This is a genomic window from Symmachiella macrocystis (genome assembly GCF_007860075.1).
Taxonomy (GTDB): domain Bacteria; phylum Planctomycetota; class Planctomycetia; order Planctomycetales; family Planctomycetaceae; genus Symmachiella; species Symmachiella macrocystis.
On record NZ_SJPP01000003.1, the window covers coordinates 57,672 to 173,014 of the forward strand.

Genomic DNA, 115,343 nt, shown 5'->3' on the forward strand with positions numbered 1-115,343 from the left:
CTTCCGCTTCAAGCCTGCGAATCGACATCCGTCCGTACAACAGATTATCGGGATCAGCCATTTCTATTTCGCTGCGGCGTTTTGAAGATTGGCGATAAGCGGTCGAGAGCATGATCATTTTGTGCATCCGCTTTAATTTCCACCCTCCCTGCATGAAATCGCTGGCTAACCAATCCAATAGATCGGGATGCGTGGGGCGATCGCCCAGGACTCCAAAATCGCCGAGGCTGCCGACGATGCCACGACCGAAATGATGTGCCCACACGCGATTGATCAACACGCGGGCCGTGAGGGGATGATTTCCATCGGTCAATTGCTCGGCAAACGCCAGCCGCCGTCCGGTGGTTGGACGAGTTGCATCATTGACGGGAATCTTTGTGGGGGTCATCCAACTAATGACCGTCAGCCCCGCCGGCGCCAATGCTTGTTTCGGTTGCGCGTATTCGCCGCGATAAAATAAATGCGTCGACGGAACCTGCCCCGGTCGTTCGGAGAGGATTCTTACAAATTCTTCTTTGGGCTTCGTCGCTCGGATCTTGGCCGCCTCAGCTGACATTTTCTTCAACTCATCAGCAGCCTTGCGATCGTAGAGATATAGCGAGCCGGCCGAGACGTTGACGCTGGGATGCTCTTTGAGCAACTTTTTTTGTTCGGGAGTCCGTTTGGCTGCCGGGGTTTCGCGAGCTGCACGAACCGTTTCTCGCAACTCCTCGGGCAGCTTGGCCAACTCCGACTCTAATGTGGCTTGAATAAATTCATTTTGTTTCTTGGTTCGCTGCGCGTCGATGACTTTGGCTTTTGCTTCAATATCAGCAGCCTGCTTGCGGTCGTCATCGGTGTATAAGCTCAACAGGCGACCTCGGGGGGACCGCCATTTTTTCCAGTCATAAGCCGGTTCAAAGATCGAGCGCATGCGATAGTAGTCAGTTTGTGGAATGGGATCGTAACGGTGATCGTGACATTCCGCACAACCGACCGACATGCCCATCAACGATGTCGAGACGATCTTAATTGTATCGGCAATCACTTGATTGCGGGCAACCGGCTGATCGACGCCACCTGAACCCGTGCCATCGGGTGCCATTCGCAGATAACCCGTGGCGGTCAAGATGTCGATCTGCTCCGGCGTCAAGTTTCTGTGCGGCATGGGGACCAATTCATCTCCGGCGAGTTGTTCCACAATCAACCGGTCGAACGGTTTGTCGGCGTTAAACGCGCGAATGATATAGTCGCGGTATTTGTAGGCATGATCACGAACCTGGTCGACCTCTGCGAAACCTTCGGAGTCGGCGTAACCGGCCACGTCCAGCCAATGTCGTCCCCAACGTTCACCGTAGTGCGTGGAAGCCAACAGCTCGTCTAAAACTTTTTCGTACGCATCAGGGGCAGCATCATTGACGAAGTTTTGCACCTGCTGCGGAGTCGGGGGCAGACCAATCAGATCGAAATAAGCCCGTCGAACGAGCGTCTGTTTGTCCGCGGCGGGCGCAAACGCGAGGTTTTTCTCCTCCAAACGCCGCAACAAAAAAGCGTCGATCGGGGTTTGGACGTCGTCGGCATGTTGAACGACGGGAACTTGCGGATCACGAATCGGTTGGAAGGCCCAGAAATTGCGTTCTTCTTCTGTGATCATGGAGGCCGGGTCGAGGCTCTCAGGCTCTGGACGTGCCGTTTTTGCTCCTGCGGAAATCCAACGGCGGAGGATGTCGATCTCTTTGTCCGACAACTTGGTGTCGCCCGGCGGCATTTCCTGCTCGATGACTTTATCCAACAGCACACTGTCTTCTAGATCACCCGGCGTAATCGCCGGACCGCTGTCACCACCTGTGACCATGAGCCTGCGGAGTCGAAGATCCAGCCCGCCTTCCATTTCCCCCGCTTCGCCATGGCAGGCAAAGCAATGCGTCTTGAGAATCGGACGCACGTCCTTTTCGAAGGTCGGTGGTTCGGCAGCCATTGCGAACGTCGTGAGATTGGCTCCACAAATGGCCAGCAGAATAATTGGCAGATATCGTGGCATAGTGGGTGTTTGAAATTGTAGGTGGGTGGCGGGGTCGGCAGGGTGGGCTAGACGCATCAACGAATGTTTATTTTCGCTGACAACGGGCCTTCTCGCAAGGGGGAACCGTAAATCCAGGCTCAATTCCTCAGTTGAAAAAGGAATTTGATTCTCGCTATCCAACCTCAATAGCGCATAAAAGAAGGCGGCCCCGATGGTTTGATCCATCGAGGCCGCCCTTATCACAACTCTTCAGAACTTTACTACAGACCTCTTTCGACTAGCGAATCAGACCAAACAAGTTGCTCAAACCGCGTTGCGATTTTTGCGTTTGCTTGTTGCGAATCCGCGAGGGGAAGTACGCTTCCGGTTCGGCCGGAGGAGCCGGAGCCGGAGCAGCTTCGTCGCCACCTTCGGCCGGAGCCGGGGCGGGGGCGGCACCAGCGGCACCACAGGCAGCCGGGGCACAGGTGTTGCAGCAAGTTTGGCCACAGCTGCTGCAGTTGCAGCAATCGTCAACTTCGTAGCCACATTCTTCCAAGGCTTTCTCCGCAGCGCGGCGAACACCCCGGTCGCAGTCGCCCAGGGCACTGGCCAAGGCACAAACCACGTTTTTGCAGCAGCAGCAAGGGAACTTCTTCACTTGGTGACGGATTCCATCGGCAGAAGCCTTCCGGACCCGCTCGTCGCAGTCATTCAATCCCACAACCAAGGCACACATGATTTCCGGGTTGCAGACGCACTTGAACTTCTTCAGCTTCCTAATCGCACGGGCACGCTTTCTGGCGTAGCATTCCGTTTGCGACAGGTAGATGTAGTGTGCGATTTCGCACGGATCATCGTCGCAGCAGATTTGCTCGCAGTCGCAGCATCCACCACCGCAACCAGTGTCGCAGCAGGAGGACGGAGCACAGCAGCTATTGCAAGCCGGTGCACAGCAAGCATCACCAGCCGGGGCACAGCAGGCGTCGCCAGCGGGGGCACAACCAGCGTTGTCACAGCATTTGTTGTCACACAGTTGCTCGCAGCATTTGCAAGGATTCCAGCACGGCTTGGGGCAGCACTTGGGAACGCAAACGACGCGAGGTTGACAGCACGGAGCCGGGGCACAGCAGGTCGCCGGGCCACAGCAGCTGTTCGCAGCCGGAGCACAGCAGCTATTGCAGGCCGGTGCACAGCAAGCGTCACCAGCGGGAGCGCAGCACGCTTGAGGAGCGCAGCACGCGTCGCCAGCGGGGGCACAGCACGGGTCGGCAGGAGCACAGCACGCCTTGGGGGCGCAACAATCAGTCGGAGCACAAGTGTCGCAGCAGGTCGGCTTGCAGCACGACCGTTGGTAGTTAAAGACCTTGTGACAGGTCGGACGACAGATGACGGGTTTACAACAGATGCGCGGACAGGCCAACGCACAATCACAGCTTTTCGCGGCTCCACAACAGTCACTACTTCCGTGGTGTCCGCCGAACAAACCGGCTTGAGCCGTGTTCGCCAAACCCATCAGTGCAACCATCGCGGTGCATACCTTGATCCATTTCATGGAACAACATCTCCTTCCCTTGGGATTGAAGTTCTTTATCACTCGTGTGGGGATTGCGCCGTCCAGAGTTTCGTATCAGCAGCTTGATTCCGGGTGGTCATTGGAATCTCGCGGCCTGCGACGCGCGTCGCACTCTTGTGGCTGATTAAAATCGCAATCTCGAACAGAGTGACAACATTTCGCACTCAGTTTTTCTCAATGAGATTTGTGACTTCCCCGGCCGGAGTTGGGTGATTCTGTAAATCGGTGCCAACAATCGGCCATCGGTTCTGACGTCCAAACCAATTGGCCGTCACAACAAGACTGGTCCAAAATATCGGTCCATCGCTCACACATGCTTGAGACTCTCGAAGTTATAAACTGGTAAAAACTTAGGGCAATTTCATGCGTGAGTTGCGCAACGGTGACGCTTAGTCAAACTGGACCCGACTTTGCGGGCAGGCCTTTCGGTACAATGCCTATATCTTGCCGAATCTGTGGCTGTCAGGTGAGATAGGCAAGCCATGGGCGACTTGTTCCCCTGCAACGGTTCTGCCTAGTAGCAGTCCACTGCGTCCCCGCTGAGCTGGGTTGAGGGCATGAGATTGCCGGTTAGCGGAAACGTAAGACCGTTTCCCAATTCCCACTTTTCGACGATCGACGCGGTTTACCAGCGAGCGCCACCGGATTACCATGGGCTCAAGCAACCGAAAAATCGTTTTCAAGCCGATTCCATCGCAAACACTGCTAAGGCGACGGTTATCAGCCCCGATTATTGACCTCGACTCACCAGGAGCACTTTCCGTGAAGCACTATCTAATGATCGCCGCGTTGGCCTTGTTGCCGACTTACGCCTCGGCAGCCGAGGGCGTGGTGAAACTAGACAAAAAAGCAGACACCGTCGACGTTTCGATCAACGGAGCCCCCTTCGCCGTCTACAATTTCAGCCACGACCTGCCGAAACCATTTTTCTCTCCCATCCGCGCCGCTGATGGTGCAATCATTACCCGCGGACTGAAAGATCCCGAGGATCATCCCCACCATAAAGGGGTCTGGGTCTCAGTTGATGAAGTGAACGGCCTGAGGTATTGGGCGGAACGCGCGAAAATCCAAAATGCTTCCGTGAAAATCCTCAAAGCGGAAGGCGCGCCCGCGGTGATGGAAACTGTGAACCATTGGCTCAACGCGGATTCGCAGCCCTTGCTGGAAGAGAAAACCACGATTTCCATCTTTCCCAACGGCCTGATGGTCTATGACATCAATTTCACCGCTCTGTCGGAAAACGTGACGTTTGAAGATACCAAAGAAGGGCTGTTCGGCATCCGCCTGGCGAATACGATTCGCGAAAAAGAAGGGGGACACGTGGAAAACGCTGAAGGCCTCAAAGGAAGCGGCGCATGTTGGGGAAAGGTTTCCGATTGGGTCGACTACTACGGCCCGGTCGACGGCAAGACGTACGGTGCCGCCCTCTTCGACCACCCGCTGAATTTTCGCCCCTCAAGATATCACGTCCGTAACTACGGCCTATTCTCCATCAGCCCGTTCGGCCCCCACGCCTATACCAATAAGAAACGACCGGAAGACCCGGTGACGATTCTAAAAGGTAAAACGCTACGGCTGCGTTATGGACTCTATGTCCACCCGGGTACGACCTCATCAGCGAATGTCGCCGCGACCTACCAACAGTTCCTCAAGGCAGCCGGCGATTCGAAGTAAAAAACGTTTGGATTGCGTAAGATTACCGATGGGGCATCCTCCTGGGGAAGCCCCCATTGCAACTGCTGTCTGTCAGATTGATATCACGGCCACAAACGGAATGACGCTCAACGTGAGCCACTTAACGACTAAAGGATAAAATGATGCCAAAGTTAACTGTGGAAGGTGTGGGAGAGTTTGAAGTTCCCAAAGGCAAGCGGCTTGTGTTGGCGCTGACCGACGAGGCGGGTGTGGATCAACTCCACGCCTGCGGCGGGAATTCCCGCTGCACCACCTGCCGGGTCGAATTTATTTCCGGCGAACCGGACCGCATGACGGCCGCCGAAAAACAGACGTTGCAAGCCCGAGATTTGACTGACGCACGTCTCAGTTGCCAAATTATGTGTGATCACGACATGAGCGTACGGGCCACCAGCCGCCTGGAAGGCAGCGGCCGCGCCGATGCCGGGCATGTCCCAACCGAAGAAATGCAGCCACAACCGGTGGAGTGGGTGGAGAAATAGTCCGTCGGGTGCCAATGCAGGACCAGTTAGCAGCGGCACCCGGCATTCTGTTAGCTTTTCACCGTGAACAGAGTTGCGTATCCTCTACCGGTGGACAATTATGACGATCGACACAACGAATTTGACGTGTCCGAGTTGGGCACGTCGAATTGTGGTGGGCATCTTGATCGCAAGCTGCGGTGGCTGTGCGAGACAAATGGGTGTAACCATGATTCCGCCGGATGCATTGACCGAGAGCGCGCTCACCGTCCTAGAGCAGAGGATCCGAAGTTATCACAGCAACCATGGAACTCTGCCGCCGGACCTCCACAGCTTGCCACTTCAACCCGAAAAATCGAACGACCTGAGCGATGGGTGGGATCGTCCTATCGAATTCACACGCGAGAGCGATTCTTTATGCTACATCCGCTCTCTAGGGGCCGACGGTGAAATTGGCGGAACTGGAGACAATTCCGACGTCGTAAGAACCGTCAACGTGGGACTTTCCCACGAATAATGCGTCCCAGTCGCCCGTGCAACTGCCACTCGAACCGGTGAACTGAGACGAAGCATCGAAGTGGTCACAGAACACACGGACTGGTGCGATTCTCGAAACCGTGTTAGCAGCAATCCGGCATCTAGCGTCTTTCCGCTAACGACTGCGTGCCGGATTCTCAGAGCATCTTGGTGATATGATAGTGTTGGTCTTCTGAAATCTCGACTTCTGCCAAGTTGCCTGCTTTTTCAATCATGCGTTTGCAATCCGCATTCAGATTCCGCAGCAGCAGACATTTGTTTTCCTGGCGATACCGTTCAGCCAGCTTGTGGATGGCTTCCATCGCAGACTGATCGTAAACGCGTGAAAAGTAGAAATCGATGGCGACCACATCGGGGTCGTTCGCCGGATCGACGATTTCGCGGAGGCTGGTGACCGAGGCGAAGAAGAGCGGGCCGTGCAGCTGATAGACTTTTTTGTCATCTTCAAAGTGAATATCAGCCATCAAGTGCGTCGCATGATGCCAGGCAAAAATGAGTGCCTGCACGACAATCCCCAGTAACACGGCAATCGCCAAGTTGTGAAACAAGACGGTGTAGCCAGCCACGAGCACCATCACCAGCACATCGCTTTTGGGAATACGATTCCAGGTGTGCAGCGTACTCCATTCAAACGTGCCGATCACGACCATGAACATCACGCCGACCAAGGCTGCCATGGGAACCAGGGAGATCACCGGTTTTAACAGCACGACCATCGTCATTAAGCCGATCGCAGCCACAACACCGGACAGCCGCCCACGTCCCCCGGAATTAACGTTGATCAAAGATTGACCAATCATCGCACAGCCCCCCATGCCGCCAAACAGTCCACAGACGATATTAGCAGCGCCTTGCCCGATGCATTCGCGATTTCCATAGCCGCGCGTGTCGGTGATTTCATCGATCAAGGTGAGCGTCATCAACGATTCGATCAATCCCACCCCGGCCAGAATTAGAGAAAACGGCAGGATAATCCCCAATGTTTCCCATGTCATGGGAGCGAGCACGTAGCGAGAATCGAGAAAAAACAACATCGGCAACGGCTCTGCTGTGGGCTTGACTGATGCAATCGTCGCCTCGACCTGTTCGGGGCTTAACACCGACAGCGGAGCGACCGCCTGCGCGTCCAATTCAGCAACAGTCGCATTTTGACTGTGAACTACCACCGCAGCCTCATGAACGGCTTTGGCCTTCAAATTGTTCATCATCAGGTCGTCAACAGTCTGGACTGCATGGGCCTGTCCGGTAGGCAACCAGTTTTGAGGCGCGTATTGATTGATTCCAACAGAAATCATGGAGACGGCCAGAATGGCAGCCAGAGAACTGGGCACAGCCTTGGTCAGTTTGGGGAGCAACACAATGATTGCCATCGTCAAGACGACGAGGCCGATCATGATCATCAAGGGCGCGCCTTGCAGGTACGTCATTGCCCCGTCAGCGCCCAACGTCTTGAAACTCCCCAGCTGAGCGAGACCAATCACAATGGCCAAACCATTGACGAAGCCCAGCATGACCGAATGCGGTACGAGCCGAATCAGTTTTCCTAAGCGGAGCACGCCGACGGTGATCTGTAACAATCCGCAGAGAATGACAGCGGGAAACAGGTATTGGATACCATGCAGGGCGACAAGGGACACGACCACGACCGCCATCGCTCCCGTCGCTCCGGAAATCATTCCCGGCCGCCCGCCTGCCAATGAAGTGACCAAGCCGATGAAGAATGCGGAATACAATCCCACGGTTGGGGGAATTCCAGCAACAAAGGCGAACGCGACAGCTTCGGGGACCAATGCTAAGGCCACCGTCAAACCCGATAAAATGTCATCCTTGACCGAAGCGGTGTGCTTCGAAAAAAACTGTAACATCAATACTCCAAAAAAATTCTCGGAATCAATCTGTCTGTCGCACGCGAGCGTTATTCAGACTTTCCTCGCCAATACTGAAAAATGGGCGCATTTGGAGCCATTCATTCTGGCGCCAAAGCGGTTTGGTATTTCGGGTTCGCACTGAAGCCAACCTGCCCATACCGGGTCACACAACACTATTTTTTAGCCGTTCCATGCGAACGGAACCTTGCAACGTAAACGCTGCATTGGATGCCGACAAACGTCGAAAGGAAGTGCTGTTGGAGGACCAAACGGGAGCATTGATGGTGCATTCGCGCCCCAAATTTTTGTCTCAACGACTCCACCGCCGCATCCTACTGCATCACGGAACTCTTCAGAAGAGAAATTGCGCAGGAACTTTGAAAATAGCTCCCTCTTCGAGTTCGCATCTCCCCTGATTATGCACTTATGCAGTGATAAGAACGCTTCTTCTTTTTTCTGGGAAAGTTCTTTCTTATTGCTGAAGTCCGGCTCAACGGGGGAGTTGTTGCAGCAAGTCGATCCCGAAATATTAGCGATAGACGGTGATCAGAGTGAGCGGCCGATGATATATCCGTGCGGATCCACCTGGTCCCGCAAGGCGTCGAGTTGATCGCTCGTGGGCAGAGCAGTCGTTGCCAGTTGTTCGGCAACATCGATATCAAACGACGTTCTGCTGCGGACCGCTTCTAACGTCACGCCCGGGTGCAGCGACTCGACTTGCATCCGCTTCGTGTCCGGGTGAAAACCGAGGATGGCCAAGTCGGTGATGACTTTGTGCGGCCCGGTCCCGGGTGGCAGCCCGGCCGCTTCGCGGGCTCCTGGGCCATCGAGGTACCCGGCGGTCGTCACATAATCGACTCGCTCCACGAATCGTCGAGGATCGTGCGGCGTGATGACCAACGTTTTTCGGCACAGCGACCCGAGATCATTAGCGCCACCGCTGCCCGGCAACCGCACCGCCGGCGTGTCGTAATCGCCGATGACTGTGGAATTGAGATTGCCATAACGATCGATCTGCGCCCCTCCCAAAAAGGTGTAGTCGACCATTCCCCGTTGGCAGGTTTCCATAATGTCCGCCATGCTGGTCGCCATCAGACCTTGGTAAAACGTGCGAGAATCCCCCACGCTGATCGGCATCCGCGGCAATCGCGGCCCAACGCCCCCCGCTTCGAACATCAACGTCAATTTGGGAGCCGTCGTCAATTGCGCCAGCATCGCCGCCGCACAGGGCGCTCCGGTCCCCACAACCACCAAAGCGCCATCTTCGAGCAATCCAGCCGCCGTGCAGATCATTTGTTCGATGGGTGTGTAGGTCTTTGTGGTCATGGTTGCTGCTTTGGGGAAAAGGGGGCCTCGCGCAAAGACGCAAAGGCGCAAAGAAAAAGAAAGAAAAAGAGAAACAGTAAATCATTGCATTGATAGGCAGGAGGTTACTCTATCAGCTTATTGACGAGTCGAACCAGTCCGTCTTTCATCAACGGAGCCCCGAAGTTCAATAGTAAGCCCAATCGCTTCTTTGCTAGTTTGAGGTATGTTAACAGTTGTTTCTTATGGACCGGCAAGAGTGTTTCAATCGATTTTAGTTCCAAAATCACTTTGTCGTTGACGATCAAGTCCGCCACAAAAGCTCCTTCGAACTGGATGGAATCGTAGGTCACTGGAATTAGAACCTGCCGCTGCACAGATAGTCCCCGTTTTTTCAACTCGTGCTCAATACACGTCTCGTAGACAACCTCGAACAACCCTGGTCCAAGAGTGGAATGGACCTTTATCGCAGCATCTACCACTTGAGTAGCAATTTCGTTTTCAGTCAATTCAGGCATTGTCATTTCCCTATATTCGCTCGTAAATACTTGGAACGAAACTTGGTTCTTTGCGTCTTGGCGTCTTTGCGCGAGTCCTTTAAGCAGAAGGCACCAAGGCCACGGCGCGGCACCAGCCGGCGCTGGCGGCTTTGATTTTTACGGGGAGGCATGAGACGTAGAATCCGTGTGGTTGGGGGAGTTGATCGAGATTGGCCAGTTTTTCGATTTGACAATATTCCGCTGTGATGCCGGCGAAATGCGCCGGCCAGATGTGTCGGCCGTCGCCCGTTTTTTTGTAGTCCGCGACCATGTTGGCAAATGGACGGTCGAGCGTATAGGCGTCGATGCCGATCACCCGTACCCCCTGCTCCACCAACCAGAGCACCCCCTCGCGTCCCAAACCGGGTTGCTGGAAATAGGCGGCTGAATCGATCCGCTTATCCGCGTCAGTGCGAAGCATCACGATGTCCAGCGGCTGAAGCGTGTATTCAATCCGCTCCAGTTCTGCTTGAAGATGCGCGACGGTAATTTCTTCGCCATCAGGCACATTACGTACGTCGAGAACGACTCCGGATGCGAAACACCACTCAAGCGGCACATCGTCGATCGTTCGCGCCGGTTCGCCAGCTGATGTTGCACCGTAGTGGTAAGGGGCATCGACGTGCGTTCCGCTATGGGTGATCGCCTGCACCTGCTCCACCGCCCAGCCCTGCCCCTCGGAATAGACAAGGTCCTCCGGTGGGATGCCGAAGAACTGCTGCATCTGCGCCAAGCCCTCACCTGCGTGGTCGAAATAGTGAATTTGCGCGGGCAGCGGTTCGCTGGGAGCATTGTGTTCCAAGGGGACGCTGAGGTCGATCATTTTGCAATTGTCAAACATGGTGACTCACATCGTTTTCAGACTGGAAAAGAGACGGATTGCCCAAGGTGTTGTGATCCGAGCACGTTGAAACATGATGGCCATGCCGTTCCGCGAAAACAACGACGATCCGGGATTTCAGGTGTGTCCTCGCTAGCCAGATCGCGCATCGCCACAACAGTCGTGCTTGCTGTCCTGGAGAGGATGTGGGTTTCGGCGGTGGATTTCTCTGAGATCGGCGATGAGAAAACGTTTCTAAGTGCCTCAGAAGCAACAAATTCCGGGTAAACAGCGAACTTGTTGACCGTTGTGCGTGTCCGACAAGTCGGCGTAAGTTACTTGGTTGGAAAACTTTGCGCACATTTCACCACCGGGCCGTATTGTGTGAATTGCTCGTATTTGGGGGGAGGACCTGGTTCCACACTTTCCCCCTGGGTATTCGCAAAGTAAAATGCTCATAGGTTCGCGCACCGTCGCGATGGATTAGAAAGCCTCTTGGTAGGGAAGCATGACCGAAACGACCATATCGTTTCTCGATCCGAGCCAAATACTGGTTTTGTTCGGAGCGCGCGATCAACACCTCCGCCGTGTGCGGGAATCGACCGGCGTCGAGGTGACCGTTCAAGGGGATGAAATCCATCTCAAGGGAACCGAAGAGCAGATCCGTCGAGGTCTCGCTACTTTTGGGGAACTGCGGGAAATCATCGCAACGAAGGGGCACTTGGACGAGTCTGACGTCTCCGAAGTACTCGGTGAATCCAACGGGGACTCAGAAAAACACGAAGAGATCGACCTGCTCGAGAAGGCACGGAGCGTCGTCCCCCGAACCAAAGGCCAAGCGGAATACATTACTGCGATTCGTGACCACGACGTCGTGTTTTGTACCGGACCGGCCGGTTGCGGCAAAACTTATCTCTCAGTGGCCATGGCTGTGAATGCACTTCGCCAGGAGTTGGTGCGCAAAATCGTCTTGGTCCGGCCAGCGGTCGAAGCGGGTGAGCGGCTCGGTTTTCTGCCGGGTGATATGTTGGCCAAGGTCAATCCTTACCTGCGTCCGTTGCTGGATGCACTTAACGATATTTTGAGTTTTGATCAGGTCACGCGGTATCTGGAACGAGATGTGATTGAGATTGTGCCCTTGGCATTTATGCGGGGCCGGACGCTCAACGATACGTTTATCATCTTGGACGAAGGACAGAATACGACCGCGACGCAGATGAAAATGTTTTTGACGCGGATGGGAATGGAATCCAAAATCGTGGTCACTGGGGACACGACTCAAACGGATCTCCCCGATCACGTGCAAAGTGGTATGGCGGATGCCATCAAACGGTTGTCGGCGATCGAGGGTGTTAAGACGGTGCGTCTGACGGGACGCGATATTGTCCGGCATCCATTGGTACGAGAAATAGTGAAGGCCTACGATGCAGAAGCAAAAAACAACCGATCTCGCCGTGGGCGATGAAACCGACGAACCTCCAAGTCCTAAGCGGCCGGTGTTCGTCCCTAAACGATCGTTAAGGTTGCGAAATTGACGATGTTTTTATTCGGCAATAAGCGCGCGCGGACGCAAAAGTCGGCGGAATTGCGATCGGTGTCATGGCTGCATAGCTTTTCCAACCGCTATGTCGTGGCTAAGCTCGTCGCCTGTTTCGTGGCGCTGTTGGTATTGATGGTCGCCGTCAAAGCGTGGGAAACGCCGTTTCCCTACCGCTTGGGACAGCGGCCTGCTGTCGGTGTGATTGCGCAGACGGACTTTAGAAAGGTCAATCCCTCGGCAACGCGTCGCGCCAAAGAAGAGGCTGCCGATGCGGTTCCCTACGTGTTCGTCAGCGATTCTGCTCCGCTGCGCGAACTGCCCAGTCAGCTGCGGGCTCAACTGCGGCAACTCGCCGAAGCCCCCTCGGTCGATGCGACCTCGCCGGAATTGCGTTCGGCGTTTCAATTGGTCATCCCGGATGGGACAGCTGAAGCCGATGTTCCCGCTCAGCAAGAGCAACTGGTCGAGCGTTTCGGGCGTTTAAAAAATGCCGTCGCCACGGCCGAAAGTCTCAACATTCTGATCAGTGAATTCGCCGAATTCCTGTTGCCGCTGGAAGATTCCGGATTACTTGTTGGCAGTTTGCCCGACGATGTTCCCGCGCCCAGTGACCGGATTACGATTATCTTTCCCAACGACACCCGCAGCGACGTCGAAGTGGCGGCGATTGAGTTGCGCGCCGTATTGGCGACCGACGGCAGTCTCGGTAGCCGCTGGTCGCATTTTCCTGCGCTCGTTCCATTACGAGAAATGCTGTCCAATTGGATCCGCAGTCGTCCTCCTGCGGCACTGCAATTCATAAGATACGACCCGGAGCTAACGCGTGACGCGAAACGAAAACAACAAGAGGAAACGCTGGACGTTTTCGATCCCTATATCAAAGGCCGCGAGCTAATCTTGCCCGGCGACGTGATCGATGAAGAAAAACTGAGCCTGCTGCAAACGGAAAACGCCGCACTTGAAGCACAGGCAACGGTGAGCGACCGTGGAATTCGCATTGCGACCGTAATCGCCTTGCTGTTGGTTGTGGGGGGCCTGAACGGCTACTACTTGGCGAAAAACGAACCCGTTTTGGTTGGGAGCCTAGGCCGGTTGAGCGTCTATTTGGCACTGATCGTCGGGACGATTGCCGCTTCGCGTTTGTTGTCGTTTGATCCGTGGCGCATGCAAGTCGTACCGTTGCTGGCTGCCGTGATGATCTTGGCGATCGCCTACAACCAAGTGCTCGCGATTATTACTGCATTTTCGCTGGGGCTGATCCTCACCTTGTCCACCGGTGCGGGTGTGGATCAATTTGTGATTTTCACCAGCGTCTGTGCGGTGTCGGTCATCTTGTTGCCCAGTGTCAACTCACGCTCCACGTTGATAATTGTTGGCTTGTGGGCCGGAATCACCTATTTATTGGTGTCGACCGGTTTGGGGATTTTGGGCAACCATCTCGTGACCAATCCTTGGATGGAATCGGAATTCTGGTGGGATGGCCTGCGAGGATTCGCTTGGTGTTTGGTCGCAGGATTTTTGGTGGCGGGAAGTCTACCGTTTATTGAATCGATGTTTGGTATTGTCACCAACATTAGTTTGCTGGAATTGAGCGACGTTTCGCATCCACTGCTGCAAGAATTAGTCCGCCGCGCACCGGGGACTTACAACCATTCGATTTCCGTAGCGACGATCGGCGAAACGGCCGCCGAAAGTATTGGAGCTAATGGGCGTTTGGTGCGGGTAGGCGCCTATTTCCACGATGTGGGGAAAATGCTCAAACCGCAATACTTTATTGAAAACATGATGCTGGGTGCGGAATCACGGCACGATCATCTGGCCCCGGCAATGAGCACGTTGATCATCATCGGCCATGTGAAGGATGGTGTCGATTTGGCTCGGCAACACAATTTGCCCAAATCGCTGATTGATTTCATCGAACAACACCACGGCACGACGCTGGTGGAATATTTTTATCGCGCAGCAACCAAACAAGCGGGTGAACACCCTGAACAAAAAACAGATGTGGAAGAATCCTCGTTTCGATATCCCGGCCCCAAGCCTCAGTCGCGCGAATTGGGCGTGATGATGCTCTCCGATGCTGTGGAGAGCGCCAGTCGGACACTCAGCGAACCGACACCGGCCCGCATCGAAAGACTAGTCCATGAAATCACGATGAAACGTCTCTTGGACGGCCAATTCGAGGAATGTGGGCTGACGTTGAGCGAAATCAATCGTATTGAAGAATCATTGGTAAAATCACTCACGGCCATCTATCATGGCCGCATCAAATACCCCGAACAGAAGACCGCATAATTGTCTGCTTACGAAAATCCCGCATACGAAATTGATGTCGCCAATTCCCAAAACTGTTGGACGGTCGACGAGGAGTTCCTTCGAGAAACCGTGCAAAGAACGTTGGCATTGGAAGAAGTCCGCGCCGCTGAGATCAGCGTTGCTGTCATCGACAATGGCGAAATCCAAGAACTCAATCGGCAATTCTTAGAACATGACTATGCCACCGATGTGTTGAGTTTTCTGCTGGAGTGCGATGTTGAGCTGGCCGACGATGGGACAGCTGCGCCTCCGCTGGGACGCGGCAAGACTCTCAGCGGTGAGGTGATTATCAGTGCCCAGATGGCTGCGGATCGTGCTGCGGAATTTGGCTGGGAAGCGGACAAGGAGTTGTTGCTGTATCTTGTCCATGGATTGCTACACCTTTGTGGATATGATGACCACACCGACAAGCAGCGGGCGCTCATGCGGTCACGGGAGCGTGCGGTGCTTAGCCAATGGAACATCGTGCCACGCGACGAGGTCGATTTATCGAGGAGCGATTCTTGATCCAGTTGTGTTTGCGAAATCACATTCCGGAAACATGCGAGGCGCATAAAGTATGATTCCGCTGCTGTTCACGGGAATTTCGACTGCGCTCTTATTTTTCAGCGCATTGGCAGCTTATAGCTTTTCCGATTTTTCCCGCCGCCGATTAGAAGAGATCTGCCGTCACCGCGGTCTGAACGATCGATTCGGCATGATCCTCCGCCATTACGAGCAAGCCGTATTGGGCTGGCAGTTGGTCTCGCTGATCAGTTTTGTCGCTGCGCTAATCAGCGGCGCTCGAAGTTGCGGGTTTTCGCTTTCCGACACGGGCGAGTGGACTCTCGCCGATGTCGGTAGCGCCGTGCTGCTGGGCGGAATGTTGTTCTTCTCAGCTGTAATCTTCCCCTGGGCCATCTCGCGCGTGGCGGGTGAGTCATTCATCTGTTTCACGTGGTCTATGACGCGTGGACTGCTGTTGCTCTTCAAACCCGTTATTTGGTTCACCGGTTGGGTCGATACGATCGTGCACCGGTTGGCGGGGCGACAGGAACCGGAAAACGGTGATGCGACGAATATCACAGAAGAGATCCTAACAGTTGTCGACGAAGGACAGCGCGAAGGAGTCCTGGAGTTAGAAGCAGGGACGATGATCCACCGCGTGATGGAGTTGCAGGAAGCGGATGTCGCCGACATCATGGTTCCGCGCACCGACATGACCTGCATTCACGTGGAATCCCCGCTGCAAGCTGCGCGGGAAAAACTGCTCGAAGCGGGGCATTCCCGCGTGCCGATTATCGGCGAAAGTCCAGACGATATTATTGGCGTTTTGTATGCCAAGGATCTGCTCAATTTTCTAAATTCTGACGGCAATTCATCGGCGGAATTACGAGATATCGTGCGGCAGCCGTTTTATGTTCCCGAAAGCACCGGCATCGATACGCTGTTGCAAATGATGAAAACCCAGCGGGTGCATTTGGCGATCGTGCTGGATGAATATGGCGGCGTCGCCGGGTTGGCCACCATGGAGGATATTCTTGAAGAGATCGTCGGCGAAATCGTCGACGAGTTCGACAGCGCGGAAACCGAGCCATTTCGCCAGATTTCCGATGCGGTCACCGAAGTCGATGCTCGCGTGCATGTCGATGATGTCAATGAGCGGTTGAAGCTCGCCCTGCCCGATGATCGCGATTACGACACGATCGGCGGCTTTGCGTTCTCCGTCTTGGGGCACATCCCCACCGCAGGCGAATCCTTCGAGTGGGAACAGGCACAGTTTACGATACTGGAAGCGGACAAACGTAAAATTGTCCGCCTGCAGATCGAAATCGAACCCTCCGTCGCCGCTGAGGCGGACGCTGGCTGATCGCTCTAGCTCCTCTGCTCGCTGTCGATCCGCTACCAATTCGCAATCGGGCCGCTGGGGACGGGAATGTGGTACTCGGGCAGTTCACCGGTTTTTGTCCCAACCGCCGGCCCCGCTTCAGCAATGCGATCCAAGGCCGCTTGCAGAGACTCGCCGGTACGGGCTTGTTGAAAATCATTTCGCAGCGCGGCTCGTACGTTCATAGATTTCAAATACCAATGCCCCATTTTCCGAAACGATGAAATCGCTCGTTCCAGACCACGCTGCTCGACAAGATAGCCAAACTGCCGTTTGAGCAATTGCATACGCTCTTCGAAGTTCCCGGAAGGCGCGTATTGTCCGGTCTGTTCCCACTGGACAAGTTGCCGAAAGATCCAAGGATTGGCCAGCGCGCCGCGCCCGACCGAAATGGCATCGCAACCGGTCTCATCGAACATTGTCGCCGCATCGGCGATGTTGCGAATGTCGCCATTGCCGACCACTGGAATGGATTGCACGGCTTCGACCACTCGCCGAATGCCCTCGCGACTAACTTTGCCGCTGAAACCTTGTTCCCGGGTGCGGCCATGGATCGCAATTGCGACCACGCCGACTTGTTCGAAAGCTCGGGCAAACTCCGGAGCGGTGATGCTTTGGTCATCCCAGCCCAGCCGCATCTTGACCGACACGGGAAGCGCCACGGATTTAACGACAGCTTCGACCAGTTGCACAGTTTCATCGGCCTGCCGCATCATGGCCGAACCGGCGCCCCCTTTGGTGATCCGATGCACGGGGCACCCCATATTGATGTCAATCGAATCGACACCACGGGCTTCGAGAAACTGCGCCGCTTCTGTCATGGCGGGAATCTCGCTGCCGAAGATTTGCACGGCAAACGGCGAATCCTCTTCGCAGGTGGCGATCAGGTCGCGCGTTTTGGCATTGCCGGCCAACAAGCCCCGCGCATTGACCAAATCAGTCGTCCCCAAGCCGAGGCCGCCGATTTCTCGCACAATGCGACGAAACGGCAGATTGGTATACCCGGCCAAGGGAGACAATAAAAACCGTGACGGCAATTCCAAATCGCCGTATTTCAGCGGGGGACGAGTCGACGGCTGGGGGTGAGTGAATGTCTGTGGCATGATCCAGGAAAACACCTCGAAACCGCGCAGTTCGATGCGAACGGGCGCAACGAAAACGTCATCTCTAACGGATGACGAATGCGTTACGACAATAACATCGTTAGATCTTCCATCGTCAAAGTCTTGATGATGTTATTATCCGCTTGCAAAATGGCGTCGGCCAAATCTCTTTTCTTGCTCTGCAATTCGGCAATCTTCTCCTCGACCGTATCACGGCATATCAACCGGTAGGCAAACACCTGTTTGGTTTGGCCGATACGATGCGTCCGGTCAATGGCCTGCGACTCCACGGCAGGATTCCACCAGGGGTCCAACAGAAAGACATAGTCGGCCGCCGTGAGGTTCAAACCAAAACCACCCGCTTTGAGACTGATCAAAAACAGCGGGCAATCGGGGTCGTTCTGGAACCGATCGACGCATTTTTGCCGATTGCGTGTTTGCCCATCGAGATACTCGTAAACGACACCGCGGCGATCCAGATGGTCGCGCACAATTGAGAGCATGCTCGTGAATTGTGAAAACACGAGTGCTTTGTGCCCTTCATCCAGCAATTCGTCCAGGTGCAAAAACAGCGCGTCCAACTTGGCACTGGAATCCTCGACGCGTCCGCGATCAAGCAGTGCCGGATGACAGGCGGCCTGACGAAGTCGCAACAATGCCTCCAACACGTGCATTTTCGATTTGCCCAGTCCATCACGCGAGATTGCTCCGAGCAATGAGGCACGATAATGCTCGCGCAATTCGTCGTATAGTTTACGTTGCTCGGTGCCCATGTCGCAGTGGATGGTCTGCTCGAATTTGTCCGGCAACTCCTTGGCGACTTCTTTTTTCGTACGCCGCAGAATAAACGGTTTGAGCGCCTGAGACAGTGTCTTTCGTGAGTGGGCGTCTTGGGAATCCGCAGCGTGTAATTTAAACACCGAGGCCCGCCCTAACATGCCGGGATTGAGGAATTCAAAAATTGACCACAAATCACCAACATGGTTTTCAATCGGGGTACCACTGAGCGCCAACCGTTGATGTGCCCGCAACAGTCGCGATGCTTTGGCAATTTGCGACCCGGCATTTTTAATAGCCTGGGCTTCATCCAGTACAACATAGTCGAACTGAACGTCTTTCAATTCCAAAATATCTCGACGCAGTGTGCCATAAGTCGTCAGGATCAAGTCAGTTTCAGCGAACTTAGCGCGCTGCTCGGCCCGTTCCAGTCCAACATATTCGATAATGGATAAATCGGGAGTAAATCGCTTGGCTTCTTCTTTCCAGTTGAAAATCAGCGATTTGGGGACGACCACCAACGAAGGAAGCGGTCCGTGCGGACTCAGACGTTTGCGGTCCTGCAGCAACGCGAGAAACTGAATTGTTTTTCCCAAACCCATGTCGTCGGCAAGACAGCCGCCGAATGAAAACTCTTGCAGAAAGCGGAGCCAACCCAATCCTTCGCGTTGATAGGACCGCAATTCGCCTTTAAAGCCATCCGGTTCATTAATGTCATCAATGCCGGAAAAATCTCGCAACTGCGTGCGCATGTCGTCGAATTTTTGGTCGAACTTGAAATCGTCCTGAGCTGACAACAACGCATCGAGCAAGCCGACTTGGTTTTGGGAAAAGCGAACGTGATCCTCTTCCGCTGTTCCCAAACCGGCCAGCAAACCGTATTGAGCGATCCATTCCTCCGGCAAGATCCCCAGCGAACCGTCATCCAAACGCACGGTGCTGTCGCCGCGGGATAGGGCCGACAACAGGTCTGGGAAATCAATGCTGCGTCCGTCAAAGTCGACATCCGCGTGCAATTCAAACCAGTCGATGCCCGACTTAATCTGAAATCCCATATGCAGCGGTTGGTGGATGCGACTGCCGTCCGCTTCGACAATCCAACCTTCACCGACCAACGTGCGGACGCCGGGGCCAAGATTGCGGGCGTTGATTTCCACATCGGCGTTGCGCCGCCGATGGTCCAGTAGCCGCTGAAAACCGTTTTCGCCCAACAGCTTCCAGTCGCGTTCTTCAACAGCCCGATCGCGGGGAATACACCGCCGCTCGCTGCGTTGCACGACAGCCCCTTGCGGACTGGTCGCGCGGATATTGGTTCCGTCGTAATTGAAAAACACTTCCCCTTGCAACTTGCGCGATTGCCACTTCAAGCCCCGCGGTGAACGGAGAATCAAACGCGGTTTGGGGGTACAGCGGACCTCTTCCAACTGCAATGCTTCAGGAAGAATCATCTTGGGTAGCAACGGCATATCGAAAAGTCGATCGACCAGTTCGTTCTCTTCACCGTTGGGCACAGAAATCGGATCGCCACCTCGCAGCTGTCGAGCCCATTCAAAAACGCCGTAGTCCTGGAATTCACTGATGTGAGTCTCCGTGAAGATATATCCCCCCGGCACGATCAATTGCGGTTCGCGGACTTGCATTTCGTCCCCTTCCCGCTGAAACGACCCGTCGACCCGCCATTGGTCGAATTCGTCGTAAAACTGCACGTTGAGGCATAACTCCCAAGCCGATTCCTCATCCCACGCCAGCGGAACAGGATGTTTTTCAGAACCGTGCAAATACCGCCCATGCCCCGATGCGCAGATCATCGGCAGCACCAACCCGCACAATTCAAAAGGGACCAAATAGCGAAACGATGTTGATTGTGTTTCCGCTTGCCGCGCATGCCAATTGCCACGGTCCGCCGTGCTGCCTGCCAGATAGGCTAGAATCTTGCGATCCTCTTCATCTTCGACGTCGTCGAGTTGGCCGGGACGCAATTTCAATGGTTTGAGTTTGCCCCATTGGCCGTTGGCGCGCCGCTCGCGCTGGGATGTTTGGATGACCAATTGGTTGGCTTCATCGCTCGCAGCGATGTCGATTTCGAAAAAGATTTCCCGGTCCTTGGCGGAAGTCCCCTGCACCGTGCCGCCCACTTGCATGGCGTCACTAACGGCTTGCAGTTTCTGCGCCCAGGCCGGCAATTCTTTTTCGACTTTGACCGCAATTTTCGTGCTACGGCTCGAACCGGTCCCATAGACTTCACTATCGTCCCAGTCCTCATCCCAATCCGCATCGAAACTCAACGAGGGAGAAGGATCGGCAGCAAACGGAGGAATATGCCCCGGCTTGACCGTTCCGCCAATCAGCCCCTCAGACTCGACCGCTAAAATAGTCGCCCACAAATGCTTGCAGTGCATCAACGGCTTTTCGCCGCTGAAACAGGTGCAATACATCTGCAGTTCTTCGCCGTTACTGCGATCGATATGCGTTTCAAATCCGACCCCGTCACTCACAACCGCCGAGATGCGGTCAACCGTGACGTGCGTAATTGTGACTCGTTCCGCCTTGATATAAGCAGCGCCGCGATAACGAATATCGCCACGAAACTTCGGTTCCATCAACGTCGTAATACCCATTCCGGCGTGTCAGCCTCCCTGATATAGCGCAAACAAATTCGCGAGATTACGGAAAAATCGCGCATCGGACAATTTTAGGGAACTTGACGCGTTCTGTGAACCGCAGTGCATGAAGTTTGTGAAAAGATGGGCGAACTTCCGTGGTTTTAAGTCGCCAATAAGTCCACGAATCTTTGCCGTTCCCCTGGTAAAAACGGGATTGGCGATGCTTCTGCTGTGCTGCGTGCCCGTCTGGCAGAGTGCCGGACAATTCCAAAATGATGCGTTACGCCGTCCCGATTGCTGGTTGAATGACCATTATCACTAATGCACCCGTTGCCCTGGTTTTGCTCCTTCGTCGGGGCTGAGAACAAAGATGTCCTTGCCTCCTGGGCCGGCGGCCAGGACCATGCCTTCGCTGACGCCGAAACGCATTTTGCGGGGGGCCAGATTCGCGCAACAGATCACCAGGCGCCCGACCAGTTTCTCCGGCTCGTAGACTCCTTTGATTCCCGCAAACACATTGCGGGTCACGTCGCCGCCCAAACTGAGTGTGAGTTGTAGAAGTTTGTCCGCCTTCTCGACCTCTTGAGCGGCAACCACGCGGGCGACGCGCATGTCGACTTTGACGAACTCGTCGTAGGTGCATTCTTCGGCCAACGGCTCATTGGCCAAGGCTTCGGGACTATCGTTGTATTGGTTCTCTGCTTCTTCGGGAGCGGCTTCTTCGGGAGCGGCTTCTTCTTGACTTTCTTCGATCATCGCGTGTACCTGACTTTCTTCGACTCTGGTTAGCATATGCTGAAATTTATTAACCGCCGTGCCGACGAGCGGTCGTTGTGATTCATTCCATTGCTGGATCGGCGTGCTTAAGAGTTCGCCGGTATGTTGTGCCAATCGCGGCAACACTGGTGCCAAATAGATGGCCAATTGCCGAAACAGGTTCAAGGCGATTGTGCAGACGTCCTGCAGTTGTTGCTGCTTGTCCGGTTCTTTGCGGAGTTTCCACGGTTCCGCATCCTCGACAAATTTGTTGGCCTTGTCGGCCAGCGCCATAATGTGCCGCATCGCAGCGTTGTAGTCGCAGTTCTCATAATTCGCCGCGATCTGTTTCCCAGCTGCGGCGGCCTCAGCGAAGAGTCCCCCATCGTCGGGATATTCTGTTGAGAGTCCCAACTCTTTGACAAACTTAGCAGACCGACTGGCCAGGTTGACGACCTTGCCGACCAAATCGGAGTTCACCTTGGCGACGAATTCTTCGAGATTCAAATCCAAATCATCCAAGCGTGGCCCCAGCTTTGTGGCAAAGTAATATCGCAGGTACGCCGGGTCCAGGTGATTCAGATAGGTCGACGCTCGTACGAATGTCCCTTTGCTCTTGGACATTTTCTGCCCGCCCACGGTCAAAAAACCGTGAATGTGCACTTTGGTGGGGAGGTTATACTCAGCCGTTTTGAGCATCGCCGGCCAAAACAGCGTATGGAAATAGGTGATGTCCTTGCCGATGAAATGGTGAATTTCGGTCTTTTCGTTCCGCCACCAATCGTTGAAATCCTCGCCGTTCCGGTCGCACCATTGCTGCGTCGATGCCATGTAGCCGATCGGAGCGTCGAACCAGACATACCAATAATTACCGGGGCTGTCCGGGATTTCGAAACCGAAATAGGGAGCGGGCCGTGAGATGTCCCAATCACGGAGCGGCTCGTGCAGAAAATGCCCCTTCAGATAATTGGCCACTTCATCCTGCAGATGCTCACCCGACTGCGTCCACTCTTCCAGAAACTCGTGTAGTTCCTCGATATTCACAAACAGATGCAGCGAACTGCGGACTTCCGGCGTCGCCCCGCTCACCGTACTAATCGGATCGATCAAATCCGCAGGGCTATAGGTCGCGCCGCAACTATCGCAATTGTCGCCGTATTGCCCTTCCGATTTGCAGCGGGGACAGGTACCGCGGACGAATCGGTCGGCTAGAAACGTGCCCGCCTCCGGATCGTACAACTGCGTGACATCTCGCTCGGCGACAAGGCCGGCTTGGCGAAATGCCGCCCAGAACTCATTGCAAAACTTTTGGTTTTCAGGGCTGTTGGTGCTGCCGTAGTTATCAAACTCGATGCCAAACCCCGCGAAATCCGCTTCGTGGGCCTGTTTCATTTCAGCGATCAACGCTTCTTCGCTCCGCCCTTCTTGCCGCGCCCGCAGCATGATTGCCGTTCCGTGCGTGTCGTCGGAGCACATATACAAGCAGCGATTGCCGTACAGTTTCTGAAACCGCACCCAAATATCGGTCTGCAGATATTCCACCAAATGCCCAATATGAATATGCCCATTGGCATACGGCAAAGCAGCGGTGACAAGAATTTGTCGTGTGGTCATCGAGGAAATTCGTTCGTTGGTTTGCGGTCTATGAGGCCACGAATTGAAGACAGATCAAACACTGATCGAAAAGGTGGCCTCGCTGGGTACCACTGCTGGCTACTCCAGCAGTGGTATCGCCGGACGCATGTTTGCACTGGCGGGCAAGCCGTCGGTTTGGGACGTTTCGGTTTCACGCCCGCGAATCTGTGTTTTATCCGTGTTTCATTTGTGGCTGAGAGGTTTCATCACGCCTGTGGTTCGGTCATGCTCATGGGGTCGAGCGCTTTGTTCAATTCCTCTTCGGGAAGGACATTTTGTTCCGTGCAAAGTTCGCGGATTGTTTTGCCGGTTTTGAATGCTTCTTTGGCAAGCGCGGAAGCTTTTTCGTAGCCAATATAGGGATTCAGGCTGGTGACCATCGAGAGGCTCTTCTCCACGGCGGCTTCGCAATGATCCGGATGCGCGTGCATGTCATCGGAACAAAACTCGACAAATGCATCGGTCACGTTGGCCAACAGCGTGATGCTTTCCAATGTCGTTTGGCCCATCACGGGCATCATAATGTTCAATTGGAATTGACCACCTGTTGCTCCGCTGATGGCGATGGCTTGGTCGTTCCCCATCACGCGGGCAGCGACTTGCATCATGCTTTCGCACATCACCGGATTGACTTTGCCCGGCATGATCGAGCTACCCGGTTGCCGGTCAGGCAGTACGACTTCGCCAAAACCACACCGCGGCCCGGAACTGAGCCAGCGGAGATTGTTGGAGACATTGAACAATGTCGAGGCAATCGCCCGCAACTGCCCGTGGCATTCCACCAGACCGTCGCGTTGGGCGTTGGCTTCGAAATGATTGACCGCTTCGATAAAGGCGATGCCCGTTTCATCGGCCAAAACCTTAGCGACGCGGCTGCCGAATTCTGGATGCGTGTTGATTCCCGAACCGACGGCCGTCCCACCGACTGGCAATTCCAACACGGCATCCCGTGCCCGTTCGGCCCGGCCAATCGACAATTCAATCTGCCGCGCCAGTCCGCCGATTTCCTGTCCCAGTCGAAGCGGAGTCGCGTCGGCGAGGTGTGTGCGGCCGATTTTGATGATCTTGTCCCACTCCGCCGCTTTTTTGGCGAGCGATCCGGCGAATTTTTCCAGAGCGGGGATCAGATTTTCCTGGATACTGACCGCAACGGCGACGTGAATCGATGTCGGAAACGTGTCGTTGGTGCTTTGCCCCATGTTCACATGGTCGTTGGGATGCACCGATTTCTCGGGGCTGAAGCGATCGTCGCCCAATATCTCGACTGCTCGGTTGCTGATCACCTCGTTGACGTTCATGTTACTGGACGTGCCCGAACCGGTTTGGAAGACATCGACCGGGAATTCGTTATCGAATTTCCCCTCAGCGACTTCGCGGCACGCGGAGAGTAGTGCGTCGACTTGTTTGTCATTCAGCGGCTTTTTGCCTGTACCGGTCAGTTTGCCCACATCGCGATTGGCGATGGCAGCCGCGTATTTGACCAGCCCCATCGCATGAATCAGATCCGTGGGTAAGGCCCAACCCGAAATGGGAAAATTATCAACGGCCCGTTGGGTTTGTGCCCCGTAGTAGGCTTTTGCGGGGACCTGGACATCTCCCATGGAATCGTGTTCGGTACGAAATTCGCTCATCGCTCGTATTTCCTGCCTCGTGGGTGCCTAATTTAAAGACCGACAGCCAAAAACGCTGTGCTGCTTCGAACATCGTAGCGAGTTGCCCGGCGGATCAAAAGTGAGACCTTATTCCCCTGGAAATCCACCGGAATGGGGCAATCATGGCCCGATTGGTGGGCCGCATGAAATCGAGGTGTTATGATAGGCTCACCGCCGCAAGCCAAGACGCAGCCGACGGCCTCATGAGATTCATTCCATCGAAACGGCATAGGATTAGAGACGAGATATGAGTGAAGAATGGATTGCCGACCGCATGCATCGCATCGACGCTTCGGGCATTCGTAAGGTCTTTGATCTGGCGGCCAAACTGACCGATCCGGTGAACCTGAGCATCGGGCAACCCCATTTCGATACCCCTCAGCCGATCAAGGACGCATTAGCGAAAGCAACGGCCGACGGGCACAACGGCTATAGTCAGACACAGGGCATCGCCCCCCTGCTAAAAACCATTCAGGACCATGTCGACAAGACGCTGGGGCAGACCGATCGTCAGGTGTTCATCACCAGCGGGACGAGCGGCGGGTTGATGTTGGCGCTGTGCGGACTGGTCAATCCGGGCGACGAGGTCATCGTCTTTGATCCTTGGTTTGTGATGTACAAACACCTGGTCACCTTGGCCGGGGGGACGGTGGTGGAGATCGATACGTATCCCGATTTCCAAATCGACGTCAACAAGGTCCGCGATGCGATCACCGACCGCACCAAGGTAATTCTCTGCAACAGCCCGGCCAATCCGACCGGTTGTGTCGCCAGCAGCGAGCAACTGAAAGATTTGGCCGAGTTGGCGGCGGAAAAAGACATCGCTTTTCTGAGCGACGAAATCTACAAGTCGTATTGCTACGACCAAGAATTCCAATCTCCGGCGCAATGGAACGACCAAACGATCGTCATCGATGGTTTCAGCAAATCGCACTCGATGACCGGTTGGCGGTTGGGGTATATGCACGGACCGTCGGCACTGATGCAGCAAATGTTGAAGCTGCAACAGTTCACCTTCGTCTGCGCTCCGCACCCGGTGCAATGGGCCGGGTTGGCCGCCTGGGACTACGATGTTTCCGAATACGTCGAGCAATACAGTCGTAAACGGGATTTCATGGTTTCGGAATTGCGGAACGACTTTGAAATCCACGGCGCCGATGGAGCCTTTTACTTGTTTCCCAAAGCGCCTTGGGGCACGGGTACGGAATTCGTGACCGAAGCGATCAAGAACAATTTGTTAATCATCCCCGGCAACGTCTTTAGCCCCAGTGACACACACTTTCGGATTTCCTACGCAGCGGAAGATGCCGTTTTAGAGCGCGGTGTTGAGTTACTCAAAATACTGGCTCGGCAAGGCAAACCCAGCGTGTGAGTGGTGAAAAAGGCAATAACCTGATGCCCAGTTGGTCTCAAGCGCTCAAATTGAATGAAAACCGCGAGGTGGTTGCCGGCAGCGCCAACGCATTGTGCGACGCCATTCGTCGCGGTGCGGACTTACGCATTGGGACTGCTTTTCGTCACAACGAACACATCGACGTCACGTCAACCAATAACGAATTGATCCGCGAAGTCATGGACTTTCGCGTGACCTATCTGCTGCAGGATCGTTGGGCGGCGGGGATCCAAAACTTGCGGATGCCGATTGAATTGCCTGACGGATTTGGGCCGCGAGCCTCGATGTCGTTCTTTCTCTACAACCAAGAAGGACATCAAGGGGTAGGCAGACCGTTTCTCGACGGCGAACCGGCGAAGGGTACCATCGGCCCAGCGCCGCTCAACGACCACACCGACATGCCCAAGTATCATGAGCTTGCGAATTGGGACGCGGATACGAATGCTCCCAGCAGCAATTTCATCTACGATTTTGAATACTTCGAATACCACGTCCGCGATTGTTGGCGAGAGGTCTTCGCACACGATGCCGACGGGCAAGTGATCTTCGGCGATTTGGATATGCTAGCCGAAGCGGTTCGCCAAGGCAGCGAGGTCAAAATCGCTGTGCGTGGGTTGTGCGACGACCTAACGCCTGCCGGCGACACAGCGATGGAGCACGAAGTCTTCCTGCACTTGGGAGCCTGTTACTATTACACCGAAACGCGGCAAATGATGGCCTCGGCCAACCCGGTCGTCCGCACCCGCGCCGCCATTCCACTCGGCTATGCCAGTGGCGAATGGGACTACGGCTGGCTCATGCCCCGCACAGACGGACACGTGGCACGTTGGTTGTGCGACCCGCAAACGCTCCAATTCCAAAAATCAACCACCCACCACGCAATCCGCTGGTTCATCAACAGCTGATCATAATGTAGGGTGCGTCGCGACGCACCTTTCTCGCGTAGGACCATGAATTCTCCCCATGAACCAATGCGCTACGTACGTTTGGGCGGAAGGATTTTAGCCACAGAGTTCACCGAGGACACAGAGAAGGAAACGGTGTTTTCACCGTGCGCGGATTTCCCCAGAAGCTTCCGTGGTCTTTGCGGATTCACTGGTGCTGGTAAATCGCCCTCCAGCTCAAAATCCTAATGTTTCACATCATAAATTATGCCGGCGCGTCGTCGGTCACTGTTCCCACAATGCGACCGCATACGGTCGGTTTGGGATTTTGAGAGTCACGCCCGGAAATCCGTGTTTCATCCGTGTTTCATCCGTGGCTAAGAAAATTACGGCCATGTTTGATTATGGATCCGTCGCGCTCAGGCTACTTCTTGCGCTGCAGTTTTTGAATCGTCTGGTCTAATGTCTGCAAGAATTGGGAGCGGTCTTGTTTGCTAAACGGAGGTGGGCCGCCGGTGATTGTGCCGAGGTCGCGGAGTTGCGTCATCAACTCTCGGCTAGCGAGTGCGCTACCGATCGATTCGGCAGAAAATTTTCCACCACGGGAATCGAGCACGTGGGCCTGTTTTTCTAAACATCGCGAGGCGAGCGGAATGTCAGCAGTGATCACAATATCGTCGCCGGCGACCTGCTCGGCAATCCAATCATCGGCAGCTTCGTAGTGTCCTTTGACGACGACCAACGTCAACCAATCCGCCGTCGGCACCCGCATTGGCGCATTGGCAACTACCGTTACCGACAGTTTGTATCGCTTTGCGACGCGATAGACCTCCTCCTTGACCGGACAGGCATCGCCGTCAACAAAAATCATCGTCACGCCTGGACCTTTCGGCTCTGGAGCAGTTGAGGGTTGAATCTCCCAACATGGTAACTAGGACACGAAATTTGACAACCAGCTGCAGCTTGAGACAATGTCGCATGTTGGACAACATCGCCAGGCCCAATTCTTGGAGGGAAATCAAATGGCGAATCGGTTGGAGCACGCGAATCTCACAGTGCCAGACATCGACGCAACGGTTCGGTTTCTGAGAACCGCATTTCCGGAATTCATTGTACGGGGCGAGGGGATCCAAAATGGGGACCGTTGGCTGCATGTCGGCAGCGACGACTCGTATATAGCGCTCAACGAATCGTCGGAGGGATATTCCGAAAACGGACCGCTGAATCATCTCGGTTTTGCGGTCGACGACGTCAGTGCCGTCGTTAGCCGATTGCTGGAAGCAGGTTATCGAGAAGGATTTATCGCACCGGAGCATCCGCATCGTCGCCGAAAATACTTTTTCGATGCCGACGGAATTGAGTGGGAGTTCGTCGAGTATGCCTCAGGCGATCCGGCTCAGCGAAACGACTATTCGCTGTGATGCTTCGTGGATGACTGTCGTAATTCGCGCATGAAAAGGGCCCCTCGATTCATCAGAGTCGGGGGGCCGTCAATAATCGCTATGGCCAAGCTGCCCCTCTGCACGGACAACACGGCTCTTAAAATTGATTCTCTTCAGTAACGACACCGGCGGCTTGATACAGTTTTTGGATGCGGGTGACCGGATACATTTGAATCAGCCGTTTTTTGTAGGTCAGCCGTCCTTCGGCATCACGACCGAGTTGTTCGTCCACTTCGTCAATGGCCAATCCGGCATACAACGCGGCGAACGTGCCGGGGTCGACACCGACACCCGCCTCCAAATCGGCTTGGGCGTTTACCCCACCGGCTAAAATATCAATGGGATTCAATCCCTTGGTCGCCGGCTTATAAAGCCCCTCTGAAACCAACGCATCGTGCGCGTCTTGCAATGCGTTTCGCGCTGCGGCGATTTTGTCTAACGTGTCTTGCGAAACGGCATTCGTTGCATTGCCATCACCCTGAGCCCACAACGATGTTGGGGAGAGTGTATTCGTCGAACCGAGAAGATACCCCACCGCAAGCAGCGAGAATGCAAACAATAGAGAGGCACTTTTCCGCATTTTGAACTCCTGAATTTCCGGTTGCACGTATTTCACATTACGCCGGTAAGCCATCATCCGGCAGGGAGACATCACAATCAGCTAGTGGGCAATATGGTAACGGTGTGCGATGAGAATTCGCAAGGGGAGCGTTACCGGCTTAAAAACTCAGCTGACCGGCATGGCGCGCCCACACATCCATCCTGAACAGAAATCCAGGAGGTTTCAAGGCTAAAACCGGGGAATTGAAAGCAATCTGAGTGCGCTGGACGGGCGCAGTCGCGCCAATGCGGCATTCCGCAGCTAGAAAGCATCCAGCTGGGCCAACACCGGCAATCCATCAACATTCGCCGACAATTACGTCTGAATCCGGCCCATATATTCCAGCACCGAATCGAGCGATTGGCCGACACGATCGATGTCGTTTTCCTTGCAGGCCTGTTCTAACTCGGCGGCAACAGAACTGAGGCCGTCAAAACCGTACCCGCCGCCTGCCCCTTTGAGTTGGTGGGCGGTGACGCGCATATCATCGACATTGCCTGCGCGAAACTGTTGTTGCAACAATACCCGCCGTTCCCCGACAGTCTCGGCGAACATCTCCAACAGGTCCTCAAAATCGGGATCGTCGGCAAAATCGGAAAAGATCGGTCCACTGGTTTGTGTGCTGTTCATGAGAGTCCTCATTCTACCCCAGGCAATCATCACGGGAATATCAGGTTGTTCTCATCTATAGCATGCGAACTGGGCAGAAATTGCCCACTCCTCCTGAACAGGGAGTTTTCCGTAAGCGTCGAGGCCCGCGCACCGCAGGGTTTTCCGTTCGCACGGATTTTAGCAACGAATCCCGCTACGACGAATGCCCTGTCTCGCGCAGCCACGATACGGGAAGGCTCATGCGGCCTTTTCACGAATGGGGGCTTCGTTTTCAGAAATCGTTTGCAGCTTCAAGCGTTGCGAGCGCTCGTCGCTACCGAGCCGTTTTCCACGCGTCATGTTTCCGACGTGCGCGCTCAGGTGCATCATCGAACCGGTTACCACCACGGCGGCAAAGCAAATTGAAAGCACGATCTGATCATAGGTTGCGTTCTGCAGCAAATCAGTCACGGTCAGCATCTCCATTTAGCCAAGCAAAAACTGAATCGTCCGAGAAAACAGGGGCCGCCACGAAATTTGTCGCGTCTCAAAACCATCCTGTTCGCTCCAATGAAACCAAACCTAAGAACGGTTTCTAGGCCGGTTACATCTTAATTTCGGAACAATCAGCAGCCCGGCTTCAGCGGGACGTACCGGATGCCAGATACGAGATAGTCACCGGCGTTACAATCGGCGCGGCCGGTATAACGACACTCGGTGATTCGGAATCCAAATGCCGCTCAACGCATTCATTCATTTTCCATGCATAGCATCACTTCGCTTATTGCGGACCTTCCGGAGCCACGCGGCGGTGCCGCCAGAGGTCGTAACGATCGAACCACGCGATATTCGCAGGGTGGCTCTCGCCCCACACGCCATCGCGAAGTTCTTCATACTTGATCAGTTCGCCCTGCTTAAGCGTCATGCGTGAGATCGCGTTGCCATCTTCCGTACTCGTCGTCCACACGCCTTCCATATACCCATTCTTCCATTCGCCCTGTACCAAGACCGCGTCGCCGCCTGGCACATAGGTTTTTTGCTCGCCGTGGTAGCGTCCCTCATCGGAAACACCGACTTCAATGACTCGATTGCCGAGCAAAGATATTGTTGCCTGCTTTTGCTCAGTTCCATCCGGTAACTGAACCGTGGAGATTTGCTCCTCAGGATAAAACATCAGGCCGACAGTGGCGCATACGAGCAACACAAATGCCGCAGCATAAGCAGCCAGCGACGCCAAAATTGTCCCCACCCCCGCCGGTTTGGCCATCAGGCGTTCCCAAATCGAACGCACGGCCCAGGCATCCATGCCGAACCGCAATGTGAAAGGCACATGCTGCCGCAGTTCTTTGACAATACTTGCGGCGGACTCCAGAGAAACGTGACCTGATTCTCCAAGTTCTAAATCCGGAAACTGGCCGTGCAACCGCTGCGCAATGCTATCGAAGCGAAAGTTCAGGGTTGTCCAGAACAAGGATCCTAAGCCCAAGATCACTGTGTATTTCATTCCCAGCATCCAACCAATCAGCACGAGGAACGACGCCAAAGTGAGTTGGACCATTGCCATCAAATACCGACGACGCACAAGCACAACCCGCTGCAGCAACCGACCGCCATCGAATGGCAAGCAGGGTAAAAGTGAAATTGAGTTGAAGGCCAGAAAGCAAATCGCCGCGAATCGTATCGAATCAGAGAACTCCAGCACGGCGAGAAACGACAAAATCAAACCAATTAACATCCCTGGTAACGGGCCCAGCAGAATGACAATTGCCTCGCGCAGCGGAGAAGCGTGTGTGCGCACCCCTTGAGCGGAATCGGACAGATAAGGCAAGAACAATAGGCCGACACCCCGATAACCGCAGAGTCGCATCCCGACAAAATGCCCGAATTCGTGAACTAAAATAACGGTGGCAAAGTAGACCGTCTTGGGACCGGTTAATTTGAGAACGCCCAAGTAGTTCAACAGCAGCAAAATGGCGCCAATCACCAGAGCAGCACGAAACTTTTCTCGCTGCCTTTTCTCAACGTTATTGACATTGGCAAACGTCTCAAAAAAGCGGGCGTCGAGAACCGGACCGATGCTGGTTTCCGCATCCGGGTAGGTTTTGACAGGAGCATCGGGCATGGACTGGACCTTTTCGCATTCACCCTAGCGAAGCTGTTCGACAGACAACCATGCGCCCTGATCGATCGTCCAGAACCAAACGCCAGACAAAGCAAGAGCGCTGCTACGCACGCCAATTTACCCCGCAACGGTAGCGGTCGCCACTCAAAACAGCAAAAGCCTTCAGGGTACGGTCTAGCTGGCCGGACTATTGCCCCATCCACGCATCGGCAACCTTCGTATAGGCCGCGTCGTCGTTGTCGTTGATCGTGGCGAGACGGGCTTGGTTGCGGCGGTCGGCGATTTTTAGATACAGCAATCCGGTTTGCAAATCGCGTTCGGTACTTGAATCGTTCTGTGAGACCAATTGCACCAATCGCGAATAGACGCAGCTCGCCATAAACAACTCCGTGCCGATATCGCCAATCCGGCCGTGATGGTATTGTCGATCGAGAATCGCTTCACGATGCGTCATCAATAAGCCTTGGCAGGCGCGGCCGAATTGCACGATCTGTCGTCCGAGTGCCTTCGCCGCCGGCTGTAAACGTGCATGGGGAACCGGTAGTTGCGCCGTGGACCAGACACGGCTGGTCGTCGACGCAGCGAAGCCCCACAATTTTCCTGCTCCCGTGAAGGGGTTTTTTGCGGCTTGTTGCACCTCTTGCAGATTCATTCCTACGCCGCGTAGACCGACCATGGCGATGAATGACCGCAGCACATCGTTGGCCCCTTCGCCAATTTGATTGATCCGCGCGTCCCGCATCATCCGCTCCAGCGGTTCCGTGCAGAAATACCCCGCCCCGCCGTATAGTTGAAGCGTGTCATTGACGATCGTCCACAGTCGCTCACTGGCAAATACTTTGAGCATGGCCGTTTCCAACATGTAATCCTCAGCGTCGCTATCGATCAGCGCTGCCGTGTGATAGACGGCGCTCTCCATAGCAAAAGTATCCGCAGCGGCGACGGCGATTTTTTCCTTCACCAACTCGAATTCACCGATGTTCTTCCCGAATTGTCGCCGTTGGTTGGCATAGTCGGTCGCTTTTTTCAGGCAGGCCTTGGCTCCGCCCGTACAACAAGCGCCGAACGTCACGCGGCCGAAATCCAAAACGGTCAGCGCCAATCGCAACCCTTTGCCTTCTTTTCCAAGCATGTTTTCAGCAGGGACGAACATGTCCTTAAAGGCCAACCGGGCTGTCGCCGTGCCGCGAATCCCGCACTTATCCATCCGCGCTTCGACCACCTCAAATCCTGGCATGTCGGGGGTGACGAGAAAAGCGGTGACCTTACCGTCCGGTTCGTCGGGATCGGGAGTACGAGCCATGACCGTTAAAACACCGGCGATCGCACCGTTGGTGATGTAGCGTTTCTCGCCGTTGATGACATATCCGCCGCGCTCGGGATCGGGCGTCGCCCGTGTTTGCACGTTCGAAGCATCCGAACCGGCCTCGGGTTCAGTGAGCGCAAAGGCGGCCAGGACCTCTCCGCTCGCCATCGGTTTCATCCACCGCGCCTTCTGTTCTTCGGTGCCAAACAAATCCAAACCGCGTACGCCGATCGAGTGGTGCGCATTGACAAACACTCCCGTAGCGGCGCAATGCCCGCCGATGACTTCCATCACGCGACAATAGTTCTGCTGCGACAACCCGCGGCCGCCCAACTCCGGCGCGATGGTCATTCCCAAAACGCCGACATCAGCCAGTCCGCGAATTACCTCCGGAGGGATGTCGGAGTTGCGATCAACTTCAGCCGCGTCGAGATGTTGTTCGAGGTACTCCCGCACTTCGGCGACAGCCTTGTCTCCGATTGCGTTTTGTTCGGCGGAGAGTTTGGGGTAGGGCATGATGGCGTCGGTGAAGAAACGCCCGAAAAACAATTCTTTGCAAAAGCCGACCTTCTGCGGTCCCGAGAACAACAATTCCTCTGCTTGCCGAATTTGCTTTTGCTGCAGTTCATCCATAGCCTGTGCCATCGCGCCATCCTTACATTTTCTTCGAAAGTAAATGCTAGTGAATTGATCTCGTGGAGTGCCACGGGAATTTTACGCCGCACGTTGTGCGTCCTGCTAGTGAACTTTAGGATAACCTATCAAGTTTTTAATGGTCCGTGAGCATCGAATTGTCAAAAAGGAGCATAGGAATGCGGCTTCCGCTTGCCGTCAGTTGCGTGTTGATGATCGTGGTGTCTCTCATCGCCGCACGCCGAGCTGAACAGACATGCGCACTCGACATTTCGCTGAGCGACGCGCAAACCGGTGCTCCGCTTGCGGGTCAGATCAAGGTCAAGACCGCGACCGGCGAGGTGATTACCGTCAACGAGTTGCTCTCCCGGGGACTCGGATTAAAAGCGGGGGAGCCGATCCAACACTGGGCCGTGCTCACAAAATCGAAAACGATAGCGCTTCCCGCACAACGATTGACGATCGAGGCGTTTTCTGGACTCGAAACCGAGACCACACGGATCGAGATCGACCTGCGTGACAAGACAAAACACACACTTTCGATTCCGTTGCATCGGTTTTACAATGCCGCCGACCGCGGGTTCCGCTCGGCCAATACGCATTTGCATCTCATGAAACTCAGCCGCGCTGAGGTGGACCGCTATCTCACCGAGATCCCCCGCGCGGACGGGTTGGATATCGTGTTTCTCTCCTATCTGGAACGCGCCGGCGCCGACCACGAGTATACCTCGAACAGCTACACTGCTGACGATTTGGCGCGTTTGTCGAAGGCGTCCGGAACGGGATTCGGCAACGGCGAAGAACATCGTCACAATTACGGCGGCGGTGGCGAGGGATATGGCCACGTGATGTTCTTGAACATCAAAGAGTTGATCCAACCGGTCAGCATCGGTCCGGGAATCATGAAACTCGGCACCGATGGCCTGCCCATCCAGCGCGGCATCGACACCGCCCGCGGCGATGGGGCGACAGTTGTTTGGTGCCACAACGATTGGGGGCTGGAAGACCTCGCCAATTGGGCCACCGGACGCATTGATGCGCAAAACATCTTCGATGGCGGCATCCACTCCAGTTACAAGCAGAGTTTCTACCGCTACTTGAATGCCGGAATCGACGTGCCATTCTCAACCGGTACCGATTGGTTTATGTACGACTTCTCCCGCGTCTACGTCGCCGCTGGAAAATATGTGACCCCCGCGCAATGGTTGGCAGCATTCTCTTCCGGTAAAACGTATATCACCAACGGTCCGCTGTTGGAATTGACTGTCAACGGCCACGGCCCGGGAAGTACGATCGACATCGACAACGGAAAGCCGCTCAAGATCGAAGCCCGTGGTTGGGGCCGGCATGACTTCAAACGTCTGGAATTGATCAAAAACGGCAACGTGGTTGATTCCGCGCCCGCCAAGCGGCAGAATAACCATTTCGTAGCCCGACTCAATGCGTCTCTCGATGAAACCCAACCCTGCTGGTTGGCCCTCAGAACACCGGCTCCGCCTCTGGCAGGGGATGCCGAATTAACGGAACCGGTGAACAAAAACGAGTTTGGCAAAGACCTCTTCGCCCATTCCAGCGCGATCCACATTGTTCGGAACGGTCGGCGGTATGTGGATCGGCAGGTCGCTGAAGGGATGATCCAGGAGATGACCGAAATCCGCGCACAAATCGACAAGCAATCCAACTTTGCCGACCCTCAAGAACGGTCGCGCGTTTTGGACGTCTATAGTGACGGCATTGATGCCATGCGTAAGCGACTGCAGGATTGAGAAACCTCGTTTTTACGACGGGGCAGCCGACTAGGATTCAGAAAACAATTTTCACTATTTCCACTTCAATGAGGACGACAGCTATGAAACGGTTCCCGCGACTGTTTTTGATGATGTTGATGGCAGCACTGTTTGCGCCCTGCATTCCGGCAATGGCCGATGAGCTACCGGCTCCAGTGACGAAGCTCGATCTACAGGATGGGGACACACTGGTATTTCTCGGTGACAGCATCACGCATCAATGTTTGTACACACAGTACGTCGAGGATTATTTCTACACCCGTTACCCCAAGCTGCGAATCAATTTTCACAATGCCGGCGTGGGAGGAGCAAAAGCCCTCGATGCGTTGGCCCGTTTTGACCGGGATGTCGCCGCTTACAAACCCAAATACGTGACCGTATTGCTCGGTATGAACGACGGAAGATACGTCCCCTACAACGAAGAGATTTTCCAGACCTACCGCAAAGACATGCAAGAGGTCGTCCAGCGAATTCGCGATGCCGGTGCGACGCCGATCCTCATGACCCCCACCATGTTTGATTCCCGCGCCGTCCGACTCAATCCCAAACGTCTCGAAGCCACGCCGGCGGAACGGTTGGAATTGTACAACTCGGTGCTCGCTTATTACGGCACATGGTTGCGCGAAATTGCTGTCAAAAATGGCGACGGATTTGTGGATATGTGGAGCCCGCTGAATCACCTCACGTTGCAGCAGCGCGACACGGATCCCAACTTCACCATGATCCCCGACGCCGTTCATCCCGGCCCAGCGGGACAATTGGTGATGGCCTATGCGATTCTGAGTGACATGAACGCGAAAAAGGGCGTTTCCAACATCAACATCACTATCAATCCCAAAGGCAAAGCCAAGGCCAGAGCGGCCGGGGGCGAAGTCGCCAATCTCGAGTTCGCCGACGATACGCTCTCCTTTGAGTGGACGGCCAAAAGTCTACCCTGGGTGCTGCCTACCGACGCAGAAGTCGCCGTCAAACTGCTCAAATTGGGACACCGCATGAGCCGCGAAGCCTTGTCTGTCCATGGACTCCCGCCGGGGAAATATGAATTGTCGATCGATGGGGAAGTCGTCGGCAGCTATCGCAGTCAAGGACTGGCGCGGCACATTGAATTGCAAGCCAATGACAAGACACCGCAATATCAACAGGCACTGAAAGTCGCCATGTTGAACAAAAAACGCAACGAAGGCCCCGTCCGCTCATTGCGCGGAGAATGGAGCAAGTTTCAACAACTGGATCGTCAACAACGCGCGTTGAAGGCCGATCCGGATAATGAAAAACTGGCCAAACTGGTTGCCGGGATCGAAGCCAAGGTCGCCGGAATGGAAGAACGAGTGGTGGCCCACGAAAAGGCCGCTCAGGAGATTGAGGAGCAAATTTTCGCCGCCAATGTTCCTCCAACCCGCAAGTATGTGCTGAAACGGGTTAAATAGCGCTGCACCCCCTGCTTACTTCATGGCGAGAGCGGGGGCGAGGATATCGCGGGCGATTCTTCCGGCACCTCGAAATTGGTAGCCGGAAGGATTTCCCCGCGCCTTGATTCCGTATAGTTCAAATCGTCCAACAGCGATGCAAACCCGTTGTGCCCGGGATGCAATGCCAATTGTCTTTCAATATCACGGCGCGCACCGGTGAAATCGCTTGCTCGAAATCTCGCCATCGCGACGAGATACCAATCATCGGAAGACATGTCGCGCGTCCGCGCTCCCGCATCCAGCGCAGGTATCGCCTGCTTCCAACGGGCCGTCCGTACGTAGGCCACACCCAACAACCATTGTGCGCGCGACTTTTGTTCCTCGGACGACATGGGGCAATGGATGACCTGTCGCAGTACCGGCGCCGAACGGGCTGCGCGGCCGTGGTCGATCTGAATCGCTGCCAAACGCAACGCCGCCTCCGAATTCTGCACGTCGCACGACACCGCACGATGATAGGCACTGATGGCTTCCGCATCCTGCCCCGAGTGTTCTTCGAGTTGCCCTTTGAGCGCCCAGGCCGGCCCACTGTTCGGGTTTAATTCCAAAGCACGGGCAACGTGTCGCTCTGCCTCGGCGTATTGCTCTTGCTGCATAGCCTTTTCTGCCGAACGGACGTAGGCGTCGGGATTGTCCGCATGCATCGACGCACGATTCGCCGTTCCGTCGCCGTGTGTCGAACGCGACATATCAGCCGCAGCAGTTTGTGATTCGCGCGCCTGATTGCCCGGCACCAGATTGTGCATCCAACGACAACCGCCCAACCCAATGATCATCCACGCCACCAGCGCGCAGCGCCAACCACCCAGCTGTTGTGTAAACAGCTTGCGAGACATTCCATCGGTCTGCAATCGGACCGCCACGGGCGCGACAACTCCTGTAGAAGGAGATACGAGACGACTATGAATTACAAAACCCAGTTGTGCTGATTTCAGAAACATACAGTTCTGTCTCAGCTGAACGCATCAAAGGGTTCTGAAACGACTTGTAAGAGATAATCATTTGAAGGGGATAGATATTAGCAAACTACGTAAAAATCGAATAGACGAAGCCACTCGCCGCCGCATCTCAAAACGCGGGCCCTAATAAGCAGTACGCACAGCCGAGAAATCAAACCATGGTTGCCGGCTCGAGTTTTTTGAGGTGCCTAAAAAAGCCGATTCTTGTTAAAGAGTGGTCTCGCCAACCAACCCCGACGATCGACGCGGGTGATATCTGGGCCATATGTACTTTTGGGATGGATCATGGACAGCGGAACCCCACCATTCTCGCAGGCAACGCAGCCGAAGCGCGATGAACAACATACAGCTACCGAAAACAGTTATCTTGAAACGTCGGCCACTGCTCCTCGCAATGCCGATGTGCGATTTCAGTTGGCGCAAACCTGCGAAACCCAGGGCCGGACTGTCGAAGCCTTGGCGCATTATGGCGAAGTGATTCGAATTGATGCCCAACATCTCAACGGACATCTCGGGCGGGCCAAGCTATTGCATATCAATGGCCGCGTGCATGATGCCGCCGCCGATTACCGCCGCATCCTAAAATTTGCGCCGGTGCATCCGACCGCCCTTGTTGGTTTGGCTCACATTGCCATTCAGGACGGACGACTCGACGACGCGGCACAGTCGCTGCAGACTGCCTTAGAGCATCATCCCGGTTTCGCCTTCGCGCACCACAGTTTGGGGCGCGTCCGCAAAGCGATGGGAGATTTCTCGAATTCCGCCGTATCGTTTCAACGAGCCACGGAGTTGGCGCCTCAGTCCGTCGAAAGTTATACCGAATTGGCCGCTGTCTATGAGAAACTGGGACAAGCCGCGGACGCCGAAACGACCTACCGGGCAGCGCTAGACAATGCGACTCCGAACGGTGCCATCTGGAACGGCCTGGGCTTGCTATTACTGGCCGATGAACGAAACAGCGAGGCAGCGGATTGCTTTCGCGCCGGCTTGGAAATCAATCCCGAGTTTCCTCAAGCGGCTAACAATCTCGGCTTGGCGCTCAATAAACTTGGCGATCCTGAGGCGGCCATCGAAGCGTTTCGCAACGCGCGTCGCGGTCTCCCCAGATCAGCCGATGTACTGAGCAATTTGGCGCATGCCTATCTCACAGTGGGACAACTCGACGATGCCGAACAATCCTGCCGCGCTGCTTTGATCATCGATCCCTGCCATGTCCCCACGCTCTCCAACGGAGGGCAGATCGCGCTGCGTCGTGGCGCGGCCGAACGAGCCCGCGCGTTTTTTCAACAAGCCGTCAATCTGTCGCCCAATTTTGCAGAGGGACACAATAATCTGGGGACCGCCCTGTACGCACTGAATCACGACGATGAAGCTGCCGCCAGTTTTGGCACATGTATCTCGCTGAACCCGCAACACGTCGAGGCACATTACAACCGCGCGCTGGCGAATTTTCGCTGCGGCCAATCCGACGCTGCCTGGCCTGACTACCAGTGGCGCTGGCAGCGCAGCGGCGCGAGAAGACCCCAATTGTCCATCCCCGAATGGAAAGGGGAAGCGTTAGGTGGAAAGACATTGCTGGTCTATGGCGAACAAGGCGTTGGTGACGAACTGATGTTGGCCTCGTGCTATGCCGAGATCATTGGCCAGGCAAAGGCCTGCGTGCTGGTTTGTGAATCCCGGTTAGTAGAATTGTTCGCGCGCTCGTTCCCCGGTACGACGGTCATTGCCACACGCGATGCTGAGTCATTTCTCGCCAGCGGTCGTATCGGCCCGGTTGATTTCCAGACGGCGGCCGGTGAATTGCCGCGCTATTCAGCCACGAGCCTGGGAAACGGCCCTGCATCGGCCGCCTTCCTGCAACCCGATGCTGCTCAGGTCCGCAACTGGAGTGATCGGTTTGCGCAATTGAATGCCAAATTCTGTGTGGGCATCTCATGGCGGGGTGGGGCAGCGGCAGATGATCGGCAGCGGCGCTCCACGACGTTGTCGCAATGGCAACCGTTATTGGTGCAACGCGACATTGCCTTCATCAATTTGCAATACGGCGATTGCCGTGACGAACTGGAAAGATTACGGCAACAATACGGCTTCGTCGTGCACGACTGGGACGACGCGAACCCCCTTGTGGATCTCGACAATTTCGCCGCACAAATCGCCGCACTCGATTTGGTAATCTCCGTCGATAATTCCACCGTACACATGGCGGGCGGACTGGGAGTCCCCACTTGGGTGGCTCTCCCCCATTCCGCCGATTGGCGCTGGGGGACAACCGGGACGTGCAGTTATTGGTACGAATCCTTGCGACTGTTTCGTCGCGAAACAGATGCAGCCTGGAGTGAGACGTTCCGGAAGATGGCTCAGGAGTTGGCCGAACTCGACAAGCGGGCTTGTCGCCGAGCGGGGAACAAAGTTTAATCTCAAGCTGATGCTTCTCAACGACTCATCCCACTCATTCCCGAAGGTTTAGTTGTGCCCGCCCCCACGTCTTCGGATCCACCGACGATTCCGCAGTCTACTAGCGTGTCCGTCAACGCGGTCCATTTTCGACAGCTCTGCCCTTGGCTGCGCATGTCTGAGATCTTTCGGATGGCCGTGGATTTGCAAAAGCTACTGTTAGCCGTCGCTGCCCTGCTACTGCTATGGGGCGGAAATTGGTGCATCCTCAAATTGCCCTTCGCCACCCCCGAAGCCATTCATCCCCAGTCGAAAATTTTCACGTTCGGATCAGCCGATCCCACCGAGCTGACCCCAGCGCAACAAGCTGCTGCATTCGGTAAGCCGTTCGGCGCTGATTGGAGATCTTGGACCCGCGTATTGAGTCCGCTGGACACGGTCGTGCGGCCAGTGCAAATTCTCTTTCGCTTCGATGCGTCATGGTCGCAACTGGCATTGTCGTGGACTCAATTGTTATGGACGTTAGCTGTCTGGGCAGTCTTTGCCGGTGCGATCACTCGCATTGCTGCAGTGCAAATCGGCACGGATCGCAATACGAGTCTCATGGACGCTCTCAAGTTTTCGGTCCGCCGGTTTTTATCGTATTTCTCTTCCCCCTTAATTCCCTTGAGCGGCATCGGCGTGTTGTGGGGACTCTGCTTGCTCGCCGGACTTGTGGGGCGAATTCCCACCGCCGGTCCATGGATCGTGGGCGCTTGTTGGGGCATCGTATTGCTACTTGGGTTTTTGATGGCTTTGACGTTGGTCGGGCTGGCGATCGGCTGGCCGTTAATGTTTGCCACTATTAGCGTCGAGGGGAGCGATGCTCCCGATGGATTAACGCGTGCTTACGGCTATGTCTTCGCCAAACCGGTGTATTACGTTCTGCTGGTTGCGATCGCTGTCCTAGGCGGGGCTGTGGCGACATTTCTTGTCTTCCATCTCGCTGGTTTCGCAGCGTATATGGCCGACTGGGGAGTTGCTTGGGGCATGGGTTCCAGCAACATCCTGCAAAACAAACTTGCGGCGAGCTGGGTGAGCGTGTTAGAAACCTTCGTCGTCTCATTTGCGCACAGTTATTTCTGGAGCGCTGCAACCATGATTTATTTCCTGCTGCGCCGTAGCGTCGACGCCAATCCGTTTCACGAAGTCTATCTCGAAGAAGATCCAAGTGACGAATTGTTGCCCTGGGTGGACGAAGATCAAGCGTCCCCAAATGAAACCCCTACTTTGACGCCGCTAACACCTCCCGACAACGACGCCACTGGTGACGCAAATCCCCCCTCTTAAACCACGCATCGCGTGCGTTGACCGCCCGTGTCATCTCACAACTCCGACAACTCCTCAAGTCGGCATCCTGGCGACGACGATGACTTCCATACCGGAATGATTGACAACCGGTTTTGGGATAACGGTGCGTCCCGGCAGCAGTTAGCAAAGTGACGGAGCTGTAGACCAAGATTTTCTGACACTGCATGACAACCAAGGATAACCATTCATGACGGCAGCCGAACGGCAGGACAAACTGCGGCTGGGTTTTTTGACAGCCATCCAAGTGCCGCAACAAGGCTTCATGGGAGGCCTGCTGGTGACGAACCATCTGGGCCGCCCCTTGGAATTCCAATGCACCAACCCCGTCAAACCCAATCGCACACAGGAAGTGCTCTACGGGCCGACGTTGCAGCCGTTTGTTTTGGCAGAACTTATCGGAAAAACGTTGCTGGAAAAAGCAGGCGTGAAACCCCATATCGTGTTTGTCACCGAAGCGGCACTGCTTGAACTTCGCGAACACATCACCGCGTGTCTAGCCATGGTCGTTGTGCACGACCACGAGTCCGCAAAAACCGGTTTTGCCTTCGGGCGACAAACCTTGATCACGCACGCCGATTATGGCAGCGACCGCAATCAATTGGAAAACAAACTGACCGCATTGCCTGATGATGTCGATCTGCTGGAACCATTCGAGCGCGTCGAAGAAGCGCTCCGTCAAGCGACCGGAGGCACAGCTGCAGCGTGAATCCCTCAACGCCCCAACCCCCAATGCCTGAAACGGATGTCAAGACATGGGAAGCGTTGCCGAATACATCGCCGCCCCCTGAATCGCCCACTCCATCCACGTCGATCATTCGTCCTGCGCCGGCGGGTGCTGACGGGATCCTGCGCATCGACGCGAAACACGATGCGCACTCGGCTATCGCTGCGCCGCAGATCACCACCATGCCGCTGGACCTCGCCGCCAATGTCTTCGCCTCAGGGCTCAACGGCGCGCTGCGGCGGACCCCGAAGATGGAATGTGAAAACGTTCCGCTCCTGGGGCGTGTCACCTTCAGCCCCCGTTGGCGGCCCACTTCAAGCGGCGTGCGAACGACGAAGCTGACGTTTCCCGACGGCATGGAGTTTCTCCCCCCGCCGAAATCCCCCGAGGAATCCGAGAACCTCAAACGTATCAAGCCCCCCAAGGCGCAGGGCGGTTCGGAACGCGAAAAACCAAAATCGACACGCATCAAACCTCCCAGCGACGCACTCTCGCTCGAAGACCGATTGTTCTACGTCCTGCAACCGCCACTGGAAACCTGGTTGGCCGGGCAGGAATTGATCATGCCGTTTGAGCCGTTCCCCTACCAATACGAGGGAATCGGATGGATGTTCTCGCAGAAGGCGGCACTGTTGGCCGACGAGATGGGGCTGGGCAAAACCATGCAAACCATCACTGCGATTCGACTGTTGCTCCGCAGTGGACAAGTGCGCCGCGTGCTGTTGGTCTGCCCCAAGCCGCTGATTCCCAACTGGCAGCGTGAATTTAAATTGTGGGCCGAGGAACTGCCCATCACCACGTTGGAAGGGGACTCCGCCCGCCGCAACATGCTCTGGAACATGCCCGGCGTTCCGATTCTGTTGGCCAATTACGAAGTCGTTGTCCGCGACTTCGAAGCGTTCGGTGATGACCCGCCCAAGTATGACCTCGTCATTTTGGATGAAGCGCAGCGGATTAAAAACCGCGACTCACGCACGGCAGCGATGATCCGCAGCATCCCTCGCCGCCGCAGTTGGACGCTGACCGGCACCCCGATTGAAAACCGGCCTGAGGAATTGGCATCGCTGTTTGAATTCATGGAGGTCATCCCGCCCCGCAGTAACCCTGACATGAAGGGGCTGACCCAACTGGCGGATCATTATATCCTCCGGCGGACCAAAGACCTCGTGATGTCCGATCTGCCTCCCCGCCTGGATCGCGATGCCCATCTGGATCTCAACCCCGCACAACAACACGCCTACGACACGGCCGAACGTGACGGCGTGATCCAACTCAACGAAATGGGAGAATCGATTTCCGTCCAACACGTTTTCGAATTGGTGTTGCGACTGAAACAAATCACCAATTTCGATCCGCTCACCGGCGATAGCGCAAAACTAGATCGCTTAGAAGCCGACATGGAAGAAATCTCTAATTCCGGCGGCAAAGCCATTTTGTTCAGTCAATGGACGAAGTGCATCGACTGGCTCGACGAAAAGCTAAAGCGCTTCAATCCGTTGGTCTATCACGGCAAAGTCCCCACAAAAAAACGGGAGCCCATCCTCAGCCAATTCAAAGAGGATCCCAATTGCCCGTTGTTGCTCATGAGCTACGGGACCGGTGCAGTGGGCTTGAACCTGCAATTCGCAGGATACGTGTTTCTCTACGACCGCTGGTGGAATCCTGCGGTCGAGGACCAGGCGATCAACCGGGCGCACCGTGTCGGTCAAAAAAGTCAGGTGATTGTCACCAAATTCATTTGCAACAACACGATCGAAGAGCGAATCGACCGCGTGCTCAATGAAAAACGGCAGATTTTTGCCCGTGTGCTGGGCGATGGGGATAGCACCATCGCCTCGCTGAGCCTGAATGCGTCGGAAATATTTGGACTTTTCGACCTCAAAGCCCGCCAAGGCGAGGTGACCCGCAAGATTGCTCCCAAGGCGGAACTCGAAACGAAATAACGGCCTCTAAAGAATGTGCGCTCCCTGTGACGGCTTCACTGGAATTTGCGGCGGCGACTATTTATCATCGGGAAGCATGAAGCTGTGGAGAATGGTTTCTGCACCATTTCGACACGTAAGTTCCAACCGACACCGCCGTCAGCGGAAGAAATCTCCCGATGCCCACGATCAAATTCATCAAAGAAAAACGGACTCTCGAAGTCCCCGCCGGTTCTAACTTGCGCAAAGAAGCCTTGAAGGCCGGCGTCGAACTCTATCCCGGAGTTCACAAACACGCGCTGCTCAATTGCCACGGACTCTCCGTTTGTGGTTCCTGCCGCGTGTTGATCAAAAAGGGGATGGAGAACACGAGCAAAGAGGGCATCCTGGAGCGAATGACACCGCTGCACAACCCGTTGATGGCCATGGCCAAAATCGGCCACGAAGAAGAAATGCGACTCGCCTGCCAAACCACCGTCAACGGCGACATCGAAGTCGAAACCTGCCCCCCCATGAACTGGCACGGCGACAAATTCTGGGCCTAGGCGGCATTGCCGCTTGGTGCGAGCTTCCGCTCGAGCTTGCATAGGCCGCTCCCGTTGGTCGCTGCGGCAGCAAGTGGACTTGGGGATTGGGAGGACAGACTCCTCCCTCTGCCTCTGGGAGAGGCCCGGGGTGAGGGTATTCGCTCTACAATAGAGAATCCACCCTACTCACCGGAGCTAGTGAACGGGTGAGTTTCACTCAACTTGGCGCTGATCGCATTAACGGCGTTTGCTATTGCCAGTTGTCAGCATTGCAACGGGCGCCGTCGCGCGAACTTCGCCAACAAGACGCTCCAAATTCCACAACCGAATCGCGCATTCTCGTTCGCGGCCGGCGGTCGCCAGGAGTTTTGCGTCGCTTGAAATCGCGATCGCTCCGATCGGCCCTGCATGTGAAATCGTCCTTAATTCTGTTCCCGTGCGATAATCCCACAGTCGAACAACACCGTCGCGACTGCCCGAGATCAATGTGCGATGATCGGGCGAAAAGACCAGCGATGTGACGTAATCGTTGTGCGGCAGCGAAACGGTTTTTGTACCGGTGGCGAGCTCCCAACAGGTCACCGCTGAGCAGTGCTGGGCATTGCGTTGATCGATGGTCCCACAGCCGGCAGCGATCGTTTCTCCATCGGGCGAAAACGCGACCGTGGAAACCGAACGCGCAGTCCCATCGAGTTGGAGCGTGGAGGTGCAACGTGCCGTTTCGACGTCCCACAGTTTCACCGTCCCATCCCAACTCCCCGTCGCCACTGACCAACCGTTGGGAGAAAACGCGACCGTTTTGACGTCGTCGGTGTGCCCTTCGAGCACCACCGGATTTTCTAAGCCGGGTAAATCCCACAATATCGCTTGCGTACCGTAACTGACCGTTGCCAGTCGCTTGCCGTCAGGCGAAATGGCCAACGACTGCACTAACCAATCTTGTGTGACAGCAGTAAGTTGTTTTTTGTTTTGCCAATCCCACACCTGAATCACCCCCGCCCGTTGGCCTTGCACACCGCCGCCGGTGACGGCCAATTTGCCATCGGGTGAAAACGCCACTGCCCAAAATCGGGCAGCGGACTCGATGGCTGCCATTTCGGTCCGTACGTCCATGTCCCAGAACTTCAACTCACCATATTCGCGTAACTGTTTGGTTTCGGGATCTAGGTGGAAATCGCCGCTGCCCGAGGCCAACGTCTTGCCGCCGGGGGCGAATGCCAATGTGAATACCTCGTGCGAATGCCCGCGCAAGACTCCACAGCCTTGCTCGCTGGATTGCACGAATAACGTCGCCGCAATGGCAGCCACTACGCCACAAATTGACAGTTGTTTCCACATGGCGGGGATCTTATCCCGAATCCGATTTTTTCGCGAGATCTCTTGATATTGGTCTTGCAAACCACAACAACCCGGTTAAGCTTAGCCAAGTAAGCTTAGCAAGACTGCCATCCAGGAGAGGACCATCGGCATGGTCGACCATCGAACACCTACGGAGCGGGAACTGGAAATCCTTAAAATCCTTTGGGTCCGCGGCGAAGCGACCGTCCGCGCGGTTTACGAGGAGATGAGCCGGTCGGCTCCCATCGTGCAAAACACCGTCCAGGCGTTTTTGCGGACGATGGAAGAGAAGCAACTCGTCACCCATCGCGTCGCAGGCCGCTCGTTCATTTACCGCCCGCTGGTCAAACGCGACCAGACAAATCGCAACTTGGCGACCAATCTGCTGGACCGTGTCTTCGACGGTGCCATCGACCAGATGGTGCAATCGGTCATCTCCGCCCAGCAGCCGACCACAGCGGAAATCGCTCGCTTGGAAGAGTTGCTGCAGACGGCCAAACAAAACGCCAACCAGAATTCGCTGAAAGGGGAACGATCGTGAACGAGACCTTGCATTTTCTGGAGAGCCACGGCGGCATGTTGATCACCGGTGCATCGGCGTTATTGGTTGTCGGCGGCGTAGCCCTCTTGCTGCATCGCGCGCCGATCAATCGGCAACGCGCCGGCGAATTGACAATTGTGGCGGTCATGGCCTGGATGCTCATCGCCTGCATTCCCTTGCCGCGCTTCTCGACGAACGAATTGCTCCCGCAAACACCAGTGCCGCCGGTTGCGACACAAATTCTAGATCAAGTTCCGATTGCCGCCCCCCCCGTCCCGGAAGCCATCGCGCAAGACCGATTGGCCGAGGAGGACGCTCGGATTCATGAAACAGCGGAGATTCTTGAGCAGTTGGCGCAGCTCGATGCCGAACAGCCGGTGCTTCCCCTGGTCGACGGCGATCTCCCGCTGAACGATTCACCACCAACATTCGAGGCAAACGTTGCCGTCGTGGCGACACCGATGATTGCACCATCATCCCCCGGCGCGGCGCTCGCGGCCGAAGGGTTTTCGTGGCGGCAAATCGTTGCAGCTCTCTATCTGGGCGGCGCGGCACTTTGTATTGCATGGGTTGTGCTGGGATGGTTGCTGTTGTTTCGCCTCACACGGCAAGCAATTTCGCCGCACGGCTGGTTGCGGGATCTGTATACCTCACTATCTAGCGACCCGCTGCCGCGTTTGTTGGTTTCCTCAAAATGCCGCCGCGCGTTTTCGTGCGGATGGTGGCGGCCGACAATAGTGTTGCCGTTGGAATGTTGTGAGGAAAGCCGCGCGGACCAATTGCGGCAGATTCTGCTGCACGAATTGGCCCACCTTCAGCAGGGAGACCAACGGGGCCGCGTGCTATTCAACATCGCCCTGCCCTTGCTGTACGTCCATCCGCTGTACTGGTGGATCCGCAGCCGCACCTATTTAGCCGCTGAACTGGTCGCCGACGATTGGGCAGCGGGCCATTCGTCCACGACCGCCTATGCGGGAGAACTGATCGCTTTAGTCAAAGAACAAGGTCGGCGGGGGATGGCCCACGTCGGAACGGTTGGAATATTTAGCTCGCCCACCCAATTTTACAGGAGAATGGAAATGCTCGTCCGTCGCCAAACCCCACTCATGACCACCTGCACCCGCCGCTGGAGATTGCTCACCACACTGACCGCCGCCGCGGCGGTGATCCTACTCAGCAGTACGCTGGGGGTGCGCCTGGTTCAAGCGGAACCGGATGACGGTGACAAGCCATCTGAGACGGTCGAAGCGGCCCCGGAGACCCAAGCCAAACCGGCAAATCCCCAAACGCCGGTCACTGTGGATGCCCCGGACGTCGGCGAGAAGCAATCCGAAACCGTCGAAGCGACTCCGGATACAGATACCACTCCAGCCAAACACGTAGACGACCGCGTACGCAAAGTTTTCGGTGTTAGTGGGCGCACAGAGGACGATGACGATGAATCCTCCGGAAGATCAAACCGTCGGATTTCGTTTGGCGGAGGACGAGTTTCAAGTCAACGGACCCCCGAATTCCTTTTGTCACTTATCAAATCGAAATACCGTGACGTCTTAATCATGCGGCTGCAATTGATCAACCGACGAGCGACGGACAAGGAAAAGGAAATCCGCAAGTTGCTGACCGACGAAAACATTTCGGATATCGTTCTGATCGAGCGACTTTACAAAAACGTCCTCAACCGACCCGTCGATGATGCGGAGATGGCAATTGTCCAAAAAATCCTGATGCTTTCCGATAATCGCGGCGACTCGATTCGCAGCATGTTCGAATCGATGGGCAAACTCGACGAAGCAGTGTCTGCCGCATTAACAGTCTTGGAGTTGGAGCCACAATTGGCAAAGATGGAAACTGAACTTCGTGAGTTAATAGAACAAGTCGATACTATCACCGCCGACTTTAACCCAGACGAGGAAGCACCGGATACTGTCCGAAAAAAAATAAAACTCTCTAATCGCTCAGGTGAGGAGGTGAAATCGTGGGGGGATGTGTGGCGAATTTTGAACGAACAAAACGATTCGCTGGCAGTAAGAACAAATGACCTGAAAAAAGAATTCAACGAACTCGCCAAGCTCGACCAGGAACTCCAAAAGCAACGTAGCACCTCAAATTTGTCGAGGTATTGGTACGGGACGCCAAAAACCCCATCTCGAACCGGAAAACCGGCCGCAGATGATAGTTGGTACGCCCAAACGCAGAAGCCACAAACCGGCGCCACGCCGCCCAAACAGAGGACCCGCACCGTGATCAAACGCGTGCCGGTTAGGGTCGCACGCACAACACCTGACGGACGGACGGTCTACGAGACCCGCATTGTTGAAAAGGAAGTCGTCGTGCCGGAAAAGGACACTTATCCACAAGACCCGCAGGTCCCCACTGATAATCCCAAAAACGTGCAACCGTATGCACCGTCACAGTCAGATGCACCGACATACAATGCTCCCCGCCCTTCGGCGCGGCAGACACCTGTACCGATTCCTCGCACTCCCCAAGTACCCACAACGCAAAAGAAAATCGAACCAATCCCCGACAGCCGGCTGCCCTCCACGCATCACGATGTGATCAAACTGGCGACCGATTATTCTCAAACGCACAGCGAACTTGACTCGGCTAAACGCACCTATGAACGCGTTCAAAAGCTCAATGAGAAGGGTGTCGTCTCACAAGCGGAGTATGAGAAAGCCGCCGAAAAACTGGCCTCGATGCGGGAACGCTTAAAAACAATGCAGACCATCGCTGAAATTCTGCGAGAGTCGCTGGAGGCGGAGTTGAACGCTTTGAAACTTGAAATGAATCAGGCGGACAAGACTAAGGATGAAGTCCGCAAAGCACAACTCCACACGCGTTTCACGCGGGTCTCCGGCAATCTCAGGATCCTCAAAACCATGAAATAACGACGGAGGAGTGAATGGACCGGCATACTCACATCGCTTGGGTGCGAGGTTGGGAGGCCCGCGCACTATAAAGGCGGGGAGTGGCCGGTGGCCAGAAAAGAGTGGGGGGAAGCTAGGGTTGGGGGCTCGTTTGATTTTGTCTGCGAGCCTCACGCCTGTTCCCTCATGCCTACGTTGGGAGACCTACGGTCGGCTGGGTGCGGGGTCAGGAGACCCGCGCACAACCTTGGGTTGGTTCAGCCCAATAGCGGCTCGATGACCCGGCCAGCGACGTCGGTTAAACGATAGCGGCGGCCTTGGAATTTGAACGTCAACCGCTCGTGGTCGACTCCCATCAAATGCAAAATCGTTGCGTGCAAATCATGGATGTCACGGGGGTCTTCGACGGCGTGGTATCCCAAATCGTCGGTTTTGCCTACCGTCACCCCCCCTTTCACGCCCCCGCCGGCCAGCCACATGGTGAAGGCGTCCTTGTGGTGGTCGCGGCCCGGTTTTTTGTTCACGTCCCCTTGCAACATCGGCGTGCGACCAAATTCGCCGCCCCATACGATTAACGTTTCATCTAACAAGCCCCGCTGTCGTAAATCGCGAATCATAGCGGCAATGGGTTGATCGACCTGTTGGCATTTGTTCCGCAGAGCTGCGGCGACGTTGCCGTGGTGGTCCCAGCCTTGATCATACAACTCCACCACCCGCACGCCCCGTTCGACCAGCCGCCGCGCCAATAAACAGTTGTTCGCAAAACTCGGCGCACCCGGTTTGATGCCGTAACTTTCCTGAATGTGTTTTGGTTCGCCGGTGATGTCCATCAGCTCCGGAACGCTGGTTTGCATACGAAATGCCATTTCGTACGATGCGATCCGCGTAGCGATTTCCGGATCGCCCGTTTCGGCCAATTGCAATTCGTTGAGGCGACGAATGTCGTCCACAATCCGCCGCCGCGCTGCTGTGTCAATTCCCTCGGGATTGGAGACAAACAACACCGGGTCGCCCTTGGTGCGAAACTGCACGCCTTGATGCACCGACGGCAAAAATCCGCTCCCCCACAGCGACGTCCCACCGCCGGGCGTGAGCCCCGTGACCAACACCACAAACGCCGGCAATTCGCTGCTCTCGCTCCCCAATCCGTACGTCAACCACGACCCCAGACTTGGCCGCCCCTGTTGGCCAAACCCGGTATGCAGATAGACCTGTGCCGGGCCATGATTGAACTCTTCCGTCTTCAAGGTTTTGATCACCGAGACTTCATCGGCCACGCTCCCCAAGTGCGGTAACAGTTCGGAAATCTCCAACCCCGACTCGCCCCATTTTTTGAATTTGAAATTACTGCCAAGCAGTTTGGGATCCTTTTGTAAAAACGCGAACCGCTGCCCTTCCAACAACTCCTGCGGACATTGCTGGCCGTGATGTTTACGCAACACCGGTTTGTCGTCGAACAATTCCAGCTGCGACGGCGCACCGACCATGTGCAGATAGATCAAGCTTTTCGCGGTTGCCGGAAAATGTGGCTGCGGGGTGGCCGGCGATTTTGCCTGTGCCTGTTCTTGTTCGAGCAAGCCGGAAAGCGCGATCGATCCAATACCAATCCCCGACCGCCGTAGGAACTCACGGCGACGCAGGGCTGTGGCGTAATGTTGGAATAGGTCGTGCATGCTCGAAAATATTTTGCCGTTAGCCCTTGGTGATGACTTCGTCCAGATTCAACAGAATGTTGGCAACATGCAGCCACGCAGCGAATTCGGCGGGATCGATTTTTTCGTCGGCAATCCAGCTGTCGGCCATCTTCTCAGCTGCGGCTGCATCTTGTTGATAACGGGCCAATTCCCGTTCATACCGCTCCGTAAGGATCGCCGTTTCCGCTGCATGGGGTCGACGACCGGTCGCTAGACGAAACGCGTAATCAACGCGCTGGGTGGGAGAAGCCTCCGGATGTTCAGTCAGCAACCGGCGCGACAGCGCCGCCGCTGCTTCGACAAACACCGGATCATTCATCAGCGTCAACGCTTGCAGCGGCGTATTAGAACGACTCCGCTGGACCACGCACGCTTCACGACTGGGAGCGTCGAAGTTGACGAAACTGGGATAGGGGACGGTTCGTCGCCAATAGACATACACGCCGCGGCGGTACAGATCTTCGCCCGTGCTGGTTTTCCACAAATTGCTCGTGCGGCCGATGTGATTCCAAATCCCCTCCGGTTGTCGTGGAAAGACCGGCGGACCATGCATCTTGTCGCTGAGCAATCCGGAGACCGCCAGCGCGTTGTCACGAATCAATTCCGCCCGCATGCGAAAACGTGGCCCCCGCGCGTACAGTCGATTGTACGGGTCCTGCTCTAACAGTGGGGGAGTGATTTTTGAGGCTTGACGATATGTGGCGGACGTAGCGATGAGGCGGTGCATCGCCTTCACTTTCCAACCGCTGTCCATGAATTCCGTTGCCAGCCAGTCAAGCAATTGCGAATGCGTGGGACGGCTGCCTTGCGTGCCAAAATCCTCGGGCGTATTGACCAGCCCCTGCCCGAAAAACTCCGCCCAAAACCGATTCACCGTCACGCGGGCGATGAGCGGATTGTCTTGATCCACCAACCAGCGGGCCAAGTCCAAACGGTTGGGTTCGGCGGAGGCCGTGAAGGGATGCAGCACCGACGGCGTGCCTGGTTGGACCGCTTCTCCGGGATTGAGAAAATCACCGCGATTGAAGACGTGTGTCATCCGCGGTTGATCCTGCTCTGCCATCACCAACGTCGTCTCCACCGCCAGTTCTGCGGATTGCGACTTCAATTCCTGCTGACGATCGGCCAGTTTTTGATAAGAGGCGAACTGCCGCAGGTAAAACTCCGTCAGTTGTTTTTGCTGTTTAGAATCCCGTTTCTCCGCAGCTAGGGTCAAGATCTCGCGAATGTTCTGTGGAAATTTATCCTCGCTAGACTCCAGGTGCGGCAGGTCGGTTTCCCAAGCCCCAAGGTTTTTGACGAGTTGCGATTTGAGGACCTTGAGCGATTCATTGGCCGCCTTCCATTCGGCTTCGATCAAACGTCGCTGTGCCGTTTTCTGTTGCGGTTCGGGCAGTTCCATTTTTGGGCCCACGAAGTCGCGATTGCGTTTGTCGACCTCGATCTCTGCCTCGGTATTGTTGAAAAACGCGAACAGCCGGTAATAGTCCGCTTGCGAGATCGGGTCATATTTGTGGTCGTGGCATTGAGCGCACTGGATTGTGATCCCCAACCACACCGTGCCGGTTGTGTTCACGCGATCAAAAACCGACAACACGCGTTGTTCCTCAACATCAGTCCCCGCCTCGACATTGGCCATCGTATTGCGATGAAACCCGCTGGCGATGCGTTGCGGCAGCGTCGCATTTGGGAGCAAGTCGCCGGCGATTTGTTCGATCGTGAATTGATCAAACGGCATATTGTCGTTCAGCGCGCGAATTACCCAATCTCGATACGACCATGCCTCACGCCGCCCGTCGCGTTGATACCCGTTGCTATCGGCGAACCGCGCCGCATCCAACCAGGGCAGCGCCCAACGCTCGCCGTATTGTGGCGACGCCAACAACCGGTCGACGACTTTGTCGTAAGCCTCGGGACTGTCGTCGGCCAAAAACGCATCGATCTCGGCAATTGTCGGCGGCAAGCCGATCAGATCCAGCGAAACGCGTCGCAGCAATTGTTCCTTGCTGGCCGCTGGCGAAGGCTGCAGGTTGTTCGCTTCTAATTTAGCCAACACAAACGCATCGATTGGATTGCGCGGCCAATCTTTGTCATTCCCCACCGGAGGTTCCAGGCGTTGCGGTTTTTCAAACGCCCAATGCTGAATCGTGCCGGAATCCGCATCGTCCGGCCAATCGGCGCCCTGGTCGATCCAGGCACGAATGGTCGCGACCTGCGCTGCGGTCAGCCGATCGGCGTCCAACGGCATGCGATCCCCTTGTTCGTCTCCGATGATTCGGGCCAGTAGCAAACTATCGTCGCTATTGCCGGGCTCGATCACTTTGCCGGAATCGCCGCCACGCAGGAAAAGCTGTTTCGTGTCGACGCTAAATTCCGCTTCCTGCACCTTCTCACCGTGACAGGCCATGCAATGTTCGGCAAAGATCGGCCGGACATCGCGGGCAAAGTCGATACGTGGCGACTGCGCTGCAACCGCATCGTCCCCCCAAGCCTGCCCCCCCATCGAGGAAGCGACCGTCAACAGCACGGCGAAACGTCGAAGACCGTTTGATGTGAACATGCGGTTTTCCCACGGCTAACATAACGTGGCGTCATGTTCCATTGGACCAGATTAGACGGCGACTTTCCAGGGCGGATTGGCCATCGGCGGCGAAGCGCGGTCAGCCTTCAACCCGCTCTATCACCGCCTGCCAAGCCGTCAAGCAATCCCCCACAGCGGCGACGTCGTGGACGCGAATGATATCGACCCCTTGTTGGGCTAAGGCAATCGCGACGCCGGCGGTGCCGTACACCCGCTCGTCGAGTGGTTTTCCCAGGACCTTGCCCAAAAACCGCTTGCGAGAATGCCCAATCAAGACCGGGTAACCCAATTCTCGAAACCGGCCGATGTGCGACAGGATCTGCAGGTTGTGCTCCGCCGTTTTGCCAAATCCAATTCCCGGATCCAACACGATTCGCTCGTTGGCAATCCCCACTGCGGCCAATTCCTCAAGCCGCGCGGTGAAGTGGTCGCAGATTTCAGCGATCACATTGTCGTAATGCGGATCGTTCTGCATGGTCTGGGGTGTTCCCTGAATGTGCATCACGATCACCCCGCAGTTTGACTCAGCACAGACCGCCGGCATTTGCGGGTCGAAGGTTAGTCCTGAGATGTCGTTGACGATTGTTGCGCCGGCATCGAGTGCTTGCCGGGCGACTTCCGCTTTGGTGGTATCGATTGAAATCGGGACCGAGACTTCGCCAGCCAGTCGTGAGACAACGGGGATCACGCGTCGCAATTCGTCTGCTGCGGAAACCGGTTCCGCACCGGGTCGTGTCGATTCGCCGCCAACATCCAGAAAGTCCGCGCCGGCCGCTGCGAGTTCCAACGCATGCCCGACAGCTGCATCGACGTCGCAAAACTGACCGCCATCGGAAAAGCTATCGGGGGTTGTGTTCACAATCCCCATCAATTTGGGGAAGCGCCCCAACGGGATCGGTGTCTCCCCCACCTGCCAAGCTATCTGTGACTGAGATGGAGCACGGGGATTAGACTTCACGTTTCGGGCGGCCTTTGAGAATCAACAGCATGTCGGCGGTGCGGCAAAAGACAATGGGAAATATTTCCCAGCACACATCATAGGCCTGCCTTCCCGCAGACGCGACTGTCCGGGTTCAAAGTGGGTGGAGCTGTAACGACTGTGAGGCGAGGACTTTTTGAATCATCTCGCGCTTTTCGGCACAATTAGTGCACGTGCGACCACCAGCCCCGACCGGGTGCCTAAGAAGTAAATTTGCTATATTTTCCCCAAAATGGCTGTTTGTCTTTGACATCCCAAGCCTTCTTCCCTATCTATATACGTAATACAAAACAACACATTGGAGCTTCCAGATGGTCTGGGGGCTTTCAAAAGATATGGCGAAGTAGCCATATCCTATATGTACATCCTGGTTGCCCGGAGCTTTGCATCCAAGGCAACCTACGCAAACATCCCTGTCTGTCCTGTTGGCGGGCTGGTGCGAACCCGAGTTGGGTTGGATTTTCGTGTTAGTGGTTTAGCAACTTTCCAATTTGAGTGAACTGCAGGAGGACTACGATGAGTCGCAAAGTTTTGGGATTGTCGGCCGTTTTCGCCATGCTGGCGGGACTGGCTCTGACGGGTGGAAATCAAGTCGAAGCCGGTTTGTTCGGTAGCCACAAAAAGAGCTGTGGATGCTACCAAGAACAAGGCTGCTTCAAGAAAGTCAAGCACAGCTGGTTTAAGAAAAAGCACCGTCGGAACCGCTGCTGTGGTCCGGTAGACACCTGCTGCGCCCCGTCCAGCTGCTGTGCTCCGGTCAGCTGCTGTGCTCCAGTTGAATATGCACCGGCCACTTGCTGTGCTCCGGCTCCGACCTGCGAGCCCGCTTGTGCCCCGGCCACTTGCTGTGCCCCGGCTGCCACTTGCTGTACCGCGGCGCCCAGCTGTGCAGGACCCTCGGCTGCTCCGCACGTCGAAGACGCTCCTCCGGCCCCGGCTCCGCCGGCCGAAGAAGCGCCGGCTCCCGCTCCGAAACCGGAAGCCTAATGTATTGATTTGAATTGCCGTTCTCTAACGAGCGGTGAAACTGCGACATGGAACCGGACTCAGATCATTCCGCCTCACCGCGAATGATCGAGTCCGGTTTTTTTGCGCACCGTGATCAATGCCTCCCCCCATTCCTGCGACGACAACGCCTCTGGGTCCCAGGTAGCGGATGAGGACAGCCTGTTGTATCTTGGAAGGTCGAACCAGAAAGTCCAAATCTACGTCCTGAAATAGGGAAACAAAATCGGCATGACCATTCGACACATGATCCTGACCATGTCTCTGCTGGGTGCTGTTTGGCTGGGGGCCGATCGTGTCCAAGCCGCCGAACCGCCGCGGCCTAACTTTGTCATTTTTATGACCGACGACCAACGCTTCGATGCGCTGAGCTGCGCTGGCAACACGATTCTGCAAACACCCAATATCGACCGCTTGGCCGCCGAAGGTTTGCGCTTCACAAATATGTTCGTCACCAATTCGCTCTGCGCACCGAGCCGCGCTACATTGTTGACCGGACAATACTCGCACACTCACGGCGTGCGCGATAACAAGAAAAAACAAATCCCCGCCACGACGGCCATCTTGCCGGAGATCCTCCGCGAGCATGGTTATGAAGTCGCTTTTTGCGGAAAATCGCACGTCCGCGGCGCGCTGCGCGATCGCAAATGGGACTACTACTTCGGCTTTAAAGGTCAGGGAAATTACCTCAAACCGGTGATTGCCGAAGGCGTCGACGGCAAGGATTTGCCCCGTGAAGGGTATATGGACGACATAGTCACCGGCAAAGCGGTGCAGTGGCTGAAGCAGCGCGATTCGGACAAGCCGTTTTGCCTGTTTGTGTGGTTTAAAGCCCCGCACCGCAGTTGGTTGCGGGCGCGACGGCATCACGACCTGTTCAAAGATGTCGCCATCCCCAAACCAAAGACCTACGACGCCGACCTAAAAGGCATGCCGGGTAAACCGGACGCTTTTCGTAATGCCAATAACCGCATTGGCGATTTTAACGACGTCCGCTCGTTGGACGGCTTCGTTAAGGACTATTACGCAACGTTGGTCGCCGTCGATGAGAACGTCGGCCGTGTCTATGATGCGCTCAAAGAACTGAAAGAACTCGACGACACGGCCATCCTTTATACCTCTGACAATGGGTTTTTCCATGGGGAATGGCGGGCGTTTGACAAACGGCTGATGCACGAACCGTCCATCCGCGTACCGCTGTTGATCCGTTATCCCAAACAGATTGCCGCAGGCCGCGTCGATGACCGCATGGTAACCAACGTCGACATCGCCCCCACAGTGCTCGATTTGGCCGGCGCGAAAACACCTGAATCGATGCACGGTCATAGCACGGTACCGTTGTTCGCCGGAGATAAGAAGACCCCCTGGCGTGATGCTTGGCTGTATGAATACTACGAATTCCCCGGCGCGCACAGTGTCCGCAAACATCGCGGGGTCCGGACGGATCGCTGGAAGTACATTCACTACTTCGCGGAACCACAGGAATACGAATTGTATGATCTGCAAGCCGATCCGGACGAAGTGCACAACCTCTACGGGCAACCAGAGCACGAACAAACCGTGCAGATTTTGCGACAGCGGTTGCTGGATTTACGCCGCGAAACGGACGATCCCGATTTGGAGTGAATAAAAAAACGGCGGTCGCGATTTCCGAGAATCGCGACCGCCGTGGATGTTGCGTGGTTTATGCCACTGTTTCGACTTAGGCTTCTTCCTCTTCCTCTTTATCATCCGCCGGGGCCTCATCGGCGGGATCCGGCAGGATGATGTCGTCTGCCGGCGGGGCAAAGTCGCCAGGTCCGGGTCCAGGGCCAGCGGGTCCGCCCATGCCATTCATCATGGCCATCATCATGGCGGCTTGCATCAGCGTTTGGTAGTTGATGTCGTTCAAGCCTGCCATGTCGATAACGACGTCGGCACCAGCTTGTTCGGCGCTGATACCGGCCAACATTTTTTGCACTTCTTTCAGAACCGGCAGCATCATTGCGGCGGCCCCTCCTGGAGGTGCGGCTTGCATCTGTTTTAATTGGGCATCCAGCCCGGTGCTCGCCTCCTGTACGGATTGCGTGATTGCTTTCGCAAATGCACTAGCCGCCTGCTCGTCGACCAGTGAAAAGGTAGACTGCACACGGATATCCGGCGAGATTGTCCCCCGCACCACAGCCATCTCCAACTGCTCGGGGAGTTTCTCATACGGCGTGCCTGCGGCACGTTGCGTCTGCGAGGCTGCCATTTCGCGCAGTTGGTCATTCACCGTCACCAACAACACAAGATCAGACGATGCATCGACTTTGGCCAAGGCTTCGGTCAGAGGTGTTTTTACTGACCCTTTGCCGTCAATCAACTTTTTGATGACCGCTTCGTCCTGTGCCAAGATGGCGGTCGACTCATCGGCCAACAGCACGTACGAGTCAGTAGCAGGCTTGGGGGACGGCTCGAACGGAGAGGCTTCGGCTGCGTCATCCCCTTCAGCCGGCTTCGCTGGTATCGCATGGTAAAAGGTGGTCCCGGCATACTCGACATCGACTAACTCCGCGATCTCATCGTTGCCAGCCACGATTTTATCGAGCATGGCCTTGCCACCATGTGGCTTGGAGAAAGTGGCGACAATGGAAACTGGTTCCTGGATTCCTTCAGGCCCTGTTGGGGGACCACCGCTGATCACGATTTCGTCCATGTCAGACGGGTCGACGCCAAACTTTTTGGACGTTTCGGCCAATTGTCCAGCCACAGTGGGGTCTTCCGACAGCAACGGCGATTTGAGCAATTGTTGCGGATGAATCACCAAGACGGCAACCGCTTCGGGGAGCACATAGGTGGTATCAACGCCAACTCTGTCCCCTGTGGCCAACGAAGTGGGTTTGCCAGCCGCAGCGGTTTTGGGCTGTTCTTCAGAATTCGGTTCGGTCGTAGCAGGCGTTTCAGCTTTGGTTTCAGGGGTGGCGGCCACATCGGGTTCGCCCACTTTAGTGGTTCCTGCCGCAGCATCGGTCTCTGCCGGTTTTTCGGGCGTCTGGGCATCCTCGCCGCCGCCGCATCCTATAAACGCGACCGACAATGCCAGCACGCCCGGCAACAGCAATAATCTACGCATCACAGCTCTCCTCAATCGGATGGAAAAAATAGCGCCGATGCCTGGACGCCAGTGACTGACGCCATTCAGCGCTTTTGACGATTTCAGCCAGAATCACAACTGCACTAAGCAGTGCAACGTACGGAAACCCGCCCCGGATCAAAATCGCCCGTACTAATTTACAAACAATGCCCGCTCGTAATAAACCACGGTATCAATCTCAGTGAGACGCACGCACAGACTGGGCCGATGAACGCTTCGTTGAAGTTTGCATTCATGATCCAGCGACGCCGGTTTACTAGCGCTGCACCGGTGACAATATGCGATCACTGATTGAAATACAAGAAATTTTGACCGTCTGAGCCGCAAATTCAATTGATTGTCATCCCTCTCAACATCGAGTAACGTGGCGGTAGAGATCGGCTTATGCCGGACTTTGCCTGCCGCCGGACCGCAACAGCGCACGACGGCGTGCCCCTCCCCCTACAAGAAAAACCGACCGCGACAAAGATTCGCGGCTTCGCATGGAGTTGAGCAGCATGAGTATCTTGGACCGTTTTTCGCTTGCCGGAAAAGTTGCCCTCGTGACCGCCGGAGCGGGACCTCAATTCGGCAGCAGCCTTTCCGAAGGACTCGCTGAGGCAGGCGCCACGGTGATCACTGCTTCGCGATCACTGGAGCGAAATCAGGAGTTTGCAGCTCAGCTGCGCGAAAAAGGTTACGACGCGCACGGAATGGAGTTCGAATTGGGGGACCCCGAATCGACGCAGCAGCTACACGATCAAATCATCAGCCGCTTCGGAAAACTCGACGTGTTGGTGAATAGCGCACTGCAACGCGCCGGACATGTCGGCGACTTGAAGGCGCAAAACATGGACGTGTGGCGCAAGGCGGGCGAAGGGGATTTGGGCGGGTTGTTTCACATCTGCCAACTCTTTGTGGAAGACATGGCACGTCAAGGCGGCGGATCGATTGTCAATATTTCCAGCATCTACGGCGTGGTCTCGAATGATCCCACGTTGTACGAAGGGACCGACATGGTCCAGCCGCCGACCTATACGTTCGTCAAAGCGGGGATGATTAATTTCACGCGGTATTTGGCGAGTTACTACGGCAAGCAAGGCATACGGGCCAACTGCATCAGCCCCGGCGGGTACTTCAATAATCAACCACAATCGTTTGTGGACAACTACACCAAGCGCGTTCCGGTCGGCCGCATGCTGGACAACGAAGACATCAAAGGAGCCGTTGTCTTTTTAGCCTCCGACGCGAGCAGCTACATCACCGGTGACAACCTCATGGTCGACGGTGGCTGGACCTGCATTTGAGGTTTTTGGCGCATCATTACCCCGAAGGGGTAACACATGCCAGCCCAGGGCTAGCGGCACAGCCGCGCCGCCCTGGGAAAATGCACAGCGACAACCCCTTCAGGGTTGCGTTCCAATGTCCGCTCTCTAACCTAGGGTGCGCTCAATACATTCGCGCCCCTAGGCTACGATGTCTCACGCCTGCGGCGTTATAATCCCAACGGAGTTTCTTGGTCATGATGTTGGTCAAGAGACGTTGAACAGAACCCCTGACTGCCCGATCCACGACCGTCTCTCCCTGACGCGGTTGTAGCGACACCATCAATCGTCCCCCCACAACTTTATCACGGACGCTCCCATGCCCCAGTCCACACCCAGAAAAATCCTTATCGTCGGCGGCGGTTCTATTGGAGAACGGCATCTGCGCTGTTTCCGCGATATTGATAATGACGCAGAAATCGGACTGTGCGATGTCCGCGAAGAAATCCGCAACCAATTGGCCGAACGGTATGGCTTGGCGAAAACGTTCGCCGACCTGGACGAAGCGACTCAACAGCAGTGGGATGCCGCTGTGATTTGTACGCCGGCGCATTTACATGTCGCGCATGCGGTCGCGTTGGCAGAGCATGCAGACGCACTCATGATTGAAAAGCCGTTGTCCACCTCGCTGGAGGACATTCCCCGTCTCCGTGCTGCCTGGTCGGGACGCGTGGTGAATATTGCTTATGTGCTGCGGGTTAATCCCTTGGTGCAGGCGGCAAAACAGATTTTAGATTCCGGCGAATTGGGAGACCTGCTGGAAGTCGTTGCCGCTTCCGGCCAACATTTCCCCACGTTTCGACCGGCGTATCGCGAGATTTATTATACGCGGCACGAAACGGGAGGCGGTGCGATACAAGACGCGGCCACACACCAATTCAACATGGTGCAGTATCTCGCCGGTGATTTTGATTGGGTGTTCTGCGACTCCGGACATCAGGCGCTCGAAGGGGTTGAGGTCGAAGACACGGTGCACCTCACCGGACGAACTGGCGGCGGTCGCACGATGGTCAATACGTCGCTCAATCAGTTTATGGCCCCCAACGAAACCGTCGTGCGTCTCAATTGTCGCGGCGGGAGCGTGAAGTTGCTCTTCCACGAACAAAACATCGGCACGCTGCGGCATGGCGACGAGGATTGGACTTGGAATCCCCCAGCGAAACTGGAACGCGACGACCTATTCCGCGAACAAGCCCGCCGCTTCCTCGCCGCCGCAGACGACCAAGAACCAGTCCGCTGCACGCTCGACGAAGCGGAGCACACGTTGAAGGTGAATCTAGCGGCGCTGAAATCTGCTGGGCGCGAGCGGGTGGAGATTCAATAATCTACTGTTGTCCCCTACTCTACTCCAACGAACCCGGTCGGAGTCGCTCCGGAGTGTTGGGGATGCGTTCGACTAGCTCGTTCACTTGACCGTCTCGTTTATTCAGCGTGAACGCGTCGTACAATTCGCCGGTGGCGGATTTGGCATCGTAGCGTAATTCGTCGCCGTCGATGCTGATGATTTGGTACAGTTGCGTATCCTCCGCACGACGGGCGAATTGAAAATCGTTGCGATCGTACATCTTGGGACCGCTGACCGAGACGACATACATCGTCCCCGCCCGCGGATCATGCACGTTTTTGCCGGTGCCGGCATTTTCGTGGACCATCAAGCCGGTGCGGCCGTAGCTGTGGTCATGTCCTTGCAGCACGATATCGACGTGGTGTTTGTCAAAAATCGGCTGCCAAGCATTGCGGATTTGGGGATTGTCGCGGCGACGACTGGCTGAATAGATCGGTGCGTGTTGTGTGACAATCGTCCAGCGGTTGGGATTCTCAGCCAGCACTTCGTCCATCCACACGGCCTGCTCTTTGATCTTGTCGTTGGTGTTCAAGCAGACGATTCGCACGCCTTGGAAGTCGAGCCAATACACCGTTTCCTCGAGTCCTTGCGGACCGTTGTCGGGGAACTCAAATGTAGGTCGCCAGTGCGGCGCGAGGCGGCGACGGCCGATGGGGTAGGTGTTGCCATAGATATCTTCCTTGGCATATTCGTGATTTCCAGGGATGGCGATGCTGGGGAGCATGCCATTGACCCATCCGCCAGCATCGTGCCATTCGCCCCATTCTTCGTCGCGAATGGCATTGTTAATCAAATCGCCGGCGTGCAACATAAATTTCGCGCGGGGAGCATCGGCGTACGCTTCACGCACAACCCGTGCCCAATGCGCCTTCAGCGAGTTCTGTGCGTCGCCGAAATAAATGAACGTAAAAGGTTCCGGTTCGGAACTGGGGGTGCGAAAATGGATCCAGGAACTCCAATTCACCCCGTCTCCAACGCGATAAACATAAAGCGTCTTGGGTGTCAGGTCGGTGAATTCGGCCGAGTGATAATGCGACTTGCCCAGGTCGGACTCCAACTCCTGTGTCGTACCATTGATTTGAAGTGCCTTATTCACAAACCAAGGCCCCTGCTCCGCGAGCGCGATTTGTGCGACCGGCTTCGTGACGGACGTATCGGTCCGCCAAGTGACCGCTTGTGTGGTAGCCACATCATTTTTCCAAGTCAGCACAATCCGTTCCGGCACCGCGCTGGGGCGATAGGTCTCCTTCGCAGCCGCAAGTTGCGGCGTCACCTGCCGTTCGTCACGCCCTTGCGTTTCCTGGGGAAGAGACAAATAGACCGACGCTCCCAACGCCAAGACTGTCACCGCGCCGCAAACCAGTTTCATTTTTGTGTTCATGCAACCGTACCTGAATTTTCCTGTGTTGCGCGTAGCGCTGAGTATAAATGGACCCAAAACGCGGACGCACCGCGCGGCAATGAGGGAGAGACGTACCTCCCACGTATGACTACCACTGACTCGCTAAGAATTTATGAATTTAGCGCTTTTGCAGACAGGATGCAACGATGGCCCGAGATGAACGTGCGTTTTCATCCTGTGGTGCGGCTCTTGGCGTGGCTTGCTCAGCAGGACGGCAACCCGTCGGATTGGGTTTTGTTGGCGTCCACCTTGGATCTGTGTATTATCCGTATTCAATCTGTGGCTAAAAAAACAGCATCATTTAAGGTGCAGCTTAGATATGACGAGGATTGGGTCTTGGCGATCCACGGTTAATTGTCGGCGATGTTTGCCCCTAGCTGAAATGCGGTAAATACCGCGATCGGAATCCAAATGAAATCTAGTAAGCCAAAGCTGAAGATGAAAATGTCGCCAACATGCGCACTTTCGAATTCCTCTTGGCCGTCTTCAGCGCGGTCCTGCTCGTTTTCCGCTTCTTCGCGCCGCGCTTGTTGTTCCTCGATCGGCATCTCCTCCCAACGCATTTCCGCCTCGGCCCAAATGTCTGGCGGATATCCCGATGAGACGTCTTGTTGTTGGCCCATCCCCTGCAACGGCTGTTTCTCGGGCCAATCCACGTCTTGCCCAGCGTCATTACGTTCGTCAACGATTTCATCGGCGATTTGTTGAATCGACAGTTCCTCGACATCCGCCGGAACTCCGACAAACAGGTCAGCTAACCAAGCCGCGATTATCATGGCTGTGATAAATTTAGCGATAATGATTGAGAACAACGTGATGACAGCAGCGGTCACCCCCGGGCCAACCCCATCGTTCTCCCCCGCAGACAATCGCACGCCCAACCCCACCATGAACCCCATCCCTACGGCCATCCAACCTAGTGGAAACGGAATTAGGTAACCCATGAGCGCCCAGAGGCCAAGGCCTACCAGACTGCCAAGGCAACCACCAATGATCCACATCGGGAAACCCAACCCCATCGAGAGCCAACCCTCTTCGTCCTCCAACTCTTCGGCCGGGTTAGTTTTTTTCTTCAGTCGTCTTAACTGCGGACGGGCCAATGCCAACGGCACTTCCTCAGGTTCGTGGTTTCCCTCCTCCAGTTGCGGAGACCGTCGGCGTTTGCGGCGGGCACGTCGATTTGCGTCGATGTCGGCAAGAAACACGTCCTCGTCCGATTCCAATTCCGGAGCTGGTTTGGGTTTGGGCTTCGGTTTAGATTTCGGTCTGGGCTTCTGAATGACAAATTTGCCGGTGCACTTGGGACAGTCGACGGTCTTTCCAATGGCCCCTGCGCTTTTCACACGGAATGTACTGGAGCAATGTGTGCACTCCACTCTTATCGGATTGCTCATTGATGAATCTCACAGCCGCGACAGATTGAGGAAGGGGAGGCGACGAACCAGGATCGTCGCTGGGGCGTTTCGCTCACCGTGAGATGGACCGTCTGCGAAACGCTGTCGCTATTCTAACCCCGGTCCTGCCAAAAAATCGAGCAGAAAATCACAGTATTGAAGCTGAATCCCCAGCTGGCCACTCAATCGTCACCCGTGACGGCGCATCGTCCACACAGTGGCGCCTGCCGTGCTGACCAATGCCGCCAGGAAGAGCATCGTTTTCCAAACCAGTCCCCGTTGCGCTTGGACTGTGCCAGTGAGTTGATAGGGACGACTACGGCGTACCGGAATATCCTGCATCGCTCGTTTTGTCCCTGCGAGCCAATGCAGACTCCGCAGCACGAATGTTCCCGCGGCATACTGACGCGGCCCGGTCATTCCGCGATTGGTCGCGAACTCGGCGTCCCCCACGACAACCAACATCGGCGCCGGCGTGGTGCGATCGGTCCGTTCGACCGCGACCGCTAATGAGACAGGACCGGGTAAGTCGCGGCCTTCATTCCACTGCGGCACGTTTCTGGAGACGACATCGGTTTCCGCCCAACAATGCGGACCATCCGGCGAAAGCAGCAGCGGCGTACAGACTGCAGTTGGCGCAGCTGTGACAGGCAATAGCCGCACGCTCCGCGCTTGTCTAAAGTCCAACGATGCACGCGGCATGGAACGTGCTAACGGATGATCCCCGTCCGCCGGCAAGGCCCGTACCACTGTCGACAACTGGTTATCGACCGTGGTCGTGACCACAAAATCGTTTCCTAATAACACACCCCACTTGCGCAACAAACGGTCCAGTCCTGTGGGAACCACCGCACCGTCACGATGATTTTGCACAAGATCCAAGAGCAACAACCCGCTCCCGCCATGTTTGAAATACGTCTCCAACTTGGCTGCGTCCGAGGCAGCGTATTCAGCCTGCGGTCCGGCGAGCAAGACAACATCGGCATCGGCTGGAACATGCGTGGCTTGACTCAAGTCGAGCAGCTCCATCTGGACGCCTCCCATCCGTAGGTAGTCGGCCAGTTCGCTGAGCGAGCGCGTGCTATCGGGACCTTCGACGACCAATGACGCTTCTCCATGCCCGGTGAGGCAACACACTTTCACCTGCAGTTGTCCCTCCGCCAATCGGGCTAAAGCAGCAGTGACCGTTTGCTCGGCAAAGAAATCGACTCCCGCGACTCGTCCCGCCGGGGCTCCGTGGAACTCCGCCAAGTCTTCGTGCTGCAAGACCTCATGCCGCGGCTCTTCGCCCGGCAGTTGATACGTGATCACCACGCAAGGTGCGGTGATATCAGGAAAGCGTTGTTTCAAGCGTTGGCCGGCCACCGAATCGTTGGCGGTGACGCGCTCAATATCGAACTTGCGGGCATGTTGTTTGTAGCGTTTTAACAAGTCCGAGAGCATCGCCGCTGAGTCATCAAAGGTCCGTTCGCGCGCCGTACGAACCTCGCTTTCGGCAAACAACGTCACGGTGACTGTTCCTTGAAGTTCGGCCAGTACGTCTTGCGTTTGCGGTGACAGCGTGAGCCGCCTCTGTTCGGTAACATCCCACGCCTGCGGCGCAACGGCAGCGACACCCCAATTGGCGGCCAACAACGCCGCCACCACGCACACGCCGCTCGCAATGCCGCGTCGTTCCCGCCGCCAGTATTGGCTTAAGAATTTCATGCCGTCACTCTCAAGTATTTTAATGGGAATTGCTCACTGTAATTACCGTGTTGTTCAATCGTGGCCCCGTGTTGCCTGACAGGCGATCCACAGCAGCAACACAGCGAAGCTGACGTGGCCGCAAATCACACTGGGGTCAATTGCTCCGGTGCTGAAACGCGCCAAATGTTCCCAACAGGCAAAACGTTCCGCGACGGACATCCATGCTTCACCGATGTGCCAATGCAACATGGCCCGCGGCACGATACTCAACAGCAACAGTCCAATCATGGCTGAAACAGTCGCCACACTAGCAGCAAAAGGGGCCTTGCAAAGGGTGGTGCAAACCATGCCGACCGCGCAAAGCGATAGCGAAATCGTAGCGATGCCGATCACGCCGCCGATCACATAGCCGCGATCGAATTCCAAACCGATCCCGGGCCAGTAACGCAGTGCCAGCAAACAACAAATCCAAGGCAGCACATTAACGACCACCGCAACCCAAGCCGCCGCGAATTTCCCAGTGAGGACCTGCCACGGTTGGACAGGACTCGTTAATAGCATTTCCCAAATCCCGCGCCGCCGTTCGTCCGCGACCATGCCCATCGTCACCACGGGAACAATCAGCATCAGCGAGAAGACCAAAAAGACATTCGGGCCCAAAAACTGCGACAACGGGTCATCCGCCTGACGCAGCGGCACAACGCGCCCTTGCGCAAGCAGGGTCATCAACAACGAGAAGTGCCAGCCTGCGACCAAAGTCGCCGCCAACAACATCACATAGGCAGCCGGGCGGCGAAAATGACCGAGAATTTCCCAGATGGCAATGGTGCCAATGGTCGACGCATCCCCCAGCAACCGCCCGCCGGCCGAACGGAGAATGCTCCCGGATTGTGTGGCAGGTCGCGTATCGTCGCGATGAGAAACAACTGCGGACATCAGGCCGCCTTTCTGGGTTCAGAAAACACGGCCCTTACGAATCGCGTCTCAAGCTCAGGGAGCGAATTGGTGAGTTCACGGATCGGCCAACCCTGCTCTACACAAATCTCCGCCACCCGCGGACGCACGTCATGCTCATTGCCGCAACGCAGTTCAAAACGTTGCCAATGATCGCCAGATGCGGATTGCTCGACAGCGAGAACACCGTCAATGGTCAATAAGGACGCGTGAATCACCGCGGCTGTCCCGGAGACTTCCAAGCGGAAATGGTGAAATTCGGTACCGGTTCCTAAATCGACGTCATCCACAAGGTGGCCTTGCGACATGACCAACACCCGACCACAAATGGCTTGGGCTTCGGCTAAGATATGTGTCGAGAGGAGCACCGTGTGCTCGGTGGCTAACTCAGCAACGAGACCTCGAAATTGCCGGACTTGTAACGGATCCAATCCGGCGGTCGGTTCATCAAGGATCAACACAGTCGGATCGCTCAACAATGCATCGGCCAGCGCCACGCGCCGCCGCTGACCGTGCGACAGTCGCCCAATGATCCGATGCCGTAAGTTGACGATTCCACAGGCGTGCAAACAGCGATCGAGCTCGCCGACGCGCGAGCGACGCGGCACGTTTTTCAATTTCGCACGGAATGACAAAAACTCTCCGACGCGTGCATCCGGGTAAATCGCGGTCGATTCGGGAAGATACCCCATCTGCCGACGGACCTCCTGTGCGCGGTCGACCGTATCGAAACCCGTTATACAGACCGATCCACGGGTCGGCTTGAGAAATGTAGTCAACATCCGCAATGTCGTGGTTTTCCCCGCTCCATTGGGACCAATCAGACCGACGATCCCCGGCCCGGGTATCTCAAAATCAATTCCGTCGACCGCTCGCGTTTCCCCAAAGGTTTTGACGAGGTTGCGGACAACAATCGACATGACGGAACGCCAATCAATTCAGCAAGTTGCGGTTCGGGCGGAATGAAGGCGGATTTATACGACGCAGCGGTTCAATCGATCAAGACAAGTCTTATCGCTCGGCGAATCGTCAATATCGGCCGGGAGAGGGCCATTTGGCGGCGGTTTCGGCGGTTTCGCGGGAATTCATCGTCCACCGGCCTTGGCAAAATGGCTGATGCCTAGCTAAACTGCATCCCCTCGCGGCGAAATTGATAAAAGATCCCGCGAACAATTTGACAGAAACGGCCTCAATCTCCTTTAGATGACATTAGTTACGATCATGACCAAGAAGCGAGCAGCCACCGAACGGCAACTGGAAAATGCCAAGCAAGCCCTAGCGGCCCGCGAAGCAACTTTGAAAGAAACCGGCGTCGAAACCAAGCGCGACACGATCTGGCGCGGTCTGAACGCCACTGTTCGCGACATTGATCAGAGGCTCAAAGCCATTGGCACCATCGAAGAACGCGAAAAAGCCATGGCGGAACGCCGCATGGCCCCCGCCAACGATTCAGCTAGCGAAGAATAAATTCCCTGCGGGGAACAGTTGAGGAGAGATGACAGAGTGGCCGATTGTGCAGCACTGGAAATGCTGTGTCTCGGGTAACCGGGACCGGGGGTTCGAATCCCCCTCTCTCCGCTTTGAGATAACAGCCGGACGGCTAATCCGGCAAATAGGCGTCTAACATCACCACACGTCCGCGCGGTGTTAATGTGACGGCCTCCACACTCGCTGGAATCAGCCACGTTTGGCCCAATCCCGCCGATTGGGCTGCGGGATCGCCCTCGACGCTCAATTCTCCGGCGATCACCGAAATGATGTGACAGCCGCCGCCGGTCTGTAATTCTACCGGCTTGTCGAACGTCCAGCGGTCCCACACAAATTTGTCGCATTCCACAAGCCTCGCAACGTGTGAGCGATCCGTGGGTACCGGTGTTTGCAATGGGACCGGACCTGCGGTGAAGTCGGTGGCGGCGAGTCCCTGCTCGACGTGCAGTTCCCGAGGCTGACCGTTGGGGCCAATAAAGTTCCAGTCATACAAGCGAAACGTGGTGTCGCTCGCCTGTTGGATTTCAGCGATCAGCAATCCCCCACCAATGGCGTGCACGGTTCCCGCTGGTAGAAACACGCAATCGCCGGCGGTCACTGGAATCGCATGCATGTGGACCTCGCAGGCTCCTTGGGAAATAGCTTGGGCCAATGTGTCGCGGTCGGTTCCCGGTTTCAATCCGGCATAGACCAAACTGCCCGGCTCGGCCGCTAAGACGTACCAAGCTTCGGTTTTTCCCATATCAGGCGGAGTGAGTTGGGCCGCCATGGCGTCATGGGGATGAACTTGGACCGACAGCGTGCGCTGGGCATCCAGAAATTTATAAAGCAGCGGAAATGCCGCTTGCGCATGGCGAATTCCCAGTAATTGCTCGCCATATTCAGCAACAACTTGTGATAACGTTTTGCCCGCCAGAGCTCCGGAGGCGACGACACTTTGGGCGTCTCCATGGTCGACAATTTCCCAACTCTCAGCAAAATGGGGCCCCTCACCGATCGGCTTGCCCAGCACGGAGCCCAAACGCCTCCCCCCCCAGGGATAATTGCGAAAAACAGGCTGCATCCGAAATGGATAGAGTGTATTCATGCGTCTTCCCAGGCTGCCCTCTCAGGATTTGGAGGATTCAGTCGGCGACGAATTCCCCGGTGCGGCACAATCTGACTGAACTCCCCAACAAATTGATATTTTGGCCGTAATACTTGAGATGTGAAACAGCGTCAAGGAGCTTATTGGGTTTGACTTACCACGATGTCGCCTCAAAAAATCGGTGAAAAATCTAGAGATTCGGATTGTCCTTGGTCTAAGAATCGTAAATACTACTCTCAGATCATTAAACCTCCCGCTGGGAGTCAATTGGGGGATGCGCGTTCACGTCGCTTGCCGCCCCTAGGCATGGGCAGTGTCAGGAAACCGCACGATGCGGTTGTTGCAGTCGTCTTTACGGAAGAGGCGGGGGAATCGAATGAGGCGAATTGACTACCGGGAAGGACTTCCGGGGGCACACCTCAGCGACGACCAAGCTCCGACATCCCGTCGTGCTGCTGTCTCAATGGTCGACGCGATCATGGAAGAACTTGCGATGCATAACGTCGACCTGGAATCCGTGACGCTCGAAGAAATGAAGCAACTCTTCACCGACGCCTGTCGCGATTCTTAACGCGCGCGACTGCGGGACAGTTCGCGCATCTCGGATCAGAATCAGCGATTTACATACCGCGTCTTCCTGAGCCGAACATTTTCTCGTTGCTGCACATTATTTGATCAAGGCGGTGGCTGCTTCGGGGAACACCACTTTGAACATCAGCCAAGCCATGAGTAACGTCAGGCTCAAGTTGAGAGTCTGTCCACAAACATACAGAATCAGCGGTTTGCCCCCCTGTAATGACGCTCCCAATTCCCGGAAATTTGTTTCCAGGCCGATGCTGACGAAGGCCAAACAGAAAAACCACCCGCGAAGCGTTTTTGTCGTTCCCCCGATCATGGCATCCAGGACCGCCGGCCCTTCCGGCAGCGTTTCGTGAATGAACGAAAAGATGATCGACGCGCCGACGAAACCGACAATAAATTTCGGAAAGCGATACCAGATTTCCCACAGGCTCACTTTTTGCGATTTCTCGCCGCGATCGACATAAATCGTCCAGTACACCGATACGGCAAACGCGATCACGCCAATCAGAATGTTCTGGATCATTTTTACGGTCATCGCAACGGGGGTGTACTCATCACCCAGAAACTCACCCGCCGCCGCCACCGCACCCGTGGCATCGATGGTCCCTCCCATCCAGGCAGCGCCCACGGTTTTGTCGATCCCGACTGTGGTGATAAACACCGGCATGATGATCATCATGATCACGGTGAACAGCATCGACATCCCCACAGCCAACGTCAATTCCTCTTTCTTCGCACGACAGGCAGCCGCAGTCGCAATTGCCGCTGAAACACCGCACACCGACATGTCGGCGGCGATCGTGATATTCAATGTCCGCGACGCCATGCGGAGAATGCGTTGGCCGAACCAATACGTCGTGGTCAATACGATGGGGGTCACCACCCAGGCAATGATGATCCCCGGTTTGCCCAACGCCAGCAATTTGCCGAATAGAATCTCGGCTCCGAGAACGACCAAACCAGTCTTGATGTAAAATTCCGTTTTGACGGCCGGCTTAATGAATGCCGGCGTGCCAATCGTGTTGCTAATCAGCAATCCCAACACAATGGCCCACAGCGCATATCCCAGATGATACAACTTAACCGTCGCCTGCCCCGCCATCACGAAAGCCAACGTCGCCAACAAAGCCACGGCAAGAAATCCGCAAGCAAAACGAGAAAACGACTTTCCCATCCCCCACTGACCGACGCCGAAAACCACCAAGCTCGCGGCACACACGGCAATCGTCCCTAATAGTACAGAATAATTACCGTCTTTGATCAACGACACTGCCGGATTGTCCGTCCAACTTCCCGGTTTGCGAATCCATTCCGCCAGCGGGTTCGTAAAATCGGCTGGCGATTCCTCCGACTGACCGTAGGTATAGACAGCGGAAAATGCGACAGCCAGAATCGCGCCGCCTAAAATGACCGCCCACCAATCCTCCGTCAATCCGGAGGCATACGTGGGAAGGACCTCATCGTTTTCTGGTTGGAATTCATCAGCTGCCCTGGGCTCGTCCACCATCAGCTTCTCTCAGTCGGTGTGTGATCTCGGTTGTCGCGTCTAGAATCGAACTCTCGTTTGTAAGTGACTGATATTTGCACTCGGTCAGCGAAAACGCAAGCCATCGCCAGAGGTCCGCACAGGCCTGCGGAACAAAACCGGGGCAAGGCTCCCCAAGAAAGTGCGATTCGACGCGGTGCGAGGCCAAACGGCGGTGGACAATCCCTGGCAATCGTCACATTCTGACCAAATCGGCTGAAGCCCCTAAACTTAGTGCTCCTTTTCGGCTCGATCCGGTTGAAAGGTGCTTGGGAATCTGCTAAAAAATCTCGCCGACAAGCATTTAGCGCATCGTGCGGAGCATGTCGGAACCGGACAGGTAGCTCAGTTGGTAGAGCACAGGACTGAAAATCCTGGTGTCGGGGGTTCGACCCCCCCCCTGTCCACTTTACCTAAAGAAAGACCGCACAACATATTGTGTGGTCTTTCTTTTTTTGTGCGGCCGATGATTTCAGTCATCGATGCAATGCCCCCCTGAAAATCAAGGCCGACGGACGTTTTCTGCCGGATCGCTGTGATCGCAAACCTCCCAAGTCAGTCGGTCCTTGGCCATCGATGAAGAAAACTTCTCGAATCAGGTTGCCATGCTGATATTTGTATATACAATATAATGAGGGACAAATGATATGAATGCCAATCAACTCCATACGACAATTGACTCCATTGCCGGAGAATGCATCGCCGTGCGAATGAGAATGCTCAATCGGGACGTAACGAAGATTTACGACGTCGCCTTAAGACCACTGAGCCTCAAGGTGAGCCAAATGAATATCCTTATTGCCGCTGGCAAGATGGGTATCGCTCGGCCGGCAGAGGTCTGTGCGAGGTTACATTTGGATGTGTCGACATTGAGCCGCAATGTGGAGCGTATGAAGGCGCGGGGTTGGCTGGAGGTCATTTCAGACGCGGATGGCAGAGCGCAGCCATTCCGTCTTACAAGCGAAGGAGAGAAACTTTTGAAGAAAGCGGTTCCAGCGTGGGAAAAGGCCCAGCATAAAGCCACCGCCCTACTCGGTGACGATTTCGTCGAGTTGTTGGGGCAAACCGCGCAACGTTTGAGTTTAGACACTCAGTCACATTGATTTTTTTACAAATTAGTTGTATATACAAATACTGGAGTCCCGTCATGAAGATCTCCGAACATCCAACCGTCAAGCAGATACACTCCCGACAGACGCCTCACATTGCTCAACAATCCAAGCCACTTGATGCCGATTGGCTACGCCAACTCGCTTTTGACGCCGGTGCCGATGATGTTGGCTTCGTCCAGATCGACCGTCACGAAATCGATGATCAACGGGATGACATACTGAATGCATTTCCCCGCACGAAGACCCTCATTAGCTATATCGTGCGCATGAACCGAGAGCCACTCCGCACTCCAGCCCGTAGCGTGGCCAATCTTGAATTCCACCATGTCGGCGACAAAATCAACGAGATCGGTCGCAATCTGGTCAGGACGTTGGAAGATCGGGGCATCCGGGCACTCAATCCGGCCATGGGCTTCCCGATGGAGATGGATAACTTCCCCGGAAAGATTTGGGTCGTGTCCCATAAGCCTGTCGCCGTCGCTGCAGGTCTGGGAATGATGGGAATTCACCGTAATGTCATTCACCAGAAATTCGGCAATTTCATATTGTTGGGAACAGTCTTGATTGATGCCGAGGTATCGCAATACGGTCAACCCATCGACTTCAACCCTTGCCTCGAATGCAAACTTTGTGTAGCAGCTTGCCCAGTGGGAGCGATCTCACCGCAGGGCGAGTTCAATTTCTCGGCCTGTTACTCGCATAACTATCGGGAATTCATGGGTGGCTTTACCGACTGGACGGAAGAAGTCGCCGACAGCAAGAACCGATTTGATTATCGCAAACGCGTGAACGACTCGGAGTCTGCCTCGATGTGGCAGAGCCTTTCCTTCGGTGCGAACTACAAAGCGGCGTATTGCCTGTCCGTATGCCCTGCGGGTGAGGATGTAATCGGTCCGTACCTGGCTAGCAAAAAGACGCACCTGAAAGAGATTTTAAAACCACTCCAAGAAAAAGAAGAAACAATCTATGTCCTGAAGAACTCTGACGCTGAAGCGTACGTTGCCAAGCGGTTCGCGAATAAACAAACCAAGTACGTCGGGAATAGCCTGCGGCCCGGCAGCATCAGCGGCTTTCTGCAAGGAGTGCCGCTTGTATTTCAGCCGGGCAAATCAAACGGTCTGAACGCCACATACCACTTTACTTTCACGGGAGCGGAAAACCGCAAGGCGACTATCGTGATCCAAGACAAAAAGATTTTCACCGAAGAAGGGCATCACGGAGAACCGGATTTACGTGTCACCGCTGATACGAAAACGTGGCTCGGTTTTTTAGCGAAAGAGAAGAATATCGCCTGGGCGTTGTTGCGGCGAAAGATCCGCCTCAAGGGATCACCGAGATTACTGCTCGCATTCGGAAAATGCTTTCCGATGTAAGCGTTGTTGTCGATCCATACCCCAGAGCCCCTTGCCGCCAGACGCAGCAACCAGCGGGCTTCGCCGATACCGCTCAAGTCCTTGCCACCCACAAATCAAAGTGGACGAGGTAACGGACAAGCCTTCGGTAGATATACAACCCATTGCTGGACAATGGGGATCTTCTCCAAGACTCAGTGATGTCTGGCGATTGACAGTTAAACATATTTTCGCAGATGCCCCTTCGATGAGGCGATGTCGCTGATATGCTCGCGGGTTGTTGCTACCACTGTGCTGTTTTTCCCATTAGAATGCCCTTTTCCCTCGATCCCTGACTGCAACGAGATCAACCATGATTGACAAGACCGCACGCGAAAGACAAATCCAGCGACGGGCGTTTCTTCGTGATGGTTCGCTGCTGTTGTGTGGGGCGAGTCTCAGTGGCGCGTTGCCGAGTCGCCTGTTTGCCGACAAGACCGATGCTGCACAGCCGCTGCGCATCGGACTGGTCACTGATCTGCATTACGCCGACAAGCCGCATGCCGGGTCGCGATATTATCGGCAGACCTTGGACAAATTGGCCGAAGCGGGGGACGAGTTTCAGAAACAGAAACTCGATTTTGTCGTCGAGTTGGGCGATTTCATCGACGCAGCCGACTCGGTAGAGACCGAACTGGGATATCTCACACGCATCAATCGCGATTTCTCAAAAATCTGCCAGAAACGGCACTACGTGTTGGGGAATCACTGTGTGCAGACGCTGAAAAAAGAAGAATTTCTGGCGGGCGTCGAACAGCCGAAATCGTATTATTCGTTTGATGCGGGGGATTTCCATTTCATCGTGCTGGACGCTTGCTTCCGCAGTGATGGCGAACCGTATGGCCGGAATAATTTTAAATGGACTGATCCCAATATCCCCGCAGCGGAATTGGAATGGCTCAAATCCGATCTCGCCAAGACGACCAAGCCGACCGTCGTGTTTGGCCACCAACGGCTTGATGTGGGCAACCATTATGGTGTAAAAAATGCCTCAGCCGTCCGCAAGATTTTTGAGGACTCCCAAACAGTGTTAGCTGTCTTTCAGGGACACAGCCACAAAAACGACTATCACCAAATTGCCGGAATCCACTACTGCACAATGGTTGCCATGGTCGAAGGCACGGGACCGGAGAACAACGGGTTTTCCACGATGGCTCTCTCGGGCGACGGCACGATCAAGATTACGGGATTTCGCAAACAAGACCGCTATGAATGGCCGGTGTAACCTACTTGCCCTACCGTAGCCATCCACACATTCTCAACCGGAGCACCACGATGTCTACCCCCGTAACGCACAGCGATACGCATTTGAAGACCATTGGCTATATTCTGTGGATTTTTGGATTCACCGGTGCGCATCGGTTTTATTACGGAAAGCAAATCACAGGCACGATCTGGTTTTTCACGGGTGGCCTGTTTTTGATCGGTTGGATCGTCGACCTATTTCTGATCCCGGGCATGGATCGGCAGGCGGACTTTCGTTTTCAGTCGGGAAAGCTGGACTACACATTGGCGTGGATCTTCCTCACGTTCCTGGGCCTATTTGGCGTGCACCGGTTTTATATGGAGAAATGGATCACCGGGATCATCTACCTCATCTCGGGTGGCTTATTTGGACTCGGCTGGCTGTACGATTTGTGGACGCTCAACGAACAAGTCGACGAGATCAACCGCGCGGAAGTTTGAACGAAGCGCCGATCGACATCGATTCCCGGGGGACGATCCGTGACCTCTCCAATTCGTTTTACGTGTGAAAACGTATTGCCGGATACGCCGGAGGATATTGCCGCACACATCCTCGAATTGTCCAACTGGCCCGATTTCACCGGATACGGTCCGTTGCCGGGGATCAAGCAGGCGGAGTTTGAAATCCGTACCCCGGAAGTTGTCGGCACCCGCATTCGCGCATCCAACTGCGACGGATCGAGCCACGTGGAAGAAGTCATCGTGTGGGACCTGCCCAGGCGATTGCAACTCCGCATGCAGGATTTCTCCGCCCCCGTCTCACACATCGCCAGCCATTTCGATGAGTTCTGGGAATTCGCCCCCGCGAATAACGGGACCCAAGTCACGCGCTCGATGGAGCTATACGCCAAGTCGGCACTGACTCGTCCCCTGCTGTGGCTGATTTCGAAGTTCCTCAAGCGCGCAATCGCCCGGCATTTGTGCCAATTGAGCGGCGGCGGTTGAGAGAACCGGCCGTGAGCGTGGAGCACCGACGCTCCCAGAGCGCGCGTCGCTGATGTTGCAAACGTTAGCTTCATCAGGATCGCTACGCAGGGTAGGACGGTTGCTGGTGCGGTCAGCCATGCGAGCGTCCCGATTGCTCCTTCTCACGCATGACCACGAGCAGCAAACTGTGCATAAAATCGTTATCTTCGTTTTTCCCATTAGGCAACTTGGTGAAATGTTGCGGAATCGGTACATCGGGGGGCTTTAGGAAACATTGATGGTGAATAATTGTCAACATTGGTGCCTCCCAATAGGCCCCTATTTGGCCACCTACCAAACCACCGTCGATGACGGCCTCCTTCCCCAGGAAAACCTTCTGATGCGAATCCTCATCACCGCAGCTCGCGCTCCCGTCGTTTTGGACATGATGCGCCATCTGACTCGGCACGGGCACGAAGTGTTGCTGACCGACAGCCGCGCGTTTCCGTTGTCGCGGTTTTCGCGCCTCAAATGCAAATATTTCCGGACAAGCTCTCCCGGTAGCGATCCGGCGCGATACCGCCAAGAAATCCGCGAACTGGCTGAACGCGAATCCGTGGATGTGGTTCTGCCGATGTTTGAAGAAGTCATGCATTTGGCGGCAGGGATCGACGAATTTGACGGTACGACGCGTGTATTTTGCGACGACTTTGAGAAAATCCGCGAAATTCATAACAAATACACCTTCATCGACATCGCCCGCAATGCCGGCATGTCGGTTCCGGATACCTATCTGCTCGATGGGCCGGATGCTCTACAAGACTTTGCTGACTGCGCGACGCAATTTGTATTCAAACCGGTCTACTCGCGGTTTGGGGACCAAGTCCTCTTAGGTCCCGATGCCAAACGTTTCGCGGAAGTGACCCCCTCGGCGCAATGCCCTTGGGTGGCTCAAGAGTTTCTGGATGGCGACTTGTACTGTTCATTTGGCATCGCCCATCAAGGACACTTGCGGTTGCACTCCGCCTATCAGCCGACCTGCTTCGCCGGTCGTGCGGGTATTTTGTTCAACAGTGCCCAAGAGGAGGACATCCTCCGGCAAGTCCAACAGTTGGTCAAACACATTGATTTCACAGGATTCATTTCGTTCGACTTTATTCGCGATCGTCAAGGACGATTCCACGTGATCGAATGCAACCCCCGCTCGACCAGCGGCGTGCATTTCTTGAATGCCACGGATGAAGCGTCCGGTATGGACAGTGGTACGTCATTGAGCCGCGCGGTTCTTGAACCGGATGGACCGTTGATTGAAGCTTCGGCCAATCAAACGCGCATGCTGGGATTCGCCATGGCGATTTATGGCTGGAACAAAAAGAATCACGCCTACGGCTCGTTGCCGGTCTGGCACGGACTGACCGCTGCCAGCGACGTGGTGTTCTCTTGGAAAGACCCATTGCCGGGCGTGGCTGCTCCCATCATGTTGGCCGAGACGATGATCTCCGCTGTGACCAACGGCGTGAAGTTGACCCGTTCCGGAACGTACGATCATGAATGGAACGATTTTCGCACCGAAACATTGGCGAGCGTTTGAATGGAGGCTTGAGGGGACAGGCTTGAGGACGTTCCGGATGTCGCTGCTCCCTCGCCCCTTCCTCGCGGCCCACGCCAATTTTCTCGAGTTGACTCCGACTTGGAACGAACGTATGATGAAAATCGCGTTGAGCGTCTTCCCTTAAATTTCTCAATTGACGACAAGGTTTTCGCGTTAATGTCCGCCCGTTCCTTTAGAAATGAAATCCCGAGCAAAGCTGCTGCCGTTGTCGACGGCGGTTGGTGGTTTGGTTTTTATTTTTTTACCCCGCAAGGGATGGGATTTCCGGAGCACTGACGGTCGCGCACAACGCATCGACACCAAACATAGACAAAGCTCTGAAATCCTCGTGGTTTCAGGGCTTTTTTCGTTGGGCGGCCCCAAAAATCACGGTTCAACCTCTTAAGCCGCCTGACAGTTTGCATTTCTAGCAAAGGGAAAAGCCGTGATTGTCGTTATGAAACTGGGAGCCACCCCCTCCATGGTGGAACGCATGACTCGTCGGATCGAAGAAATGGGACTCAAGGCGCATGTAATCATTGGGACCGAACGGACAGTGATCGCCGCCGTTGGGGATAAGCGGGACGGTGAACAGGAGACTCTGGAGTCCTGTGATGAAGTCGACAAAGTTGTACCGATTTTGGCTCCGTACAAAGTCGCCAGTCGCGAAACGCGTGCCGAGCCAACTTGCGTCAACACGCTGGATCTCAAGATTGGCGGCGGCCACATCGGCGTGATCGCGGGGCCGTGTTCTGTGGAAAGCGAAGAACAACTGCTCACTTCGGCACGCGCGGTTAAAGCGGCCGGGGCGACGGGACTCCGCGGCGGCGCATTCAAACCCCGCACCAGTCCCTATGCGTTCCAAGGGTTGAAAGAGGACGGCCTGAAGTTACTTGCCGCCGCTCGAGACGAAACGGGACTGGCCGTGGTGACGGAAATCATGACGCCCGGGCATATCGATTTGCTGGTCAAATACGCCGATGTGCTGCAAATCGGTGCGCGGAATATGCAAAACTATCACTTGCTGCAAGCGGTTGGTGATGCGGGGAAACCGGTCTTATTGAAACGCGGCCCCTCAGCCACGATGGATGAATTCTTGTTGGCGGCCGAATACATTTTGGACCGCGGGAATTCGCAAGTCGTTTTGTGCGAACGGGGCGTGCGGACATTCGAGACGCATACACGCTTCACCTTGCCGTTGGCCAGTGTCCCCTACCTGCAACAACGGACGCATTTGCCGGTGCTTATCGACCCCAGCCATGGAACGGGTATAGCGTCCTTGGTCCCGCCGATGGCCGCCGCGGCTGTTGCAGTCGGATGCGACGGGCTGATGGTGGAAGTCCATCCCGATCCGTCGAAGGCGCTCAGCGATGGCGCGCAATCGCTCACGCCGAAAGTGTTCGCTGAGATGATGGAGACCTGCCGCACGGTGGCCTCGTCGAGTGGTAAACGCCTGGGGTGAAACGCCTCCCCGGGCAAAGCCAGGCGCGCTCAGCGCTGTACAACAAACAAAAATCCCAAGACCAGTGCCATAAAGATGATGATTGTTGTGAACAAACGACCGGAGCGGCGGAGAATGATCTTGGGCGATTCGTATCGACTGGCGCTGTAAACAAGGCTGACAACCGCCGCTAGTGGAAAGAGGTACCACAAGAAGTTGATCGACGAGAAGAGAATGAGATTCGACATGCGTTTCGGCCGCGTTTCGCGCTTTTTTAAGTTGTAATAGGTGCAGGGGTGAATCGGCGGGGTGATCGGCTACTTCGCTGGCGCGGGTGCCTCTGATTCCTTGTCCGTATTCACGTCCTTGTCAGGTTTTTCTTCGTCGTCGTCCTCACCGTCGCCATAGGCGGGGCCTTCGTAGGCGTCGTAAATCGCCAGGACATTGAGCAAGCCAGCGATCATTGTATAGAGAGTTCCCAATTCGAAATACCGGCCGAGTTCGTTGTTTGCCGTTTCTAAATCGGTGGGAGAATAGATCCGACTGTCATCGTGGAGCGGAGCGGCATACCAATCGGCGATTGACCGCTGCATTCCGCCTGAGGCCAAGCCATTGAATTCCAAATCCTGTCCATCAAAATCGACGGTCCCTTTTAAGTCAAAGGTGAGCCGTCTCTCGCGGAATGGAGCGATCTTGGGATCGATACTTCCCCCATCCACGGTGCCTTGAATGGGGTGTTTGCCTGCGAACACGCCTATGAATTTCCCGGAATACCCACGACCAAAACCAGTTCCCACTGGTTCAATTTGCAGTTCCCCGGCGATGTGTCCATCCAATTCGACGCTACTGGTGACGTCGCTCAATTTCCCCGAAAAGTGTCCCGCTGCCGGTTCATTCAAGATCCGGGGATCCGCGATTTTATCCACGCGTCGCGCTTGAATCACGGCCGGCAAAAACGCCAGTCCGTTCCAGACCTGACAGGCCTGAGGAATAATGCGATCCTTCTTGCCCCAGTTGATGTAGACGACGGTCCAGTCGGACAAGTACATCCCGGTGAAAAACGTCCCCAAGATGCAGACCGAATAGAGCACGCCCTTAAAGGTCCGCCGCTGGTAAAAGTGCCCCAATCCGGGGACTAAAAACGCCAGGATGGCGGCGACACGAGGATCTCGTAACTGAATTTGTGGGGTTTCGGCCATGTTGCCTAAATGCTGCTACGAATGAGACTTGTCAACAACGCACAGATGACCCTGGCAGGTCCTGGGGCGCGAATTATCGGCATTGTAGAGCCCCCCTACCGTTCAAGCCAGCCCAGTCGGACAATTCCACGCAGGTCGGGCTTACAGACCGGTAAATCGAGATACTCTCCCCAACTCTGCATTGATCGTCAGTGAAGGTCATTCGCTGACGCAGCGAGAATCTTGACGACCCGGTTCAAAAAATCTGCTGCTCTGAAGACGATCGGCGTGATTTCCTACCAGTGTGCGGGTAAGATGGAGCACACCTCTGGCGACGATCTTAAAAGCCTTCGGACCTTTCAAAATGTGGAATCGCTTCGGTTTATTGATGCCCAACCGATACATTCTCTCTGCCCTGTTTGCACTACTGTCCACGGCTGCGCCATCTGCTTCTGCGCAACAGACGGTAGTCGAAAAGCAACTAGAACGCTCGCGTCAGCTCTACACCAACAGAGAGCAATGGGCAGGCAGACGGACTGAATTACGCGCGGGCTTCCTGCGCGGGGCCGGTTTATGGCCCTTGCCTGATCGTCCAGTGGTCAACGTCTTCGCACATAGCTGTCGCGAACGGGACGGGTACAGTGTGGAAAACGTCGCACTGGAGACCATGCCTGGTTTTTATTGCACGGGGAATCTGTATCGACCACTTGCAAAAGGCGACGCGGGCGAACTGAGCCAACCGGGGCCGGGGATACTCTGTCCCCACGGGCACTTTCGGCCATGGGGACGCTTTCGGGAGAATCATCAAATTCGCTGCGCCCATTTTGCACGGATGGGGGCGACCGTGTTTTCCTACAGCATGGTCGGCTGGCAGGATTCGACGCAGACGACGCACAACGATCCGTTGGTCTTGGCAATCCAGACGTGGAACAGCATGCGGGCATTGGACTTTCTAGCGCAATTGAAACAAGTCGATCCTCTGCGGTTGGGAATCACCGGCGCCTCGGGTGGCGGGACACAGACGTTTTTTCTGGCGGCGCTGGATGACCGTGTACGAGTATCGGCACCGTTGGTGATTGTTTATCCTTGGACCGCTCCCGATGGATGTCTCTGCGAAGGGGGGCTGCCAGTGATGCAGGCGACGCAGACCAACGCGATCGAACTAGCCGCCTCCGTGGCTCCCCGCGCGCAACTGATTATTTCCGTCGGCGCGCCGGACCCCACAAAAGATTTCCCGAAATTCGGTTTCCCCTTCATACAGAATGTCTACGAAATACACGGACGTAGTGATCATGCCAAATTGTTGCATTTGGCGACTGAGAAGCATGACTTTGGACCGTCCAAGCGCAACGCCGTTTATGCGTTTTTTGCCAAACATCTTCAGATGTCGCCACGGCCGGAAGTTTCGGCGACAATCACAATTGAAACACCCGAGGTCATGGAAGTTTTTTCCGCAACACATCCCCATCCCGCGCATGCGGTGCAAGGGAGTGCGGAGGTCGCGAAAGCCTTTGCCGCCCTATCGCGACCCGATTCCCCTGTGCATGGCGGAGAATAGCCTGCGTAGTCGTTGGCGGCTGTCTGTATTCTTACTTTTTTAATTTCTCAAATGAGGATTCCACAATGAAACGATTCGCGTATTTTTGCAGTGTGACGTTCACCATCGTTGGTTTGTTATTGGCGAGTTCCGCCAAAGCTGCGGAGAAAACCGCAGTCGATCCGTCGGGGACTTGGCGGTGGGAACATGACGAAGGGGGCGAGACCGTCAAGAACGTTCTGAAACTCAACTCCGACGGCAAAAAGGTCTCCGGCACCTACCAAGGCCGCCGCGGACCGTATGAGATTACTGATGGCAAGGTCGATAACGACAAATTGATTTTCGGTTTTAACGTAGATTACGAAGGTCAAACCATCGAAATCAGTTTTGTGGGTAAAATCAAAGCGGACAAAGTTGATGGCACCGTCACGATGAAATCAGATGAGGGTGCTCGCGACTATCCTTGGACGGCAGAGCGCGGTTTAAAAGCGGCCGATACTGTGGGAACATGGAAGCTCTCCATCGAATTGCCGGATGGCAATGTGTTGATGCCCCAATTGAAATTGTCACTCGCCGATGACATGAAAGAGCTCAAAGGGGAATACACCAGCGACGCCTCTGAAATGGAGGTTTCTGACATCAAGGTCAAGGACAGCAAATTGTTCTTCAAAATCAGCGGCGACTTTGGCGGAGGCACATTGACCGCCAATTACAAAGTTCAACCCCGCGGCGATAAGCTCGCCGGAGAGATCGAATACGATTTCAACGGCCAAACGGGTGAACTGGAAGTCACCGGCAAACGGGATGTGAAAAAGAAACCGGAAGCGAAATAATCCGTTTCTAATCGGCTCGTTGACGCTTTAAAAAACGAAATCTCGCCCCGTCCTTGCAAGTGTGCCAGGACGGGGCGTTCGTTTTTAATTGCTGACAAAACCGCCGGTAGGGTCAACGCGCGCGCCACAACATTTCGTCGGTAACGCCCGCTGCTGTTTGCGCTGCTACAATATCCTGCCGAAAACGTTTGGCATCGACCGGATAGCCTTTGGTCGGTTTCACTCCCGGCAACTGCTTTTGCCAGTAGAGGTTGAATAACTCCATCGCCAATTCGCGCACGTACTTGCAAACCAGCGATGCCGCCGCGACGGGCATGTGCTCTTCGGCGCGTGTTTGAAAACGAATCCGTGCTGTGCCAATACGATAGGAACTGGCGGCACGGCCTTCGGTCTCCCGGACGATGAACCGATCCCCGGCGATATCTTCCAGCAACTCATCGTACCGATTCCGCCCACCATGTTTGTCGGCGATAACGAGCGTTGACTCGGGGTTATCGAAATCAATCACGCGGCTGAGCAATTGCATACTGAGTTTGGAAAGCAAAACGCCCTTGGTTCCATATTCGGCCAGCAGGCGATTGAAGCGACGGGGCGTGACGATATCCGAGACCACCGTTCGCAACCCGATGGAGTGCGGTTGGCAACAGCTGCGCCATCGCGCGCTGATCTCTGGAATGGTATCGCCGTCAATCTTTTGCGGGAGATCCAAATCGCACCCCGCAAGCCATGGCCCGCAATCAGGCGCGTTGAGATCATCACCCAGGAGTCGATGGCATAGTTCAGTATAACGCCGCGGCGAATCGCCATTCAGTGCGAGTAGACAATGCACGGAACGCTCTAATTGCGCTATGCCTTTGCTGGGGCTATAGACCTGTTTGGAATCGGCGACGTGAATTTTCTCAGCGGTCGGTGTTGCTTGGTCGACGACGTCGGCGAATGCCTCCCACAGGTTGATGTCGTCGGGCTTTTGAGGGAGATCCCAAACGGTCGCCGTAATCACCAACGGCCCCAGATTGGGACCGTACCCGGCTTCATCCATGCCGATGATTACGCCCATGTTGTTTTACGTTTCCAATTTCAGTCGAACTTTAACATGCCGAACGTCTCGGGCCGGGGGGTGTCGGAGGCGGGGTGCGTCCAACTGTGGATTCCCACGGCGGGGATGGTGCGGATGATCCCCACGTTCCAGACATCATTGCGACTCGGCGGTTGCGGGACAAGCTCAGCCCAGGGGATGGCGACTTCGATGCGCCATTTTTTCTTGTCGCCGCCTGCCTGCACAAAGTACTTGGGATTCCATGTTACATCATTCCAGCACGCATCGGCCGTCCATCCGCGTTGATCGAACGCGAAGGTGAAATAGGTCGCGTGATCACGGTCGACATCCAACAGCAGTTGCACGCGATCAAAGTGCGACAAATCGGCGTCATACGTACGGCCCTCGTTCACCGGCCGGTCATCCGGCGTATCCGGCTCGCGGGGGAAACTGGCGGCGAAATAAAGGAATTGTGCATCGTAGGCCATCAAGGCAAATGGCCGGTCGGCACTGCGTTCGTCGCGATCAGTCCCATCGTTGAGGGGTATTTCCTGCGCGGTTTCCCAACAGCTGTCCGCGAGAACGCCATCCAGCACCGGACGCTGGGCGGTATAGACGCATAAACTATAGGGTTTGGGCGGATGCACGCGTGGAGCGGAAAACCAAATTTCGCTGCCACCGCTGAGCGACCAAGGATCGTCGGATGTCAATTGGCGGAAATGCCGATAAATGCGGTCAGCTTCGCCCGGCAAGCCCCGCCGCCGATACAATGAAGCCAGTGGAAACTGCGTACGTGGATCGTTGAACAATTCGGGATTCGCCTCGCTCATCAGCTTACCCATCCGCGTGGCGTGCGTGTGCCATTCTTTGATGCGTTCCTCCATACGGAATTGGGACACCCGCGATTCCGTATTTTGTACCTGCTGTACGCCTGCCGTGGCAGCATTCTCAATTCCGCCGGCCAGTTGAAGTTGTGGAGTGTCGTTAGGAACATTATCCAGTTCATTCAATCGCGTCGTCAGTCGGACGAGGTTTTCAGCAAAGTCGTTTTTTCGAGTTTCAATACCCCGAACCGTCTGCGCCCGCGAGAGGCTGCCGGATCGTTCGTGATTCGCCTGAGTCGCCTCCAAAACTAAGCGAATATCGGAAATCACACTCTGCTTAGATTGCTGATCGAGTTGATCAAATCGCTGACGCTGGCGGTTGCGTTCTGGAATCCGTAATTGGTCGGCGATGCGCTGCCGGTCGCCGCTGATCCGCTCATGCCCCGCTTCCGCTTCACGAGCGCGACGCCAGGCGACTTCCGAACTGGTCCACAACTGCAGTAACCATTGCATGGCTTCGTGAGCGGGCGGTTCGTCAGGAAATTGCTCGACCAATTTGGTCGCTACGGTTTCCGCCAGATCCCAATCCCCCATGCTGCGATACACGGTGATCAATTCGGCTAACTGTAGCGCCATTTCCGCATCGGTCAGGCCGTTGACAAAATCGTTCAATTGCCCCGGCAACTGACTCGCCATCCGCGGGTCATCCATGAATTTATCGAGATAGGCCCGCGATTGCTTTTGCCGCCGCGCGATTTTACGTTCAATCTCCATGTCATCCGTCGTCGCCATGAGTTGTCGCCGCGCCGGTCCTCCAGGACTGAGATGGATGCCACCAAAGAACGCACCCCGTGGAATCCTTGCTTCTTTGCTCCCGGCCGGGGGAATGTCGCAATCTTTGAGTAGTCGATAGGCCTCGCGCCGTACATTGCGGTCTTGCACTTTCGACAACCGCCCATAGGCACGAGCAGTCGCCATGTGCGTTGATTGTCGGAATTGCGGCAGAAATTGATGCGGATCAATATGGGCTTCGCCGGTGCTCCCGTCGGGCAGTCGCGCATAGATTTTTTTCACCTGCCACGGCTGGAGATTGTTCAACTCGCGTTGCGCGCTAAACAACGTTGGATCGGCCGCTGCTTGGACCGCCTTGGCAACGGCCTTGTATAAAACGTGGCCCACGGCATCGTCGTCCGCTGGTTGGTTGATCACCACCACATCGGGCCGCCACATACGCAGTTCGGTCACCAATTGTCCGACCAGAATGTCGGGGAGTCTGTTTTCGGTGATGGTCATCCAATCGGACCATAAGCGCCGCGAGTTTTTGCCCAGCCCCGGCACATCAAGCGGCAGTCGCCAGTAGATATCTCCGGCCGATCCCCCCGCCTTGACGACCGCCTCGTGCATGCGGGCATCAAGATCTGTTTGTTCGCCGCCGGGACCGGAATCAACGCGCGGTACCAGCGAAACGACGCTGCGGTAGCCCTGTTCGCCTGCCAGTTGCGCTTGGAGATTTACGGAAATCTGATCCTGTTGCGTGAACAGCGATAACAAAGCGGCGCGACGCTGCCCGCCGCGACTGGCTTGCCACGTCTGTCCGCCATCCTTGGTTGTGAGTATCATCCCCAGTGCGCCGACAGCGGCCCCGTCGGTTTCTGATGAGAAGGAGAGTGCTGTGATCGGCGTCGTCTCGCCGGTGAGTTGCCGTTGCCAACTTTTGCCGCCATCGGGCGAATGCCAAATCACACTTCCCGGACGACCGGCGATCCAGATCTTTTCACCGCGAACCGCCAAGGCGCGGAAATCAAACGTATTGCGAATCTCCGCCGGCAGGGGTGTCGCCGGTCCTTTCCAGGAAACACCACCGTTGATCGTTGTCCGCACCATGCCACCGTCGCCCACCGCCCAGGCACGGCTGGCCACGCCGAATTTGACGGCATGCAAACCGGGCAGCCCCAAATCGGTCATTAGGTTTTGATTGACATTTCCTTGAGAAACGACAGCGATGCGGCCCAGCTTGCCGGAGACCAGTCCCCGGTCGACCGCACGGAAATCCCCCGCACGCCAACCGCGAACGCGCAATCCCGTCGCCGCAGTCCAGGTTTTTCCCCCGTCGGCGGTTACAAAAATTCCCGCCGGCGAATTCGGATCGGTGTCCCCCGCAATCACGCCCGCTTTGAGGCCGAAGAATTTCATCGCGTAAATCTGTGGAATCGACGACTCGTTTGCCACCTGCCAACTCTGGCCGCCATCAGTTGTTTTTACGACCACGCCGCGACTTTGTTGTGTATACGGGATCGTGCCCCCTCCGGCCGCCCAGCCGATTTGATCGGTCAGAAAACAGACCGACCGTAACGCAAACGAAACGCCGCTACGCTGAAGTTTCCACTGCCGGCCTCCATCGGTCGTGTGCCAAATCACGCCATGCTCGCCCACAGCCCAGCCCAGTTGTGCATTCAAAAACTGCACATCATGCAGCTGCGCGTCTTCCTCGACCGGCGCCGGTTGCGGCGCAGCGGTATTGATCGTACCGACGGGTTCCTCCGCGACGGCACTGATGGAAATGCACGCTCCGAGGGCGCAAACAAAAGTGATCGACCAAAGATTTCGCAGCATTGTGTTGCTCCGCGATTGTTGAGCACTCCCAGAAACAGCGACGAATGGCGCACTTCCGCCGCATTAGCGGGCGGGATTGTATGCGCATGACGCATCTGGCAAAAGGGCGGATTCCTGCTCGTCGCTATCTTGAATCGATAGCAGGTTGCCTACGCGCCGGCGGCCAAATCGCGTTGCAGCCGCTGCATGGCTTCAGGAAAGGTCACCTGCGGTGCATAGCCGAAGTCCCGGCGGGATTTTTCGACGGAATAGTAGTGCGAACAGCTCAACTGCGCCGCTAAAAACCGCGTCATCGGCGGCTCGCCCGGCAAGTGCAGGAGGCGATAGACCGTTTCCAAAGCGCCGCCGATACGCAGGGCCGTTTTCGTGGAAACCGAGCGTTTCACCGGCGGCAGGTCCACCAGTGCCAGCAATTGATCGATCCATTGCCACAAATTCACGGGCTCCGGCTCGTTGATGAAATACGCCTGCCCGGCGACGGCGGAGTCTGCATTGAGCGCATCGGCCGCTTGCAGGTGCGCATGCGCTGTGTTTTCGACATAGGTCATCGAGACGAGGTTGCTCCCGTCTCCCACGCGCCGCAATCGGCCGGAGCGTGCGCGTTGGATCAATCTTGGAATAAGATGATTATCGCGCGGTCCCCATATGAGATGCGGTCGCAGCGCGCAGGTCGCCAACCCCCGCTGACCATTGGCGGCTAAGACCGCTTGTTCGGCGAGTGCCTTTGTGTGCGGATAATGGCAAGCGTATTCTGACGGGTACGGCAACGATTCATCGGCGTCTTCGTGCGACGTGCTGCCAAAAACCACGCTGGGCGAACTGGTGTAAACCAGCTTGGGCACGCCGTGTTGTTGACAGCCGGCTATGACATGTTCGGTGCCGAGAGTGTTGATTTCGTAATACTGCGGCCACGGTCCCCACACGCCCGGAATGGCGGCGGTGTGAAACACAACATCCATTCCCGCACAAGCGGCGGCGACTGCTGCGGAATCGCGAACATCTCCGCGCTGAACCTCGACGCCCAACTCGCCCAGTCGTGGATAGTCGCCGCGACAGAAGACACGCACGTCTTCCCCCCGGGCAACGAGTTGCTCTGTGATGTACAGGCCGAGAAAACCTCCGCCGCCGGTGACCAGTGCCTTCATGATGTCGCCCGCAATTGTTGTGTCGCCCAGACGCTGAGTTTTTCTCGCGAAATCTTTACGTTGTGCCGCACATCGACGGGCAGTGCGCGGTGAAACAGGATCGTTTCGATCGATTCAGTCAGCGGATTCCCAGCGGCGCGCTCGGCCAATTCCGCTGTGAATTTTTTTCGCGCCGGTTCGTCTTCCGGATACGCTCCCGCTTCGGGTTCGATGATAATCACCGGTTTTTGTTGTGGACGTTCGCCCACGCCGACCAGTGCGGAGCGAAAAACGCGCGGGTGTTCGTTGAAGATCGCTTCGCAACGGACGGAAAACATACGCCCGGACGGCGTTTCGACGATGTGCGCTTTGCGGCCGCAAAACCACAACCGCCCTCGTTCATCAAAATACCCGACGTCGCCCATACGATGCCAGAACGACTCGCCATCAGGAATCTTCGCCGCCAGTGTGCCGTCGGGTCGCTGAAAATACTCCCGCGTCGCCACTGAGCCTTGCACGATGATCTCGCCGATCTCGCCTGTGGGCAGTTCTTGTACGTCGGCATAGGACGGAATTGGATCGTAGTTAATCTCAATCACCCGCACCGTGATGCCGGGAAACAATTCTCCCACACACGTCCCGCCACCACTGCGCGTTTGCTCAGCTGTCTCGGCCAGGACCTGCCGGCCGGAAATCGATGCGACCGGCAATGATTCCGTCGCGCCATAGGGAGTATGAATGTCCGCATCGTCGGACGTGAAGACTTTGTGCATTCGTTCAATCACCGGAATCGGCACCGGGGCACCGGCGGAGAGGACGCGTTTGAGCGTGGGAAACTGCACCCCCTGCTCCACGCAATGCCGGCTGACAGCATTCCAAATTGCCGGCGAGCCAAACGCCTGTGTGATGCCTTGGTCGTTGATTGCTTCGATAATTTTCTGGGGATCAACTTGTGCCGGACGTGAGGGGTCCATGTCGGGAATCACCGTTGTCACACCCATCGCCGAGTTGAACAGCGCGAACAGCGGAAAACCCGGCAGGTCGATTTCGCCTGGTTGGATATCGTAAAAATCGCGAATGTCGTCGACCTGCGCGGCGAACATACCATGTTCGTACAACACCCCCTTGGCCGGGCCGGTGCTGCCGGAGGTAAAAATGATCGCCGCTGGGTCGGTCGATTTTGTGTCCTGCGCATCGAGGGGTGTCCACGGGCCGCCTAACAAATCGCTATAATTCGCTCCGCCCCAAAACCAACGCTTGCCGACGGTGACGTTGAATCGCGCATTCGGGACTTTCGACGAAAACAGCTTGCGCGCCGCCTGCGCCAGCGACACGGCGATGAAACCGTCAGGGTCGACCTGGTTCAAGCAGCGAAAGACGTTTTTGATCCCCATCCCGGGGTCGATCAACACCCCCACCGCCCCGGCTTTGAACAGGGCAAAGGTAAGTGCGATGAATTCCAAACTGGGAGGGACGAACAGCACCATGCGGTGCCCAGGCTGCACCCCCATTTCGATCAGCCCCCGCGCCAAGCGATCGGTTTCCTGTTCGAGTTGCGCGAACGTCAAATGCGAGTACAACACCCGCCCCTGCGCATCACGCCCTGCGGGAAACACCACCGCCCGCTGATGCGGATAACGGTGGGCAATGGCGGAGACTTTAGCGGCGATATTGCCCGATTGAACAGGCGGCAGAGCTGTGGTGGACACGACGATCTTTGACGAATCTAGAGAATGCGGCGGACGATTTTATGCGATGCCCGAAATCGTCGCAGAATGCCTCGCGCGTGGCAAGGGTGCGTGGTGAGACTGTTAGGTTCACCACGGAGACACGGAGGGCACGGGGGAAGGACGGGGTTATTTAGTCACGGATGGAAGACGGATTGCACACAGATGGGGTTGTCGGGCGATTCAAACTACTATTCGCCAGATTCGGATTCTTGATTGGCCGTGCTTTTGGCAAAAGACATGCGTGTTATTTTGAAAATCACCAAGACGATCGAAATGACAAATATTATTGGCAATGCCAGATATAAGAACATGATCACACAAAACAACCAAAACATTCTCCCAGAATAGGGGTTCGCTGGAATTTTCCAATCGACGCTTGAAAGCGATGCAACATTCGGGTCGGCGTTGAATTCATCGAGCGTTAACGGGCCGCGTAAAGCATTGTCTGAACGATCCACGACGAAGAAATATTCAACAGATGGATCAGCCAGTGCGAAATCATCACCTGGAAACTTGTTACGTGCTTTTTGTCCGGTCGTTCGAAGAAAGATGTGACGGGGAGCGACAATATAACCAGAGACCGGCCCAGATAGGCCGCCACGATCTGGCGAATAGATATCAAATCCTTCTGCGTCTCCCAGGCCAATGTCAAACCCATTGGCTCGCACGATATTGTAACCGGGCGAGATTTCAAGCCAGTAATCACTCATGCCCGCAGCTTGAGTGGGATCTGGCCCGAGAATCAAAATGGCAAACAGTATCGCCAGAACAGTGCGATAGCCCATGACTGGTGGACTCCTGTAGCGTGATATATCCGGCCGATTATCGTCGTGGGTCTCATGATCCATTGTGTCGGGTGAGGGGATTGCGAAGCAATCGGCGTGCGGCAGGCACAAGACGCGGCGCTGTGTGCGATACTCGGCAAGTTGATCGCACATGACGCACCATTTTTTCGCTACGCAACCTGGCCAATCCTGGCCGGGCCACCCCTGTGTAGCATTCAGCCTTGCAAGAGTTCCTCCAACAGTTCAATGAGCCAAAGGTCAAACGACTCAGCCTCGACGTCTGGTGTCTGATTGTTCCCTTGTTCATGATCCCAGAATACAACCGGACACTCGCCGCTTACCAACCTTGACGTATCCAAGCAGTAGTTATTGCCTGCACCGTCATTCATGACCGGAAGAAAGTGTAAAGGCAACGGTGGTGACGCTTCATGGCGTTCCGACAGTGTATTTCTGACAAGCCCAAGGGGATCTGGAGTGTCCATGCCGAGACCGTATAATAGCTCATAAGAAAACTCCCCCCACCCAACCTTCCGTAAAAAGCTCCGATAGCTCTCTGGAAACTGGATACCCAGTGCAGTTTCCGCAGAAGCGATGTCATCATCATTCGCTCCGGCCCCGCATTGCTTATCCGGGAAAGCATCAATGTGACTATGCATTTCAGATATACTCATAACTGCAGGGTAGCCTTTGAATCATCGAACACACATGGCGCACCATCTTGTCGCTACGCGACCCGGCCAATGCTGGCCGGGCCACCCGTGTGTCATCGGGAGATTTCCTGGCCTGTAGAAATGTCAAACAACCGTGGTACATCATCCCAACCGATGATCTCCAAGTGGTTACTTCGTATCTGAAAGTTATTTGAAAACTGATAACCTCCTTTGAGTTCCCACACCATCTCACCCATGTACGTCAAACACGCAATTCGATTGCTGCCGCGCGTGATAATGTTTCTGCCATTTGCAGCAGCGAGGATTTCTTTGCACTTAAACTCGTCGACGATGGTCGACCATTGCAATCGAAGATTAGGCAAAGATACCGAAGCTACGCAGGGGCCGACAACGACAATACACGAATCATCATGCAAGATCACCGAGTGCTCAAGAATGTCCGTCCAATATCCACTTGCGAGCAGAATGCAGGATGCGACTTCTCCAAAATTATCTGCCACACGAATGGCGCATCGTGAATGCCAATCGGCGCGCCACATATCATTGAGCACATATTCCAATCGGTATGTATTAACGTTGTCCGCAGACCCATAGGTGTATTCTCGATCCTCAGCGATCGTGACACCGTAAGCTCCGTGTATTAACTCAACCATCGGCGCCTACTCCACCACCCCCACCGTCCGGTAAACATCAAACCCGCCCCCGCGATTCGATACCCACGTCAACCGCCCGTCCGGGCCCCAACTGGGGAAATTATCGATCCCGCGTTGCTGCGAGATGTTGTGCGGCGAGGTGCCGTCGGCGTTGATCGTGAAGATTTCGAAATCCCCGGTGCGGTTGCTGGTGAAGGCGATGGTTTTGCCGTCGGCGGACCAGGCGGGGTAGTTGTCCAGGCCGCGGCTTTCGGTCAGGCGGGTGATGGTTTTGGTGGCCAGGTCGCAAGTCGCTAACTCGAAATCGCCCCAGCGGTTGGTGGCGAAGGCAATTTTTTTGCCGTCGGGGGACCAGGCCGGGTGTTCGTCGAGGGCGGCGTTGTTCGTCAGCCGCTGCATCTCTTTGCCGTCGGGGCGGACGATGTAGAGTTCCTGGTTGCCGTCGCGGGTGGAGGAAAACGTGATCCATTTTCCGTCGGGGGACCAACTCGGGTATTCCTCGTGTGAAAGCGTGTCGTTGACGGCGACCGGTTGTAGGTTTTTGCCGTCGATACCAATCGAATAGACCTCCAGGTCTCCCTGGCCGGGAGAGGTTTTATCGAAGGCGAAGACCAGCCGCTTGCCATCGGGGGAGAAGTGGGCATCGTATTCCGGATCGGTGCGGTCGGTGAGCCGTTTTTCGGTTTTGCCGTCGGCCGATCGCAGATACAGATAAATCGTCGATCCTTTGTGCCGCGCGAAACAGAGCCAATGGCCGTCCGGCGACCAGACGGGGCGCTGTTTGAACAGACCGTCATGCGTGAGACGTTCAACGGCCGGCTCAGCGGCAGTGAGGGTTGAGGCGAAGAGAGTGCATAGAATCAACACGCCAGTGCGGCACAAGAATTTTCGAGCGTAGATTTGCATACACGTACGTCCTTCAAACCGTCCGCAGCTAAGTAGGCGAGGCGCCATACTGGGCACGTCCTAATTTTTCTGGCCACCGGCCAGTTCTCTTACACCAATTCCTCAATTGGCGTTCCGAGCGGCGCTAAGCCGGTCGTGGTGAGTTGCGTTGTACCGATGCCCATTTGGTCCAGGACGGTTGTGAATAGATCAGCGGGGGTGACGGCATTGCTGAGGGGGTGTTCGGCGTGTTTGTCACTGGATCCCACAACATTGCCACCACGAATTCCACCGCCAGCGACTAAAGCGGAGTAGCACTGGTGCCAATGATCACGGCCCGCTTTGTGATTGATCTTGGGCGTGCGGCCAAACTCTCCCAGGGCGACCACAATCGTGTCGCGGAGCATCCCCCGCTGATCGAGGTCGTCCAAAAGTGTGGAAAGCGATTGGTCGAGCATCCAGGCGTGGCGTTCTTGAAATTGTATGAAGTTGCGGTCGTGCATATCCCATCCGCCATCGCCTCGGTCTTCAACCGGTTCGACGTGCGAAGACCAATTGACTTGCACGAATCGAGCCCCCTGCTCAATCAACCGCCGCGAGAGCAGACAACATTGCCCGAAGCGGAAGCGGCCATATTGTGTCCGCAGTGCATCCGATTCACGATTCAGATCAAAGACCTTGCGGGCGTCAGGCGAGGTAAGCAGCGAAAAGGCCTGTTGATAGAAGCTGTCCAACTGTGTAATTTCGGCAGAGTTTTCTACGCGGCGGGTTTGTTCGTCAAACGCTTTGAGCAGACCGCGGCGTGAGGAAAGTCCGTCGGGCGTCAGGCCGTCAATCAAATCAAGCTGGGGGATTTTGACACCCGCTTCGGGATCGTAGTCGAGCCGAAACGGATCGTGCAAAGTGCCGAGCGGTCCGCCCCCTTCGCCGGCAATGCGACGATGCCCTTGGTGCAGGTGGCCTCCGAGCGTGACGAAACGAGGCATGGTAGGCTGGAAGCCCAGTAGTTTGGAAATCACCGCCCCGTGTGCCGGTTTGAGGTCGCCCGGCATGGTTTGTCCGCTGAGGCTGATAGCGCCGCTCTGTGCACCAGTCAATCCAATCGTGCCGGCGATTCCGTGGTCGTTGGATTCGCAGTGCAACGAGCGGACAATCGCGTATTTATCCGCACGGCGGGCGAGTTGTGGCAACATTTCGCAAATATCGATACCGGGCACATTGGTTGCGATTGGGCTGTAAGGTCCGCGGTACTCCAACGGAGCGTTCGGTTTGAGGTCGAACGTGTCGAGATGGCTTGGCCCGCCCCACAGCCAGAGGAGGATCACCGATTTAGCAGGGGCGTTGGGTCGCAGCGCGGCTGTGGCTTCGAGTCGCAACAGATCGCCCAACGACAGCCCCAACGCGGCTAACGAACCGGCGCGCAAGAGTTCGCGACGGGAGATGCCTCCGCAGTGCTGAGCGCTCTGTCTGCCGAGGTTGAACATGGCGGCCTTTGTGGATAATGCGTGACGTTCGGTGGGGTGTTTCGTCGGCGAAAATATGCAGACTACTCGCCATTCGTCCAGGTTCGACTATTGCCGGGCAGGCGTCAAGCGTGATTTCCTGGGGGCGTTAGCGGTTGCCCAAGACGGGCACGGGGAATTGGCCGGCCGCCCATTTTTCGGCATCCGGACTGTCCGGGGGTGCAGACCGCACGCGGACGTGGAATGAATTTGAGGCAGAGCGCGTACCCCCTTGCATGACCTTGGTTACATATTGCTTTTTGAGCATCGCTTTTTTCATGATCCGCACATTGGGGAAGTACCAGTCGGCATACATGCCCGCGTCGGTTTCGACAGTGACATAAAATGCGAGTTCACGGAACGGGCAAATGTTTGTCAATTGCCCACCAACTTCGAGTTGGCCCCCTTGGTCGACATAATTAATCGCGCTCAGGACCACCTGCGCCATGCCATCCTCGGTGATCGATTTCCCAGCAACCCGCTTATCGGCGAGCGACACCTTTTGACGTTTGAGGCCGACTTTGAGTTGCTGTTTGAAGGTTTTCTGCAGCTCGGAAATATCCTGCCCGAAGGTCTCGCGTAGGTCGGTATCACGGCGGCCCTCTGGTTCTTGTTCTAGCGGTTCTTTTTCCGCGAGCAGCTTGACGTATTTCAGATACTCGCCTTTGTATTTGGTGACCAACAACCAATGCAGACTCCAGGCGTGTCCATACGCTTCTCCGACCAGCACGTTTCCTTGAAACACCTTGTCGTCGTTGAGCATCGACTTCCAGGAGAGTTGGCTGCCGGCCAGTGCCTGCTGGGCATACCGGCGACTGATCTTTGTGGGGCCAATCGTAATTCGCCCGGCGTTGGCTTCGAAACCGGTGGCGATTCCTTCATCGAACCAATGCGGAACCGGTGCCAGACGTTGGAAAAAGTTGCGATTGTACACCTGCTGGTGAATCGCTTCGTGCAAGGGGACTTCAAACGTGCTACAGGTTTTTAAGCGAATCGCCAAGAAGTTGGTCAGTCCCGAATAAAAACCGGCGACGTTTTTGGCCTGCAAGGCTTCAGTTTGCGTCGTCTCGGCCATGTATTTGTCAAAGTCGTTATCCGACTCAAAAATAAGCACCACGAGCGGATAGTCCGGTTCCTTGACCGGCACCCGCAACTCAACGAGAAACCGCTTAAAACTGCCCGAGACCTTATCCATAAACCGGGCCGTTTTGCGGAGAAAATTCCGTACGCGGATTTCCGAGGACTTCGGCAGTTCGTCTGATAGCACCAAGCCGACCACAAATGGCTCCTCGACGTAGCTACGAAACCGCGCGCTGCCGAATCGATCCTCTAATTTCACAGCTGCTTCGTCATGTGTGAGGGGAGCGGGGCCCGGTTTGACCTCGTGCTTGGTCACCGCTGCTTCGGGAATCAGTCGGTACTCGCCATCGGGAAGAGCCACAAGATGCGTCGCGCGGACGGTGCGAATCAGCTTGGCTTCGAGGACGACTTGCTGGCCATCGCGATCGAGATAGGTGAAGACGTCAGCTCGCAGGGAGCGTCCGCTGACGACGAAACCAATCAGCAACACTGCAAACAAAAAGCGATATACGGAGGTCATTTCACGCCTCAAGCAGAATAAGTGGCAAGCGACAATGGCGCACAAGGTGCAGCCTATCAAAGCCGCACAGGCAACGCAAAGATTTTGCCAATCCGGCCATCCACGCGTTGACGTTGCGCGCAGGTTTCCCGATGATTGGCGGGACACCCTTTGAGCCCCCCCGTACTTAGCATGCAATGTCCCTCGAATTCTTAAATCCCGTCTTGCTGTTTGGTCTGGCCGCCCTGGCGCTGCCGATTATCGCGCATTTGCTCAGCAAAAAGCGGTTTGACGTGGTCCAGTGGGGAGCGATGCAGTTTTTGGACCTGGGTAAACGGCGACGGCGGCGGGTCCGTATTGAGGAATTGCTACTGCTGTTATTGCGGATGGCGATTGTGGGACTGTTGGCCTTGGCGATCGCGCGGCCGACCATCTCGAGAGGATTCTTCGCAAACTTCGTCTCGACCGACAACCGCGACACGGTATTTGTTATGGATGGCTCCTATAGCATGGGGCGGTCCGACGGGGAGACCACGCCTCACAATCAGGCGCGGGCTGTCATGCATAAGATTCTCAACCACGCGCGGCCGGGGGATACGTTTGCTTTATTGGACGCGCGCGATCAGACACGCTTCGTTGGCGATGGCCCGCTCCGTGATGCTAACCAATTACGAACCTGGATCGACGCACTTCCCCCACCGGCGGGTGCGTCGAACCTAGCCGCCGCGGTCGCCGACGCTTTGCAGATCCTGGGGACGACAAGCCATGTGCGTCGCGACGTGGTTGTTATGACGGATGGACAAGCCCGCAGTTGGCATCCCACCGATGCGGCGCAGTGGCAGGTGATTGATGAGCTGCGCGGCCAACCTGCCGTGCAACCGCAACTCTGGGTGGTCAATTTTCAAGCAGCCGACACGCCCAGTAATTTCATTCTGGATCGCCTGGATGCCTCTCGAGCGAGGGCGCCGGTTGGATTTCCCGTGCGTGTTTCGACGACACTGCGTTATACGAGCGAAGTCGGACCGGGCGAATGTAATCTTTATTTCGAGGTCGACGGGCAACGGTTGGGCGATGCAACCATTAAGTCGCCGCTGTTGGAATCGGGTGGGGAATTCCGCGTGGAGTTCGAACACCGCTTCTCCACAGCCGGGTCGCACGTGCTCAGTGTGGTGTTGGACGACGACGATGTTCCGGGAGACAATCGCGCCGATGTCGCGATTGCCGTAACACAACCGCTGAGAGTCATCCTGGTCGACGGCACTCCGCATCTCGACCCAACGCGCAGCGAAACGTTCTTCGCCGAAGCAGCGCTGCGGAGCGATGCGGAACACTCGCCTTTCATCGACAGCCGTTTCGTCACGTCACAGAACCTGAATCTCTCAGTGATCGACCGAGCAGATGTGATTGTGTTGGCCAACGTGGCGACCTTGTCGGCGGAACAAGCGGAGATGTTGCGGCAATTTGTTGAAGCCGGGGGCGGGTTGTTGGTTGCGCCGGGGCAACTGGTGCAGTCGGAGAATTATCGCACCCTGCTGAGCGATTTGCTGCCGGGGGATTTGACTGCGTTCGTCGAACCCGAAGAGGCAGCGAACGTTGATGTGGGGCAGTTGCAACTCCCCTGGCAGATTGGTGCCGCCGACATCGACGAACTGGCGACTGCTCGTTTCACCGGGTACTGGGAAATGACTCCGCACGAACAGGCCAACGTGCCGGCGCGGTTGGTGTCGGGGGATCCGCTGTTGGTGTCTTCTCCGGTCGGTCGCGGACGCGTGATGCTGCTGAGCACGCCGTTGGATGCCGACGGCAGTACTTTGCCCACGAAGTCCGTGTATGTCGCTTTGTTACATGAAATGCTGTTTTATTTGGCGGCAGCAGAGGAATTTCCCCTCAACGTCAATGTCGGTGAGCCGTTGTTGCAGCCATTGATTGACGAGGCAGCGGAAGCGGAAATTCGCGTGAATCGACCCGACGGCACGACGGCAACGCCCGAGATTGGGGGCGAACCGCCGTTGGTCCGGTTTGACGACACATCTGCACCGGGCGTTTATGAGCTGGAGCAACCCCGCCGTAATCGCGGCGGCACGCGTTCGTCCGTGGCGACAAGGTTTGTGGTGAATTTTGATCGCGGTGAACGCGACCTCACGCCGCTCTCGGTGACAGAGATCGAAGAGCTTTCCGCCGACGGGCGAATCACGTTTGTTGATTCTCCGGATGACTTGGAAGCACAATTACTCACCGACGATTCCCGGACCGAACTGTGGCAGATGTTAGTCGTGCTAGTATTCGCACTGTTGTGCTTAGAAATCTGGATGACTCGCCGTTTGGTCCAAGGCGGCCATGCGGTGTTGGATGCGGCCGCGAGCGCCCATCCGCATCCCCCGCAGGGTACGACCTAACGTCTCGTCTCACCCTTTTGTTTTGGCGCGTTAGGTTTTTTGGCTTTCGGCGTGCCGTAACTCCATGGTCCAGGCGAGGTATAAGATCGGCGAGTTGCTGAGGCGCCGGTCTTTCGTTTCCAGAATTCCTGAAGGGGAATCGCTCCTTCCGGCTCCTGGCCTTTTGCGGTCACGAAGATCCCATAATCTCGCACGACAAAGGTAAGGTCAGGGTACAAATCCATAATGAGTTGTAAGACCGCACCCAGCGAAATGTTGCTAGCCTTAACGGTATATTCGTTCTTCCAATCCTGGTTTTCAGCCTTGATTTTTTGGAAGGTGGTCGCATCAACGATGATCTGAACGTCGTGTAGCGTATTCAGGAATTCGACCAGGTCTTCGACAGAAACAAACTCGACATCGACCTGGGTCTGATCATCCAGTGCGTGCTTTAACCTGCCTAACGCTGCAGACTCACGGGCACCGGCCCGGACGTTGCTTTTCAGGGGTATCACTCGCACATTATTTAGGGCTAATAAAACGTCATCCGGCATTGCCGCAACGACGGTTGAGTTTTTTGAGCCCGATCCCTTGCCGCGCATCGACATTCCCACAGTCCCTCTTGCCGCGACCGGTTTCTGTGTCCCCAACACGTAGGGGATTTTCGCTTTAATTTCGGCCAATTTGGCTTGGGACTGGATGAGCGCAACTTCCGCTTCATTTTCTCGCCTCTCGGCTTCGGCAAGTGCGATTGGTGTCGCTTGGCCTACTTTGTACATTGCTTGCACTTGTTTCGACTGATTGCGCGCGATCTGCACATTGGCCTCGCCGCGACGGACCAACTGCTTTTGTGTGTGCCACGCCTCTCGCAATTCCATGACTTGCTGCATGACGTTTAGTTGCATCCGCTTGAGTTGCGCTGCCGCGGCAGTCACTTGGCTGGCCGCGACGCCGATGTCGGGGTTGTTTTCCAACGCGGTCGCCAACATCTCGGCCAGCGGCGGGATTTCGTCCTCTGGTTTTTCCTTGGCATCTTCGTCGTTTGATTGCTTACCTTTCCGCCGGCCTCCCCCAAGCCGGTCGTCATCGTCGTCATCCGATTGCCTGCCAAACCCACGGCTACGCCCACGTCCACGTCCACGATTACGCCCGTCCTCGTCCTTCGGTCGCTTGCCACGCAGATTAAGATTTGAGTCAGTCGACTCCTTCGTCTTCGTAGGCTCGTCAGCCTTCGTCTCTGGGTCTGCCGCAGGAGTGGACGGAGTGCTCTTCTCTTCCGCCTCTTGTCCAAAGAGCAGGCCGGACTGCGTTATCAGCAGTGTGCAACAAAACACGGCGGCCAGTGCCTTGATGAATGAGTAGTTATCCTTGATTGCGCGCATCGTCGGTCTCCCAATGGTGGTCGAGTTTCAAGGCACGGAACAGCCACGTGCCCTCGTCGGATTGTTGATTGACTTCATCTTCAGTGGAATATCGCAGTGCCATCTGATAACACCGCGCCGCCCCCGCCGGATCTTGTTGTTCCAACAGATACTGATCCCCCAAGTCCCGCAAGGAGAGGAACCGCGATTTCTTTTTTCGAGGTTTGTGCCGCAGCGCAGTCGACGGCCGTTGCTGTCGCTGAGGCTCATCTTGCATTTCAGCATCACTGCCTGTTTCGACAGCAACGACCGGTGCCGTAACCGCGAGAGGCTCCGTCATGATGTCGTCCTGCACAGCCGCGCTTGGCTCGATCGCTTTATGGTCAACGACCTCGCGCACGGTTTCAGACGAAGCGCCATCGGCCATCAGCGAGACGGTTAGCAGACCAGCCAAATAACAGCCGACGCAAGCCGCAAACATCCCCGTCCGTCGATAATATCGTCGCCGCCGAATCACACCGGTGGTCTGTGACAGAAGTCGCGCCCGTAATTCGAGCACACGGTCTTCGGCCGCTGTTGGTTTTTGATGTTCCTGATTCATGAATCCTGCTCCACGTAAACTACCGCTCGAATATCAGCAAAAAATCATGGTGACAAATCTTCCCGCTGCAAACATTCCCGGCGGAATGCCTCGCGGGCTCGGCTTAACAGCGATTCGATTGCTTTCGGGGTTTGACTGAGGCTGTGGGCGATTTCGGCGACTGGGAGGGCGTCGACGTATTTGGCCCGTAAGACTTGTTCGTATTGATTGGGGAGTGCCGCCAGAGCTGCAGCAATTTGTTCGGCCTGTTCGCGATTCTCGGCAGCCGCTTCAGGAGGCAGACTGATCGCCTGTTCCCAATCCAGTTCCCCCGAGCCCCCCGCTCCGGCCCGTTGCCGGCGAAATTGATTGCGTAACTGATTGGCGGCGATGCCGCGCACCCAAGCTTGAAACGTGCCTTGCCGCGGATCAAAACGGCGAATTCTTCGTACTGCGGTAAGCCAGGTCTCCTGCACCGTTTCTTCCCCCAGCGACGACATCCCCCCGCAGCGCCATTGGACATAACGGTAAAGTGCATCAAAATTCTCATCATACAGCGCATGCCACGCCTGTTCATCACCAGCCAACACGGCCCGATGTAGGACAGATTCACGATGAACGGTTTCGTCACAACCCATCTGCCGGCGAGCTTGTTGTTGAAGGTTGGTTATTTAACAGACTATTGTCGTTATACCGGCAAATCCTTCGCAAATTCGCGCGGTTTCTTAGAAAAAACCTGAGACATCGGTCATTTCCAGATCGTTTGTTTCTTTCCCGGATACTGTTTGGGAACCAACCTACGACTTTTTTCATCCGTGTTTTATCCGTGTTCAATCTGTGGCTATGAAAACTTTCCGCAGGAACCAACGAATCCACGGGCAACGGAACGAAACCTGCACCTTTGCAGAACTGCTCAACTGGGTTATGCTCAGGTGTCGGCTGTTCGAAGCCTTAGATGTAGGGAGACACTTGTGACTTTTGACGGTCCCTTAATTAAAAAACGATCCGTAAAGACCAAGATCATCGCCACTGTCGGTCCGGCGAGCGAAGACCTGTCGGTGATACGCCAGTTGGCAATTGAGGGGGTCGACTTATTTCGCTTAAATTTCGCGCACGGCGACGCGAACTGGCTGGCGACGATCGTCGAACGAATTCGTCAAATCGAAATTGAGCTGCAGCGGCCGATCGGGATTCTGGGCGACCTGTGCGGCCCCAAAATCCGCCTCAATGAATTGCCAGACGACTTGATGCATTGCAACGAAGGCGAAGTCTTTGAATTCGCCCGCGAAACGGACGCCGATCATCCGCGTCGGTTGACCTGCACCTACGAGCAATTGGTCGACGATCTCCGTGTCGGGGATCCGATTCTAATGGCCGATGGAACCGTCTCGATGGTTGTGACCGAATGCTATCCTGAAGAAGGACGGGTGGAATGTGTCGTCGAATTGCCCGGTGTCATCCGCAGCAAACAGGGCATCAATCTTCCCGGTGCAATCTTGAGCACCCCGAGTTTAACGGCCAAAGACCACAGCGACTTAGCCTGGGCCGTCTCGCATGAGATTGACTTCGTCGGGTTAAGCTTCGTCCGCAGTGCCGAGGACATTTTGTTGTTGCGACGCGAAATCAACGCCTTTGGAGACAAATCACAGCCGCAAATCGTTGCTAAAATCGAAAAAATGGAAGCGGTTGACGATCTGGATCGAATCCTGGAAGCGACCGATGCGGTGATGGTTGCCCGCGGTGATTTGGGGGTCGAAGTCGACATTGCGCAGGTCCCGGTCCTTCAAAAACGAATTATCAACCTCTGCAACCAATACCGCATTCCCGTGATTACCGCCACGCAGATGCTGGATAGTATGGAACGCAGCAACCGCCCCACGCGTGCCGAAGCGACCGATGTGGCAAATGCCGTTCTGGACGGTAGTGATGCTCTGATGCTTTCCGGTGAAACCGCCATCGGGCAATATCCGATTGATGCGGTCTCGACAATGAGCCACATCGCCCACGAAGCAGAACGGCTGGTCCGCACCGGCGTCGATGCCGATCGAATGAGCGGGCCCCGGACCCGGGCGCTGGCCATGACCGAAGCGGTGGCCGCTGGAGCCGGTGCAGCGGCTGAGCAACTCAACGCAGACTGGATTGTCGTTGCCACACACAGTGGAAAAACCGCGATGTCTGTTTCCAAGCAACGTCGGCAAGTTGCCATTCTGGGGCTCAGCGACCGTGTCGAGACCGCACGGAGCATGTGCTTGTATTGGGGTGTGACGCCGATGCTTACCGACGTGGTGAATCAGCAACCGCAAAAGATCATGAAAGTCGTCGCTGAATGGGGCCGCCGCCACTCTGTGATTGCATCGGGGGACGAAATCGTGCTCATCGCCAGTACCAACTGGTCCACGCGCGGGCACGACTTGATGTTGGTGCATGTCGTGCCTTGATTGGCACAATTCACAACAGGGATTCGTTTGCGCAAGGGTTTCCACTATACTGACGCACCGATTTCCCTTTTTTTAACAGTCACACTTGCCTGCAAACTTGCCTCTATGAAATACGCCCTGATCATTCCCGATGGCTGCGCCGATGAAGCGCAACCCTCCCTTTCCGGCCAGACTCCGTTACAAGCGGCGGCAACGCCGAATATGAACGCCATTGCCGAGACCGGCATCGTAGGACAAAGCGACAACGTCCCCCCTTCGCTCCCCTCCGGTAGTGATGTCGCCACGATGAACCTGTTTGGCTACGACGCACTCAAGTACCACACCGGCCGCGCGCCGCTGGAGGCGGCCGCTCAGGGAATTGTTTTGGGACCGCACGACTGGGCCGTCCGCTGCAATTTGGTGACCATTCAAGATGGAAACATGGTCAGCTTCACGGCTGAACAAATCCCCAATGCACTCGGCGCGCATTTAATCAGCTTGATGCAAAACGCGTGTGGCGATGACCATTGGGAATTTCACACCGGCGTCAGCTATCGCAATCTGTTGATTTATCGCGGCCACGGAGATGCCCCTCCCTTCGACGCCACCACGACCACCTACCCACCGCACGACTTGACCGACGGTCCCGTGGCTGGACATCTGCCCTCAGGCACCGGGGCGGAGACGCTTCAACAGTTCATACAACAAAGCGAACAACTCTTCGCGGAGGATGAACAAAACCGCGCCCGCGCGGCCACCGGGCAATTGCCGGCCAGTTCCGTCTGGCTGTGGGGCCAAGGCAGCCGGCCGCAGCTCGAACCATTTCAAGAGCGTTACGGAAAATCGGCTGCTGTGATCACAGCTGTCGACCTGTTGCGGGGAATTGGCCGACTGCTGGATTGGCGAATTGTCGACGTCCCAGGCGCCACCGGTTACCTCGATACGGACTACGCCGCCAAGGGCCGCGCCGCTATCGAGACACTTCAAGAGGTCGACTTTGTCGTTGTTCATGTTGAAGCCAGTGACGAAGCCTCGCACGAAGGGGACGTCGCTGCCAAAATCGAAGCCTTGGAACAAATCGACCGGCATATCGTGGGACCGGTGCACGAGTATTTGAAATCGACCGGTGATTACCGCATCTTGGTCTCGCCCGATCATCCCACGTTCCTCCGCACCAAGACACACGCCCATGGCTTTGTCCCCTTTACCATCGCGGGAACAAATGTCGCTCAAGGCGAAGCTCAAACCTATGACGAGGTGACCGCAGCCGCCTCGGGCAGGCAATACGCTGCCGGGTGGACGCTGATGGCGGACTTCTTAGAGGGAACGTTTTGAGCTGACCGGTTTCCCCAATTCGAGCCAAGGCTCAATCTCTTGCTGTTGCCGCAGATTGATCCAGCCCACGCGGGGAATGCTCTTGGCCAATTGATAAAAGTGACTATCGATCAGCCGTCGCGACTGTACGGCGGCAATGTCGCGTTTTTTGGGTAACGACACGGATTTGGCGAACACCAGTTCTGCCGCTTCGAAACAGACTGCTGCCCGGGCGGCAATGCTGTCGCTGGTCACTTCCCAGTTGTGGGGTAAAGCCTCGGAACTATTATCGTCGTGACGTAAAAATGCCTCACTGGCTAAGACGGTCACCTGTCCCGCTTTGGCATGAGCTGCGGCCTCCGCAGGAGTAGAAACCGGCACGCATTGCGGTAGCACATTGCACAACAAACCTTCGTTGATGCTGAGTGACCGGACCGCCAACCAATGCGCGGCTTCGTCTCCCAAGCTGTGCACGGCATCCCAACGGCGTACGACGTCAGCGACGCCTCCGCCTCCCACTGCCAACACCGCCGTCGTTTCCGGACGCTGCGCAATCAACCCTTCAACCCGCTCCGCCAGACCGGCAACTTCCAACAAACTGCCACCGATTTTAAATACAGTGATAGGCATTAAGAAATTAGGGTGCGTCGTGACGCACCTTTCTATACAAAGACAAAGGATTAACCCAACGCCATACACCTTGGCGGAAAGACTGCCGTTTCGATGGAACATGGATCGTCATCCGTTGTGAAAAACCCTCACCCCGGCCCTCTCCCAAAGGGAGAGGTAGATGACATCAAAAACGGCTCAGCTGGAACTTCGCCCTCCCGCTGCGCGTCATTTTACTTAATCGATAATTTTGTTGATCGGTGTCTCTACGATGCCTTGTGCGCCGGCGGTGCGCAGTTTGGGTACGATTTCGCGGACAAATGATTCATCCACAATTGTCGAGACCGCCACCCATTGCGGATCGGACAGCGAGGCCACGGTTGGTTTTTGCAGCGCCGGCAATGTGCTTAATACCGTTTCTAGGTCAGCCCGCGAAACGTTCATCATTAAGCCCACCTTTCCCTCAGCAGCGAGGCAGGACTGCAGCATCAAGGCGATGTTGTCAATCTTCCCTTTTTTCCACGGGTCGGCGATCGAGTCGTTGTTGGCAATAAACCGCGTGGTGCTTTGCAACACCTCCGCGACGATCCGTAGATCGTTTGCCCGCAACGACGATCCCGTCTCGGTGACCTCGACAATCGCGTCGGCTAACTTGGGCGGTTTGACTTCCGTGGCTCCCCAGGAGAACTCGACATTCACGTTCGTGTTGTGCTTGGCAAAAAAGGACTTTGTCAAACCGACCACTTCGGTCGCAATCCGTTTGCCTTCCAAATCCTCCGGTTTTTGCACGGGCGAATCTTCAGGCACGCACAGCACCCACCGCACTGGGCGACGGCTGACTTTTGAAAACATCAGTTCGCAGACCTCGGTGACATCGGCGTCGTTCTCGACCACCCAATCGTGCCCGGTGATGCCCGCGTCCAACAGGCCCTGCTCGACATACCGCGCCATTTCCTGTGCGCGAATCAACAGGCACTCGATCTCCACGTCGTCGATTTCGGGATAATACGAGCGCGAGGAAAACTTGATGTTGTAGCCCGCTTTTTTAAATAGCTCACCCGTGGCGTCCTTCAAACTGCCGGCGGGGATGCCCAATTTCAAAATCTGTTCAGCCATGTGTGTCGTCAATTCTTCTTGTAGACTTCTTTCGGATCAAAAACGCGTTCGCCCACCGTCTGGAAGTTTTCACCCCCATCGGTGACCTGGCGGAAGAAACAGCTCCGGTAACCTTCGTGGCAAGCAGCCCCGCCGATTTGGTTGACCTTGATCAGCAGCGTGTCGGCATCGCAATCAAAGTAAATCGCTTTGACCTCCTGCACATTGCCGCTCTCTTCGCCTTTGCGCCACAGTTTATTGCGGCTGCGACTGAAATAACAGACGCGGCCGGTCTCGAGCGTCTCTTGGTACGCTTCGGCGTTCATATAAGCCAACATCAACACATCGCCGGTCGCTTCGTCTTGAGCGATCACCGGCAACAGCTCCGCCTTAGAAAAATCAGGTCCCGTCACGGTTCAGTTTCCGTTATTTGTATGGTTTGGTGATTCCATGGAGAGCGCGCCCGCAGGGTACGTCGCAACGCACCTTTTACTCGAAAAAGCACAGACGCCCCCAAGCCAGTAAGGTAACACGAACCGCCGCACGTGGCCAGTTTGTGGGCGGGGAAAAGTGGGGCATCCCGGCACGACGCAAAATTGCTCACCGATTTATGAATCCCCGCTCATCCGGCGCAGCCCGGCTAACCACCGCCACTCACACCAATTCGCGGATCAACTCACGCCGTTCCAGCACGTAGCGTGGGCGGCCGGCGAAATCGTCGAAGGTCATGGCGGGGTCGATACCCAGGTGACGGTAGAGCATGGCGAGGACGTTTTCCGGCTGGTATGGTGCCTCGGCGGGGATTTCGCCTTTTGAATTCGAGGCTCCCAGAATCCCCGGCTTGAGTCCGCCGCCGGCGAGGGCGACGCTCATTACGGCTCCCCAGTGTCCGCGGCCCGCATCTTTATTGAAGCGGGGTGAACGGCCAAATTCGCCCATGGCGACCACCAGGACGTCTTGTTGCAGTCCACGGTCGTAGAGATCGTTCACCAAAGCGGCCATGCCGCGGTCGAACTCAACGCCGTTTTTGACAATCCGTTTGGGCAAACTTCCGTGGTGGTCCCAACCGGTGCTGCGGACAGTGACACACGTGACCCCCGCTTCGACCAACCGCCGCGCCAACAACATGCCCTGTCCGGCAGTGCTGCGGCCATAGGCGTCGCGGAGTTTGACGTCTTCACGAGTAATGTCAAACGCCTCGCGCGCCGCTGAGCCGGAGACCATATCAAATGCTTGAGTCGTGAACTGATCGATCGCTGCGGAAGAACCTTCAAGATCCAACATCCGCCGGTCATCATCCAATGCTTTCAGCAATCCGCGCCGATCGTCGAGCCGTCGCATGTCCATTCCGCCGGCCAAAGCCAGGTTGCGGACCTTGAACTTCTTTTTGGAGGGATCGTCGATCGTTTCAAACGCATTGCACCCTTTGCCCAAATGCGCCGAGCCGCCGTTACGCATGGTATTAGGGATCGCCACATAAGCGGGTAAGCCCGCGGTGTTCGCGCCGCGAACTTTGTGAATCACCGAACCGAAACTGGGCATCTGATTCGGCCCCCCCTTGGGGCCTGTCTTGTAGTATCCGGTCTGCGACAGGTGGCTCGACGGATCGTGGTTGTTTTTGCGGTGATGGATCGAACGGATGATCGTCAGCTTGTCGAGAATCTTGGCTTGCTGCGACATCGTCTCGCTGAAGTACGCGCCCGGTTGGTTCGTCTGTACTGAACTCATCGGTCCGCGATATTCCACCGGCGCCAACGGTTTGGGATCGTAGGTTTCGAATTGCGTCGGACCACCAGCCAGCTCAACAAAAATTACAGCGGTCTTACGTGAGGCTTGTCCGGCAGCAGCGCGTTGCCGCAGCAAATCGGGCAACGTAGCCGCCCCCAGTCCCGTCAACCCAGCCTGCAGGATCGTCCTCCGTGATACGTTTCCGCAATCGTGTTGAATTGAGACAGGGGTTTGCATCACCGCTCCTTCCAAGGACAAAACGAATCGCAGACAAGACGGCCACGGGCGAACCCATCAACCATTATCAATGTATCGGCTGTGAAGAGGTAGGTCAATTAAAGTTCGGTTCTCCAGTCAAATCGTGGTGGACGCGTAAGTGCGCGAGTCCATCCTTGAATGCTTATTTTCAGCGGGATAGCTGATTTCATAAAACGATTCGGGATGATATTGAGAAATTCCAGAGATGGCTGTAACACCCATATGCCGAGCAAGAATTGCCCCGTCAATTCGGGCAGTGGATTCGATGCAAAGTGCCTGCAGCCTTCTGTCCAGCGAATTCAAACGAAGGTGACGGGAACCGACCGGGTATCTACCTAGAATGAATCTCCCTTGTCGGCTGAGGACGGCCCGTGTTTCGGCGTCTGCCACTTCAATTCAGCGATGGCAATATGGGAGCCGGTGACCGACGTGAAAACAGGATTTGTGGGTGTGACCGTCGTGGTTCGGCAACGGAAGGTTATCCGAAACAGCTGAACTCGTCCGGTCGCCCATTTGGGCCATCAATTCTCATGGATGATGGCGTCACCAGAACCGCGCGGCGGAAAGCTGTCAATTCGAACTGGCAACCAGTAAGATCCAGTGCCTTTCCCTCTGTCCAGAAGTCCCACGAAGTGCTGGCGTAAAGAACATGAGCAACTCCAATTTGACGTACATTGAGTCAGTCCAGGAACGCCCGGCAATGTATATTGGGTCGAAGGACTTCTTCGGGCTCGTGCATTATATTGTTGGCGCGGTGAACCTCAATCTTCGACGCCAGCCAACGTACCTCACCTTTTCGCTCGCCAACGGACGATTCACGATCGAGTCCGATGCCGATTTGAGAGTGGAGCAGTACGACGATGGAACGCTCTCTCCGTTTGAGAGTTTGCCAAAGCAAAAATCTGAATACTGGATCGATGCCGACTATGACGGCACAGTTCTCAACGCCTTCTCGGCATCGTTATCTGTCGAAGCGTCTTCTCTCCAACGTCAATGGGCGATTGAGTATCACAAAGGTTGCCGCGAATCACTCCATATCCAAGAGGCGGACGCCACGACAAAACCTTATTCAAGGATTTCATTTGTTCCCGATCCAGCAATCTTCAAAGTCAAGGCGTTTTCTCCCTACAACTTCCACAGCTATCTGAAACGACTGAGCTTCCTGAACCCCGATGTGCGATTTGGCGTCACGATTGACGGTCGGAAAGAAGAGTACCATTTTGCAAACGGGATTAGAGACATGTTCGAGTGCGTCTCGTCGCCATATCAACTCTTGCACGAGCCGATCCATTTTCGAGTCACAGAAGACAACGTCGATATCGAGTTGATCTTCGCCTTTCAGAGCTGGAAAGGTGATGTGTGCTGGTCGTTCATCAACAAGGGGCGTGCGGTGGAAGGTGGAACGCACGAAACAGGATTGGCGGCCGGTCTTGAAGCCATTCGTGCCAAACTCGATATGGGAGGGGATGGAGTGATGTATGATCGCAACAACGGGATTGTGGGCATCATGTCGCTGAGTTACGCGGATATTACTTGGTCAGGTTGTATCAAGGCGAAAATCAAAAACCCCGAACTTGAGCCACTCGTCGAGCGACTGGTTACCAGAGAATCTTCGAAATGGATTGAGGAGCATCCACAAGTAGCGGCTGAAATAAAGGAAATTGGGACGTTCACTTTCCCTGAGGCTGCGGAACTCTAGTCAAAACGAATTAAGGAAGGACTCAGCCCGACATAATTTGGACTATCGGCCTTGCCAGGATTCCTGCACAGCGGTCCGACGATTTCGTTCCTCAATTTGGTCTCTCAGTTTTCTCATCAGTGGCGCGACTGACCTGAGCCGTTGGTGTACGTCAGAATCGACAGCTTAGGATAAGACAGACAGGATCATGGGGCATTCGCATTGGGTGCCCGGGTCAGCATTTGAAATGCCTACAACGGCGGAATTGTGTCATTAACTCGTCACCCGTGACATTATCCAGAAATCGACCGAATTTCGGAATCAGCCATTCCACAACTTTCCCCGCTCCCACGCGAAGGAAACCCGCTCCACACGGCTACCCATCCTGTCCAACCGGGTGATCCCCTGCCCCGCGAACAACGGGGCGCCACATCCATTGTTGTTGTTCTTCGTTAGCAAGCGTGCGTAGCAGTGTGGATAACAACAACGAACTGACGATGGTTGCCGCCCAGGATGCCGGGACCACCATGTGCGTCGAAAATTCCATGCCAAACAATTCGTTGCTATAGCTGCTGCAAATCCCCACGAGTTCTCCAACGATCACCGCCGGTAAAACAGTCGCGGCGGTTGCCCGGCGGGAGAACATGGCTAAAACGAAAATTGCTCCCAACGGACCGAGGAACATGTTGAAGCCTTTTTGGCACAGGCTGATGATATCGGTCCCTTTTGAGGCGTGGTACAACCCTATCGTGCAGACAACCACAATGATGCCCATCGTGGCGGTCACGGTGCGGGCCAATTTGAGTTCACTGGCAATGGTGCGGCCTTCGGGATAGAGCCGGCGAAAAAAATCGACGGTCAGGATTGTCGACACCGAGTTCGAACCGGAATCAATCGTCGACATCGCCGCCGCGAATAACGCTGCCACGACCATTCCCCGTAAACCAGAGGGGATGTAATAGCGGATGAACTGCGGAAACATATTGTCTTGCGCGGTTCGCACAGTCGTCAGCTCGGGCGAGGTCAGTCCCGCTTCGGCGGGAAGGTGATGCTGGGCGATGAAATACATAATCGACATGCCAACCGCTGCCAGAACGAGGCTCAGTCCAAAACTGGCAACGGCGCTGACGAGATAACTCCGCCGCGCCGCCTGGACATCCTTGACGGCAAAATAACGTTGCAGCGCCACTTGGTTTGAGCCGTGTGTGCAGATGATCCAGAAACACATACCGATCGCAATTGAAAACACCGTCGAACGATTTCCAATGTCCCAACTGAACCACTCGACCTGTTCATGTTTGTATTCTTGCGAGTACTGAAACCAATCCGATAGCCCTGAATCGGTCATCGAAGCCACGACCCCCATCGCCACAAAGGCACCGGCAATCAGGATGAAGAATTGAATCACGTCGGTCCACACGACCGCCCGGATCCCGCCGAGCGTGGTATACAACACCGAAAACATGCCGACGGCGGCGATAATCACATGTAGGTCCAGGTCACTGGTCGCAATCTGCGTATCGACCACAGCTGCCGTTCCGCCGAAGTGTTGATTGAGTTGCAAATTAGCAATCTCGCCCATGGCTCGCGAGGCGGTCAGCACCACGACCGCCATCCATCCGAAGATCAACAGCATACAAATCACCGCCGCCGTCGCACGCACGGCGTAATTGAAACGCACCTCCAGGTATTCATAAGCGCTGGTCAGCCTCAATTTCATAAAGAACGGGATCCACAGAAACCACACCACCACCAGTACGACCGGAATCGAAAGTTGTCGTGTGAGGAAGCCGATCCCCGTGCGAAACATTTCCCCCGGCATGCCCAGGTAGGTGATTGTCGAAAGCAACGAGGCTAAAATACTCACGCCGACCGCCCACGCCGGTAGATTGCGACCACCGATAAAAAAGTCATCCGTCGATTTTTGCCGCCGGGCAATCACAAACCCCATGCACAACATGCCCGCCAAGTACAAGCCGATCACAACTAAATCTAAAGTGGTCAGTCCCCCATTGGGCAGGCTTGTCTCGGCAGCAAGTATGGGCATGTTGAGTGGCTCGTTGTATTGAATTCAAATGAATGCGCGTGTTTGTTGGGTGCGTTGAAATCGTATTGGGCTCGTTTTCTGGTTGGCGGCCCTCACCCCGGCCCCTTTCCCGGAGTGAGAGGGGAGAGATTAGCGGGCGAACGAGCTAAACCGTGTAGGCATTGTAACCGTGTGCGGGTGCATTCCGCACCTGACTTGCGTGGTTTGTGGCGGTGACACTTGATCCGATGGCATGCTTGCGACGACAATCCCTGAAGACGATCATCGGCGCCGCATCATTAGGAAAGACCATCCGTTATGAAAAACTCCTCCTGGACATTGTGGTCTCTCACCGCACTCACGTTACTTGGATATTTCCCGGCAGTGCACGCGGCAGACGGTCCACCCAATGTGGTGGTGATCATTACCGACGACCAAGGCTGGGGTGATTTGAGTTTGCATGGCAACACAAACATCAGCACGCCGAATATCGATGCATTGGCCGAAGCGGGCGCACAGTTCGATCGCTTCTACGTCTCGCCTGTCTGCGCTCCCACGCGGGCCAGCCTGCTGACGGGACGCTATCACCCCAGCACCGGTGTTGTGGGGGTCTCGCGTGGACAAGAGCGGATGAACCTCGACGAGGTGACCTTCGCCGATCTATTCAAAGCCGCCGGCTATGCGACCGGGGGATTCGGTAAATGGCACAACGGTTCGCAATATCCCTACCACCCCAACGGTCGCGGCTTCGATGAATTCTACGGTTTCACGTGTGGGCATTGGGCCAACTATTTCGACACACTTGTCGACCACAATGGCCAGGAAGTCCGCGGCGAAGGTTATTTGACGGACGAATTTACCGAGCGGGCTATGAAGTTTATCGATGCTAACAAAGATCACCCTTTTCTGTGTTACGTCGCCTACAACACACCACACACTCCGTTTCAAGTGCCGGATGAATTCTTTGATCGCGTCAAAGCCCGCGGCTTAACGATGTTCAATCGCGACAAAATGCGTGAACGCGATATCGATACGATCTCTGCCTTAGCGATGTGTGAAAACATCGACTGGAACGTTGGCCGCATTCTCAACAAATTGGAAGAGGACAAAATCGCCGAGAATACGATCGTGGTTTACATGTCGGACAATGGACCGAATACGTGGCGCTGGAATGGCGGGATGAAGGGCAAAAAAGGGGCTGTGGACGAAGGGGGGATCCGCTCACCATTTTTCGTGCGATGGCCGGGACACATCGCTCCGGGAACCAAAAACGACCGCATCGCCGCGCATATCGACGTACTGCCGACCTTGGTCGATCTGACGGGAATCGATGTCTCCAAATCGGATAAAACACCCAAACCACTCGACGGCGTGAGCCTCAAGCCATTGCTGATGGGAGACAGCCAGGATTGGCCGGACCGCATGCTCTTCTCCAACTTCCGCGGACGCTCCAGCGTGAGAACACAGCAATACCGGGCCGATGCCAAGACGCTGTTCGATATGCAGGACGATCCGGGGCAAACAAATAATCTAGCGAAAGACAAAAAACAGGTGCACCGGGAATTAGCGGCCGCACTGAAAAAATGGAACGCCCAATGGTCCGACACCTCCCCCCGCAGCGCGGATCAGCGACCTTATCCAGTCGGAGCCCGCCCAACACCCCCAACCATGTTGCCGGTGCAAGACGGTCAGTTCCACGGCAAGCGACTGCGGTACAGTGCCCCGCCGCCCAATGCCTCGTGGATGGATGGCTGGACAAACCGGGCGGACTATCCCTATTGGGAAATCGACGTCATCCACCCCGGTCGGTACGAAGCGATTCTGAAATACACCTGCGCAGAGGACGCCGTCGGGACCGAGTTGGAATTATCATTTCGTGAAAGTCTCGTCAAAGGGCGTATCAGCGAGGCGTATGATCCTCCCCTGATTGACAGTCCCGACCGTGCGGAGCGTAAAGAATCGTACGAAAAGCCGTTTAAGAGAATGACACTCGGGGAAATTGACCTGAAGAAAGGTCGTGGAACGCTGAAATTGAAGGCCTTGAACCAGCCAGGTGAGGAAATCATTGACTTACGGGCGATTGAATTGCGGCAGATCGACAAATGACACAGTCAACTAGACAATAGGACAGCCCGACTGGGCGGGCAGCCCTTGGCCTTCGAAGAAATTGGATTTGTCATTCCTAGGCCGGTCGCGCACAATAAGCGGTGGTGGAATCGGGAGCACGCGTCCTCGCTAGGCGCACCGTGAGGAAAACATGCCAAACGTGCCGCAACAAAATCGCGAACATCCTGTTCAGCAACGGCTGCGCAAAAAAAAGCCGCGCGTCAAACCGCTGATTGTTCCCGAAGTTCCCGAGGTTCCTCCGGAGTTATCGGCCTTCGGGCAGGTCTCCGAATTTATCGGCGGATATGTGCGTGAATTCCGCAAAGGGCAAGCGGGTTGGGGCGCGTCGTTTTTGTTCCATGGCGCATTGCTGCTGTGTCTGTACGGCGTCATCATCGGCCTCAAACCTCGCCCTGAGGCGCTGAGTATCGATACGGTGATCGCTGAAGACGCCGGCGACGAGGAGTTTGATACCCTGCTGGATGAGTCGCTGAATCCGACTGATTTGGAAATGCCCGATGCATCGTCGATGATGCTGGAGCAAGAAATCGTGGTTCAGGATAGCGACCTGCTGCTGCCCTCCGGAGATGCCGAAGCGGCCTCACCCAATTTGCTGGCCGGGGAGACTTCCGGGGGCAAGGCGGGCTTTTTTGGAACCTCAGCTGTGGGGGATTCTTTCGTATTCATTGTGGACAGTTCCGGCAGCATGACCGGTGCTCGATTTGAACGAGCCAAGCGCGAATTGCGACGGTCGATCAAACGGCTCAAAGTTAATCAAAAATTCCACGTGGTCTTCTTTAATAGCGAGACCATCCCGATGTTTGAGCCGGGCCCACGCGCCGAATTGGTGACCGCCACACGCGTCAATTTGTCCAAAGCCGGACGTTGGATTGATCGGCAGCTTCCCACATCAACGACCGATCCTGAAGGGGCCATTCGCTTGGCATTGTCATTCAGACCCCAGGTCATTTTTCTGCTGTCCGATGGCGAATTCGATGAACCGCGACGCGCGCGTCAGGCGGCAATTGATGACAACCGCAGCAGCGGCACAACCATTCATACGATTGCCTTCATGTCACGTGATGGCGAGGAGACGCTCAAGCGTATTGCCGACGACCATGGCGGTACGTTC

General features: G+C 55.6%; 90 protein-coding genes and 2 tRNA genes (2 of these 92 cut by a window edge). 42 read left to right on the forward strand and 50 right to left on the reverse strand.

Annotated elements, in window-relative coordinates; genetic code table 11:
- On the reverse strand, positions 1-2,020 hold the 5' portion of the coding sequence (locus CA54_RS23655) for a PSD1 and planctomycete cytochrome C domain-containing protein (RefSeq protein ID WP_146373488.1). 587 nt of this gene lie to the left of the window's left edge; the window shows 2,020 of its 2,607 coding nt (coding positions 1-2,020); it begins with the start codon at positions 2,018-2,020; its stop codon lies beyond the left edge, outside the window.
- A 259-nt stretch (positions 2,021-2,279) separates the two neighbouring features.
- Entirely contained in the window at positions 2,280-2,642 is a 363-nt protein-coding gene (locus tag CA54_RS29595) for a HEAT repeat domain-containing protein (protein WP_231963178.1), read from the reverse strand.
- 1,677 nt (positions 2,643-4,319) lie between these two features.
- Between CA54_RS29595 and CA54_RS23665 the strand changes: the two genes are divergently transcribed.
- Positions 4,320-5,231, forward strand: a complete 912-nt coding sequence (locus CA54_RS23665; RefSeq protein WP_197532773.1) for a DUF6807 domain-containing protein — start codon at positions 4,320-4,322, stop codon at positions 5,229-5,231.
- 143 nt (positions 5,232-5,374) lie between these two features.
- On the forward strand, positions 5,375-5,734 hold the full coding sequence (locus CA54_RS23670; RefSeq protein WP_146374171.1) for a 2Fe-2S iron-sulfur cluster-binding protein: 360 nt from the start codon (positions 5,375-5,377) through the stop codon (positions 5,732-5,734).
- 653 nt (positions 5,735-6,387) lie between these two features.
- Here the strand turns inward: CA54_RS23670 and CA54_RS23680 are convergent.
- The 4 genes from CA54_RS23680 to CA54_RS23695 all read right to left on the reverse strand — a co-directional run bounded on the left by CA54_RS23680 (position 6,388) and on the right by CA54_RS23695 (position 10,803).
- Positions 6,388-8,115, reverse strand: a complete 1,728-nt coding sequence (locus CA54_RS23680; protein ID WP_146373492.1) for a SulP family inorganic anion transporter — start codon at positions 8,113-8,115, stop codon at positions 6,388-6,390.
- A gap of 549 nt (positions 8,116-8,664) precedes the next feature.
- Entirely contained in the window at positions 8,665-9,444 is a 780-nt protein-coding gene (locus CA54_RS23685; protein WP_146373493.1) for a CoA-transferase subunit beta, read from the reverse strand.
- 104 nt (positions 9,445-9,548) lie between these two features.
- Positions 9,549-9,932: a GxxExxY protein gene (locus tag CA54_RS23690; RefSeq protein ID WP_146374172.1), complete on the reverse strand. Its 384-nt coding sequence runs from the start codon at positions 9,930-9,932 to the stop codon at positions 9,549-9,551.
- An 88-nt stretch (positions 9,933-10,020) separates the two neighbouring features.
- On the reverse strand, positions 10,021-10,803 hold the full coding sequence (locus tag CA54_RS23695) for a cyclase family protein (protein ID WP_146373494.1): 783 nt from the start codon (positions 10,801-10,803) through the stop codon (positions 10,021-10,023).
- A 487-nt stretch (positions 10,804-11,290) separates the two neighbouring features.
- On the opposite strand from CA54_RS23695, the gene CA54_RS23700 reads away from it, so the two are divergent.
- The 4 genes from CA54_RS23700 to CA54_RS23715 all read left to right on the forward strand — a co-directional run bounded on the left by CA54_RS23700 (position 11,291) and on the right by CA54_RS23715 (position 16,487).
- Positions 11,291-12,247, forward strand: a complete 957-nt coding sequence (locus CA54_RS23700) for a PhoH family protein (protein WP_146373495.1) — start codon at positions 11,291-11,293, stop codon at positions 12,245-12,247.
- A 72-nt stretch (positions 12,248-12,319) separates the two neighbouring features.
- Positions 12,320-14,617 (forward strand): HD family phosphohydrolase, encoded by a 2,298-nt coding sequence (locus CA54_RS23705; protein WP_146374173.1) that lies wholly within the window; start codon positions 12,320-12,322, stop codon positions 14,615-14,617.
- On the forward strand, positions 14,618-15,145 hold the full coding sequence (ybeY, locus tag CA54_RS23710; protein ID WP_146373496.1) for an rRNA maturation RNase YbeY: 528 nt from the start codon (positions 14,618-14,620) through the stop codon (positions 15,143-15,145).
- A gap of 52 nt (positions 15,146-15,197) precedes the next feature.
- On the forward strand, positions 15,198-16,487 hold the full coding sequence (locus CA54_RS23715; RefSeq protein ID WP_146373497.1) for a hemolysin family protein: 1,290 nt from the start codon (positions 15,198-15,200) through the stop codon (positions 16,485-16,487).
- A 32-nt stretch (positions 16,488-16,519) separates the two neighbouring features.
- On the opposite strand, the gene dusB is transcribed toward CA54_RS23715, so the two are convergent.
- From dusB to CA54_RS23735, 4 genes are all read right to left on the reverse strand, one after another.
- Positions 16,520-17,608: a tRNA dihydrouridine synthase DusB gene (gene dusB, locus CA54_RS23720; RefSeq protein ID WP_146373498.1), complete on the reverse strand. Its 1,089-nt coding sequence runs from the start codon at positions 17,606-17,608 to the stop codon at positions 16,520-16,522.
- Positions 17,609-17,691: 83 nt separating this feature from the next.
- Entirely contained in the window at positions 17,692-21,003 is a 3,312-nt protein-coding gene (locus tag CA54_RS23725; protein ID WP_146373499.1) for a DEAD/DEAH box helicase, read from the reverse strand.
- A gap of 303 nt (positions 21,004-21,306) precedes the next feature.
- Positions 21,307-23,358 carry a methionine--tRNA ligase gene (gene metG / locus CA54_RS23730; RefSeq protein WP_146373500.1) on the reverse strand — a complete coding sequence of 684 codons (2,052 nt, stop codon included), beginning with the start codon at positions 23,356-23,358 and terminating at the stop codon, positions 21,307-21,309.
- A 227-nt stretch (positions 23,359-23,585) separates the two neighbouring features.
- Positions 23,586-25,010, reverse strand: a complete 1,425-nt coding sequence (locus CA54_RS23735; protein WP_146373501.1) for a class II fumarate hydratase — start codon at positions 25,008-25,010, stop codon at positions 23,586-23,588.
- A gap of 268 nt (positions 25,011-25,278) precedes the next feature.
- On the opposite strand from CA54_RS23735, the gene CA54_RS23740 reads away from it, so the two are divergent.
- Entirely contained in the window at positions 25,279-26,403 is a 1,125-nt protein-coding gene (locus CA54_RS23740) for a pyridoxal phosphate-dependent aminotransferase (protein ID WP_146373502.1), read from the forward strand.
- Positions 26,404-26,426: 23 nt separating this feature from the next.
- Positions 26,427-27,329 (forward strand): hypothetical protein, encoded by a 903-nt coding sequence (locus CA54_RS23745; RefSeq protein WP_197532775.1) that lies wholly within the window; start codon positions 26,427-26,429, stop codon positions 27,327-27,329.
- Between the two features lie 403 nt (positions 27,330-27,732).
- Here CA54_RS23745 and CA54_RS23750 read toward each other — a convergent pair whose 3' ends face one another.
- A complete protein-coding gene (locus CA54_RS23750; RefSeq protein ID WP_197532776.1) occupies positions 27,733-28,179 on the reverse strand; it encodes a YaiI/YqxD family protein in 447 nt (148 codons plus the stop codon).
- A gap of 151 nt (positions 28,180-28,330) precedes the next feature.
- Between CA54_RS23750 and CA54_RS23755 the strand changes: the two genes are divergently transcribed.
- Positions 28,331-28,729: a VOC family protein gene (locus CA54_RS23755; RefSeq protein ID WP_146373504.1), complete on the forward strand. Its 399-nt coding sequence runs from the start codon at positions 28,331-28,333 to the stop codon at positions 28,727-28,729.
- 118 nt (positions 28,730-28,847) lie between these two features.
- On the opposite strand, the gene CA54_RS23760 is transcribed toward CA54_RS23755, so the two are convergent.
- From CA54_RS23760 to CA54_RS23780, 5 genes are all read right to left on the reverse strand, one after another.
- Positions 28,848-29,330, reverse strand: a complete 483-nt coding sequence (locus CA54_RS23760; protein WP_146373505.1) for a hypothetical protein — start codon at positions 29,328-29,330, stop codon at positions 28,848-28,850.
- Positions 29,331-29,666: 336 nt separating this feature from the next.
- Complete coding sequence (locus CA54_RS23765) at positions 29,667-29,981, reverse strand: Hpt domain-containing protein (protein ID WP_197532777.1); 315 nt, start codon at positions 29,979-29,981, stop codon at positions 29,667-29,669.
- A gap of 219 nt (positions 29,982-30,200) precedes the next feature.
- Positions 30,201-30,428, reverse strand: coding sequence for a hypothetical protein (locus tag CA54_RS23770; RefSeq protein WP_146373507.1), 228 nt, complete (start codon positions 30,426-30,428; stop codon positions 30,201-30,203).
- A 295-nt stretch (positions 30,429-30,723) separates the two neighbouring features.
- A complete protein-coding gene (locus tag CA54_RS23775) occupies positions 30,724-32,064 on the reverse strand; it encodes a hypothetical protein (protein ID WP_146373508.1) in 1,341 nt (446 codons plus the stop codon).
- Positions 32,065-32,251: 187 nt separating this feature from the next.
- Positions 32,252-34,015 carry an acyl-CoA dehydrogenase family protein gene (locus CA54_RS23780; RefSeq protein WP_146373509.1) on the reverse strand — a complete coding sequence of 588 codons (1,764 nt, stop codon included), beginning with the start codon at positions 34,013-34,015 and terminating at the stop codon, positions 32,252-32,254.
- Positions 34,016-34,182: 167 nt separating this feature from the next.
- On the opposite strand from CA54_RS23780, the gene CA54_RS23785 reads away from it, so the two are divergent.
- Both CA54_RS23785 and CA54_RS23790 read left to right on the forward strand, forming a co-directional pair.
- Positions 34,183-35,769: a CehA/McbA family metallohydrolase gene (locus CA54_RS23785; RefSeq protein WP_146373510.1), complete on the forward strand. Its 1,587-nt coding sequence runs from the start codon at positions 34,183-34,185 to the stop codon at positions 35,767-35,769.
- 83 nt (positions 35,770-35,852) lie between these two features.
- Positions 35,853-37,217: an SGNH/GDSL hydrolase family protein gene (locus CA54_RS23790; protein ID WP_197532778.1), complete on the forward strand. Its 1,365-nt coding sequence runs from the start codon at positions 35,853-35,855 to the stop codon at positions 37,215-37,217.
- 20 nt (positions 37,218-37,237) lie between these two features.
- On the opposite strand, the gene CA54_RS23795 is transcribed toward CA54_RS23790, so the two are convergent.
- Positions 37,238-38,122 carry a tetratricopeptide repeat protein gene (locus CA54_RS23795; RefSeq protein ID WP_197532779.1) on the reverse strand — a complete coding sequence of 295 codons (885 nt, stop codon included), beginning with the start codon at positions 38,120-38,122 and terminating at the stop codon, positions 37,238-37,240.
- A gap of 381 nt (positions 38,123-38,503) precedes the next feature.
- On the opposite strand from CA54_RS23795, the gene CA54_RS23800 reads away from it, so the two are divergent.
- The 5 genes from CA54_RS23800 (at position 38,504) to CA54_RS23820 (ending at position 45,153) form a co-directional block, all read left to right on the forward strand.
- Positions 38,504-40,633, forward strand: coding sequence for a tetratricopeptide repeat protein (locus tag CA54_RS23800; protein WP_146373513.1), 2,130 nt, complete (start codon positions 38,504-38,506; stop codon positions 40,631-40,633).
- A 153-nt stretch (positions 40,634-40,786) separates the two neighbouring features.
- Complete coding sequence (locus CA54_RS23805; RefSeq protein WP_146373514.1) at positions 40,787-41,941, forward strand: hypothetical protein; 1,155 nt, start codon at positions 40,787-40,789, stop codon at positions 41,939-41,941.
- A gap of 208 nt (positions 41,942-42,149) precedes the next feature.
- The gene (locus tag CA54_RS23810) at positions 42,150-42,668 is read left to right on the forward strand and encodes a hypothetical protein (RefSeq protein WP_146373515.1); all 519 of its coding nucleotides are present in this window, start codon (positions 42,150-42,152) and stop codon (positions 42,666-42,668) included.
- A 23-nt stretch (positions 42,669-42,691) separates the two neighbouring features.
- Positions 42,692-44,629, forward strand: a complete 1,938-nt coding sequence (locus tag CA54_RS23815; RefSeq protein ID WP_146373516.1) for a DEAD/DEAH box helicase — start codon at positions 42,692-42,694, stop codon at positions 44,627-44,629.
- Positions 44,630-44,787: 158 nt separating this feature from the next.
- Entirely contained in the window at positions 44,788-45,153 is a 366-nt protein-coding gene (locus CA54_RS23820) for a 2Fe-2S iron-sulfur cluster-binding protein (RefSeq protein ID WP_145426237.1), read from the forward strand.
- A gap of 219 nt (positions 45,154-45,372) precedes the next feature.
- Here CA54_RS23820 and CA54_RS23825 read toward each other — a convergent pair whose 3' ends face one another.
- Positions 45,373-46,473: a WD40 repeat domain-containing protein gene (locus tag CA54_RS23825; protein WP_146373517.1), complete on the reverse strand. Its 1,101-nt coding sequence runs from the start codon at positions 46,471-46,473 to the stop codon at positions 45,373-45,375.
- A 130-nt stretch (positions 46,474-46,603) separates the two neighbouring features.
- Between CA54_RS23825 and CA54_RS23830 the strand changes: the two genes are divergently transcribed.
- Together CA54_RS23830 and CA54_RS23835 are read left to right on the forward strand one after the other, a co-directional pair.
- The gene (locus tag CA54_RS23830; RefSeq protein ID WP_146373518.1) at positions 46,604-47,014 is read left to right on the forward strand and encodes a BlaI/MecI/CopY family transcriptional regulator; all 411 of its coding nucleotides are present in this window, start codon (positions 46,604-46,606) and stop codon (positions 47,012-47,014) included.
- Complete coding sequence (locus CA54_RS23835; RefSeq protein ID WP_146373519.1) at positions 47,011-49,905, forward strand: M56 family metallopeptidase; 2,895 nt, start codon at positions 47,011-47,013, stop codon at positions 49,903-49,905. The genes CA54_RS23830 and CA54_RS23835 overlap by 4 nt, the downstream gene beginning before the upstream one ends.
- A gap of 236 nt (positions 49,906-50,141) precedes the next feature.
- Here CA54_RS23835 and CA54_RS23840 read toward each other — a convergent pair whose 3' ends face one another.
- The 3 genes from CA54_RS23840 to folP form a co-directional block, all read right to left on the reverse strand.
- Positions 50,142-51,557, reverse strand: coding sequence for a DUF1501 domain-containing protein (locus tag CA54_RS23840; protein WP_146373520.1), 1,416 nt, complete (start codon positions 51,555-51,557; stop codon positions 50,142-50,144).
- A 19-nt stretch (positions 51,558-51,576) separates the two neighbouring features.
- Complete coding sequence (locus CA54_RS23845; protein WP_146373521.1) at positions 51,577-54,138, reverse strand: PSD1 and planctomycete cytochrome C domain-containing protein; 2,562 nt, start codon at positions 54,136-54,138, stop codon at positions 51,577-51,579.
- A 100-nt stretch (positions 54,139-54,238) separates the two neighbouring features.
- Positions 54,239-55,117, reverse strand: a complete 879-nt coding sequence (gene folP, locus CA54_RS23850) for a dihydropteroate synthase (protein WP_231963180.1) — start codon at positions 55,115-55,117, stop codon at positions 54,239-54,241.
- Between the two features lie 537 nt (positions 55,118-55,654).
- On the opposite strand from folP, the gene CA54_RS23855 reads away from it, so the two are divergent.
- Both CA54_RS23855 and CA54_RS23860 read left to right on the forward strand, forming a co-directional pair.
- Positions 55,655-56,125 carry a hypothetical protein gene (locus CA54_RS23855; RefSeq protein WP_146373522.1) on the forward strand — a complete coding sequence of 157 codons (471 nt, stop codon included), beginning with the start codon at positions 55,655-55,657 and terminating at the stop codon, positions 56,123-56,125.
- Between the two features lie 249 nt (positions 56,126-56,374).
- The gene (locus CA54_RS23860; protein WP_146373523.1) at positions 56,375-57,769 is read left to right on the forward strand and encodes a sulfatase family protein; all 1,395 of its coding nucleotides are present in this window, start codon (positions 56,375-56,377) and stop codon (positions 57,767-57,769) included.
- 76 nt (positions 57,770-57,845) lie between these two features.
- Here CA54_RS23860 and CA54_RS23865 read toward each other — a convergent pair whose 3' ends face one another.
- The gene (locus tag CA54_RS23865) at positions 57,846-59,237 is read right to left on the reverse strand and encodes a hypothetical protein (protein ID WP_146373524.1); all 1,392 of its coding nucleotides are present in this window, start codon (positions 59,235-59,237) and stop codon (positions 57,846-57,848) included.
- Positions 59,238-59,755: 518 nt separating this feature from the next.
- Here CA54_RS23865 and CA54_RS23870 point away from each other — a divergent pair.
- Together CA54_RS23870 and CA54_RS23875 are read left to right on the forward strand one after the other, a co-directional pair.
- Positions 59,756-60,544, forward strand: a complete 789-nt coding sequence (locus tag CA54_RS23870) for an SDR family oxidoreductase (protein WP_197532780.1) — start codon at positions 59,756-59,758, stop codon at positions 60,542-60,544.
- Between the two features lie 337 nt (positions 60,545-60,881).
- Positions 60,882-61,886 carry a Gfo/Idh/MocA family protein gene (locus tag CA54_RS23875; RefSeq protein WP_146373526.1) on the forward strand — a complete coding sequence of 335 codons (1,005 nt, stop codon included), beginning with the start codon at positions 60,882-60,884 and terminating at the stop codon, positions 61,884-61,886.
- Between the two features lie 19 nt (positions 61,887-61,905).
- Here the strand turns inward: CA54_RS23875 and CA54_RS23880 are convergent, their stop codons facing one another.
- Entirely contained in the window at positions 61,906-63,288 is a 1,383-nt protein-coding gene (locus CA54_RS23880) for a purple acid phosphatase family protein (RefSeq protein ID WP_146373527.1), read from the reverse strand.
- Positions 63,289-63,465: 177 nt separating this feature from the next.
- Here CA54_RS23880 and CA54_RS23885 point away from each other — a divergent pair, with 177 nt between their 5' ends.
- Positions 63,466-63,663: a hypothetical protein gene (locus CA54_RS23885; RefSeq protein ID WP_146373528.1), complete on the forward strand. Its 198-nt coding sequence runs from the start codon at positions 63,466-63,468 to the stop codon at positions 63,661-63,663.
- On the opposite strand, the gene CA54_RS23890 is transcribed toward CA54_RS23885, so the two are convergent.
- The 4 genes from CA54_RS23890 to CA54_RS23905 all read right to left on the reverse strand — a co-directional run bounded on the left by CA54_RS23890 (position 63,660) and on the right by CA54_RS23905 (position 68,266).
- Positions 63,660-64,514 carry a hypothetical protein gene (locus tag CA54_RS23890; RefSeq protein WP_146373529.1) on the reverse strand — a complete coding sequence of 285 codons (855 nt, stop codon included), beginning with the start codon at positions 64,512-64,514 and terminating at the stop codon, positions 63,660-63,662. The genes CA54_RS23885 and CA54_RS23890 overlap by 4 nt on opposite strands.
- Before the next feature lie 378 nt (positions 64,515-64,892).
- On the reverse strand, positions 64,893-66,410 hold the full coding sequence (locus CA54_RS23895; protein ID WP_146373530.1) for a Gldg family protein: 1,518 nt from the start codon (positions 66,408-66,410) through the stop codon (positions 64,893-64,895).
- 54 nt (positions 66,411-66,464) lie between these two features.
- On the reverse strand, positions 66,465-67,328 hold the full coding sequence (locus tag CA54_RS23900; RefSeq protein WP_146373531.1) for an ABC transporter permease: 864 nt from the start codon (positions 67,326-67,328) through the stop codon (positions 66,465-66,467).
- Positions 67,328-68,266, reverse strand: coding sequence for an ABC transporter ATP-binding protein (locus CA54_RS23905; protein ID WP_146373532.1), 939 nt, complete (start codon positions 68,264-68,266; stop codon positions 67,328-67,330). The genes CA54_RS23900 and CA54_RS23905 overlap by 1 nt, the downstream gene beginning before the upstream one ends.
- A 301-nt stretch (positions 68,267-68,567) precedes the next feature.
- Here CA54_RS23905 and CA54_RS23910 point away from each other — a divergent pair, with 301 nt between their 5' ends.
- Together CA54_RS23910 and CA54_RS23915 are read left to right on the forward strand one after the other, a co-directional pair.
- Positions 68,568-68,813: a hypothetical protein gene (locus tag CA54_RS23910; protein ID WP_146373533.1), complete on the forward strand. Its 246-nt coding sequence runs from the start codon at positions 68,568-68,570 to the stop codon at positions 68,811-68,813.
- A 22-nt stretch (positions 68,814-68,835) separates the two neighbouring features.
- A tRNA-Ser gene (locus CA54_RS23915) sits at positions 68,836-68,924 on the forward strand.
- Positions 68,925-68,946: 22 nt separating this feature from the next.
- On the opposite strand, the gene CA54_RS23920 is transcribed toward CA54_RS23915, so the two are convergent.
- The gene (locus CA54_RS23920; protein WP_146373534.1) at positions 68,947-69,921 is read right to left on the reverse strand and encodes a type I phosphomannose isomerase catalytic subunit; all 975 of its coding nucleotides are present in this window, start codon (positions 69,919-69,921) and stop codon (positions 68,947-68,949) included.
- A 376-nt stretch (positions 69,922-70,297) separates the two neighbouring features.
- On the opposite strand from CA54_RS23920, the gene CA54_RS23925 reads away from it, so the two are divergent.
- A complete protein-coding gene (locus tag CA54_RS23925; RefSeq protein WP_145377261.1) occupies positions 70,298-70,492 on the forward strand; it encodes a hypothetical protein in 195 nt (64 codons plus the stop codon).
- Positions 70,493-70,588: 96 nt separating this feature from the next.
- Here the strand turns inward: CA54_RS23925 and CA54_RS23930 are convergent, their stop codons facing one another.
- A complete protein-coding gene (locus CA54_RS23930; protein WP_146373535.1) occupies positions 70,589-72,010 on the reverse strand; it encodes a YeiH family protein in 1,422 nt (473 codons plus the stop codon).
- A gap of 352 nt (positions 72,011-72,362) precedes the next feature.
- Here CA54_RS23930 and CA54_RS23935 point away from each other — a divergent pair.
- From CA54_RS23935 to CA54_RS23960, 6 genes are all read left to right on the forward strand, one after another.
- A tRNA-Phe gene (locus CA54_RS23935) sits at positions 72,363-72,435 on the forward strand.
- Positions 72,436-72,675: 240 nt separating this feature from the next.
- Complete coding sequence (locus CA54_RS23940; RefSeq protein ID WP_146373536.1) at positions 72,676-73,131, forward strand: MarR family winged helix-turn-helix transcriptional regulator; 456 nt, start codon at positions 72,676-72,678, stop codon at positions 73,129-73,131.
- 44 nt (positions 73,132-73,175) lie between these two features.
- Positions 73,176-74,513: an SCP2 sterol-binding domain-containing protein gene (locus CA54_RS23945; protein WP_146373537.1), complete on the forward strand. Its 1,338-nt coding sequence runs from the start codon at positions 73,176-73,178 to the stop codon at positions 74,511-74,513.
- 331 nt (positions 74,514-74,844) lie between these two features.
- A complete protein-coding gene (locus tag CA54_RS23950; RefSeq protein WP_146373538.1) occupies positions 74,845-75,756 on the forward strand; it encodes a metallophosphoesterase in 912 nt (303 codons plus the stop codon).
- 50 nt (positions 75,757-75,806) lie between these two features.
- Positions 75,807-76,217: an NINE protein gene (locus tag CA54_RS23955; RefSeq protein ID WP_146373539.1), complete on the forward strand. Its 411-nt coding sequence runs from the start codon at positions 75,807-75,809 to the stop codon at positions 76,215-76,217.
- 39 nt (positions 76,218-76,256) lie between these two features.
- Positions 76,257-76,721, forward strand: a complete 465-nt coding sequence (locus CA54_RS23960) for an SRPBCC family protein (protein WP_197532781.1) — start codon at positions 76,257-76,259, stop codon at positions 76,719-76,721.
- A gap of 112 nt (positions 76,722-76,833) precedes the next feature.
- Here CA54_RS23960 and CA54_RS29600 read toward each other — a convergent pair whose 3' ends face one another.
- The gene (locus tag CA54_RS29600) at positions 76,834-77,001 is read right to left on the reverse strand and encodes a hypothetical protein (RefSeq protein ID WP_197532782.1); all 168 of its coding nucleotides are present in this window, start codon (positions 76,999-77,001) and stop codon (positions 76,834-76,836) included.
- 81 nt (positions 77,002-77,082) lie between these two features.
- Here CA54_RS29600 and CA54_RS23965 point away from each other — a divergent pair, with 81 nt between their 5' ends.
- Positions 77,083-78,273, forward strand: coding sequence for an ATP-grasp domain-containing protein (locus tag CA54_RS23965; protein ID WP_197532783.1), 1,191 nt, complete (start codon positions 77,083-77,085; stop codon positions 78,271-78,273).
- A 445-nt stretch (positions 78,274-78,718) separates the two neighbouring features.
- Positions 78,719-79,735 (forward strand): 3-deoxy-7-phosphoheptulonate synthase, encoded by a 1,017-nt coding sequence (gene aroF / locus CA54_RS23970; RefSeq protein ID WP_146373542.1) that lies wholly within the window; start codon positions 78,719-78,721, stop codon positions 79,733-79,735.
- Positions 79,736-79,764: 29 nt separating this feature from the next.
- Here the strand turns inward: aroF and CA54_RS23975 are convergent, their stop codons facing one another.
- Together CA54_RS23975 and CA54_RS23980 are read right to left on the reverse strand one after the other, a co-directional pair.
- Positions 79,765-79,962, reverse strand: coding sequence for a hypothetical protein (locus tag CA54_RS23975; protein ID WP_146373543.1), 198 nt, complete (start codon positions 79,960-79,962; stop codon positions 79,765-79,767).
- A 69-nt stretch (positions 79,963-80,031) separates the two neighbouring features.
- Positions 80,032-80,913 (reverse strand): DUF6677 family protein, encoded by an 882-nt coding sequence (locus CA54_RS23980; RefSeq protein ID WP_146373544.1) that lies wholly within the window; start codon positions 80,911-80,913, stop codon positions 80,032-80,034.
- A 559-nt stretch (positions 80,914-81,472) separates the two neighbouring features.
- Here CA54_RS23980 and CA54_RS23985 point away from each other — a divergent pair.
- A complete protein-coding gene (locus tag CA54_RS23985) occupies positions 81,473-82,450 on the forward strand; it encodes an alpha/beta hydrolase family protein (protein ID WP_197532784.1) in 978 nt (325 codons plus the stop codon).
- 65 nt (positions 82,451-82,515) lie between these two features.
- Positions 82,516-83,262 carry a hypothetical protein gene (locus CA54_RS23990; protein WP_146373546.1) on the forward strand — a complete coding sequence of 249 codons (747 nt, stop codon included), beginning with the start codon at positions 82,516-82,518 and terminating at the stop codon, positions 83,260-83,262.
- A 112-nt stretch (positions 83,263-83,374) separates the two neighbouring features.
- On the opposite strand, the gene CA54_RS23995 is transcribed toward CA54_RS23990, so the two are convergent.
- The 10 genes from CA54_RS23995 to CA54_RS24040 form a co-directional block, all read right to left on the reverse strand.
- Positions 83,375-84,319, reverse strand: a complete 945-nt coding sequence (locus CA54_RS23995) for a hypothetical protein (RefSeq protein ID WP_146373547.1) — start codon at positions 84,317-84,319, stop codon at positions 83,375-83,377.
- Positions 84,320-84,339: 20 nt separating this feature from the next.
- Positions 84,340-87,735 (reverse strand): YCF48-related protein, encoded by a 3,396-nt coding sequence (locus CA54_RS24000; protein WP_146373548.1) that lies wholly within the window; start codon positions 87,733-87,735, stop codon positions 84,340-84,342.
- 149 nt (positions 87,736-87,884) lie between these two features.
- Positions 87,885-88,880: an NAD-dependent epimerase/dehydratase family protein gene (locus tag CA54_RS24005; RefSeq protein WP_146373549.1), complete on the reverse strand. Its 996-nt coding sequence runs from the start codon at positions 88,878-88,880 to the stop codon at positions 87,885-87,887.
- Positions 88,877-90,568: a fatty acid CoA ligase family protein gene (locus CA54_RS24010; RefSeq protein WP_231963181.1), complete on the reverse strand. Its 1,692-nt coding sequence runs from the start codon at positions 90,566-90,568 to the stop codon at positions 88,877-88,879. The genes CA54_RS24005 and CA54_RS24010 overlap by 4 nt, the downstream gene beginning before the upstream one ends.
- Positions 90,569-90,777: 209 nt before the next feature.
- Entirely contained in the window at positions 90,778-91,374 is a 597-nt protein-coding gene (locus tag CA54_RS24015) for a hypothetical protein (RefSeq protein WP_146373550.1), read from the reverse strand.
- A gap of 215 nt (positions 91,375-91,589) precedes the next feature.
- Complete coding sequence (locus CA54_RS24020; RefSeq protein ID WP_146373551.1) at positions 91,590-92,045, reverse strand: SMI1/KNR4 family protein; 456 nt, start codon at positions 92,043-92,045, stop codon at positions 91,590-91,592.
- A gap of 92 nt (positions 92,046-92,137) precedes the next feature.
- Positions 92,138-92,698, reverse strand: a complete 561-nt coding sequence (locus tag CA54_RS24025) for a hypothetical protein (RefSeq protein ID WP_146373552.1) — start codon at positions 92,696-92,698, stop codon at positions 92,138-92,140.
- A 6-nt stretch (positions 92,699-92,704) separates the two neighbouring features.
- Complete coding sequence (locus CA54_RS24030) at positions 92,705-93,604, reverse strand: TolB family protein (protein WP_197532785.1); 900 nt, start codon at positions 93,602-93,604, stop codon at positions 92,705-92,707.
- Between the two features lie 89 nt (positions 93,605-93,693).
- Positions 93,694-95,067, reverse strand: coding sequence for a DUF1501 domain-containing protein (locus CA54_RS24035; RefSeq protein ID WP_146373554.1), 1,374 nt, complete (start codon positions 95,065-95,067; stop codon positions 93,694-93,696).
- A gap of 127 nt (positions 95,068-95,194) precedes the next feature.
- Positions 95,195-96,685: a DUF1570 domain-containing protein gene (locus tag CA54_RS24040; RefSeq protein ID WP_146373555.1), complete on the reverse strand. Its 1,491-nt coding sequence runs from the start codon at positions 96,683-96,685 to the stop codon at positions 95,195-95,197.
- Positions 96,686-96,861: 176 nt separating this feature from the next.
- Here CA54_RS24040 and CA54_RS24045 point away from each other — a divergent pair, with 176 nt between their 5' ends.
- The gene (locus CA54_RS24045; protein ID WP_146373556.1) at positions 96,862-99,060 is read left to right on the forward strand and encodes a BatA domain-containing protein; all 2,199 of its coding nucleotides are present in this window, start codon (positions 96,862-96,864) and stop codon (positions 99,058-99,060) included.
- On the opposite strand, the gene CA54_RS24050 is transcribed toward CA54_RS24045, so the two are convergent.
- The 3 genes from CA54_RS24050 to CA54_RS24060 all read right to left on the reverse strand — a co-directional run bounded on the left by CA54_RS24050 (position 99,057) and on the right by CA54_RS24060 (position 101,618).
- Positions 99,057-100,013, reverse strand: coding sequence for a TolC family protein (locus tag CA54_RS24050; RefSeq protein WP_231963182.1), 957 nt, complete (start codon positions 100,011-100,013; stop codon positions 99,057-99,059). The genes CA54_RS24045 and CA54_RS24050 overlap by 4 nt on opposite strands.
- Positions 100,014-100,401: 388 nt before the next feature.
- Positions 100,402-101,001, reverse strand: a complete 600-nt coding sequence (locus tag CA54_RS24055) for a hypothetical protein (protein ID WP_146373558.1) — start codon at positions 100,999-101,001, stop codon at positions 100,402-100,404.
- A 44-nt stretch (positions 101,002-101,045) separates the two neighbouring features.
- The gene (locus tag CA54_RS24060) at positions 101,046-101,618 is read right to left on the reverse strand and encodes an RNA polymerase sigma factor (protein WP_146373559.1); all 573 of its coding nucleotides are present in this window, start codon (positions 101,616-101,618) and stop codon (positions 101,046-101,048) included.
- Between the two features lie 333 nt (positions 101,619-101,951).
- On the opposite strand from CA54_RS24060, the gene pyk reads away from it, so the two are divergent.
- A complete protein-coding gene (pyk, locus tag CA54_RS24065) occupies positions 101,952-103,418 on the forward strand; it encodes a pyruvate kinase (protein ID WP_146373560.1) in 1,467 nt (488 codons plus the stop codon).
- A gap of 105 nt (positions 103,419-103,523) precedes the next feature.
- Positions 103,524-104,732, forward strand: coding sequence for a cofactor-independent phosphoglycerate mutase (locus CA54_RS24070; protein ID WP_146373561.1), 1,209 nt, complete (start codon positions 103,524-103,526; stop codon positions 104,730-104,732).
- Here CA54_RS24070 and CA54_RS24075 read toward each other — a convergent pair.
- The 4 genes from CA54_RS24075 to CA54_RS24090 all read right to left on the reverse strand — a co-directional run bounded on the left by CA54_RS24075 (position 104,715) and on the right by CA54_RS24090 (position 108,380).
- The gene (locus CA54_RS24075) at positions 104,715-105,341 is read right to left on the reverse strand and encodes a hypothetical protein (RefSeq protein ID WP_146373562.1); all 627 of its coding nucleotides are present in this window, start codon (positions 105,339-105,341) and stop codon (positions 104,715-104,717) included. The genes CA54_RS24070 and CA54_RS24075 overlap by 18 nt on opposite strands.
- 216 nt (positions 105,342-105,557) lie before the next feature.
- Positions 105,558-106,436: an ATP phosphoribosyltransferase gene (gene hisG, locus CA54_RS24080; RefSeq protein ID WP_146373563.1), complete on the reverse strand. Its 879-nt coding sequence runs from the start codon at positions 106,434-106,436 to the stop codon at positions 105,558-105,560.
- 8 nt (positions 106,437-106,444) lie between these two features.
- Positions 106,445-106,828: a phosphoribosyl-AMP cyclohydrolase gene (gene hisI / locus CA54_RS24085; RefSeq protein ID WP_146373564.1), complete on the reverse strand. Its 384-nt coding sequence runs from the start codon at positions 106,826-106,828 to the stop codon at positions 106,445-106,447.
- 241 nt (positions 106,829-107,069) lie between these two features.
- Positions 107,070-108,380, reverse strand: coding sequence for a DUF1501 domain-containing protein (locus CA54_RS24090; protein ID WP_146373565.1), 1,311 nt, complete (start codon positions 108,378-108,380; stop codon positions 107,070-107,072).
- Between the two features lie 670 nt (positions 108,381-109,050).
- Between CA54_RS24090 and CA54_RS24095 the strand changes: the two genes are divergently transcribed.
- Positions 109,051-110,100, forward strand: a complete 1,050-nt coding sequence (locus tag CA54_RS24095) for a hypothetical protein (protein ID WP_146373566.1) — start codon at positions 109,051-109,053, stop codon at positions 110,098-110,100.
- Between the two features lie 355 nt (positions 110,101-110,455).
- Here CA54_RS24095 and CA54_RS24100 read toward each other — a convergent pair whose 3' ends face one another.
- The gene (locus tag CA54_RS24100) at positions 110,456-112,126 is read right to left on the reverse strand and encodes a sodium:solute symporter family transporter (protein ID WP_146373567.1); all 1,671 of its coding nucleotides are present in this window, start codon (positions 112,124-112,126) and stop codon (positions 110,456-110,458) included.
- A gap of 297 nt (positions 112,127-112,423) precedes the next feature.
- Here CA54_RS24100 and CA54_RS24105 point away from each other — a divergent pair, with 297 nt between their 5' ends.
- Together CA54_RS24105 and CA54_RS24110 are read left to right on the forward strand one after the other, a co-directional pair.
- Positions 112,424-114,211: an arylsulfatase gene (locus tag CA54_RS24105; RefSeq protein ID WP_146373568.1), complete on the forward strand. Its 1,788-nt coding sequence runs from the start codon at positions 112,424-112,426 to the stop codon at positions 114,209-114,211.
- A 151-nt stretch (positions 114,212-114,362) separates the two neighbouring features.
- Positions 114,363-115,343: the 5' portion of a VWA domain-containing protein gene (locus tag CA54_RS24110; protein WP_146373569.1), read on the forward strand. Its footprint extends 15 nt past the window's final position; only the first 981 of its 996 coding nucleotides appear in the window; its start codon is at positions 114,363-114,365; its stop codon lies beyond the right edge, outside the window.

What these genes read in the sequence shown, in the direction of transcription:
- CA54_RS24075 (WP_146373562.1), bottom strand. Translation starts at nt 105,341, where the DNA reads ATGCCTATCACTGTATTTAAAATCGGTGGCAGTTTGTTGGAAGTTGCC.
- CA54_RS23950 (WP_146373538.1), top strand. Translation starts at nt 74,845, where the DNA reads ATGATTGACAAGACCGCACGCGAAAGACAAATCCAGCGACGGGCGTTT.
- CA54_RS23760 (WP_146373505.1), bottom strand. Translation starts at nt 29,330, where the DNA reads ATGCGGAAAAGTGCCTCTCTATTGTTTGCATTCTCGCTGCTTGCGGTG.
- CA54_RS23725 (WP_146373499.1), bottom strand. Translation starts at nt 21,003, where the DNA reads ATGGGTATTACGACGTTGATGGAACCGAAGTTTCGTGGCGATATTCGT.
- CA54_RS24005 (WP_146373549.1), bottom strand. Translation starts at nt 88,880, where the DNA reads ATGAAGGCACTGGTCACCGGCGGCGGAGGTTTTCTCGGCCTGTACATC.
- CA54_RS24045 (WP_146373556.1), top strand. Translation starts at nt 96,862, where the DNA reads ATGTCCCTCGAATTCTTAAATCCCGTCTTGCTGTTTGGTCTGGCCGCC.
- CA54_RS23680 (WP_146373492.1), bottom strand. Translation starts at nt 8,115, where the DNA reads ATGTTACAGTTTTTTTCGAAGCACACCGCTTCGGTCAAGGATGACATT.
- CA54_RS24040 (WP_146373555.1), bottom strand. Translation starts at nt 96,685, where the DNA reads ATGACCTCCGTATATCGCTTTTTGTTTGCAGTGTTGCTGATTGGTTTC.
- CA54_RS24035 (WP_146373554.1), bottom strand. Translation starts at nt 95,067, where the DNA reads ATGTTCAACCTCGGCAGACAGAGCGCTCAGCACTGCGGAGGCATCTCC.
- CA54_RS23940 (WP_146373536.1), top strand. Translation starts at nt 72,676, where the DNA reads ATGAATGCCAATCAACTCCATACGACAATTGACTCCATTGCCGGAGAA.
- CA54_RS24060 (WP_146373559.1), bottom strand. Translation starts at nt 101,618, where the DNA reads ATGGGTTGTGACGAAACCGTTCATCGTGAATCTGTCCTACATCGGGCC.
- CA54_RS23995 (WP_146373547.1), bottom strand. Translation starts at nt 84,319, where the DNA reads ATGGGCGTAATCATCGGCATGGATGAAGCCGGGTACGGTCCCAATCTG.
- CA54_RS23895 (WP_146373530.1), bottom strand. Translation starts at nt 66,410, where the DNA reads ATGAAATTCTTAAGCCAATACTGGCGGCGGGAACGACGCGGCATTGCG.
- CA54_RS23745 (WP_197532775.1), top strand. Translation starts at nt 26,427, where the DNA reads ATGCCCAGTTGGTCTCAAGCGCTCAAATTGAATGAAAACCGCGAGGTG.
- CA54_RS23855 (WP_146373522.1), top strand. Translation starts at nt 55,655, where the DNA reads ATGAGTCGCAAAGTTTTGGGATTGTCGGCCGTTTTCGCCATGCTGGCG.
- CA54_RS23830 (WP_146373518.1), top strand. Translation starts at nt 46,604, where the DNA reads ATGGTCGACCATCGAACACCTACGGAGCGGGAACTGGAAATCCTTAAA.
- CA54_RS23780 (WP_146373509.1), bottom strand. Translation starts at nt 34,015, where the DNA reads ATGGCACAGGCTATGGATGAACTGCAGCAAAAGCAAATTCGGCAAGCA.
- CA54_RS23840 (WP_146373520.1), bottom strand. Translation starts at nt 51,557, where the DNA reads ATGCACGACCTATTCCAACATTACGCCACAGCCCTGCGTCGCCGTGAG.
- CA54_RS23815 (WP_146373516.1), top strand. Translation starts at nt 42,692, where the DNA reads ATGCCTGAAACGGATGTCAAGACATGGGAAGCGTTGCCGAATACATCG.
- CA54_RS24090 (WP_146373565.1), bottom strand. Translation starts at nt 108,380, where the DNA reads ATGCAAACCCCTGTCTCAATTCAACACGATTGCGGAAACGTATCACGG.
- CA54_RS23775 (WP_146373508.1), bottom strand. Translation starts at nt 32,064, where the DNA reads ATGCCCGATGCTCCTGTCAAAACCTACCCGGATGCGGAAACCAGCATC.
- CA54_RS24030 (WP_197532785.1), bottom strand. Translation starts at nt 93,604, where the DNA reads ATGCAAATCTACGCTCGAAAATTCTTGTGCCGCACTGGCGTGTTGATT.
- CA54_RS23765 (WP_197532777.1), bottom strand. Translation starts at nt 29,981, where the DNA reads ATGAACAGCACACAAACCAGTGGACCGATCTTTTCCGATTTTGCCGAC.
- CA54_RS23700 (WP_146373495.1), top strand. Translation starts at nt 11,291, where the DNA reads ATGACCGAAACGACCATATCGTTTCTCGATCCGAGCCAAATACTGGTT.
- CA54_RS24100 (WP_146373567.1), bottom strand. Translation starts at nt 112,126, where the DNA reads ATGCCCATACTTGCTGCCGAGACAAGCCTGCCCAATGGGGGACTGACC.
- CA54_RS23920 (WP_146373534.1), bottom strand. Translation starts at nt 69,921, where the DNA reads ATGAATACACTCTATCCATTTCGGATGCAGCCTGTTTTTCGCAATTAT.
- CA54_RS23905 (WP_146373532.1), bottom strand. Translation starts at nt 68,266, where the DNA reads ATGTCGATTGTTGTCCGCAACCTCGTCAAAACCTTTGGGGAAACGCGA.
- CA54_RS23740 (WP_146373502.1), top strand. Translation starts at nt 25,279, where the DNA reads ATGAGTGAAGAATGGATTGCCGACCGCATGCATCGCATCGACGCTTCG.
- CA54_RS23945 (WP_146373537.1), top strand. Translation starts at nt 73,176, where the DNA reads ATGAAGATCTCCGAACATCCAACCGTCAAGCAGATACACTCCCGACAG.
- CA54_RS23785 (WP_146373510.1), top strand. Translation starts at nt 34,183, where the DNA reads ATGCGGCTTCCGCTTGCCGTCAGTTGCGTGTTGATGATCGTGGTGTCT.
- CA54_RS23865 (WP_146373524.1), bottom strand. Translation starts at nt 59,237, where the DNA reads ATGCGTAGATTATTGCTGTTGCCGGGCGTGCTGGCATTGTCGGTCGCG.
- metG (WP_146373500.1), bottom strand. Translation starts at nt 23,358, where the DNA reads ATGACCACACGACAAATTCTTGTCACCGCTGCTTTGCCGTATGCCAAT.
- CA54_RS24070 (WP_146373561.1), top strand. Translation starts at nt 103,524, where the DNA reads ATGAAATACGCCCTGATCATTCCCGATGGCTGCGCCGATGAAGCGCAA.
- CA54_RS23870 (WP_197532780.1), top strand. Translation starts at nt 59,756, where the DNA reads ATGAGTATCTTGGACCGTTTTTCGCTTGCCGGAAAAGTTGCCCTCGTG.
- CA54_RS24025 (WP_146373552.1), bottom strand. Translation starts at nt 92,698, where the DNA reads ATGGTTGAGTTAATACACGGAGCTTACGGTGTCACGATCGCTGAGGAT.
- CA54_RS23770 (WP_146373507.1), bottom strand. Translation starts at nt 30,428, where the DNA reads ATGGAGATGCTGACCGTGACTGATTTGCTGCAGAACGCAACCTATGAT.
- CA54_RS23735 (WP_146373501.1), bottom strand. Translation starts at nt 25,010, where the DNA reads ATGAGCGAATTTCGTACCGAACACGATTCCATGGGAGATGTCCAGGTC.
- CA54_RS23790 (WP_197532778.1), top strand. Translation starts at nt 35,853, where the DNA reads ATGAAACGGTTCCCGCGACTGTTTTTGATGATGTTGATGGCAGCACTG.
- CA54_RS23750 (WP_197532776.1), bottom strand. Translation starts at nt 28,179, where the DNA reads ATGATTTTTGTTGACGGCGATGCCTGTCCGGTCAAGGAGGAGGTCTAT.
- CA54_RS24015 (WP_146373550.1), bottom strand. Translation starts at nt 91,374, where the DNA reads ATGGGCTATCGCACTGTTCTGGCGATACTGTTTGCCATTTTGATTCTC.
- CA54_RS24055 (WP_146373558.1), bottom strand. Translation starts at nt 101,001, where the DNA reads ATGAATCAGGAACATCAAAAACCAACAGCGGCCGAAGACCGTGTGCTC.
- CA54_RS23755 (WP_146373504.1), top strand. Translation starts at nt 28,331, where the DNA reads ATGGCGAATCGGTTGGAGCACGCGAATCTCACAGTGCCAGACATCGAC.
- CA54_RS23705 (WP_146374173.1), top strand. Translation starts at nt 12,320, where the DNA reads ATGTTTTTATTCGGCAATAAGCGCGCGCGGACGCAAAAGTCGGCGGAA.
- CA54_RS24105 (WP_146373568.1), top strand. Translation starts at nt 112,424, where the DNA reads ATGAAAAACTCCTCCTGGACATTGTGGTCTCTCACCGCACTCACGTTA.
- CA54_RS29600 (WP_197532782.1), bottom strand. Translation starts at nt 77,001, where the DNA reads ATGTTGACAATTATTCACCATCAATGTTTCCTAAAGCCCCCCGATGTA.
- CA54_RS23930 (WP_146373535.1), bottom strand. Translation starts at nt 72,010, where the DNA reads ATGGTGGACGAGCCCAGGGCAGCTGATGAATTCCAACCAGAAAACGAT.
- CA54_RS23685 (WP_146373493.1), bottom strand. Translation starts at nt 9,444, where the DNA reads ATGACCACAAAGACCTACACACCCATCGAACAAATGATCTGCACGGCG.
- CA54_RS23955 (WP_146373539.1), top strand. Translation starts at nt 75,807, where the DNA reads ATGTCTACCCCCGTAACGCACAGCGATACGCATTTGAAGACCATTGGC.
- CA54_RS23875 (WP_146373526.1), top strand. Translation starts at nt 60,882, where the DNA reads ATGCCCCAGTCCACACCCAGAAAAATCCTTATCGTCGGCGGCGGTTCT.
- CA54_RS23670 (WP_146374171.1), top strand. Translation starts at nt 5,375, where the DNA reads ATGCCAAAGTTAACTGTGGAAGGTGTGGGAGAGTTTGAAGTTCCCAAA.
- CA54_RS23925 (WP_145377261.1), top strand. Translation starts at nt 70,298, where the DNA reads ATGAGGCGAATTGACTACCGGGAAGGACTTCCGGGGGCACACCTCAGC.
- CA54_RS23805 (WP_146373514.1), top strand. Translation starts at nt 40,787, where the DNA reads ATGTCTGAGATCTTTCGGATGGCCGTGGATTTGCAAAAGCTACTGTTA.
- CA54_RS23800 (WP_146373513.1), top strand. Translation starts at nt 38,504, where the DNA reads ATGGACAGCGGAACCCCACCATTCTCGCAGGCAACGCAGCCGAAGCGC.
- CA54_RS23980 (WP_146373544.1), bottom strand. Translation starts at nt 80,913, where the DNA reads ATGGCCGAAACCCCACAAATTCAGTTACGAGATCCTCGTGTCGCCGCC.
- CA54_RS23885 (WP_146373528.1), top strand. Translation starts at nt 63,466, where the DNA reads ATGAACGTGCGTTTTCATCCTGTGGTGCGGCTCTTGGCGTGGCTTGCT.
- CA54_RS24020 (WP_146373551.1), bottom strand. Translation starts at nt 92,045, where the DNA reads ATGAGTATATCTGAAATGCATAGTCACATTGATGCTTTCCCGGATAAG.
- CA54_RS23965 (WP_197532783.1), top strand. Translation starts at nt 77,083, where the DNA reads ATGCGAATCCTCATCACCGCAGCTCGCGCTCCCGTCGTTTTGGACATG.
- CA54_RS23810 (WP_146373515.1), top strand. Translation starts at nt 42,150, where the DNA reads ATGACGGCAGCCGAACGGCAGGACAAACTGCGGCTGGGTTTTTTGACA.
- hisG (WP_146373563.1), bottom strand. Translation starts at nt 106,436, where the DNA reads ATGGCTGAACAGATTTTGAAATTGGGCATCCCCGCCGGCAGTTTGAAG.
- CA54_RS23860 (WP_146373523.1), top strand. Translation starts at nt 56,375, where the DNA reads ATGACCATTCGACACATGATCCTGACCATGTCTCTGCTGGGTGCTGTT.
- CA54_RS23695 (WP_146373494.1), bottom strand. Translation starts at nt 10,803, where the DNA reads ATGTTTGACAATTGCAAAATGATCGACCTCAGCGTCCCCTTGGAACAC.
- CA54_RS23975 (WP_146373543.1), bottom strand. Translation starts at nt 79,962, where the DNA reads ATGTCGAATCTCATTCTCTTCTCGTCGATCAACTTCTTGTGGTACCTC.
- dusB (WP_146373498.1), bottom strand. Translation starts at nt 17,608, where the DNA reads ATGCCACAGACATTCACTCACCCCCAGCCGTCGACTCGTCCCCCGCTG.
- CA54_RS24095 (WP_146373566.1), top strand. Translation starts at nt 109,051, where the DNA reads ATGAGCAACTCCAATTTGACGTACATTGAGTCAGTCCAGGAACGCCCG.
- CA54_RS23820 (WP_145426237.1), top strand. Translation starts at nt 44,788, where the DNA reads ATGCCCACGATCAAATTCATCAAAGAAAAACGGACTCTCGAAGTCCCC.
- CA54_RS23845 (WP_146373521.1), bottom strand. Translation starts at nt 54,138, where the DNA reads ATGTTCACATCAAACGGTCTTCGACGTTTCGCCGTGCTGTTGACGGTC.
- CA54_RS24000 (WP_146373548.1), bottom strand. Translation starts at nt 87,735, where the DNA reads ATGCTGCGAAATCTTTGGTCGATCACTTTTGTTTGCGCCCTCGGAGCG.
- CA54_RS23825 (WP_146373517.1), bottom strand. Translation starts at nt 46,473, where the DNA reads ATGTGGAAACAACTGTCAATTTGTGGCGTAGTGGCTGCCATTGCGGCG.
- CA54_RS23715 (WP_146373497.1), top strand. Translation starts at nt 15,198, where the DNA reads ATGATTCCGCTGCTGTTCACGGGAATTTCGACTGCGCTCTTATTTTTC.
- CA54_RS23990 (WP_146373546.1), top strand. Translation starts at nt 82,516, where the DNA reads ATGAAACGATTCGCGTATTTTTGCAGTGTGACGTTCACCATCGTTGGT.
- CA54_RS23910 (WP_146373533.1), top strand. Translation starts at nt 68,568, where the DNA reads ATGACCAAGAAGCGAGCAGCCACCGAACGGCAACTGGAAAATGCCAAG.
- CA54_RS23900 (WP_146373531.1), bottom strand. Translation starts at nt 67,328, where the DNA reads ATGTCCGCAGTTGTTTCTCATCGCGACGATACGCGACCTGCCACACAA.
- CA54_RS23880 (WP_146373527.1), bottom strand. Translation starts at nt 63,288, where the DNA reads ATGAACACAAAAATGAAACTGGTTTGCGGCGCGGTGACAGTCTTGGCG.